Source organism: Streptomyces chattanoogensis (assembly GCF_001294335.1).
In the GTDB taxonomy this organism is placed as follows: domain Bacteria; phylum Actinomycetota; class Actinomycetes; order Streptomycetales; family Streptomycetaceae; genus Streptomyces; species Streptomyces chattanoogensis.
The window spans coordinates 115,035-230,377 of record NZ_LGKG01000112.1 but is presented as its reverse complement, the minus strand read 5'-3'; the positions used below and the strand labels follow the sequence as shown (position 1 = coordinate 230,377).

Annotated in this window: 89 protein-coding genes and 3 pseudogenes (2 of these 92 cut by a window edge); 40 read left to right on the top strand and 52 right to left on the bottom strand. The window is 72.3% G+C overall.

Features of this window, described 5'->3' with window-relative positions:
- Positions 1-954, top strand: partial view of a 1-deoxy-D-xylulose-5-phosphate synthase gene (gene dxs, locus ADL29_RS13765; RefSeq protein ID WP_053923936.1) — the 3' end only. 981 nt of this gene lie to the left of the window's left edge; only the last 954 of its 1,935 coding nucleotides appear in the window; its start codon lies off the left edge, out of view; the stop codon is at positions 952-954.
- Between the two features lie 267 nt (positions 955-1,221).
- Positions 1,222-2,721 (top strand): amino acid permease, encoded by a 1,500-nt coding sequence (locus tag ADL29_RS13760; RefSeq protein WP_169795227.1) that lies wholly within the window; start codon positions 1,222-1,224, stop codon positions 2,719-2,721.
- Positions 2,722-2,763: 42 nt separating this feature from the next.
- Here the strand turns inward: ADL29_RS13760 and ADL29_RS13755 are convergent, their stop codons facing one another.
- The 6 genes from ADL29_RS13755 to ADL29_RS13730 form a co-directional block, all read right to left on the bottom strand.
- On the bottom strand, positions 2,764-3,162 hold the full coding sequence (locus ADL29_RS13755; RefSeq protein WP_211274317.1) for a PIN domain-containing protein: 399 nt from the start codon (positions 3,160-3,162) through the stop codon (positions 2,764-2,766).
- A 90-nt stretch (positions 3,163-3,252) separates the two neighbouring features.
- A complete protein-coding gene (locus ADL29_RS13750) occupies positions 3,253-5,385 on the bottom strand; it encodes a 3-hydroxyacyl-CoA dehydrogenase NAD-binding domain-containing protein (RefSeq protein ID WP_053923934.1) in 2,133 nt (710 codons plus the stop codon).
- Positions 5,382-6,608 carry a thiolase family protein gene (locus ADL29_RS13745; RefSeq protein WP_046925472.1) on the bottom strand — a complete coding sequence of 409 codons (1,227 nt, stop codon included), beginning with the start codon at positions 6,606-6,608 and terminating at the stop codon, positions 5,382-5,384. Before ADL29_RS13745 ends, ADL29_RS13750 begins: the two co-directional genes overlap by 4 nt.
- A 236-nt stretch (positions 6,609-6,844) precedes the next feature.
- The gene (locus ADL29_RS13740) at positions 6,845-8,128 is read right to left on the bottom strand and encodes an HRDC domain-containing protein (protein ID WP_078970968.1); all 1,284 of its coding nucleotides are present in this window, start codon (positions 8,126-8,128) and stop codon (positions 6,845-6,847) included.
- Between the two features lie 79 nt (positions 8,129-8,207).
- Positions 8,208-8,870, bottom strand: a complete 663-nt coding sequence (locus ADL29_RS13735) for a response regulator transcription factor (protein WP_016573641.1) — start codon at positions 8,868-8,870, stop codon at positions 8,208-8,210.
- Between the two features lie 329 nt (positions 8,871-9,199).
- Positions 9,200-9,856: a DUF3000 domain-containing protein gene (locus tag ADL29_RS13730; RefSeq protein WP_053923932.1), complete on the bottom strand. Its 657-nt coding sequence runs from the start codon at positions 9,854-9,856 to the stop codon at positions 9,200-9,202.
- A 146-nt stretch (positions 9,857-10,002) separates the two neighbouring features.
- On the opposite strand from ADL29_RS13730, the gene hemE reads away from it, so the two are divergent.
- Positions 10,003-11,070 carry a uroporphyrinogen decarboxylase gene (gene hemE / locus ADL29_RS13725; RefSeq protein ID WP_053923931.1) on the top strand — a complete coding sequence of 356 codons (1,068 nt, stop codon included), beginning with the start codon at positions 10,003-10,005 and terminating at the stop codon, positions 11,068-11,070.
- Between the two features lie 37 nt (positions 11,071-11,107).
- Positions 11,108-12,565, top strand: a complete 1,458-nt coding sequence (locus tag ADL29_RS13720) for a hypothetical protein (protein WP_053923930.1) — start codon at positions 11,108-11,110, stop codon at positions 12,563-12,565.
- A gap of 10 nt (positions 12,566-12,575) precedes the next feature.
- Here ADL29_RS13720 and ADL29_RS13715 read toward each other — a convergent pair whose 3' ends face one another.
- From ADL29_RS13715 to ADL29_RS13705, 3 genes are all read right to left on the bottom strand, one after another.
- Positions 12,576-13,958: an FAD-dependent oxidoreductase gene (locus ADL29_RS13715; RefSeq protein WP_053923929.1), complete on the bottom strand. Its 1,383-nt coding sequence runs from the start codon at positions 13,956-13,958 to the stop codon at positions 12,576-12,578.
- 59 nt (positions 13,959-14,017) lie between these two features.
- Entirely contained in the window at positions 14,018-15,226 is a 1,209-nt protein-coding gene (locus ADL29_RS13710; protein ID WP_053923928.1) for a thiolase family protein, read from the bottom strand.
- Positions 15,227-15,343: 117 nt separating this feature from the next.
- The gene (locus tag ADL29_RS13705; RefSeq protein WP_053923927.1) at positions 15,344-16,402 is read right to left on the bottom strand and encodes a DUF4349 domain-containing protein; all 1,059 of its coding nucleotides are present in this window, start codon (positions 16,400-16,402) and stop codon (positions 15,344-15,346) included.
- 175 nt (positions 16,403-16,577) lie between these two features.
- Between ADL29_RS13705 and hemG the strand changes: the two genes are divergently transcribed.
- Positions 16,578-18,062: a protoporphyrinogen oxidase gene (gene hemG, locus ADL29_RS13700; protein ID WP_053923926.1), complete on the top strand. Its 1,485-nt coding sequence runs from the start codon at positions 16,578-16,580 to the stop codon at positions 18,060-18,062.
- Between the two features lie 11 nt (positions 18,063-18,073).
- Positions 18,074-18,817, top strand: coding sequence for a hydrogen peroxide-dependent heme synthase (hemQ, locus tag ADL29_RS13695; protein ID WP_046930687.1), 744 nt, complete (start codon positions 18,074-18,076; stop codon positions 18,815-18,817).
- A gap of 84 nt (positions 18,818-18,901) precedes the next feature.
- Here hemQ and ADL29_RS13690 read toward each other — a convergent pair whose 3' ends face one another.
- The 5 genes and pseudogenes from ADL29_RS13690 to ADL29_RS13670 all read right to left on the bottom strand — a co-directional run bounded on the left by ADL29_RS13690 (position 18,902) and on the right by ADL29_RS13670 (position 25,233).
- Positions 18,902-20,599, bottom strand: a complete 1,698-nt coding sequence (locus ADL29_RS13690) for an alpha/beta hydrolase (protein ID WP_425424235.1) — start codon at positions 20,597-20,599, stop codon at positions 18,902-18,904.
- Between the two features lie 471 nt (positions 20,600-21,070).
- Positions 21,071-22,117, bottom strand: coding sequence for a TIGR04222 domain-containing membrane protein (locus tag ADL29_RS13685; protein WP_053923924.1), 1,047 nt, complete (start codon positions 22,115-22,117; stop codon positions 21,071-21,073).
- 1 nt (position 22,118) lies between these two features.
- Positions 22,119-23,430, bottom strand: a pseudogene (locus ADL29_RS13680) (MbnB/TglH/ChrH family RiPP precursor modification enzyme).
- Between the two features lie 211 nt (positions 23,431-23,641).
- Positions 23,642-24,325, bottom strand: coding sequence for a LysE family translocator (locus ADL29_RS13675; RefSeq protein ID WP_053923923.1), 684 nt, complete (start codon positions 24,323-24,325; stop codon positions 23,642-23,644).
- A gap of 167 nt (positions 24,326-24,492) precedes the next feature.
- Entirely contained in the window at positions 24,493-25,233 is a 741-nt protein-coding gene (locus ADL29_RS13670) for a peptidyl-tRNA hydrolase (protein ID WP_063788465.1), read from the bottom strand.
- Positions 25,234-25,310: 77 nt separating this feature from the next.
- On the opposite strand from ADL29_RS13670, the gene ADL29_RS13665 reads away from it, so the two are divergent.
- The 4 genes from ADL29_RS13665 to ADL29_RS13650 all read left to right on the top strand — a co-directional run bounded on the left by ADL29_RS13665 (position 25,311) and on the right by ADL29_RS13650 (position 28,065).
- Positions 25,311-25,988, top strand: a complete 678-nt coding sequence (locus ADL29_RS13665) for an AIM24 family protein (protein ID WP_046925459.1) — start codon at positions 25,311-25,313, stop codon at positions 25,986-25,988.
- Positions 25,989-26,143: 155 nt separating this feature from the next.
- The gene (locus tag ADL29_RS44545; protein WP_078970989.1) at positions 26,144-27,136 is read left to right on the top strand and encodes an ABC transporter ATP-binding protein; all 993 of its coding nucleotides are present in this window, start codon (positions 26,144-26,146) and stop codon (positions 27,134-27,136) included.
- On the top strand, positions 27,133-27,798 hold the full coding sequence (locus ADL29_RS44540) for a hypothetical protein (protein WP_053923921.1): 666 nt from the start codon (positions 27,133-27,135) through the stop codon (positions 27,796-27,798). Before ADL29_RS44545 ends, ADL29_RS44540 begins: the two co-directional genes overlap by 4 nt.
- A gap of 39 nt (positions 27,799-27,837) precedes the next feature.
- The gene (locus tag ADL29_RS13650; RefSeq protein ID WP_053923920.1) at positions 27,838-28,065 is read left to right on the top strand and encodes a hypothetical protein; all 228 of its coding nucleotides are present in this window, start codon (positions 27,838-27,840) and stop codon (positions 28,063-28,065) included.
- 28 nt (positions 28,066-28,093) lie between these two features.
- On the opposite strand, the gene ADL29_RS13645 is transcribed toward ADL29_RS13650, so the two are convergent.
- Both ADL29_RS13645 and zapE read right to left on the bottom strand, forming a co-directional pair.
- A complete protein-coding gene (locus ADL29_RS13645) occupies positions 28,094-29,470 on the bottom strand; it encodes an alkaline phosphatase PhoX (protein ID WP_053923919.1) in 1,377 nt (458 codons plus the stop codon).
- Between the two features lie 120 nt (positions 29,471-29,590).
- Positions 29,591-30,694: a cell division protein ZapE gene (gene zapE, locus ADL29_RS13640; RefSeq protein ID WP_053924020.1), complete on the bottom strand. Its 1,104-nt coding sequence runs from the start codon at positions 30,692-30,694 to the stop codon at positions 29,591-29,593.
- Between the two features lie 109 nt (positions 30,695-30,803).
- Between zapE and ADL29_RS13635 the strand changes: the two genes are divergently transcribed.
- Both ADL29_RS13635 and ADL29_RS13630 read left to right on the top strand, forming a co-directional pair.
- Positions 30,804-31,658, top strand: a complete 855-nt coding sequence (locus tag ADL29_RS13635) for a pyrimidine reductase family protein (protein WP_053923918.1) — start codon at positions 30,804-30,806, stop codon at positions 31,656-31,658.
- A gap of 152 nt (positions 31,659-31,810) precedes the next feature.
- Complete coding sequence (locus tag ADL29_RS13630) at positions 31,811-32,275, top strand: hypothetical protein (protein WP_046925455.1); 465 nt, start codon at positions 31,811-31,813, stop codon at positions 32,273-32,275.
- A gap of 10 nt (positions 32,276-32,285) precedes the next feature.
- Here ADL29_RS13630 and ADL29_RS13625 read toward each other — a convergent pair whose 3' ends face one another.
- Together ADL29_RS13625 and ADL29_RS13620 are read right to left on the bottom strand one after the other, a co-directional pair.
- On the bottom strand, positions 32,286-32,966 hold the full coding sequence (locus ADL29_RS13625) for an ABC transporter ATP-binding protein (protein WP_053923917.1): 681 nt from the start codon (positions 32,964-32,966) through the stop codon (positions 32,286-32,288).
- A complete protein-coding gene (locus tag ADL29_RS13620) occupies positions 32,963-34,033 on the bottom strand; it encodes an ABC transporter permease (RefSeq protein WP_053923916.1) in 1,071 nt (356 codons plus the stop codon). Before ADL29_RS13620 ends, ADL29_RS13625 begins: the two co-directional genes overlap by 4 nt.
- A 307-nt stretch (positions 34,034-34,340) precedes the next feature.
- Between ADL29_RS13620 and ADL29_RS13615 the strand changes: the two genes are divergently transcribed.
- From ADL29_RS13615 to msrB, 4 genes are all read left to right on the top strand, one after another.
- Entirely contained in the window at positions 34,341-35,501 is a 1,161-nt protein-coding gene (locus ADL29_RS13615; protein ID WP_078970988.1) for a sensor histidine kinase, read from the top strand.
- Positions 35,498-36,136: a response regulator gene (locus tag ADL29_RS13610; protein ID WP_053923914.1), complete on the top strand. Its 639-nt coding sequence runs from the start codon at positions 35,498-35,500 to the stop codon at positions 36,134-36,136. The genes ADL29_RS13615 and ADL29_RS13610 overlap by 4 nt, the downstream gene beginning before the upstream one ends.
- 126 nt (positions 36,137-36,262) lie before the next feature.
- A complete protein-coding gene (gene murC, locus ADL29_RS13605; RefSeq protein ID WP_053923913.1) occupies positions 36,263-37,663 on the top strand; it encodes a UDP-N-acetylmuramate--L-alanine ligase in 1,401 nt (466 codons plus the stop codon).
- A gap of 15 nt (positions 37,664-37,678) precedes the next feature.
- Complete coding sequence (gene msrB, locus ADL29_RS13600) at positions 37,679-38,086, top strand: peptide-methionine (R)-S-oxide reductase MsrB (RefSeq protein WP_053923912.1); 408 nt, start codon at positions 37,679-37,681, stop codon at positions 38,084-38,086.
- 264 nt (positions 38,087-38,350) lie between these two features.
- Here msrB and ADL29_RS13595 read toward each other — a convergent pair whose 3' ends face one another.
- Both ADL29_RS13595 and ADL29_RS13590 read right to left on the bottom strand, forming a co-directional pair.
- Positions 38,351-39,253: a hypothetical protein gene (locus tag ADL29_RS13595; RefSeq protein ID WP_053923911.1), complete on the bottom strand. Its 903-nt coding sequence runs from the start codon at positions 39,251-39,253 to the stop codon at positions 38,351-38,353.
- Entirely contained in the window at positions 39,250-43,602 is a 4,353-nt protein-coding gene (locus tag ADL29_RS13590) for a WD40 repeat domain-containing protein (RefSeq protein WP_053923910.1), read from the bottom strand. Before ADL29_RS13590 ends, ADL29_RS13595 begins: the two co-directional genes overlap by 4 nt.
- A gap of 490 nt (positions 43,603-44,092) precedes the next feature.
- On the opposite strand from ADL29_RS13590, the gene ADL29_RS13585 reads away from it, so the two are divergent.
- Positions 44,093-44,545, top strand: a complete 453-nt coding sequence (locus ADL29_RS13585) for a hypothetical protein (RefSeq protein WP_053924019.1) — start codon at positions 44,093-44,095, stop codon at positions 44,543-44,545.
- Positions 44,546-44,591: 46 nt separating this feature from the next.
- Positions 44,592-44,801: pseudogene (locus ADL29_RS13580) on the top strand (peptide-methionine (R)-S-oxide reductase); the annotation flags it as partial.
- A gap of 277 nt (positions 44,802-45,078) precedes the next feature.
- Here the strand turns inward: ADL29_RS13580 and ADL29_RS13575 are convergent.
- The gene (locus ADL29_RS13575) at positions 45,079-45,801 is read right to left on the bottom strand and encodes a VWA domain-containing protein (RefSeq protein ID WP_053923909.1); all 723 of its coding nucleotides are present in this window, start codon (positions 45,799-45,801) and stop codon (positions 45,079-45,081) included.
- A 532-nt stretch (positions 45,802-46,333) separates the two neighbouring features.
- Between ADL29_RS13575 and ADL29_RS13570 the strand changes: the two genes are divergently transcribed.
- From ADL29_RS13570 to ADL29_RS13550, 5 genes are all read left to right on the top strand, one after another.
- Positions 46,334-46,588, top strand: a complete 255-nt coding sequence (locus tag ADL29_RS13570; RefSeq protein ID WP_053923908.1) for a hypothetical protein — start codon at positions 46,334-46,336, stop codon at positions 46,586-46,588.
- Between the two features lie 232 nt (positions 46,589-46,820).
- Positions 46,821-50,450 carry an NACHT domain-containing protein gene (locus ADL29_RS13565; protein WP_053923907.1) on the top strand — a complete coding sequence of 1,210 codons (3,630 nt, stop codon included), beginning with the start codon at positions 46,821-46,823 and terminating at the stop codon, positions 50,448-50,450.
- Between the two features lie 318 nt (positions 50,451-50,768).
- Complete coding sequence (locus ADL29_RS13560; protein ID WP_245689382.1) at positions 50,769-58,031, top strand: amino acid adenylation domain-containing protein; 7,263 nt, start codon at positions 50,769-50,771, stop codon at positions 58,029-58,031.
- 4 nt (positions 58,032-58,035) lie between these two features.
- Positions 58,036-60,600 carry an FAD-dependent monooxygenase gene (locus ADL29_RS46285; RefSeq protein ID WP_053923906.1) on the top strand — a complete coding sequence of 855 codons (2,565 nt, stop codon included), beginning with the start codon at positions 58,036-58,038 and terminating at the stop codon, positions 60,598-60,600.
- A gap of 25 nt (positions 60,601-60,625) precedes the next feature.
- Positions 60,626-61,510 (top strand): SDR family oxidoreductase, encoded by an 885-nt coding sequence (locus tag ADL29_RS13550; protein ID WP_053924017.1) that lies wholly within the window; start codon positions 60,626-60,628, stop codon positions 61,508-61,510.
- A 23-nt stretch (positions 61,511-61,533) separates the two neighbouring features.
- On the opposite strand, the gene ADL29_RS13545 is transcribed toward ADL29_RS13550, so the two are convergent.
- The 4 genes from ADL29_RS13545 to ADL29_RS13530 all read right to left on the bottom strand — a co-directional run bounded on the left by ADL29_RS13545 (position 61,534) and on the right by ADL29_RS13530 (position 67,255).
- Positions 61,534-63,903, bottom strand: a complete 2,370-nt coding sequence (locus tag ADL29_RS13545) for a helicase-associated domain-containing protein (protein ID WP_342671160.1) — start codon at positions 63,901-63,903, stop codon at positions 61,534-61,536.
- A gap of 111 nt (positions 63,904-64,014) precedes the next feature.
- Entirely contained in the window at positions 64,015-64,674 is a 660-nt protein-coding gene (locus ADL29_RS13540) for a 4'-phosphopantetheinyl transferase family protein (protein ID WP_053923905.1), read from the bottom strand.
- Positions 64,671-65,648 (bottom strand): metallophosphoesterase family protein, encoded by a 978-nt coding sequence (locus ADL29_RS13535; RefSeq protein WP_053923904.1) that lies wholly within the window; start codon positions 65,646-65,648, stop codon positions 64,671-64,673. Before ADL29_RS13535 ends, ADL29_RS13540 begins: the two co-directional genes overlap by 4 nt.
- Positions 65,649-65,710: 62 nt before the next feature.
- Entirely contained in the window at positions 65,711-67,255 is a 1,545-nt protein-coding gene (locus ADL29_RS13530; RefSeq protein ID WP_053924015.1) for a PucR family transcriptional regulator, read from the bottom strand.
- A 176-nt stretch (positions 67,256-67,431) separates the two neighbouring features.
- On the opposite strand from ADL29_RS13530, the gene ADL29_RS13525 reads away from it, so the two are divergent.
- The gene (locus tag ADL29_RS13525; RefSeq protein ID WP_053923903.1) at positions 67,432-67,974 is read left to right on the top strand and encodes a type 1 glutamine amidotransferase domain-containing protein; all 543 of its coding nucleotides are present in this window, start codon (positions 67,432-67,434) and stop codon (positions 67,972-67,974) included.
- Between the two features lie 69 nt (positions 67,975-68,043).
- On the opposite strand, the gene ADL29_RS13520 is transcribed toward ADL29_RS13525, so the two are convergent.
- Both ADL29_RS13520 and treZ read right to left on the bottom strand, forming a co-directional pair.
- A complete protein-coding gene (locus tag ADL29_RS13520; protein WP_053923902.1) occupies positions 68,044-68,259 on the bottom strand; it encodes a hypothetical protein in 216 nt (71 codons plus the stop codon).
- Positions 68,260-68,738: 479 nt separating this feature from the next.
- The gene (gene treZ, locus ADL29_RS13515) at positions 68,739-70,526 is read right to left on the bottom strand and encodes a malto-oligosyltrehalose trehalohydrolase (protein WP_053923901.1); all 1,788 of its coding nucleotides are present in this window, start codon (positions 70,524-70,526) and stop codon (positions 68,739-68,741) included.
- 229 nt (positions 70,527-70,755) lie between these two features.
- Here treZ and ADL29_RS13510 point away from each other — a divergent pair, with 229 nt between their 5' ends.
- On the top strand, positions 70,756-71,301 hold the full coding sequence (locus tag ADL29_RS13510; protein ID WP_046925440.1) for an FHA domain-containing protein: 546 nt from the start codon (positions 70,756-70,758) through the stop codon (positions 71,299-71,301).
- Between the two features lie 3 nt (positions 71,302-71,304).
- Here the strand turns inward: ADL29_RS13510 and otr(A) are convergent, their stop codons facing one another.
- Together otr(A) and lpdA are read right to left on the bottom strand one after the other, a co-directional pair.
- Complete coding sequence (gene otr(A) / locus ADL29_RS13505; protein WP_053923900.1) at positions 71,305-73,236, bottom strand: tetracycline resistance ribosomal protection protein Otr(A); 1,932 nt, start codon at positions 73,234-73,236, stop codon at positions 71,305-71,307.
- A 160-nt stretch (positions 73,237-73,396) separates the two neighbouring features.
- On the bottom strand, positions 73,397-74,863 hold the full coding sequence (gene lpdA, locus ADL29_RS13500) for a dihydrolipoyl dehydrogenase (RefSeq protein ID WP_245689380.1): 1,467 nt from the start codon (positions 74,861-74,863) through the stop codon (positions 73,397-73,399).
- A 99-nt stretch (positions 74,864-74,962) separates the two neighbouring features.
- Between lpdA and ADL29_RS13495 the strand changes: the two genes are divergently transcribed.
- The gene (locus ADL29_RS13495; protein WP_053923899.1) at positions 74,963-75,835 is read left to right on the top strand and encodes a LysR family transcriptional regulator; all 873 of its coding nucleotides are present in this window, start codon (positions 74,963-74,965) and stop codon (positions 75,833-75,835) included.
- Positions 75,836-75,856: 21 nt separating this feature from the next.
- On the opposite strand, the gene treY is transcribed toward ADL29_RS13495, so the two are convergent.
- Complete coding sequence (treY, locus tag ADL29_RS13490) at positions 75,857-78,325, bottom strand: malto-oligosyltrehalose synthase (RefSeq protein WP_053923898.1); 2,469 nt, start codon at positions 78,323-78,325, stop codon at positions 75,857-75,859.
- 150 nt (positions 78,326-78,475) lie between these two features.
- Between treY and ADL29_RS13485 the strand changes: the two genes are divergently transcribed.
- The gene (locus ADL29_RS13485) at positions 78,476-79,747 is read left to right on the top strand and encodes an MFS transporter (RefSeq protein WP_053923897.1); all 1,272 of its coding nucleotides are present in this window, start codon (positions 78,476-78,478) and stop codon (positions 79,745-79,747) included.
- On the opposite strand, the gene glgX is transcribed toward ADL29_RS13485, so the two are convergent.
- Positions 79,683-81,851, bottom strand: coding sequence for a glycogen debranching protein GlgX (gene glgX / locus ADL29_RS13480; protein WP_053923896.1), 2,169 nt, complete (start codon positions 81,849-81,851; stop codon positions 79,683-79,685). The genes ADL29_RS13485 and glgX overlap by 65 nt on opposite strands.
- 490 nt (positions 81,852-82,341) lie before the next feature.
- On the opposite strand from glgX, the gene ADL29_RS13475 reads away from it, so the two are divergent.
- On the top strand, positions 82,342-83,592 hold the full coding sequence (locus tag ADL29_RS13475; RefSeq protein ID WP_078970965.1) for an SAV2148 family HEPN domain-containing protein: 1,251 nt from the start codon (positions 82,342-82,344) through the stop codon (positions 83,590-83,592).
- Positions 83,593-83,599: 7 nt separating this feature from the next.
- Here ADL29_RS13475 and ADL29_RS13470 read toward each other — a convergent pair whose 3' ends face one another.
- Complete coding sequence (locus ADL29_RS13470; RefSeq protein ID WP_053923895.1) at positions 83,600-84,325, bottom strand: SDR family NAD(P)-dependent oxidoreductase; 726 nt, start codon at positions 84,323-84,325, stop codon at positions 83,600-83,602.
- A 125-nt stretch (positions 84,326-84,450) separates the two neighbouring features.
- Here ADL29_RS13470 and ADL29_RS13465 point away from each other — a divergent pair, with 125 nt between their 5' ends.
- Positions 84,451-85,164, top strand: a complete 714-nt coding sequence (locus ADL29_RS13465) for an exonuclease domain-containing protein (RefSeq protein WP_053923894.1) — start codon at positions 84,451-84,453, stop codon at positions 85,162-85,164.
- Positions 85,165-85,209: 45 nt separating this feature from the next.
- On the opposite strand, the gene ADL29_RS13460 is transcribed toward ADL29_RS13465, so the two are convergent.
- Positions 85,210-86,100: an aminoglycoside phosphotransferase family protein gene (locus ADL29_RS13460; protein WP_053924012.1), complete on the bottom strand. Its 891-nt coding sequence runs from the start codon at positions 86,098-86,100 to the stop codon at positions 85,210-85,212.
- 201 nt (positions 86,101-86,301) lie between these two features.
- On the opposite strand from ADL29_RS13460, the gene ADL29_RS13455 reads away from it, so the two are divergent.
- The 6 genes from ADL29_RS13455 to ADL29_RS13430 all read left to right on the top strand — a co-directional run bounded on the left by ADL29_RS13455 (position 86,302) and on the right by ADL29_RS13430 (position 92,902).
- Positions 86,302-87,237, top strand: a complete 936-nt coding sequence (locus ADL29_RS13455; protein WP_053923893.1) for a carbohydrate ABC transporter permease — start codon at positions 86,302-86,304, stop codon at positions 87,235-87,237.
- Complete coding sequence (locus tag ADL29_RS13450; protein ID WP_053923892.1) at positions 87,234-88,136, top strand: carbohydrate ABC transporter permease; 903 nt, start codon at positions 87,234-87,236, stop codon at positions 88,134-88,136. Before ADL29_RS13455 ends, ADL29_RS13450 begins: the two co-directional genes overlap by 4 nt.
- Positions 88,136-89,473, top strand: a complete 1,338-nt coding sequence (locus tag ADL29_RS13445) for an extracellular solute-binding protein (protein ID WP_053923891.1) — start codon at positions 88,136-88,138, stop codon at positions 89,471-89,473. Before ADL29_RS13450 ends, ADL29_RS13445 begins: the two co-directional genes overlap by 1 nt.
- 399 nt (positions 89,474-89,872) lie before the next feature.
- Entirely contained in the window at positions 89,873-91,078 is a 1,206-nt protein-coding gene (locus ADL29_RS13440; protein ID WP_053923890.1) for a S8 family peptidase, read from the top strand.
- A 128-nt stretch (positions 91,079-91,206) separates the two neighbouring features.
- Positions 91,207-91,599 carry a hypothetical protein gene (locus ADL29_RS13435; RefSeq protein WP_063788469.1) on the top strand — a complete coding sequence of 131 codons (393 nt, stop codon included), beginning with the start codon at positions 91,207-91,209 and terminating at the stop codon, positions 91,597-91,599.
- Between the two features lie 211 nt (positions 91,600-91,810).
- Positions 91,811-92,902, top strand: a complete 1,092-nt coding sequence (locus tag ADL29_RS13430; RefSeq protein ID WP_053923888.1) for a glycosyltransferase family 2 protein — start codon at positions 91,811-91,813, stop codon at positions 92,900-92,902.
- A gap of 28 nt (positions 92,903-92,930) precedes the next feature.
- Here the strand turns inward: ADL29_RS13430 and ADL29_RS13425 are convergent, their stop codons facing one another.
- The 17 genes from ADL29_RS13425 to ADL29_RS13360 form a co-directional block, all read right to left on the bottom strand.
- Positions 92,931-93,716, bottom strand: coding sequence for a sirohydrochlorin chelatase (locus ADL29_RS13425; protein ID WP_053923887.1), 786 nt, complete (start codon positions 93,714-93,716; stop codon positions 92,931-92,933).
- Between the two features lie 14 nt (positions 93,717-93,730).
- Positions 93,731-94,678 carry an ABC transporter permease gene (locus ADL29_RS13420; protein WP_053923886.1) on the bottom strand — a complete coding sequence of 316 codons (948 nt, stop codon included), beginning with the start codon at positions 94,676-94,678 and terminating at the stop codon, positions 93,731-93,733.
- Positions 94,665-95,468: an ABC transporter ATP-binding protein gene (locus ADL29_RS13415; protein WP_179954503.1), complete on the bottom strand. Its 804-nt coding sequence runs from the start codon at positions 95,466-95,468 to the stop codon at positions 94,665-94,667. Before ADL29_RS13415 ends, ADL29_RS13420 begins: the two co-directional genes overlap by 14 nt.
- A 46-nt stretch (positions 95,469-95,514) precedes the next feature.
- Complete coding sequence (locus ADL29_RS13410) at positions 95,515-96,621, bottom strand: aliphatic sulfonate ABC transporter substrate-binding protein (RefSeq protein ID WP_053923885.1); 1,107 nt, start codon at positions 96,619-96,621, stop codon at positions 95,515-95,517.
- A 214-nt stretch (positions 96,622-96,835) separates the two neighbouring features.
- Positions 96,836-98,191, bottom strand: a complete 1,356-nt coding sequence (locus tag ADL29_RS13405) for a sulfate adenylyltransferase subunit 1 (RefSeq protein WP_053923884.1) — start codon at positions 98,189-98,191, stop codon at positions 96,836-96,838.
- Between the two features lie 2 nt (positions 98,192-98,193).
- Positions 98,194-99,132, bottom strand: coding sequence for a sulfate adenylyltransferase subunit CysD (cysD, locus tag ADL29_RS13400; RefSeq protein WP_046925421.1), 939 nt, complete (start codon positions 99,130-99,132; stop codon positions 98,194-98,196).
- Positions 99,129-99,719, bottom strand: coding sequence for an adenylyl-sulfate kinase (gene cysC / locus ADL29_RS13395; RefSeq protein ID WP_078970964.1), 591 nt, complete (start codon positions 99,717-99,719; stop codon positions 99,129-99,131). The genes cysD and cysC overlap by 4 nt, the downstream gene beginning before the upstream one ends.
- Complete coding sequence (locus ADL29_RS13390) at positions 99,719-100,408, bottom strand: phosphoadenylyl-sulfate reductase (protein ID WP_053923882.1); 690 nt, start codon at positions 100,406-100,408, stop codon at positions 99,719-99,721. The genes cysC and ADL29_RS13390 overlap by 1 nt, the downstream gene beginning before the upstream one ends.
- Complete coding sequence (locus tag ADL29_RS13385; protein WP_046925418.1) at positions 100,405-100,605, bottom strand: hypothetical protein; 201 nt, start codon at positions 100,603-100,605, stop codon at positions 100,405-100,407. The genes ADL29_RS13390 and ADL29_RS13385 overlap by 4 nt, the downstream gene beginning before the upstream one ends.
- A complete protein-coding gene (locus ADL29_RS13380) occupies positions 100,602-102,314 on the bottom strand; it encodes a nitrite/sulfite reductase (protein WP_046925417.1) in 1,713 nt (570 codons plus the stop codon). Before ADL29_RS13380 ends, ADL29_RS13385 begins: the two co-directional genes overlap by 4 nt.
- A 213-nt stretch (positions 102,315-102,527) precedes the next feature.
- Positions 102,528-102,611: a putative leader peptide gene (locus ADL29_RS46575; RefSeq protein WP_350257049.1), complete on the bottom strand. Its 84-nt coding sequence runs from the start codon at positions 102,609-102,611 to the stop codon at positions 102,528-102,530.
- Positions 102,612-102,703: 92 nt separating this feature from the next.
- Positions 102,704-103,306, bottom strand: coding sequence for a GNAT family N-acetyltransferase (locus ADL29_RS13375; protein WP_053923881.1), 603 nt, complete (start codon positions 103,304-103,306; stop codon positions 102,704-102,706).
- Positions 103,307-103,392: 86 nt separating this feature from the next.
- On the bottom strand, positions 103,393-103,629 hold the full coding sequence (locus tag ADL29_RS46570) for a leucine-rich repeat domain-containing protein (protein ID WP_425424238.1): 237 nt from the start codon (positions 103,627-103,629) through the stop codon (positions 103,393-103,395).
- An 89-nt stretch (positions 103,630-103,718) separates the two neighbouring features.
- Positions 103,719-103,862: a hypothetical protein gene (locus ADL29_RS43470; protein ID WP_157878490.1), complete on the bottom strand. Its 144-nt coding sequence runs from the start codon at positions 103,860-103,862 to the stop codon at positions 103,719-103,721.
- A gap of 55 nt (positions 103,863-103,917) precedes the next feature.
- Positions 103,918-104,589 carry a class F sortase gene (locus ADL29_RS13370; protein ID WP_053923880.1) on the bottom strand — a complete coding sequence of 224 codons (672 nt, stop codon included), beginning with the start codon at positions 104,587-104,589 and terminating at the stop codon, positions 103,918-103,920.
- A gap of 420 nt (positions 104,590-105,009) precedes the next feature.
- On the bottom strand, positions 105,010-105,261 hold the full coding sequence (locus ADL29_RS45210; RefSeq protein ID WP_063788463.1) for a hypothetical protein: 252 nt from the start codon (positions 105,259-105,261) through the stop codon (positions 105,010-105,012).
- Between the two features lie 89 nt (positions 105,262-105,350).
- On the bottom strand, positions 105,351-106,658 hold the full coding sequence (locus ADL29_RS13360; RefSeq protein ID WP_053923879.1) for a GAF domain-containing protein: 1,308 nt from the start codon (positions 106,656-106,658) through the stop codon (positions 105,351-105,353).
- Between the two features lie 303 nt (positions 106,659-106,961).
- Between ADL29_RS13360 and ADL29_RS13355 the strand changes: the two genes are divergently transcribed.
- Positions 106,962-107,378 (top strand): hypothetical protein, encoded by a 417-nt coding sequence (locus ADL29_RS13355; protein ID WP_053923878.1) that lies wholly within the window; start codon positions 106,962-106,964, stop codon positions 107,376-107,378.
- Between the two features lie 369 nt (positions 107,379-107,747).
- Here the strand turns inward: ADL29_RS13355 and ADL29_RS13350 are convergent, their stop codons facing one another.
- Entirely contained in the window at positions 107,748-109,391 is a 1,644-nt protein-coding gene (locus tag ADL29_RS13350; protein WP_053923877.1) for an acyl-CoA dehydrogenase family protein, read from the bottom strand.
- A gap of 18 nt (positions 109,392-109,409) precedes the next feature.
- Here ADL29_RS13350 and ADL29_RS13345 point away from each other — a divergent pair, with 18 nt between their 5' ends.
- Entirely contained in the window at positions 109,410-110,390 is a 981-nt protein-coding gene (locus tag ADL29_RS13345; RefSeq protein WP_107094962.1) for a YihY/virulence factor BrkB family protein, read from the top strand.
- 197 nt (positions 110,391-110,587) lie between these two features.
- Complete coding sequence (locus ADL29_RS13340; protein ID WP_053923875.1) at positions 110,588-111,928, top strand: MFS transporter; 1,341 nt, start codon at positions 110,588-110,590, stop codon at positions 111,926-111,928.
- 84 nt (positions 111,929-112,012) lie between these two features.
- Here the strand turns inward: ADL29_RS13340 and ADL29_RS13335 are convergent, their stop codons facing one another.
- Positions 112,013-113,698: an IclR family transcriptional regulator domain-containing protein gene (locus ADL29_RS13335; protein ID WP_053923874.1), complete on the bottom strand. Its 1,686-nt coding sequence runs from the start codon at positions 113,696-113,698 to the stop codon at positions 112,013-112,015.
- Positions 113,699-113,837: 139 nt separating this feature from the next.
- On the opposite strand from ADL29_RS13335, the pseudogene ADL29_RS13330 reads away from it, so the two are divergent.
- Both ADL29_RS13330 and ADL29_RS40965 read left to right on the top strand, forming a co-directional pair.
- Positions 113,838-114,623, top strand: a pseudogene (locus tag ADL29_RS13330) (CoA transferase subunit A); the annotation flags it as partial.
- A 177-nt stretch (positions 114,624-114,800) separates the two neighbouring features.
- Positions 114,801-115,343: the 5' portion of a CoA-transferase subunit beta gene (locus ADL29_RS40965; protein ID WP_078970986.1), read on the top strand. Its footprint extends 183 nt past the window's final position; only the first 543 of its 726 coding nucleotides appear in the window; its start codon is at positions 114,801-114,803; its stop codon lies beyond the right edge, outside the window.

The following is a 115,343-nucleotide window of genomic DNA, read 5'->3' as shown; positions in this document are numbered from 1 at the left end:
CTCGGCCGGGAGCGGGACGACATCGTCGCGATCACCGCGGCCATGCTCCAGCCCGTCGGCCTGAAGAAGTTCGCCGACGCGTTCCCGGACCGTATCTACGACGTCGGCATCGCCGAGCAGCACGCCGCCACCTCGGCCGCGGGCCTGGCCACCGGCGGCGTCCACCCGGTCTTCGCCGTCTACGCCACCTTCCTCAACCGGGCCTTCGACCAGGTCCTGATGGACGTCGCCCTGCACAAGTGCGGCGTGACCTTCGTCCTGGACCGGGCCGGGGTCACCGGTGACGACGGCGCCTCCCACAACGGAATGTGGGACATGTCCATGCTCCAGGTCGTCCCCACGCTGCGGCTCGCCGCACCGCGCGACGCCGAGCAGCTGCGCGCCCAGCTGCGCGAGGCCGTCGAGGTCAAGGACGCGCCGACGGTGCTGCGCTACTCCAAGGGCGTCGTCGGACCGGCCGTACCCGCGGTCGGGAAGATCGGCGGCATGGACGTGCTGCGCGAGAGCAAGGCCGACAAGCCCGACGTCCTGGTGGTCTCCGTGGGCGCCCTGGCGCCGATGTGCCTCGAGGTCGCCGATCTGCTGGACAAGCAGGGCATCTCCAGCACCGTCGTCGACCCGCGCTGGGTCAAGCCGGTCGACGCGGCGCTGCCCGGGCTCGCCGCCAAGCACCGTGTCGTGGTCACCGTCGAGGACAACATCCGGTCCGGCGGCGTCGGTTCGGCCATCGCCCAGGCGCTGCGGGACGCCGGTGTGGACCTCCCGCTGCGCGACTTCGGCATCCCCGAGAAGTTCCTCGACCACGCCTCCCGCAAGGAGGTCATGGCCGAGATCGGGCTCACCGCGCCGGACATCGCCCGCCAGGTGACGGGCCTTGTCGCCAGGATCGACAACCGGGGCGGCGACGCCGTGGAGGCCGCGGACGAGCGGGCCGCCGAGGTCGCCCGCGACTGAGCCACGACCGGCGGCGCGTTCCGCCATACGGCACCACGATGGGCCGGACGGCCACCCGTACGGGTGTTCCGCCCGGCCCATCGGCATATCCGCACGCACGCCCCATCGGGTGAATCACCGCCGCGCGAAGGCCCGCCAAAGCTGACTGTTTCCAGACATTGCGGAGACTCGGTCAGTTCAGGAGAGTTGCGAGAGGGTCGTCCAGGCGGAGGTTCGCCCATGAGCACACAACACGGCACAGGGAAAGTTTCACGCCGGGATCGAGGAATGTTCCGGACGAAGACTGTGGAGCAGTCGATCCAGGACACCGAGGAGCCGGAACACACACTCAAAAAATCCCTTTCAGCGCTCGATCTGACCGTCTTCGGTGTCGGTGTCGTCATCGGAACCGGCATCTTCGTTCTCACCGGCAAGATCGCCAAGGAGCAGGCGGGGCCCGCCGTGGCGGTCTCCTTCGTCGTCGCGGGCGTGGTCTGCGCGCTGGCGGCACTGTGCTACGCGGAGTTCGCCTCCACCGTCCCGGTCGCCGGTTCGGCCTACACCTTTTCCTATGCCTCCCTCGGCGAGCTCCCCGCCTGGATCATCGGCTGGGACCTGATCCTCGAACTCGCCCTGGGCTGTGCGGTGGTGGCCGTCGGCTGGTCCGGCTACATCCGTTCGCTGATGGACCAGGCCGGGTGGCATCTGCCGCCGGGCCTGTCCGGAACCCACGAGGGGCAGTTCGGTTTCGACCTGCTCGCCTGCGTCCTCGTCCTGGTCATCACGGGCATCCTGGTGCTCGGGATGAAGCTGTCCTCGCGGGTGACGGCCGTGATCGTCGGCATCAAGGTCACCGTCGTCCTGCTGGTCATCATCGCCGGCGCCTTCTTCATCAGCGGCGCCAACTACGACCCGTTCGTGCCGAAGAGTGAGCCCACCACGGGCGGCGGCGGACTGTCCGCGCCGCTGATCCAGCTGATCTTCGGCTTCACCCCGGCCAACTTCGGCACCATGGGCATCTTTGCCGCGGCCGCCGTGGTCTTCTTCGCCTTCATCGGCTTCGACATCGTGGCCACCGCGGCCGAGGAGACCCGCAACCCCCAGCGCGACGTCCCGCGCGGCATCCTCGGCTCGCTCGCCATCTGCACGGTCCTCTACGTCGCCGTGTCCGTCGTGGTCACCGGCATGGAGAAATACAGCAAGCTCTCCACCGACGCCCCGCTCGCCGACGCCTTCAAGGACCTCGGGCAGCCCTTCTTCGCGGGCATCATCAGCTTCGGCGCCGCCGTCGGCCTGACGTCGGTCTGCATGATCCTGCTGCTCGGCCAGAGCCGGGTGTTCTTCGCGATGAGCCGGGACGGTCTGATGCCGCGGGTCTTCTCGCGGTCCCACCCGCGGTACGGCACCCCGTACCGGGCGACCATCCTGCTGGGCGTCGTGGTCGCCGTCGCCTCCGGCTTCACCTCGATCGACGTCCTGGCCGAACTGGTCAACATCGGCACCCTGTTCGCGTTCGTCGTGGTCGCCGTCGGCGTCATCATCCTGCGCCGCTCCCGCCCCGACCTGCACCGTACGTTCCGTACGCCACTGGTTCCGCTGGTCCCGCTGCTGTCCGTGCTCGCCTCGCTGTGGCTGATGCTCAATCTGCCCGCCGAGACCTGGGTCCGCTTCGCGATCTGGATGGTGGTCGGCTTCGGCATCTACTTCGTGTACGGGCGCGGGCACAGCCGCCTCGGGCTCCGCACACGGCAGAAGGAGCAGGAGGGTACGGCGGGCACCCCGTCGTGAATCCGCCGGGCCCGTACGGTCTCATGGCCGTACGGGCCCTTTTCATGTCTGACGCCCGTCCTGCCGTCCGCCCCGGACGGCGCGTGGCCCCGTCACCCGCGCCCCCAGTGCCTCCACGCGCCGGCGCAGCTCACGGTCCGCGGTGACCACCAGACAGTTCCGGCCACCGCCCTCGGCCGCCACCAGTTCCACGATCCGGTCGTCCCCGCTGCCGTCCGCGGACTCCACCCGTACGCCCTCGACGGACGCCACCCCGCGCGCCGCGCCCTCGACGACCAGCACCATCTCCAGCGGCGGCGAGACCAGGCCCGGCAGTCCGCTCCCGGCGTACTCCGGCAGCGCGTCCCGCAGACGCTCCGCCGCCCCGCGCCGGTCCCGCCACCAGCCGTCCGGCACCGAGCCGACGACATTCGCGGCATCGACAATGACCAATGAATTCATGGAATCCATGCCGCAACCCTCCCACGAACGCGAATGCGCGGACCGGCTCCGCCGAGCCGGCCCGCGCATCCCGCGATCAGCGGTGCACCCTTACGCGGGCACGCTCGCCACGCCCGGGGCCAGGAACTTCTTGCCGGTCACCCGCTCGGAGACACCCTCACGGTCCAGGTACGGCGTGATGCCGCCCAGGTGGAAGGGCCAGCCGGCGCCGGTGATCAGGCACAGGTCGATGTCCTGCGCCTCGGCGACGACACCCTCGTCCAGCATCAGGCCGATCTCCTGCGCGACGGCGTCCAGGACGCGGTCGCGGACCTGGTCCTCCGTCAGCACCGAGTCGCCCTGCTTGAGCAGCGCGGCGACCTCCGGGTCCAGCTCCGGCTTGCCGGAGTCGTAGACGTAGAAGCCGCGCTTGCCGGCCTCGACGACGGCCTTCAGGTTGGGGGAGACCTTGAAGCGCTCCGGGAAGGCGCCGTTGAGCGTCTCGGAGACGTGCAGACCGATCGCCGGGCCGACCAGCTCCAGCAGCACCAGCGGCGACATCGGCAGACCGAGCGGCTCGATGGCCTTCTCCGCGGTCTCGACCGGGGTGCCCTCGTCGATGACGTTCTGGATCTCGCCCATGAAGCGGGTGAGGATGCGGTTCACGACGAACGCCGGGGCGTCCTTCGTCAGCACCGCGGTCTTCTTCAGCTTCTTGGCGACACCGAAGGCAGTGGCCAGCGAGGCGTCGTCGGTCTTCTCGCCGCGCACGATCTCGAGCAGCGGGAGGATCGCGACCGGGTTGAAGAAGTGGAAGCCCACGACCCGCTCGGGGTGCTTGAGCTTCGACGCCATCTCGGAGACGGACAGCGAGGAGGTGTTGGTGGCGAGGATCGCGTGCGCCGGGGCGACGGCCTCCACCTCCGCGAACACCTGCTGCTTGACGCCGATCTCCTCGAAGACGGCCTCGATGATGAAGTCGGCGTCGGCGAAGCCCTCGGCCTTGTCCAGCACACCGGTCACCAGGGCCTTGAGGCGGTTGGCCTTGTCCTGGTTGATCCGGCCCTTGCCGAGCAGCTTGTCGATCTCGGCGTGGACGTAGCCCACACCCTTGTCGACGCGCTCCTGGTCGATGTCGGTCAGCACGACCGGCACCTCGAGGCGGCGCAGGAAGAGCAGGGCGAGCTGCGAGGCCATCAGACCGGCGCCGACGACGCCGACCTTGGTGACCGGACGCGCCAGGCTCTTGTCCGGCGCACCGGCGGGCCGCTTGGCGCGCTTCTGCACCAGGTTGAACGAGTAGATACCGGCGCGCAGTTCGCCGCCCATGATCAGGTCGGCGAGCGCCTGGTCCTCGGCGTCGAAACCGGCCTGCAGGTCACCGTCCTTGGCGGCGGCGATGATCTCCAGCGCGCGGTACGCGGCCGGGGCGGCGCCGTGCACCTTGCCGTCGGCGATGAACTTGCCCTTGGCGACGGCCTGGTCCCAGGCCTCGCCGCGGTCGATCTCGGGACGCTCGACGGTGACGTCACCCTTGAGGACGTTCGCGGTCCAGATCAGCGACTGCTCCAGGAAGTCCGCGCCCTCGAAGATCGCGTCGGCGATCCCCAGGTCGAAGACCTGCTGCCCCTTGAGCTGCTTGTTCTGGTTGAGCGAGTTCTCGATGATCACCGAGACGGCCTTGTCCGCGCCGATCAGGTTCGGCAGCAGCGCACAGCCGCCCCAGCCCGGGACCAGGCCGAGGAAGACCTCGGGCAGGGAGAAGGCGGGCAGCGCCTTCGACACGGTCCGGTACGAGCAGTGCAGACCGACCTCGACGCCGCCGCCCATCGCCGCACCGTTGTAGTACGCGAAGGTCGGCACGGCCAGCGCGGACAGCCGCTTGAAGACCTCGTGGCCGCCCTTGCCGATGGCCAGCGCGTCGTCGTGCTTCTTCAGCAGCTCGACGCCCTTGAGGTCGGCGCCGACCGCGAAGATGAACGGCTTGCCGGTGAGGCCGACACCGACGATCTCGCCGTCCGCGGCCTCCTTCTCGACCTGGTCCAGCGCGGCGTTGAGGTTCGCCAGCGAGCCCGGCCCGAAGGTGGTCGGCTTGGTGTGGTCGAAGCCGTTGTCCAGCGTGATCAGCGCGAACCGGCCCGCGCCGTAGGGGAGTTCGAGGTGGCGTACGTGCGCCGACGTGACGACCTCGTCCGGGAACAGCTCGGCCGCGCCCTTCAGGAGCTCAGCGGTGGTGGTGCTCACTTGTCGCCTCCGGCGTCCTTGTGGTGCGGGTTCTCCCAGATGACCGTGGCGCCCATGCCGAAGCCGACGCACATGGTGGTGAGGCCGTAGCGGACCTCCGGCTGCTCCTCGAACTGGCGGGCCAGCTGGGTCATCAGCCGGACGCCGGAGGAGGCCAGCGGGTGGCCGAAGGCGATGGCGCCGCCGTACTGGTTGACGCGCGCGTCGTCGTCCGCGATGCCGTAGTGGTCGAGGAAGGCGAGCACCTGCACGGCGAACGCCTCGTTGATCTCGAACAGGCCGATGTCACCGATGCCCAGGCCCGCCTTGGCGAGCGCCTTCTCGGTCGCCGGGATCGGGCCGTAGCCCATGACCTCCGGCTCCACGCCCGCGAAGGCGTAGGAGACCAGGCGCATCTTGACCGGGAGGTTGTTCTCCCGGGCGAAGTCCTCGGAGGCGATGATCGAGGCGGTGGCACCGTCGTTGAGACCGGCGGCGTTGCCCGCGGTGACGCGGCCGTGCGTACGGAACGGCGTCTTGAGCCCGGCCAGGTTCTCCAGGGTGGTCCCCGGGCGCATCGGCTCGTCGGCCGTCACCAGGCCCCAGCCGGTCTCGCCGACCTCGGCGTTGGTGTTGCGCACCGAGATCGGGACCAGGTCCTGCTGGATCTTCCCGTTGGCGTACGCCTTCGCCGCCTTCTCCTGCGAGCGCACGGCGTATTCGTCGGCGCGCTGCTTGGTGATCTGCGGGTAGCGGTCGTGGAGGTTCTCCGCGGTCATGCCCATGAACAGAGCCGACTCGTCGACGAGCTTCTCGGAGACGAACCGCGGGTTCGGGTCGACGCCCTCGCCCATGGGGTGGCGGCCCATGTGCTCGACACCGCCGGCGACGGCGACGTCGTACGCACCGAAGGCCACGCTGCCCGCGACGGAGGTCACGGCGGTCAGCGCGCCGGCACACATGCGGTCGATGGAGTAGCCCGGGACGGACTGCGGGAGGCCCGCGAGGATCCCGGCGGTACGGCCGATGGTCAGGCCCTGGTCGCCGATCTGGGTGGTCGCGGCGATGGCGACCTCGTCGATCTTCGCGGGGTCCAGGTCCGGGTTGCGGCGCAGCAGCTCCCGGATGGCCTTCACGACGAGATCGTCGGCGCGGGTCTCGTGGTAGATGCCCTTCGGGCCCGCCTTGCCGAACGGGGTGCGGACGCCGTCGACGAAGACGACGTCCCTAGCGGTACGAGGCACGTTGGCTCTCCTCCAGGTGCGGGATGGCACTGCTGCGGGGCGCCCCCAGGGACGCTTCACACCGACATGCTACTTACGGGTAACCAGGCTGCACACCCCCACCGCCGGGAGCGGCGAACATCACACCGGATGGACGCGTATCGAGCGGAGTGTCGCGGTGTGTCCGGCCGTGCAAAAAGGCCCCGGCCGCGTGTCCTTGCACGCGGCCGGGGCCTTGAGTGGCCGGTTGTCGCTGGTCAGCCGCCGTTGCTGCGCAGCGCCTCGGTGAGGAGCGGGGCGACCAGCTCGATCTGCCAGGCGCGGGCGCCGTACCCGGCCAGCACCTCGGCGACCGCCTCGTGGGCGGGCTCGGCCGGGGGCTCCCAGCACAGCCGGCGCACCGTGTCCGGGGTGATCAGATTCTCCTGCGGGAGGTTCAGCCGCTCGGCGAGCGCGGTCACCGCGGCGCGGGCGGCCGACAGCCGCGCCGCGGCGGCCGGGTCCTTGTCGGCCCAGGAGCGGGGCGGCGGCGGGCCGTTGAGCGGCTGGCCGGGCTGCGGCAGTTCGTTCTCGGGCAGCGCGCGGGCGCGGTCCACCGCGGCCTGCCACTGCTCGAGCTGACGGCGGCCCATGCGGTGCCCGAAGCCGGGCAGCGCGGCCAGGGCGTGGCTGTTCGCCGGGAGGTTCAGCGCCGCCTCGACGATCGCGCCGTCCCCGAGGACCTTGCCCGGCGAGACGTCGCGCCGCTGGGCGACCTGGTCCCGGGCCGTCCACAGCTCCCGTACGACGGCCATCTGGCGGCGCCGGCGCACCTTGTGCATGCCGGACGTACGGCGCCAGGGGTCCTTGCGGGGCGGCGGCGGGGGAGCGGCGGCGATGGCCGCGAACTCCTGGCGGGCCCACTCCAGCTTCCCCTGCCGCTCGAGCTCCTCCTCCAGCGCGTCGCGCAGATCCACCAGCAGCTCGACATCGAGGGCGGCATAGCGCAGCCAGGGCTCGGGCAGCGGGCGGGTGGACCAGTCGACGGCGGAGTGGCCCTTCTCCAGGGCGAAGCCGAGGACGTTCTCGACCATCGCCCCCAGGCCGACCCGGGCGAAGCCGGCCAGCCGCCCGGCCAGCTCGGTGTCGAACAGCCGGGTGGGGACCATCCCTATGTCGCGCAGACAGGGCAGGTCCTGGGTGGCGGCGTGCAGGACCCACTCGGTGTCGCCGATCGCCTCGCCGAGCGCGGCGAGGTCCGGGCAGCCGACCGGGTCGATCAGCACGCTGCCGGCGCCCTCGCGGCGCAGCTGGACGAGATAGGCGCGCTGGCCGTAGCGGTAGCCGGACGCGCGCTCGGCGTCGACGGCGACCGGGCCGTGGCCCGCCGCGAAGGCCGCGATCACCTCGGCGAGCGCCGCGTCATCGGCGGTCACCGGGGGGATGCCCTCGCGCGGCTCCAGGAGCGGGACCGGCGCCGGTCGGGTGTCCGGAGGCGAGTCTCCGGGTGCTCGCAGTGTCGTGTCTGTTGTCTCTGCTGCGGTCTTTTGGGCGTCGGTCACGTGGCCAAGGGTATCTGTGTATGCACGTCGCCCGTCGAGGGAACGTTCCCTCGACGGGCGGGACGGTCGGGTGAAGGGGTCAGTGGATGATGCCGGTGCGCAGTGCCACCGCCACCATTCCGGCCCGGTCACCGGTGCCGAGCTTGCGGGCGATACGGGCGAGATGGCTCTTCACGGTCAGTGCCGAGAGCCCCATCGAGACGCCGATGGCCTTGTTGGACTGGCCCTCCGCAACCAGCCGCAGCACCTCGACCTCCCGGCCCGACAGCTCGCGGTAGCCACCGGGGTGCCCGGGGGCGCCCGGAGGCCGGCGCTGCATCCGGGCCGCGTTGGCGCCGATCGGGGCGGCGCCGGGGCGGCCGGGCAGGCCGAGGTTGGTGCGGGTGCCGGTGACGACATAGCCCTTGACGCCGCCGGCCAGCGCGTTGCGTACCGCGCCGATGTCATCGGCCGCCGAGAGCGCGAGGCCGTTGGGCCAGCCCGCGGCGCGCGTCTCGGACAGGAGCGTGAGGCCGGAGCCGTCGGGCAGGTGGACGTCGGCAACGCAGATGTCGCGCGGGTTGCCGACGCGGGGACGGGCCTCCGCGATGGACGACGCCTCGATCACGTCACGTACTCCGAGGGCCCACAGGTGGCGGGTGACGGTGGAGCGGACGCGAGGGTCGGCCACGACGACCATGGCCGTCGGCTTGTTCGGGCGGTAGGCGACCAGGCTCGAAGGTTGCTCGAGGAGAACAGACACCGGGCCTCCTGGGGGAGTGGCGGGGACGGAAGCCGGCTGGGGAGAGCCGGAAGCTCCGTGTTGGAAGGGTCACTGACCTCTTCGGCAGCAATCCGGCGGGACTTTAGACTTTGATCACGATTTAGTTAGGGGCAATTCGGGCAAATCGGATGCCTGAGCGATCAAGGGTGAACATCGAGTGAGCAGTGCTTGCGCACCCGCCTTCACCTGGGCACGCCAAGACGCCGATCATGCGCGAACATGATCGGCGTGTGTAAGGCATACCGGGTCCCTGATCACCGGCCGCAAGGGTCAACGGCCCCCGCCCCGGTTCGCCCCTCCGTACGGGGCTAGTGCGGCTTGGGCCCCCGGCGCTGCGGCAGCGCCACCACCCCGCCGCGCGGTACCGGGTCGAGGGTGGCCGGCGGCAGGCCCGCCACCTGGCACAGCAGATCGCACCAGGCCGCCAGATGCGCCGCCATGTCCGGCGCCCCGTCCGGCCCCTCGGCCGGCGTCCACGACGCCCGGATCTCGATCTGCGTCGCGGGCTCCCGCGCGGCCAGGCCCCCGAAGTAGTGCGATGCGGCGCGGGTGACCGTACCGCTCGGCTCGCCGTACTCCACCTCGCGCGCCTCCAGCGCACCGGTCAGCCACGACCAGGACACCTCGGGCAGCAGCGGATCGGCGCCCATCTCCGGCTCCAGCTCCGCCCGTGCCAGCGTCACCACACGGAAGGTGCCCTGCCAGGCATCGTCCCCGGCCGGGTTGTACAGCAGCACCAGCCGCCCGTCCGCAAGGTCCACGTCCTCGCCGTCCGGCCCCGCGCCCGGTTCGACCACCGCCGCCTCCAGGGCGTACGCGAACGGGGCGAGCCGCTTGGGCGCGGGCGTCGGGTCGATCTCGATCTCCGGCCGCAGCCGTGCCGCACGGAGCGCCTCGACCGCCTGACGGAAGGGGATCGGGGTCTCGTCCGCGCTGTCCGCGAGGTGTTCATGAGCCGCAGCCATGCCCGGAAGATTAGGCGGAAGGAGGCGCTCATCCGGGGAGGACACCCGGTGCGCGCGTCGCCCATTCGGACGTGTGCCCCCGTGCGCCGGTCACGGAGGGCCACCTACCGGAATGGGCAGGGGCCCCTCGTGCGAAGATTTGGGGCGTGAGCGCCAACGACGAGCCCGCGGGCCAGCAGCAGACCGGTACGTACCACTCGGCATTCCTCAAGGCCTGCCGGCGCGAGCCGGTGCCGCACACCCCCGTGTGGTTCATGCGCCAGGCCGGGCGCTCACTGCCGGAGTACCGCAAGGTCCGCGAGGGCATCGCGATGCTCGACTCGTGCATGCGGCCCGACCTCGTCACCGAGATCACGCTCCAGCCGGTACGCCGCCACAACGTCGACGCCGCCATCTACTTCAGCGACATCGTCGTCCCCCTCAAGGCCATCGGCATCGACCTCGACATCAAGCCGGGCATCGGCCCGGTCGTCGAGAACCCGATCCGCACCCGCGCCGACCTGGAGCAGCTGCGCGCCCTGGAGCCCGGCGACGTCTCGTACGTCACCGAGGCCATCGGCATGCTGGTGCGCGAGCTGGGCAGCACCCCGCTCATCGGCTTCGCCGGCGCCCCCTTCACCCTGGCCAGCTATCTGATCGAGGGCGGCCCGTCCCGTAACCACGAGCGCACCAAGGCCCTCATGTACGGCGACCCGCAGCTGTGGGCCGACCTCCTGGACCGCCTGGCAGACATCACGGCCGCCTTCCTCAAGGTGCAGATCGAGGCCGGGGCGAGTGCGGTTCAGCTCTTCGACTCCTGGGTCGGCGCCCTCGCGCCCGCCGACTACCGCCGCTCCGTGATGCCCGCCTCCGCCAAGGTCTTCCGGGCCGTCGAGGACTACGGCGTCCCGCGCATCCACTTCGGCGTCGGCACCGGCGAACTCCTCGGCCTGATGGGCGAGGCCGGCGCGGACGTCGTCGGCGTCGACTGGCGCGTCCCCCTCGACGAGGCGGCCCGCCGCGTCGGCCCCGGCAAGGCGCTCCAGGGCAACATCGACCCGGCCGTGCTCTTCGCCCCCCGCGAGGCCGTCGAAACCAAGGCCCGCGAGGTCCTGGACGCGGCCGCCGGGCTGGAGGGACATGTGTTCAACCTCGGGCACGGCGTGCTGCCGAACACGGACCCCGAGGCCCTGACCCGGCTCGTCGAGTACGTGCACGAGCAGAGCGCGCGCTGAGCGGAACTCCGGCGGGCGGCCGCGCGTCGTACGGATCATGAACGCCACGCCGCCGGACGCTCCGGACCTCGCCGCACTGACCGCCGCCTGGAAGCAGGTCGGGCCCGAATCCCCGGCGGACGAGGCCGGTCCGGTTGTCCTCGACTGCATACGCCGGCTCGCCGCCGACCCGGGCGGCGAGCGCGCCCATGTATGGGTCTACGGACTGCTCTCGATGACCCGCTATATCGCCACACGCGAGGGTGCGGCGGTGACCGGGCCCGCCGTCGAAGCGCTGCGGGCCGCGTACCGCGCCATCGGCGACCCGCCGCCCTGCGGCCACGAGACCCACCCGTACGAGAGCGCCCTGGACGGCATCGAGTCCGACGAGCTCTCGGTATGCGCCGACGTGCCCGATCCCGTACTGCTCGGGGCGGAGCACCGCTGCCCGCACGCCGTGGCGATGGCCGCCCGGATCGCCGCGGAGATCATCGCGCCCGGCACCGTGGAGGGCATTCCCGACCGGGTGCCGGAGCATCACGAGGGCAATATCAGGGACCTCGCATCGGTCCTGCACGGCTACCCGCGCGGTGGTGCCGATCCCGCGTACGAGATCGCGGCCGGATCCTGGATGCCCACGCACCCCAGCAGGGGAGCGCTCGCCGGACACCTCGTCCTGCTCAGGGCCGGCTGCTGGTACGCCGCTTCCGGGATGATCCGGCAGCGTTGGGTGCTCGACGACATGATCGAGGCCCTGGAGGACGCACTGGTGCGGCTGGACGGCGCGGCCTGCGCGCACACCGACGAGGAGCATCCCGAGGTCTCGGAGGACCCGGACACGGCCGCGGGCACCGGCTACTACCTCCTCACCCCGGGCGGCCGCGCCCGTCTCCGGGAGGGGTACGGGGACGCCCTGCCGGACGTCTGGACCTGTCCCGCCCTGCTGCGCGACCTCGCCCAGGACACCCGTGACCACCTCACCGAAGCCCGCGACCGGCTCTTCGGCGAGCGGCTCACCGGCCACCTGGACGCCGAATACCTGCGTGCCGACGGGGAGTTGGCCGTGGGCAGGATCGCGGAACGGCTGGAGCCCTGCTCCTCGAACGAGACGTATGCCGAGGACCTCGCGCTGTGGGCCGCTCGCCGCCACGCCAAAGGCACCGGCGACGCCCGAGAACGCCTCTTCCTCTTCCTGGCCGCCGCCCGCAGCCTCGACAACGCCTACCCGGACCCGCCGTCGTCCGTCTACCGGTCCGTACGCCCCCTGTTCGAGGAGGCGGCCTCGGCACCGCCGCCCGACACCTGCCCGCACGGGGACGATCACCCGGGAACCGGCGACGGCCTGCCCGGCGAGGTGAGCGCCCACCTTGCCCACCTCTGCGCCCCGGAGTCCTTCCCGGAACCCGAGGGAGCCCGGCCGCTCGACGCCTGGGCCTGCCCGCGCAACCTCGCCCCGGTCGCCGAGGAGTGGCTGGAGTCGATGGAGCAGTGGGACGAGGAGGCGGACGAGGAGTGAGCGCCCCCGCTCAGATCCCCGCCTCCCGCACCGCCGCCGTGGCCTTGCGCGCCGCCACCAGCACCGGGTCCCAGACCGGCGAGAACGGCGGGGCGTAGCCCAGGTCCAGGGTCGTCATCTGTTCGACGGTCATCCCGGCGGTCAGCGCGACCGCCGCGATGTCCACTCTCTTGCCCGCCCCCTCCCGGCCGACGATCTGCACGCCCAGCAGCCGTCCCGTACGGCGCTCGGCGAGCATCTTGACGTGCATCGGGCGGGCGCCCGGGTAGTAGCCGGCGCGGCTGGTGGACTCGATCGTGACGCTGACGAACCGCAGACCGGCGGCGCGGGCATGGCGTTCCAGCAGCCCCGTCCGGGCGATCTCCAGATCGCAGACCTTGCTGACGGCCGTGCCGACCACACCCGGGAACGTCGCATAGCCGCCGGCCGCGTTGGCGCCGATGACCTGGCCGTGCTTGTTGGCGTGGGTGCCCAGCGCGATGTGCCGCTCGCGTCCGGAGACCAGGTCGAGGACCTCGACACAGTCGCCGCCCGCCCAGATGTGCTCCTTGCCGCGCACCCGCATCGCCAGGTCCGTGAGCAGCCCGCCGGACTCGCCCAGCGGCAGCCCGGCCGCGGCGGCGAGGGCGGTCTCGGGCCGTACGCCCATGCCCAGCACCACCACGTCCGCCGGGTACTCGGCGTCCTGCGTGGCCACCGCGCGCGCCCGCCCGGACGCGTCCGTCAGCACCGCGGTGACCGCGGCGCCGCGCACCGTCTCGATTCCCAGCCCGCACATCGCCTCGTGCACCAGTGCGCCCATGTCCGGGTCGAGGGTGGACATCGGCTGCTCCCGGGCCTCCAGGACCGTGACCCGGTAGCCGCGGTTGATGAGCGCCTCGGCCATCTCGACGCCGATGTAGCCGGCGCCGATGACCACGGCCCGCCGGCCCTCGGCCGCGGTCAGGCTGTCCAGCAGGGCCTGGCCGTCGTCCAGGGTCTGCACGCCGTGCACGCCCGGCGCGTCGATGCCGGGCAGCGGCGGCCGTATCGGCCGCGCGCCGGTCGCCAGCACCAGCTTGTCGAAGCCGGTCCACGACTCCTGGCCGCCGTTGTCCAGATCCCGGGTACGCACCCGGCCGCCGTCCAGGTCGAGTTCGGTGACCTCGGTGCGCAGCCGCAGATCGATGTCCCGGGCGCGGTGCTCCTCGGCCGTGCGGGCGATCAGCGCGTCCGGCCCGTCGACCGATCCGCCGACCCAGTACGGGATGCCGCAGGCGGAGTACGAGGTGAAGTGGCCGCGCTCGAAGGCGGTGATGGCCAGCTCGCCGGGCCCCTTCAGACGCCGGGCGTGCGATGCGGCGGCCATGCCCGCCGCATCGCCACCGACGACCACCAGTCGTTCCGCCGCCATGCCGGGTGTCCCTTCGCCGGGCAGCCCTTCACCGGGTGCCTTCACGCGTGACGCCGAGCCTAACGCTCCAGTACGAGCGCCAGCCCCTGCCCCACGCCGATGCACAGCGCCGCCAGTCCCGTGCCCGATCCCTGGGCGGCGAGCTGGTGGGCAACCGAGCCCGCGAGGCGGGCGCCGGACGCGCCCAGGGGGTGGCCGATGGCGAGGGCGCCGCCGCGGGGGTTCACCACGGAGGGGTCGAGTTCCGGCCACTGGCCGATGCAGCCCAGCGCCTGGGCCGCGAACGCCTCGTTGAGCTCGAAGGTCGCGAGGTCGGCGAAGGTCCGGCCGGACCGCTCCAGGGCGCGCCGTACCGCCTCCACCGGGCCGAGGCCGAACAGCTGCGGCTCGATGCCGGTCACCGCGCTCGCGCGGATCCGGGCCAGCGGTTCGCGGCCGGTGGCGCGCAGGCCCTCCTCGTCGACCAGGAGGAGCGCGGCGGCACCGTCGTTCAGCGGCGAGGAGTTCCCGGCCGTGACGGTGCCTCCGGCCGTACGGAACACCGGCTTCAGCTTGGACAGCGACTCCAGGGACGCGTTCTCGCGGATCGTCTCGTCGCGCGCCAGGTCCACGTCCGGCAGCGGCACCACCTCCGCGTCGTACGCGCCCTCCCGCCAGGCCCGCGCCGCCTTCTGGTGGCTGGCCAGCGCGAAGACGTCCTGCTGCTCGCGGGTGATGCCGTGCGCGTCGGCGATCAGCTCGGCGCCCTCGCCCAGCGACACCGTCCACTCCGGGGCCATCCGCGGATTGACCATCCGCCAGCCCAGCGTCGAGGAGAACATCTCCTGATGGGCCGCGGGGAAGGCCCGTTCGGGCTTGCGCAGCACATAGGGCGCGCGGCTCATCGACTCCACGCCGCCCGCCACCGCGATCGCCGCATCGCCATGCGCGATGGCGCGGGCGGCCTGGATGACGGCCTCCAGGCCGGAACCGCACAGCCGGTTGACGGTGACACCGGGGACGGTGACCGGCAGCCCGGCCAGCAGCACGGCCATCCGCGCGACATTGCGGTTGTCCTCGCCCGCGCCGTTCGCATCGCCGAAGTACACGTCGTCGATGCGCGCCGGATCGAGCCCCGGGGTGCGGTCCACCAGGGCTTTGACCACATGGGCGGCCAGATCGTCGGGGCGGACGGAGGCCAGGGCGCCGCCGTACTTGCCGACGGGGGTCCGTACGGCATCGACGATGTAGACATCCCGAACGTGATCCCGTACGCGTGGGTCGGTCATCAGGCGCTGTCCTCGCTGTCCCGGCTCGGCGGTGGTGGTGGCCGGCGTGCGACGACCGGTGTCCGGTATGAAGATCGTCGCCGCCGGCTCCGAGTCTTTGCCTGCGGTGGCCCGCTGTCAACGGGTCCCCGGGCCACCTTCCGCGGGAGCGCCCGCTGCCGGAACCGCTGCCGGGTCCGCTGCGGGGGCCGCCGCCTTCGAGCCGTCGCCCCCGTCCGCCCGCCTCCGGGTACGCGCCCCCAGCGGCAGCCGCCGCCGGACCAGCCGCCACAGCCCGTACAGCAGCGCCGCGGCCACCGCGAACGGCAGCAGCGCACCGATCGCCACCAGCACCCACCGCACGGCCGTCATGAACGCGTCCCAGCCGCCGGAGAGCGCGTCCCCGAAGGACGTCGGCCCGTCCGGGTCCGGCATCTGTGCGGGCGGGGCGTCCGGGGACCGCAGCAGCAGGGTGATGGTGGCCATGCCGGTCCGCCCCTTGAGCGATTTCAGCTCGGCCTCCAGCGACTCCAGGTTCGCCTGCCGGGTGCTCAGTTCGGACTCCAGCGACACGATGTCGCTGATCGACGTCGCCTTGTCCATCAGCGCCCGCACCCGGCCGACGCTCGCCCGCTGCGTCCTCAGGCGGCTGTCGACGTCCACCACCCGGTCGGTGACGTCCTTCGCCGAGACCTCGCGCGAGAGGAGCCTGCCCAGTCCGGCCAGCCGCCCCAGCATCGCGTCGTATTCCTTGGGCGGCACCCGCAGCACGATCCGGGACCGGTCGCGGCCCCCGCTGTCCCGGTCCGTGGTCTCGTCGGAGGCGTAGCCGCCCGCGCCGTCCACCGCCGTACGGGCCTTGGCCAGTGCGGCCTGCACGTCCTTGGTCCGCACGGTGAGGGTGGCCGTCCGGATGATCTGGTCCGGGACGGGCTTCGCCGCCCTGTCCTCCCGGCCCCTGGCCGCGGCCGCCGCACCGGCGCCGGTGGTCTGCCCGGCGGCCGGCACCCGCGACGGCGCGACCGCCGCCCCGCCCCCCGCCTTCGCGTCGGCGCTCGTACCGATGCCGTCCGTCCCGCTGCACCCGGCCACGGCCAGCGACGCGGCGAGCAGCATGCCCGCCGCCGCCCGGCGGCCGGGCTGCCGCTTCCCGTCTGCCGCGCCCCGCAGCCCCCGTACTTTCCGTACTCCCCGCATCGGCGGCTCACCCTCCAAGTGGCTTGACGACGTTGCCGTTTCGACGGCGCCGGGGGGAGCGGGGTTGCCGTCCGGGGGTCGCGATCCGGTCACGGTCCCGCCTGCGGGCCCGGGTACCGGCGGACTCCGAGGGGTGTGGAACGTGCTGTCAGTGGGCTCTGAGAGAGTTGGGGGCATGAGCGCAGTGCACACCAGTACGGACCCTTCGTCCGGCGGCGTCGGTCATGTCGTCGTCATCGGTGGCGGCATCTCGGGCCTGGCGGCCGCGCACCGCCTGCTCGAAGGGGGCGCCCGGGTGACGGTCCTGGAGGCGTCCGGCCGCCTCGGCGGCAAGCTGCGGACGGGCGGGATCGCGGGCGTGGCGGTCGACCTCGGCGCCGAATCCATGCTGGCCAGACGGCCGGAGGCGGTGGAGCTCGCGCGCGCCGTCGGCCTCGGCGACCGGCTGCAGCCGCCCACCACCGCCGCCGCGTCCCTGTGGACCCGCGACGCGCTGCGCCCGATGCCCAAGGGCCATGTCATGGGCGTCCCCGGTGACCTCGCCCCGCTCGCCGCCTCCGGGGTGATCTCTGCGGAGGGGCTCGCCCGGATCGAGGAGGACGCCCGCCTGCCGCGCACCGAGATCGGCGAGGACGTCGCGGTCGGCGAGTACGTCGCCCGGCGCCTGGGCCGCGAGGTCGTCGACCGGCTCGTCGAGCCGCTGCTGGGCGGGGTGTACGCGGGCGATGCGTACCAGATCTCGATGCGCGCCGCCGTTCCGCAGCTGTTCGAGGCCGCACGGACCAGCCGTTCGCTGCTCGAGGGCGTACGCGGCATCCAGGAGCGCGCCGCCGCCACGGTCCACCGGACCGGACCCGCCGCGACCGGGGCGCCCGGAAGCGCTCCCGTCTTCATGGGCATCGACGGCGGCATCGGCACGCTGCCGGGCGCGGTCGCCGACGCTGTACGGGCCAAGGGCTGCGAGATCTACCCCAACACGGTTGTCCACGATCTGCGCTGGGTCGGCGACGACGGTTGGGAGGTCTGCGTCGACGACTGGTCTATCGAGGCGGACGCGGTGATCGTGGCCACCCCGGCGGGCGACGCGGCGCGCATCCTGCGCCACGACTGCCCGGCCGCCGCCACCGAGCTGGCCACCGTCGACTACGCCTCGATGGCGCTGGTCACCATGGCCTTCCGCCGCTCGGACCTGGACCGTGTGCCCAGCGGCAGCGGCTTTCTCGTCCCGCCCGTCGACGGCCACCGCATCAAGGCGTCCACCTTCGCCAGCCACAAGTGGGGCTGGATCGGCGGCGCCGACCCGGATCTGTTCGTCCTGCGCACCTCCCTCGGCCGCTATCAGGACGACGCCGACCTGGGGCGCGACGACTCCGAGCTGGTCGATCTCTCGCTCGCCGATCTCGGCGCCGCGGTCGGCCTCGCCGCGCGGCCCGTCGCGAGCACGGTCACCCGCTGGTACGACGGCCTGCCGCAGTACGCCGTCGGCCATCTGGAGCGCGTGGCCAGGATCCGCGCGGCCGTGGCCGCGATGCCCGGCCCGCTGCGGGTGTGCGGCGCGGTCTACGACGGCGTCGGCATCCCGGCCTGCATCGCCTCGGCCCGCAAGGCCGCCGATGACATCCTGGGCACCCTGCCGCCGCACGCCGCCGCGGGCGAGTGAGAATGGACGACATGACAGACGCTTCGACCCCCGCCACCCCCGACAAGACCTCCGAGAAGATCCCGAACGCCGGCAAGAAGGCGAAGGACCTCAACGAGGTCATCCGCTACACCCTCTGGTCGGTCTTCAAGCTGCGCGATGTCCTCCCGGAGGACCGCGGCGGCTACGCCGACGAGGTCGAGGAGCTGTTCGCGCAGCTCGCCGCCAAGGACGTCGTGGTGCGCGGCACGTATGACGTCTCCGGTCTGCGCGCCGACGCCGACCTGATGATCTGGTGGCACTCGGAGAGCTCGGACGCCCTCCAGGAGGCGTACAACCTCTTCCGCCGCACCCGCCTGGGCCGCGCGCTGGAGCCGGTCTGGTCGAACATGGCGCTGCACCGCCCCGCCGAGTTCAACAGGTCGCACATCCCGGCCTTCCTCGCCGACGAGCGGCCGCGCGCCTATGTGAGCGTCTACCCCTTCGTGCGCTCCTACGAGTGGTACCTCCTCCCCGACGAGGACCGCCGCCGCATGCTCGCCGACCACGGCAAGATGGCCCGCGGCTTCCCGGACGTGCGCGCCAACACCGTGCCGTCCTTCTCGCTCGGCGACTACGAGTGGGTGCTGGCCTTCGAGGCCGACGAGCTCTACCGCATCGTCGACCTGATGCGTCATCTGCGCGGCTCCGAGGCGCGGATGCACGTCCGTGAGGAGATCCCGTTCTACACGGGGCGCCGCAAGCCGGTGTCCGAGCTGGTCGCGGGTCTGGCGTAACCGCAGCGGCCGCGGGCCCGGCCCGGTCCGCCGCAACGCTGCGGGCCGCCGCCCCCCAGGGGGACGGCGGCCCGCAGCGTTCGCTCAGGCGGCCGGGCCCGCCTTGCCCCGTTGCCGCTGGACCGGCGTCGGTTCGGCGCGCGGTGCACAGCCCACCGAGCGCGCCGGGGTCTCCCCGCGCAGCAGATACGCCTCCACGTAGTGGTTCACACACTCGTTGGCGCCCAGCGCGATGCCATGGGTGCCCGCGCCGTGCTCGGTGACCAGCGAGGACCCGGCCAGCCGCCGGTTCAGCTCCACCGCGCCCGGGTACGGGGTCGCCGCGTCCCGCTCGGCGGCCAGCAGCAGCACCGGGGGCAGCGCGCCCGGTGCCGTACGGATGTCGAGCGGGACGCGCTGCCGCCCGAGCGCCGCGTCGAGCGCGGTCGCGGCCACATTGTTGCCGGCGCCCGCCAGCTCCTCCGCGACGCCGCCCCGAACGGCGCCCTGCATCACCGCCTTGTCCGCCGCGGCATCGACCCCGGCCTCGGCCGACTCCGACGCATCGGGCCAGAAGGCGCACGGCAGATTCATCCAGGCGTTGTCCCAGGTCTCGAACGGCGCCGAACGGGCGACCCGGGTGTTGTCCCGGTCCCAGATCGCCCAGTCGCGCGGCCAGGGCGCGTCGTTGCACTCGACCGCGGTGTAGACCGCGTTCATGTTCTCCTCGTCCTTGGCCTTCTCCCCCTTGGGCAGGGCCTGGGTGACCAGCGCCTTGGTGTCGCCGTGCAGATACGTCGCGAGCGACTGGGCGCTGAGCGGCCAGTAGAGGTCGTTGTATCCGTTCTTGAGGAACGCCGCCTGCAGCTGGGCCGGCCCGATCTTCCCGTTGATCGGCTCCCGGCGCACCTGCTCGACGGCCCGGTCGTACGCGCGCTGGACGGCCTGCGGGGTGTCCCCGAGGCGGTAGGTGGCGTGATGCGCCGCGACCCAGCGCAGCCAGTCGCCCCAGCGGCGCTCGAAGGCGACGTTCTGGTCGAGGTTGTTGCGGTACCAGATCTGCCGGGGGTCGGGGTTGACGACACTGTCGAAGACCATCCGGCGGACATGGCCGGGGAAGAGCGTCGCGTAGACGGCGCCGAAGTACGTCCCGTAGGACGCGCCCATGAACGTCAGCTTCCGCTCGCCGAGCGCGGCCCGCAGCATGTCCAGGTCACGGGCGTTGTTGACGGAGTTGTAGTAGGGCAGGTCGGCCCCGGCGTTGCGGGCGCAGCCCTGCGCGTACGCCCGCGCCTCGGCGACCTTCTGCCGTTTGAACTCCTCGGTGGGATGGCGCTGGGCGTCGGTGGGCGCCTTGGTGAACTCCTCCGGGTCCTGGCAGGACAACGGCGCCGAGCGGCCGACCCCGCGCGGTGCGTAACCGACGAAGTCATAGGCGCGGGCGGTCCGGCGCCACTTGGGCAGCGCACCGTAGAGCGGGAACTCCATGCTGCTCGCCCCGGGCCCGCCGGGGTTGAAGACCAGGGCGCCCTGGCGCTCCTCGGGGGCGGTGGCGCGGATCCGGCTGACGGTGAGGGTGATCTTCTTGCCCTCGGGGCGCGCGTAGTCGAGCGGTACGGAGAGCTTGCCGCACTGCACGGTGGCGGGCAGATGCTCCTCGGGCGCGCACCGGCCGAAGACGATGCGGTGGGGGACCGGCGCGGGCGGTGCGACGGGCGGCGCGCCGGCACCGCCGGCAGGGGCGGTGGCCAGCGCGGTCAGGACCAGCGACCCGATGGTGCCGTACAACGCAGGAGATCTCACGAGCCGTCCCTTCATGGGGTGCGGGGTGCGTGGCGCACGACGAGAGGCTCGGTGCACTAGGCCGCACGGTGTGCATACAAAAGGGATAGTTGAGGCGGTGGTTCGCGAAGTAAAGCACCGGGCACCGGTGTCGGACGCTATGCCCCGGAAGAGTGGGGGGCGGCCGCGGCGCTGGGTGGTGAGGCCGGCTCAGCCGTGTATGGCGAGCAGGGCGCGGGGGCTTGGGGCGGGTCCGGGGCGGTCCGTTCACGCGGTCGCAGCAGCCGACGCCCGCCGGGGAGCCCAGTTGGCGTACGGAGGGATCTCCGGACCGGCCATCACCCGGCTGCCGCCCTCACCCACGGCGGACCGCCGGGCCGACTGCCGTGCGGGCCGACTGCCGTGCGGGCCGTGCGCGGGCGGTGTGCGGGCGGTGTGCGGCTCACGGCCGCCGGCCGCTTGGAGAGCGGCCGTACCCGGGCGGGCGTGGGGTCAGCCGCCCCCGCCCCCGCCTCCGCCGCAGCCCCCGCCTCCGCCGCCCCCGCAGGAGGAACCGCCTCCACAGGACGAACCGCCCCCGCAGGACGATCCTCCGCCGGAACCCGAACCGTCCCCGGAGGAAGAACTCCCGCAGCCGGACGAGGACCCGCCGTCGGAGGAGCCGCACCAGGAGGCGCCGCCGCCCGGTGTCACCCAGCCGCAGCTGCTTGCGGACGAGCCGGCCGGGCCGGTGGCGGACGAGGCGGAGGCCGCCGCCATGGTGCGCTGAGCCTCCGCCAGCTGCTCCCGCAACACCTCGTCCCCGATCAGCGCCGCACCGCCGAGCGCCACCGCGACCCCGGCGGCCTGGACGGCACCGCTCGCCGCGCTGCCGGCCGCACCGGCGTCGCCCTCGGCCCGCGCCGTGCTCAGGGCGAGGGTGCCCGCCTTGGTGACCCGCCGGCCGAGCGCCGACTTGCAGACCGCGGCGACGGCCATGCCCGCCACGAGGCCCGGCATCCAGGTGACGACGGTCGGCACCTCTTCGATGTCCTCCCCCGTGGCGCCCACGATCGCCAGCAGAAAGCCGCCGAAGAACAGCACCGCACAGGCCGCCAGCTGTATTCGGGCCGTCAGCCGCCAGCCGCTCCCGGCCCGCGGATGCCGCAGCAGCCCGCGCGCGGCCAGCCCATCGCCGATCGCCTGGACGGGCAGGCTCTGCATGGCGGTGGTGCGCAGCGTGGGCAGCGCCCCGCCGGGCGTCCCGGCGACCGCGTTCAGCACGGCCGCCTCCACCGGGTGATGCGAGACCGGCTGACGTACCGTCACCACACCGGGGCCGCCGACCGCCAGCCGGCCGTCCTCGTGCATCACCGCGAGCGCGGTGTCCACCACCCGGCCGGGACCGCCCACGAGAAACGCGGTCTCCCAGACGTCGTGCGGCCGTGGGTCCGTCACCCGGACACGCGGTGCGGCCCTGTGCACCGCGACCGTGCCGATGACGAGCACCAGCGACGAGACCAGAACCGCCAGATACACCATCAGCGTTGGGTACGTCATGTCATTCCCCCCGGTGGAGCGCGAGCCGGACCGCACGGACGAGCCGGGCAGCGGGCCCGGCGGACGGCGGCTTCGGTCCCGCGCGGTCCCGCCACCACTGCGTCAGCCGCCGCCGCGCCTCCGGGTCCTCGGGGCGGTCCTGGGCCAGCAGATGCGCCGCGAAGTCCAGGGCGTCCTGGCGGTAGCCGCCGCTCATGGGGCGGTGCCGCGCATAGCCGAGGAAGGCGGCCCGGTAGCCGTCGCCGAGGATCTCGGGCAGTTCGGGCGCGACCTTGGCGACGACCGACGCCCGCTTGGCGGTCAGCGCCCGGCTCTGTACCCCCAGCCGGGTGCGGTCGAAGCCCTCCGGGGCCGGCGTCCCGGCGACCAGCGAGGACAACAGCGCGGTCTGCGCGAGCGCCAGCCGCTGCCGCGCCGCATCCGTACCGGACCCCGGCGCGCCCTTGCCGCCCGGCACCACCTCAAGCCGCCTGGACATGACGGGCCTCCTTCAGCACGGTGCGTATCGCGTCCAGTTCCGCGGCCAGCTCCCCGCCCTCGGGGACGCCGGGAAAGTTGTCGTCCCGCTCCAGCAGCACGCCGGGCGGCGCCGTACGGGCGCAGAGCTCGGCGAGGACGTCCAGCACCGGCTGGGTCACCGGGTGTGCGTGGCTGTCGTGCCACACCCCGTCCCGCTCCACACCGCCCGCGACATGGACGTACGCGATCGCCTCCACCGGCAGCTCAGCCAGCGCGACCGCCGGGTCCTCGCCCCGGTTGACGTGGTTCGTGTGGAGGTTGGCGACATCGATCAGCAGCCGCACCCCCGTCCGCTCTACCAGCTCCGTCAGGAACTGGCCCTCGGTGAACTCCTCGCCCGGCCAGGCGATGAGCGCGGCGATGTTCTCCAGGGCCAGCGGGACCGGCAGCGCATCCTGGGCGATCCGGACGTTCTCGCAGAGCACGTCCAGTGCGTCGCGGGTGCGCGGCACCGGGAGCAGATGCCCGGCCTCCATCACCGGCGAGGCGGTCAGCGGCCCGCCGGCCCGGACGAACGCGATGTGCTCGGTGACCAGCGGCGCGCCCAGCGCCTCGGCACGCTCGGCCAGCGCGGTCAGCCGGCCCGGATCCGGCCGGTCGGCGCCACCGAGGCCCAGCGAGACCCCGTGCGGGATGACGGTCGTGCCCCGTTCGCGCAACTCCTGTACGGCCTGCGGAAGATGGCCGGGGCAGATGTTCTCGGCCACGACCTCCACCCAGTCGACACCGGGCAGCCGGGCAATCTCCGCGGCGATTTCCGGCCGCCAGCCGATCCCCGTACCCAGGTGCGCGATGCCCGTACCAGAGCGCTCCATGGTTCCCCCTCTCCCTGTGATGAGGGTACTCATGGCCACTGACAGCGGGCCGAATCCTGCACCCGCGGTGTTCAGAGGTTGATTTGAGCTTCGGCGGGGAGCTGCGGGCCGCGCGGTGGATCTTGGCGTTGCCGGTCGGACACGGACGGGTTGCGGCGGTCCGCCGCGCCGGTCCCGGGGGACGGCCGGATCAGCGGGCGGTCTCGAATCCGACCGCCGCGCCCAGCGCGAGCAGCACCCCGCCGGTGGCCTGATCCAGCCGCCGCCGTACGCGCGGACGCTGGAAGACGGCCCGCGCCCGGTGCACCGCGACGGCGATGCTCCCCAGCCACACGACGCCCAGTACGGCATGGATCGCGACGAGCAGCAGCGTCGTCGCGATCACCGAGGCACCGTGCGGGATGAACTGCGGCAGGAGGGACATATAGACCACCCCGACCTTGGGGTTGAGGACATTGGTCAGCAGACCGGTGCGGAACGCCCGCAGCGGCGTCAGGCGCACCTCATCACCCGCGGTCTCCTGGCCGCCCGCCGTCTCCTGGCCGACCGCGGTCTCGACGGGCCGCGCCGACCCGCGCCCGGCCCGGATGCGCCGGGCGCTGCGCAGCGCCTGCACCCCGAGCCACATCAGGTAGAGGGCCCCGGCCACCCGGAGCACGTCGTACGCGACCTCGGAGGCGGCCAGCATCGCCGTCAGCCCGACCGCCCCGGCCAGCCCCCACACGAAGCACCCCGCGGCGATGCCGAGCGCGCTGCACAACGCGGCCCGCCGCCCCGAACCGAGGGCGGTCCGCAGGACCACCGCGAAGTCGGGACCGGGCGAGACGGTGAGCAGCGCGGCGACGGCGGTGAAGCCGAGGAGTGAGGTGAGCATGGGACGCAACGGTACGGGGGGTTTCGTTTCCCCGCCGCGGGATTTGTTTGCCCAGGGTTTTGTTTCCCACCCGCCCACCCCCCTTCGGGGGGTGGGCGGGTGGAGGAGCGCGGGTGCGCCTGGCGGGCGGCGGCCCTCTGGGCTGTGGGGGCGGAGAAGTCGCCCTTCTACGGGCGTCGTTCGCGGGGGAGAGGGCAGAAGCGACTGCCCCCTTCGGCCACGACGGTTTCCCCGGGCGCGATCTCCGTGAAGCCGGCGTCGTGTACGACGGGCAGCCCGCTGCGGGTCAGCTCCTTCCAGGCGGCCGGTTCCGCGGTCCGTACGGCCAGGGGGAAACCGGCCGCGCGCCACGTCGCGCGCTCCTCCTCGGACAGCTCCCACCAGGCGAGCTGCGCGCCGTGCCCGGCCTGCGCCATCTCCTTGCCGGCCGACATCTCCAGCTCGGGGTTGAGCCACAGCACCGGCCGGCCGGCCTCGGGCGCGGGCGGCGGCTCCGGGTCGTCCAGTTCCGTGCCCGACACCTGGAGCCGCGCCAGGTCCTTGGGCCAGCCGTCCAGAGGCACCGGCGGGAAGACCCGTACCTCGGCGTGCGCACCGGTCACCGTGATGCCCGGCAGCGCCTCGGCCCGCCGCCACTCCGCGCCGCGCGCCCGCCGCACCACCTTGCGGATCCGGGCGTCCTGCCAGTCCCGTACCGCCTGGGCCCACTCGCCCTCGCCGGCGGCCCGCTCGTCCGACAGCAGCACCAGCACCGCCCGCGCCGCCGTCTCCAGTGCGTCCGTGCGCGCCGGCGGCTCGGCCCGCTCGATCCGCGCGACCAGGGGCAGGACGAACTGGGGCGCCGCGTCCCGACCGGTCTCTTCGTGCTGGAAGGGGCTGCTGGGGCTGGTGGTTTCGGTACCTCTCACCCGGCCCAGTCTGCCAGCCGTCGCCGACAGCGCCCCCGGCGCTGTCCGCCGGGCCGAATCCGCCTAGCATCCCGGCCATGAACAGTGACCTTTTCGCGGCCGAGAACATGGCCAAGCCGGCCACCGCGCCCGGTATGACGCAGCAGAACGCAAAGTCGATCAAGTACGCGGTGAACGGTGAGTGCTACGCGCGCCAGGGCGCGATGATCGCCTACCGCGGAAATCTGCAGTTCGAGAAGCAGGGCCAGGGGGTCGGCAATTTCCTCAAGCGCGCCGTCACCGGTGAGGGCCTGGCGCTGATGACCGTACGGGGCCAGGGCGAGGTGTGGTTCGCGCACGAGGCCGCCAACTGCTTCATCATGGACCTCACCCAGGGCGACGGCATCACCATCAACGGCCGCAACGTGCTCTGCTTCGACCCGTCCCTCTCCTACGAGATCAAGGTCGTCAAGGGCGCCGGCATGGCCGGCGGCGGAATCTTCAACTCCGTCTTCAGCGGCGAAGGCAAGCTGGGCGTGATGTGCGAGGGCAACCCCATCGTCATACCCGTCGCCCCCCAGGACCCGGTCTTCGTCGACACCGACGCGGTGGTCGGCTGGAGCAGTTCCCTGCAGACCTCGCTGCACCGCTCCCAGAGCCTCGGCTCGATGCTCCGCGGCGGCTCCGGCGAGGCGGTCCAACTGCGCCTGGACGGCGAGGGATTCGTGATCGTACGGCCGAGCGAGCTGCGCCCGGAGAAGGCCGCGGGGAACTGATCGGGAACTGGATGGGGAACTGGATGGGGAACTGGATGGGGAACTGGATGGGGAACTAATCCGGGTGCGGCCGGAGTTGGGGGAGTGAGGGGATCTTCGGGGGACCGAGGGGCCGATGGACCGGGAGACCGGGTACGGGGGAGGTGCCGGAGGGCGTGAGGCTTGACGGGGTCGGGCGGCGTTACGGGGTGCGGGGGCCGTGGGTGCTCCGCGACGTCCAGCTCGAGGTGCCGGCCAGTGCGCTGGTGCGCATCGAGGGGACCAACGGCAGCGGGAAGTCCACCTTGCTGCGCCTGTTCGCCGGCATCGACCGGCCCACCACCGGCCGCATCACCGGCCGCCCGCGCACCGCGTATGTGCCCGAGCGGTTTCCGGCCGCGCTGCCCTTCACGGCCGTCGGCTACCTCACTCACCTGGGGCGTATCCACGGCCTGAGCGGGCCCGAGGCGGCCCGTCGCGCGGCCGACTGGCTCGACCGCTTCGGGGCGGCGGGGCACGGCAGCACGCCGCTGGCCGAGCTGTCCAAGGGCACCAGCCAGAAGGTCGCGGTCGCCCAGGCGCTGCTCGCCGAGCCCGGACTCCTCGTCCTGGACGAGGCCTGGACCGGCCTGGACCAGGGGGCCCGCGAGGTCCTCGACCGCGCGGTCGCCGAACGGCTCGCGGACGGCGGCACCGTCGTCTTCGTCGACCACGACCCGCGCCGCCTCGCAGGGGCGGCCGATGCGCGCTACCGCGTGGCGGACGGGCGGCTGGTGCCGGAGGAGCGCGGCCGGGCCGAGGAGACGGCGGCGGTCACAGGCCCCCGGGTGATCATCGAGGTCGAGGGCGCCCCGGGCACCGTGCCGCGCCCCGCCCACGCCCCGCACCTGCCCGGCCGACCTGACATCGCGCCGGGCCCGGACGGCGCCCTCCGGCTGACCGTGGCGGCCGCCCACTCCGATGCGCTGCTACGGGCCCTGCTGACCGCGCGCCCGACCTGGCACATCCGCTCGGTCCTCGCCTCACCGCCACCGGGCGGCCCCGGTGCCCCGCCCGCAGACCCCGGCCACCCCCGCCCTTCCGGCCACGGCCCGGCTCCGCACCACGTGCCGTCCCCCGGCCACGATGCCGCCCTCGCCCACCACTCCGACGACGAGGCCCGTCCATGACCGCCCTCCTCCGCTACCAGGCGGCCCTGCTCATCGGCTCGCACCGCTGGCTGCCGCCGGTCATCCTCTACGGCGCCTACCTGGCCGTCGGCATCCAGGCCGGCGGTCCGATCCTCGACGCCTACGGCTTCGCCGCCGCCGGGCTGCTGCCCATCGCCGTCTGGCTCGCCCGGATCTGCGTCACCAACGAGCCCCCGGCCGCCCGGAACTGCGCCGCGGCCGCCGCCGGGCCCGGCCGCGTCCACCTCGCCTCTCTGCTGACCGCGGCCTTCGGCACGCTGCTCCTCGCCCTCCCGGGCACGGCGTTCGTCGCCCTGGTGTCCGACCCGCGCTCCTCGGACCACCACGCCGTCCCGGTCGTCTCCGCAACCGGCGCCGGGCTGCTCAGCGCGCTGGTCTGTGTGCTGCTCGGCATCGCGATCGGCGCGCTGTGCAACTGGCCGGTCCTGCGCAGCCCCGGCTCCGCCATACCGGCCGGGCTGCTCGCCGCGCTGCTGCTCTCCGTCGTGGGTGCCTCGCCGGCCAACGCCGCCGTCACGGGCCTGGTCACCGGCTCCGACCACGGCACGGTCAGCATCCCTTGGCTGCCGCTCGCCGGGACGGTCCCGATAGCCGTGGCGGCCGTCGCGGCCGCCTGCGCGCTGAGTTCCCGGCGCACCTGACCGGGCAACCCGGCGTACCCGGCGAGTAGGCTCGAGGCCATGCCGGGCACCGATCACCACACCAGCGACACGGCCGCCGATCACGCCGACAGCGGCTACTGCGCCGATCCCGGCGGCGCCGCGTACGGCGGCCCCGCGGAGGGACCGCCGTACGCGGACTGTGTGCAGTGCAGGAAGCCGACCGAGTATCCGGCCGACCGTCCCGGCATCGTGCTCTGCCCGGTGTGCGAATGGCAGGAGGCCCAGCGCTCCGCCTGCTCCGGTTAGCCGCCGAGCCTGTTCCGGCCGGTCCGGGTCAGTGGTTCCAGGGACCCGTCACCGCGAACGTCGTCCCCGGCGTGTAGCAGTTGACGTACATCGTCCGGAAGTCGGGGGAGAAGGTCACGCCCGCGAACTCGCCCCATTCCGGCTTGTCCGGGGTGCCGATGTTCTGGCGGCCGCGGGCCATCGCGTACACCTCGCCGTGCCGGGTGAGGCCGAAGACATGCTGGGCGCCCTCGCCGTCCTCGCAGACCATCAGGCCGCCGCTGGGCGCGAGGCAGATGTTGTCCGGGGACTCGCCGGGCAGCTGGAGATCGGTGTCGGGGCCGAAGGCCACGACCTGGGTGAGCCGGTGCCGCCTCGGGTCGTACTTCCAGACCTGGCCGTAGTGGTCGGCCGCCGAGCCGTCGTCGCGGTGCGCGAAGCTGGAGACGAAGTAGACGCAGGAGCCGCCCCAGTAGCAGCCCTCCAGCTTCTGCGCGTGGGTGATCCCCAGGGGGCCGAAGTCCTGGAAGCGGATCGGGGTCCGGCGCGCGAGCGGGTCCGGGACATCCACCCAGGTGACGTGGTCGAAGACGATGCCGGGCTGCTGGACGGTGGACAGATCGGGCACGCCGGGGACCCGTAGCGCCTGGAGGCGGCCGCCCGCGCGCAGTGAGCCGCGCCCGCCCATCGGTTTGACGGGCAGAAAGCGGTAGAAGAGCCCGAACGGCTTCTCGAAGGCGTCCTCGGTCTCGTAGACCGTGCCGGTGCCGGGGTCCACCGCGATGGCCTCGTGCTGGAAGCGGCCCATCGCGGTCAGCGGCACGGCTCCGGTGCGCTGCGGATCGTAGGGATCGACCTCGAAGATGAACCCGTGGTCCTTGGTGTAGTTCTCGTCCCCGGCCCGGAGCTCGGTCTCCTCGCAGGTGAGCCAGGTGTTCCAAGGAGTGTGGCCGCCCGCGCAGTTGGTGGACGTACCGGCGATGGCGACCCGCTCGGAGCGCACCCGGTTGTCCCGGTCCAGTTCCAGGGCGGTGCAGCCGCCCTCGCCGCCGGGGTCGTACGTCAGACCGGGGACGTGGGGGACCGCGGAGCGGGAGTGCGTACGGTTCTCATGGTTGCGGACGAGGTGGGTGCCGCCGCGGCGGCCGGGAGGACCGGGGAAGGCGGCCATGCCGTCACAGTTACTGGGCACCCTGCCCTCCCCGGAGGGGAGCGGATCGCCCTCCCGGGAGAGGACGCGGTAGCGGAAGCCCTCGGGGAGATCGAGCAGTCCGTCGGGGTCGGGGACCAGCGGTCCGTAGCCGCTCGCGCCCATGCTCTGGGCGGTCGCGGTCCCCGCGAAGATCTCCGAGAGGTTTCCGGCGAAGGCGATGGACGCACCCAACGCACCGGTTCTTGCCAGGATCTGACGTCGTGTCGCGGACATGGGCAACTCCTGTTGGCGGACAGGTGACGTGACCCGGTTGTGTGTACCACGCGCCCCGGCTGCCGGGAACCAGGTGAACCACCGTTCCCCCGGATGCCCCTGGTGCGGCTGCCCATCGCGCTATCGCGCGACCAGCGACCCCGCATCGCGCGCCAGTGCCGTCAGCCGGGAGATGGCGCGGAAGTACTTCTTGCGGTAGCCGCCGCGCAACATCTCCTCGCTGAACAGCTCGTCGAAGGCCTTGCCGGAGGTCAGCACCGGTATCTCGCGGTCGTAGAGCCGGTCGGCCAGGACCACCAGGCGCAGCGCGGTGGACTGGTCGGGCACCGCCTGGACGTCCGTCAGACAGACGGCCTGTATGCCGTCGCACATGGCGCCGTAGCGGCTGGGGTGCACCTTGGAGAGGTGGTCGAGCAGGGAGGGGAAGTCGTCGAGCGAGGCGCCGGGGGTGTGGTACGCGGTGCGGGTGACGGTCTCGTCGTCGTACGGGGCGGGTGCCTGGGGCAGGCCGCGGTGGCGGTAGTCCTCACCGTCGATGCGCAGCGGGCGGAAGTGGGCGCTGAGCCCCTGTATCTCGCGCAGGAAGTCGACGGCGGCGAACCGGCCCTCGCCGAGCTTGCCGGGCAGCGTGTTGGAGGTGGCGGCCAGCGCCACACCGGCGTCCACCAACTTGCCGAGCAGGGTGGAGACCAGGACCGTGTCCCCGGGGTCGTCCAGTTCGAACTCGTCGATGCACAGCAGCTTGTGGTCGCCGAGCGTCCGGACGGTCTGCTGGAAGCCGAGCGCGCCGACGAGGTTCGTCAGCTCGACGAAGGTGCCGAAGGCCTTGCGCTCGGGCGGGGCGGGGGTGGCGTGCCAGAGGGAGGCGAGCAGATGGGTCTTGCCGACGCCGTAGCCGCCGTCCAGATAGACGCCGCGCGGGCCCTTGGGGGCGGCAGGCTTCTTGGCGAACCAGCGCCGCTTCGCCGTACCGCCCGCCGCCATGTCCTGGATGCTCGCGGCGAAGGTGCTCAGCACCTGGACGGCCTCGGCCTGGCTGGGCTGCTTCGCGTCGGGTATGTACGTGTCGAAGCGGGCGCCCTGGAAGCGCGGCGGCGGCACCATCTCGGCGACCAGACGGTCGGCCGGGACGTGCGGCGCCCGCGCGGTGAGCGCGGCGGGGGACGCGTCGCTCCCGTCAGCCGGCGCCCCGGCTGACGGGACGGGCTGGAGCGCTCCGGCTATCGGAGCGGGAGAGGGCGGCGAGGGCTGGGAAGACGACGACACAGCCGTCCAGCCTAGTCGCTCCGCGGTACCCCTCGGTCCCGTGAGCGAGGCATGTCACACTGCGGCCATGCGACGCCTGTATCCGCCCTTCGTCCCCCCGTTTGCCCAGCCCACCGCGCCGTCCGCGGCCGCCTTGGATGACCGGAGCCCCGTGCCGGGGGCGGTGCCGGCGGACGCCTCGGACCGCGAGTGGTCGCTGGACGAGCTGGCCGACGCCTACGCGTATCCGGCGGCGGACGACCCGGTACGGACCGGCCGCACCGGGTGGCTGCGCGCGAACATGGTCTCCTCCATGGACGGCGCGGCCCATCACGAAGGGCGCTCCCAGCCGCTCTCCAGCGCCGCCGACATGCGGATCTTCGGCGTCCTGAGGAGCCTTGCGGACGCGGTGGTGGTCGGCGCCGAAACGGTGCGGCAGGAGGGCTACCGGCCCGCCCGCGCGCGCGAGGCGTTCGCCGCCCGCCGGGCCGCCGCGGGCCAGGGCCCGGCGCCCACCATCGCCGTGGTGACCGCCGGGCTCGGCCTGGACTTCTCGCTGCCGCTGTTCACCGCGCCCCTGGTGCCCACCCTCGTACTGACCGGCGCGGGTGCCCCGGCGGACCGGGTGAACGAGGCGCGTGCGGCGGGCGTCGAGGTGCTCTTCGCCGGCGAGGGGCTGGGCGTGGATCCGGCGCGGGTGGCGGCGGTGCTCGCCGAGCGGGGGCACACCAGGCTGCTCACCGAAGGCGGGCCCTCGCTCCTGGGGCAGTTCGCGGCGGCCGGAGTGCTGGACGAGATGTGTCTGTCGCTGGCTCCGGTGGTCGCCGTCGGCGGTGCGCCGAGGATCATGAACGGCCCCGCGGTCGCGGTCCCCGAGCGGTTCGTCCTGGCGTCCGTTCTCGAGGAGGCCGGGTTCCTCTTCACCCGATACCGTCGGTCCTGACAATGGCGGAATTATCAGTTCCGCTTAGCTTCCGTTGGGCACACTAAAGACCGACAGCCCTGTGTGGCGACGGGGCAGGATGGTTTCTGTGGGCTCCGTGCCATGCGGGCCCGAAGAGAAGAAGGGCGTCCGTCGTGTTCACGAGCGTATTGATGATCGAGAAGCCGCTGACGCCCGCCGACGTGGAGTTTGTGACCACCCTGCACGGCGAGGAGCAGGAATCCTTCATCGTCCTCATGCAGCCCCGCGGCAAACAGGACGTCCTGCTCCGCGCCATCGACGACGTCGCGCTGGGCGAGTTCGACGAGGCGGTGCGGGAGGGCGACGAGACCACCGACGAGCTCCCCGTCGAGCGCGCCCTGTCCCACACCCTCGCCTCGCTGCGCGACACCGGTGCCGAGGCCGTCGGCCAGGTGGTCGAGGACCACCCCATCGACCTCCTGCGCTCCGTCGTCGAGCAGACCCACGCCGACGAGGTGATCGTGCTGACCGCCCCGCACTTCGTCGAGGAGTTCTTCCACCGCGACTGGGCCTCCCGCGCCCGCCACAAGGTCGGCGTGCCGGTCCTCAAACTCTTCTCGCACGCCCCCGACGAACCGGCCAAGGGCGGCAGCTAGGGCCCCGGCCTCAGGCCCGCAGCGGGGTGCTCAGCCGGCCGTCCAGCACCTCGGCGATCTCGTCCGCCGCCTCCAGATGCGAACGGTCGTGGGTGACCAGCACCGTCGCCGTCGCGCGCTGACGGGTGAGCGTGGTCAGCAGATCGAGCACCGCCGCGCCCCGCTCGTGGTCCAGCGCGCTGGTCGGCTCGTCGACCAGCAGCACGGCCGGTTCGTTCATCAGCGCCCGCGCGATATTGACCCGCTGCCGCTGACCGCCCGAGAGCTGATGCGGCCGCCGGTCGGCCTGCCCCTCCAGGCCGACCGCCGCCAGCAGCTCCCGCGCCCGCGTTTTGGCCGTACGGGGCGAGCGGCCGTCCAGGTGGGCCATCACCTGCAGCTGCTCGGCGGCCGTCAGGGACGGCAGCAGATTCGGCTGCTGGAAGACCGTGCCGATGGTGGTGCGGCGCAGCGCGGTCAGCTCGGCGCGGCTCAGGCCCGCGGTGTCCGTGCCGTTGACCACCACCCGCCCGCAGTCCGGCGTGATCAGCGTCGCGGCCACCGCCAGCAGGCTCGATTTGCCGGAGCCGGACGGGCCGATCACCGCCGTCATCGTGCCGGCCGGTACCGCCAGCGACACCGCGTCCAGCGCGGTCAGCCGGCCGCCGCCGTCGGGGTAGGTGAGGGTGACATCGGTCATCTCGAGGCTCATCGGGCACTTCCCAGGGCGGTCAGCGGGTCTACGGACGTGATGCGGCGGATGGACAGGGCGGCGCCGACGGCACCCAGCGCGATCATGATCAGGGCGGGTATCAGCACGGTGGGCACATCGAGCACGAACGGCACGGTGCCGCCGACCGCCGCGCCCACCCCGGCCGCCACGGCCGTCCCCAGGCCCGTGCCGATCACCAGGAGGACGACGGCCTGGCCGAGCGCGTCGCGCAGCAGCGAGCGGGTCGAGGCACCGAGGGCCTTCAGGACGGCGACATCGCCGCTGCGCTGGATCGTCCACACCGTGAAGAAGGCGCCGATGACCAGCGCGGAGATGGCGAAGAGGAAACCGCGCATCAGCTGCAGTGAGCCGTTCTCGGCGCTGTACGAGCCGATCGCCTTCAGGGCATCGCCGGCCGTGACGGTCCGGGTGCCGAGCCTCCTGTCGGCGGCGGACAGATCGGCCGCCCCGGCGGTGGACAGGGCCAGCACGGTCGAGCCGCCGGAGCCGCCGGTCAGCCGCCGCCAGTCCCCCAGCGAGGTCCATATGACGGGGGTGTGGCTGTACATCGCCGGGCCCGACACCGCGGCCACCTCGACCCGGTGGCCGCCCAGCGCGACCGAGCCGCCGGCCCGTATCCCCAGGGACTGCGCGGCCTTCTCGGAGAGCACCGCCTCGCCGTCACCGACCGGCACCCCGCCCGGCCCCAGCGGCGACCCGGGGCGCACCCCGAACGCCGACACCGCGGCGCTGCGGCTGCCCGCCTCCGCCTTCGCGCTGGCGATCCCCAGCGGCTCGGCACGCCGCACGCCCGGCACCTTCGCCCAGGCCGCCGCCGTCCCTGCCGTCAGGCGTGAATCGGCGAACGAGACGGCGCCGTCCCCGGCCGGCGCCGAGAACACCAGGTGGTCGGCGGGCAGCGCGGTGACCGCCGAGGTGTTCTCCCGGCCCAGGCCCGCTGTCAGGCCCGACAGCAGTCCCACCAGCACCGTGATCAGCACAATGACGCCGCCCATCAGGGCGAACCGCCCTTTGGCGAACCTCAGGTCTCTCCAGGCGACGAACACAGGCTTGGCCATCCTCGGATCCGGGCCCCGGACCCACCGCCCGGCGCTGGATCCACGGTCGCCCGCGGCAGGGGCCCGCGGCATCGCACCACGGTCTGGTTCGCGGGGATCGAAGGAATCAACCCGTGCTCCTCCTTCCGATCACCCCAGGCTCCACCTTTCGATTGATGCCGCAGGTCGGAGCGGCCCTTAGCCTGAAGAAACCGTGACCGAGAACGCCGCGCCCGAGAACGCCCCGCCCCGCGGAGCCGGGAGGGACCACTCCCTCACCCCCGTGCTGCGGGTGCTGCGCACCTGCCTCCACCTGATGGTGGCCGCGCTGCTCGCGCTCGCCTGCGCACGGGCCGTCGCCGACCGTGCCGCCGACGCCCCGGCCGTCATCGTCACCGCCGTGGCCCTCTTCGCCCTCTATGCCACCGGCCCCTCGCTGCCCCGCATCCGCACCTCCACCCGGGCCGCCGCCCTGTGGCTGGGGGCCGTGGCGCTGCTCTGGACGGTGCTGCTCGCCCTCACCCCGGACGGCATCTGGCTGGCCTTCCCGCTCTTCTTCGTCCAGATGCATCTGCTGCCGCTGCGGGGGGCGCTGCCCGCCGTCGCGACCACCACGGTCGTCGCCATCGCCGGATTCGGCTGGCACACCCACACCCTCAGCGTCGGCACGGTCGTCGGCCCCGTGCTGGGCGCGGCCGTCGCCGTCGCCGTCGTCCTCGGTTACGAAGCGCTCTACCGGGAGAGCGAGGCCCGCCGCCGCCTCATCGAGGAGCTGACCGCCGCCCGCAGCGAGCTGGCCGCGGCCGAACACGCCGCCGGGGTCCTCGCCGAGCGCGAACGCCTCGCCCGCGAGATCCACGACACCCTCGCGCAGGGCCTCTCCAGCATCCAGCTGCTGCTCCGGGCCGCCGAGCGTGCCCTGCCGGAGCGTCCCGAGCCCGCCCTGGGCCATGTCCGGCAGGCCCGTCTCGCCGCCGTCGACAACCTGGCCGAGGCCCGCCGCTTCGTCCGCGCCCTCAGCCCGCCCGACCTGGAGGCCGGATCGCTGCCCGCCGCCCTGGAACGGCTCTGCGCCACCACCGCCCGCACCTCCGGACTCGCCGTGCACTGCCAGGTCTCCGGCGCCCCCACCGAACTCCCCACCCCGCACGAGGTCGCCCTGCTGCGCATCGCCCAGTCCGCGCTGGCCAACACCGTCCAGCACGCCGCCGCGGGCCGCGTCGAGCTGACCCTCAGCTACATGGACACCGAGGTCGCTCTCGACGTCGTCGACGACGGCACCGGCTTCGTCCCCTCCGGGCTCCCCGCCCCGGGTTCCGCGGCCGCCTCCGGTACCGGCTTCGGCCTCGCCGCCATGCGCGCCCGGGCCCGTGCCCTGCAGGGCACCCTCGCCGTCGAGTCCGCCCCCGGAGAGGGCACCGCCATCGCCGTCACCCTGCCGTGCCCGGCCGCCGCCTCCGAAGGGGTCACCGCATGACCGCCCAGCCCCCCGTCCGGCTGCTGCTCGCCGACGACCACCCCGTCGTACGGGCCGGACTGCGCGCCGTCCTGGAGACCGAACCGGACTTCGAGGTCGTCGCCGACGTCCCCACCGCCGAGGGAGCCGTCGACCTCGCCGCCCGGCTGGACGTCGACGTCGTCCTGATGGACCTCCAGTTCGGCGGCAGGATGCTCGGCTCCCAGGCCACCGCCGAGATCACCGCCCGCGACGGAGCCCCCCGGGTCCTGGTCCTGACCACCTACGACACCGACGTCGACATCCTCGCCGCCATCGAGGCCGGTGCCACCGGGTACCTCCTCAAGGACGCCCCGCCCGAAGAGCTGGCAGCCGCCGTGCGCACCGCCGCCGCCGGGAAGTCCGCGCTCGCCCCCACCATCGCGCTGCGCCTGATGGACCGCATGCGCACCCCCGCCACCGCCCTCTCCCGCCGCGAGACGGAGGTCCTCCAGCTCGTCGCCGACGGCCTGTCCAACGCCCAGATCAGCAAACAGCTCTTCCTCAGCCAGGCGACCGTCAAATCCCACCTTGTCCACATCTACGCCAAACTGGGCGTCGACTCCCGCACCTCCGCGGTCGCCGCCGCCACCACCCAGGGCCTGATCCGCCGCTGAGCTCCGGATCCGCCCCCGTGCGACCGCGGCGACCGTCGCTGTCGGTGCCGGGTGCGAGAATCATCGGCAGCACCACCGCACGACAGCACCACCGCTCGCGATGATCGACGATCAGGGAGACGCACCATGGCACCCGCCATCCCAGCCTCGATGGACCGGCCGCACTTCATCGGTATCGGCGGAGCCGGCATGTCGGGCATCGCCAAGATCCTCGCGCAGCGCGGCGCCAAGGTCGCGGGCAGCGACGCCAAGGACTCCGCGACCGCCCAGGCGCTGCGCGACCTCGGCGCCACCGTCCACATCGGCCACGCCGCCGCGCATCTGGCCGCGGACGCCACCTGCGTCGTCGTCTCCTCCGCCATCCGCGCCGACAACCCGGAGCTCGCCGTCGCCCAGGAGCGCGGCATCCCGGTCGTCCACCGCTCCGACGCCCTCGCCGCCCTCATGGACGGCCTGCGCCCCATCGCGGTGGCGGGCACCCACGGCAAGACGACCACCACCTCGATGCTGGCCGTCTCCCTCACCTCGCTCGGCCTCAAGCCGTCCTACGCCATCGGCGGCGACCTCGACGCCCCCGGCTCCAACGCCGAGCACGGCTCCGGCGAGATCTTCGTCGCCGAGGCGGACGAAAGCGACCGCAGCTTCCACAAGTACGCCCCCGAGGTCGCCATCGTCCTCAACGTCGAGCTGGACCACCACGCCAACTACGCCTCGATGGACGAGATCTACGAGTCCTTCGAGACCTTCGTCGGCCGCATCCGCCCCGGCGGCACCCTCGTCATCGCCGCCGACCACCCCGGCGCCCGCGAGCTGACCGAGAAGATCTCCGGACGCCACGACATCGAGGTCATCACCTACGGAGAGTCCAAGGACGCCGACGTCCGCATCCTCAAGGTCAACCCCCGCGGCCTGACCAGCGACGTCACCGTCACCCTCACCAGTGGCAAGATCCTCACCTTCACCGTCTCCGTCCCCGGCCGGCACTACGCCCACAACGCCGTCGCCGCCCTCGCCGCCGGCGTCGCCCTGGACCTGCCGCCGCACAACCTCGCCTCCGCGCTGGGCACCTACACCGGCGTCAAGCGCCGCCTCCAGCTCAAGGGCGAGGCCGCCGGAGTCCAGGTGATCGACTCCTACGCCCACCACCCCACCGAGATGACCGCCGACCTCGAGGCGATCCGCGGCGCCGTCGGCGAGGACTCCCGGGTTCTCGTCGTCTTCCAGCCCCACCTCTTCTCCCGCACCCAGGAGCTGGGCACGGAGATGGGCCAGGCGCTCGCCCTCGCCGACAGCTCCGTCGTCCTGGACATCTACCCGGCCCGCGAGGACCCGGTCCCCGGCGTCACCAGCGCCCTGATCATCGATGCCGCGCGCGCCGCCGGCGCCGATGTCACCGCCGAGAGCGACATGGGCGCCATCCCGGACGTCATCGCCGGAATGGCCAAGCCCGGTGACCTTGTTCTCACCATGGGCGCGGGCGATGTCACCGACCTCGGCCCCGCCATCCTGACCCGCCTGGCCGGCTGAGCCGAGGAGGCCCCCATGCCGTACGAAGTCGACAAGCCCGACGACCAGTGGCGCGCCGAGCTGACCCCCGCCGAGTACCACGTCCTGCGCGAGGCCGGCACGGAGCCCGCCTTCGTGGGCGAGTACACCGACACCAAGACCGCGGGCGTCTACTCCTGCCGCGCCTGCGGCGCCGAACTCTTCCGCTCCGACACCAAATTCGAGAGCCACTGCGGCTGGCCGAGCTTCTGGGATGCACGCAACTCGGACGCGGTCGAACTTCTGTCCGACAATTCACACGGGATGGAGCGGACGGAGGTCCGCTGCGCGAAGTGCGGCTCGCACCTCGGCCACGTCTTCGAGGGGGAGGGGTACCCGACGCCTACGGACCAGCGGTACTGCATCAACTCGATCTCGTTGCGGCTGGTGGCGGACGAGGAGTGACCGGAAGCCGCTTTTTGTAGCGCCTGTGACTAGAAGTGATGCCCCGTGTGGTGGTTCCACGCGGGGCATCGATACGGAGCCCGTGGGCCGGTTTACCGAACGCAGCCGTTACCGTCGGCGGAGGGGTTCGCCTCATACGCAGACAAGGAACGGGCATGCTCGGTATTCGCGGTGAACCCCCAATGAGGTTCGCTGGCTTCGGAAGGATCATGGCGGCGCGGTCCGGAGGCGTGCCCGGCAGGGGCGTGGTCGCCCACTCTTGGATCAGTTGGCGTCGGATCCGCGTACATCGGTGTCTTTGGTGAGGTATGGCGCCAACGTCGCGGCCACGACAGAGGACCTCAGATAGGGGGCCACTCGGTGGAAGTCGAAGGGGGCGATGCTGTCCGTGAGATCGAGATCGACCGCCGGGAAGCGCCGCTTGAGGGGGCGAGGGACGGCGACGATGTCCCCGTGATCGGACAGGTTGACCCACCGGTGGACCCCTGCAGGCCGTTCGCCGGTGCCGGCAAGCGGAGCTGGTGACAGGCGGTCGAAAACTCCGTGGCGGAGTGCGAGGGGGGAGCCGAGTGTCAGGAGCAGGTCGACTTCGAGTTCCGGGTGGGCGTGGAGGGCCTCGTAGGCCACGACGCTTCCGAGGGAGTGGGCTATGACCACGCGAGCGCCCGTCGAGGAGATGACGCCTGCGACCTCCTCTCGCGCCGCAGCGCGGGCAGCGTCGTCCGGCCCGCCGAGATAGCGCGCGACGTCGCGGAAGAACGTGGCGATGAACGCGCGGGTCAGGCGGCCGTCGAGGCTCAGACGCTCGGAGATCGCGGAGACGAGTTGCCGGAGCGGAACGGCCAGGCGTCCCTGAGCCGTTGCTGGTGGCGGAAGTCTCAGGCCCAGTGACGCGTCCAGCGATTCCGCCCAGTGAGTGATGTTCTCGGCCACGTGGGGATGCTCGCGCTCCAGCTGGCCGAGGTCCTCGGAACCTTGTGCGACGGGCCTGCCGTGGTGGAGATGGTGGGCGTAGTAGGCGTACGTGACAGGCACGTGCTTGGCGGCCATGCCCAGCCCGACGGCGAGGTCCTTGGCCCAGACGGCCGAGCGGGCGGTGACGATATCGGCTGGTGAGAGTGCGGACCGGTAGTGGCCCACGCCGTGTACGGCCACGAAGGCGGTCATCGGATGCTTGTTCCTTGGTCGGGAGTCGGAATCGGGCGTACCTGGAGCTGGTCGTGCGGTGTCATGTGGATGATGTCCGGGCCTACCCCGATGTACAGGGCGCCGTCGGGGGCGACGGCGATGGCGCACACGGTGTCCGGGAACCAGAAGATGTCGGCCTCTCTGCCGCCTCTCAGGTCCCACAGCCGCAGGGACCGGTCGAGTCCGCCGGTATAGAGGTGCGGGTGTCCGTCGAGCAGGACCGGGACCGTAGCGAAGACGGCACGAGTGTGACCGGCCAGTGTGAACGTCCGGGTGGCGTCGAGTGCCGTCACGCGAACCTCTCCCCGGTCGTCACCGCTGACGACGTACGGCTGCCCGTCGAGGTCGACGGCGGCAACGGAATGGACGGCGGCAGGGTGCTCGGTAACGAGCTGCGGCAGGGGCGGGCCCAGCAGGCGTGCGGACCGGACGTGGCCGGAGCGGTATCCGGCCAGGACATGGCCACCGGAGGCTGCCAGGCATGTCGCGGGCACGGGAACAGGGACTTTCCTTCCCAGTTCTTCGATGGTCCTGGCCTCGGACGGCGAGAGCAGGACACGCTCCGGTTCTCCTCTCCACGCCGGGTCCGTCACGTCGACGTCGGGCCAGTGGGACATCCGGTCCAGGTGGTCGGCGGTGGCTATCGCGACCTCACCTCTGTTGGAGGCATAGACGACGTGCTGGGCCCCACCGATGGTGATGGTGACGATCGCAGCGGCACCTGGGCCTTCACCCAGGTCGCGTCGTTCCAGGTGCTTCTCAGTCGTGTTCGTGCCCCACAGGGCGACCCCATTGTGTGCGCACGAGGCGACAATCCGTGGATGTTCGCCGGCTTCCAGGATTGCGATGCCGGTGGCTCGGTCCGGCAGCGGGAAGTCTGCGTGGTGCAGCAGGGTGATCCGCCGCTCGACCGCACCGTCCGCGGTCCACAGCGCCATGGTTCCGTCCTCGCTGCATGAGACCAGTCGGCCGTCGGGAAGCACCGTCAGATCATTGATGGCGTGGGTGTGCCCGGGGTGGCGTTGCGGCACTTCGCCCCCGGCCGCGTCCGAGACGCGGACGGTGCCGCCGTTGCTCGCAGTGAGAATTCGAGTCCGGTGCGGTTCGGACACGATCGCGACACGGGTGATCGCGGTGGTGTGGCTGACGACCTGCCGTGCGGTGCCATTGCCGTCCAGCGGATTCAGCTGTGCGACACCGTCCTCCCCTGCACTTAGGAGGTACATGGATCCGTCCAGCAACACGGCGGCGAGATCGGAGACGGCGTCGGCATGAGGACGATCCTCGTTGAGGAGCTCGAGGAACTCGTCGCCGACCCACACGATTCCGTCCCGATCGCCCGCGACCGGCTCGGGACCGTGTCTCAGATCGAGATAGCGGTAGCACGACAGCCGCTCCCAGTTGGTGTGCGGCAGCTCGACCTCCTCGCCATGGACGGTCAGGACCTTGACCCAGTTGTCGCAACAGGCCACGACGCAGTCGCCCCTGCCGTCGACGGAGACGCGGGACAGGTGCCACACATGGCCATTGATGGCGGACAGGTGTGTGGTGGCGAGCGGAGTTCCGGTGGAGAGTTCCCAGTAGCGGATCATCCGGTCCTCGCCCGCGCTGGCCACTGAGGGGACCCCCTCGTAGCGCACGCCCACCATGGACCAGATCGGACCCGTATGGGCCGGGGCGGTCCACAGGAGATGTCCTGTGGCCAGGTCCCATCCCCGCAGTTCGCCGCTGTCGCAGCCAGTCACGGCGACACGGCGGCCGTCGACTTTCCCGGCCACCACGCCTCCGACCGGAGCACCGTGGTCCCCGAGTTCGAGCGTCGTCGTTGCGGAGTCGAGGTCCCACAGCCGAGCCGTTCCGTCCTGACCAGCTGTCAAGGCGTGAGGGCGGCCGTACATCTCGAGGGTTGTCAGGTCCCAGATCCTGCCGCGGTGACCGGTCAGTGTCGTCAGGAGGTTGGTGTGCAGTGACCGGCCGGCGGTCCAGACGATGTGGCGGCCGGTGTCCTGCGTGAGGTCTGCCGCGAGCTGCCATTTCTGGTGCCGAGCCGCGTCGACAGCCAGGATGTCGCGCCGCTGCCCGGGCGGACCGTCGTGGTGGGCTCCGTACGACGTCAGATAGACCGCTCCGTGAGGGCCGTGTTCACCGTGGTAGAGCTCCTGGGCCAGTGGGGCCGGGTCCGCGTGAACCAGGTATTCACTGTCCTCGAGGAGTTCGTCGAGCCGGCCGGCGAGCGCGCAGTGGCGCGCCGCATGCCGCAGCAGATACGGCTCGGCGGTCGCCCACCGGCGGCGGCCGGAGCCGCCCGTTCGCACCGTCGCGAGCAGGCGTTCCCAGACAGTGGTCGCGTCCAGGACAGGATGCTCGCGGAGCCGGTCGGCCAGCCCTTGGTGGAAGAGCCGGTAGAGCGGAGCGCCTTCACGATCGACGTTGCGGCGTATGTAGAAACGCGCGGCCCGAAGCAGATCAGCGGTGGGTGCCCGGTCCTTTCCGGCCGGAGCTGGATCGGGGTTCGCGACCTGGGCAAGAAGGTCCTCTGGCATCCCCGCGCCCTCCGCCCAGGCCAGCGCGGCCAGTAGGTCGTGCAGGCCCGGTCGGGGGTCAAGACGGAGATGGAGGTCGAGGACCGCGTCGAGCGTACGGGGCACGTCACTGCCCAGGTGCTCGGCCTGCTCGGTCGTCGCCGGCGGTGGCACCTGTTCCTGGAGGAGCCTCAGATAGAGCCCGGCGACAAGGAACTCGCCCCACTCGCGTGACCCGCTCAACAAGGTGTCGGCCAGCGCGCCGCCCAGGCTCTCGGCTGCCGCGAGTGAGCACCACGGCGATACGCCGGGGAGCAGCGGCCGCAGTACCCGCAGAACGAACTGGGTCAGGTCCTTGCGGAGTCGCAGGGGCGACACCTCGTCCAGGTCGATCAGCCCATCGCACGCACGGGCCGCCTCAATGAGCGGCCGTGGTGCCGCTTCCGGCCGCGTCGCGACGAGCATCCTGCACAGCGGTCCCCCGTCCGATCGCCGAATGGATGCCAATGGCAGCAGCACGGCGCTGACCAGATCGGCCGGGTGCTCGGCTTCGTCCACCGCGTCCATGACGAGACAGGGGGGTACGGGCTTGACCCGCAGTGCCGTGACCAGTTGGTCCGTTGTCCACGTCGTTGCGTCGCCGGGAGATCCGAGCTCCCACTGGGTGGCGAGCGAGGTGAGGATCTCCGGGACACCGCGCCGTCGCGCGTGCACGATCGCGAGGTCGTCGGTGGTCTCGTGAATGTCGCCGCCCGATGGCCGCCACAACTGCTCGGTGGTCTCATGCAGCGCCGGATGCGCAGCACACACGAAGGTGCCGATCAGAGCGGATTTGCCGACCCCTGGTACGCCGGTGACCACGCGCAACGAGGGCCCGCGGCCTTCCAACCAGCCTGCCAATTTACGGAGTTCGTCGCTCCGTCCGGTGAAGGACGGAGCGCCGAGGTCGCCAAAGGCGCTGTCGGCACCATGCGCCCGGATCACGAAATGGCGGGCGTCGGCCACTTCGTCGAGGAGGGTGAATACAGCAGAATCCACGCCACTGAGCCTGCGCGCGTCGGCCGGTTCGTATCGAGGGTTGGCGAAGAACCTCAGATGCGAGAGGTCTGCACCGAGCGCGGCCAGTGGTTGCTCGACGGATTGCGGATTCAGGGATGTACTCCGCGACTCCACGTGGAGAGCCACCTCGCGGCAGAACCGGGCGATCGGGATGTACGGCACCGATGTGTCAAGCTTCAGGGTCCCGGAGGCGAAGCCGCGAAGCACCTCGTCGACGGCGGCGCTCAGGCGGCCGTCATAGGCGTCCTGCTCCGAGTGGCAGGCGGCGAGCACCCAGACACGGCGACGCTCCGGCCGGACCAGCGACCGCAGGTGCTCGGTCACCACGGCGCCGGAATGGCACAGATCGAGGATCAGCAGAACGGCTGGATCGCCGCTGTCGTCCGTGTCCTGGTTCTCTGCCATGTTGACCCAACGGGCCAGCTCCTCGGTGAGGCGGCCGTCCCCGCCCACCGCCTGGATGCCGTGACCGTTGCGGGTCGGTTCTCCGTGTGCGAGGAGATGAATGACGGTGAAGTCGGCCTCGCTGCTGACGGCCTGAGTCAGGGCGCCGCCCAGCGCGGCGGCGGTGGACGCGGCGTCGTGAGCGGGTTCCAGGAGGACATAGGCGTACTCCTTCTCCAGTGTCTTACTCACCCGTTGCGCGTACGGTGCCGCGTAGGTGAGTTGCTGCCACTGTGGGGGTGAGTCGTCGGCGGGGTCCGCGGCAGGTCCTTCGACGCCCACCACCAACGCCTGACGCCGCATGACGCATCCCCCGTCCCCGTGAACTCCCGTGGTTTTTCGATGCATTGTGCCAGTCGCCGACCGGTGCCGAGCCGGGCTCCAGCAACGGCGGATCATGTCGGCGAGCGGCGCGGAGCACGAGTCAGCCCCGCTCAACGGCTTGTCGGCGAGCCACCCGAGGGGTCGGCCTCCGGGGAGTCCACTTCGGGTTGGTCCGGTCGTCGCATGCGGAGCGGGCAGGTATGGACGTCTCGGCATACCTGGTGCACGCGGCGACGCGGCAGATGTCGGAGAGCGATGCCAGAGCAGTTCGCGGGGGTGGATACGCTGGTCGCGCGGGTGGAAGAAGAGGCTGGTTGCGACTATGGAGCCGACGGCCCAGGCGGGGGAGCTGACCGAGCAGGAGTGCCCAGAGGTCGATGAGGCGCTGGTGCGTGGTGAGCATCGGCGGGGAAGCCGGACGTCGCGGCCACGCCGCGTGAGTGGGCGGGCGCCGGTGTACGACTCCGGCATGCTGATCGCTCCTGCCGACCGAAAGGCCAAAGCGGTCGCTCTGCACGAAGGGCTGCGCACCTCCCCGCACCGTACGCTGGTGCTCGGGCCTGTTCTGACGCAGGTCTGGCGTGCCGACCCGGCCCTGGTGCACGCTCTGGCCGGGGCATCGAAAGAGTGCACGGTGTCGCAGGCCCGGTCGGCCGAGTCGGCGATACAGGAGGCGAAGGCGGGTCGGCCGGAGTGTCTGACCTGCGCGACTGGCCCGGATGCCGCCGATTGGCGGCGCATCGCGACGATGCTCGGGCAGGCGGCAATGCCGGCGAAGAAGCGCTCGGACGCGGTGGACGTGTGGGTGGCGCCGGCTGCTGCCCGGCACCGCAGCGCGGTGATCTTCACCAGTGACCCGGATGACATCCACGCGTACCTGGAGGTGCTGCAGCCGCCGGACGCTCACATCGTCCCGGTGTGAGCGTGGCGGAAGTGAACTCCTCTGGCTCCTGGGGGTAACGGGTCACGGCTGGCCGAGCTTCTACGATCCGCGCGATACGGACGCCGTGGAGCTTGTGTCCGATCGTTCGCACGGGATGGTGCGGACGGAGGTCCGCTGCGCGAAGTGCGGGTCTCACCTGGGGCATGTCTTTGAGGGGGAGGGCTACCCGACGCCCACGGACCAGCGGTACTGCATCAACTCGATCTCGCTGCGGCTGGTTCCGGACGAGACGTGAGACGAGACGTGAGACGAGACGTGAGCGGTGGGGCTCAGCGTCCTCTCGTGCCCGTGAAGATGTGCCGCTTTCTGAGGGCCGGCACCCTGCGGCAGGCCCAGCGCCCGCCCGGGCCGTAGGTATCGGCCGGGCCGGCCAGGTACGGGACAGCCGTCGGCGCTCAGCACTGCCTGCGCGAGAGGGAAGCCTGAGCGGTCCAGGCATACGCGCGCCGTCGGCTGTGCCTGTCCCGTGTGCTGTACGGCGAGTCCTCCGCTGCCCCGCCGCGCCTCAGCGATCAGAGGGGCAGGATGCCGCGATGCCCGGCGGCGGCAAGCCAGGCAGGGAATTCCCCCAGAAGCCGGTCGTACAGGTCGGCATCGCACAGCGAGCGTGGGTCGGTGCCGGCGGCGAAGAAGCCTGCGTTGTCGACGATCCGGCGGCTCGGTACGGGAAGTTCGTCCAGCCGGTGCAGAAACTCGAAGTCCCGGTCGTCGGGGTCGCCGAAACCGATGAACTGCCAGAACAGTGGCAGCTCTGCCGCCTTGCACAGCCACTTCTCGGCGGCGCGCCGGCTGGTGGGTCCGCCGTCGGTCTGGAAGATCACCAGTGCCGGGACGGCCGCATCCGAGGCGAGATAGTGATCCAGTACAGCATCCATCCCGGCCTCGTAGTGGGTGCGCCCCATGTGGCCCAGCTGCTCGTGCAAGGCAGCGATGCGCCCCGCATGGTTGTCCAGACCGATCTCATGGACCCCGTCGACATCGGTGGAGAAAAACACCAGCGGGACAACACCGTCATCGTCCAGGTGTGCCGAGACGGCCAGCACCTGTTCGGCCAGATGCTGCATCGTCCCGTCCTTGTAGTACGGACGCATCGACCCCGACCGGTCCATCACCAGGTACACCGTGGCCCGCTGCCCTTGCAGCCCGTGCTTGCGCAGGCTGACGCCGGCCTCCTTGTAGAGGCTCACCAGCGGTGGTGCAGACTGCTGCACCTTCTCCAGACTCAGCGGACTCATCGATGGCTCCCTTTCCACGGACGGAACGTTCGCCGCCGCGCCGTCGAGTCTGCCGCAGTGCCTTGCCCTGTAGGCCGGGTTGAGCACGGAGGCGTGGGTTTCGGGCTCACGGTGCGGTTTCTCCACCGTGGGAATTCCGCCGAGTTGGTCCAGGACGCGCTATGTGAGGCCGAAGCCCACGGCCCGCTGGTCTTCGCGGAGGTGATGGCAGTACGCGCAGAGGTACGGCGGGTCGTCTGCGATTGCGCTCACCGTGCGGATGGTTCAGCCGGCCGAGCTTCTACGATGCGCGCGGTAAGGGCGCCGTGGCCCCACTGATCAGCGGTACTGCATCAACTTGATCTCGCTGCGACCGGTGTCGGACGAGGAGTGAACGGCGGGACCCGGCCTCTGGGGAACGGGCGGAACCGCCGTACTGCGGGGGCGGGTTGACGGCGGCCGGTCCGGAGCGTCGAAGCGGCTGTCCGAGGCGCTCAATTCACCCTTGAGTGTGCTGCCTCGTAATTCGAACATGTGATGCAATTCTTGGGTGATGCCTTACGCCTTCCCCGACGATCTCCTGCAGGCGCAGCGCGACTGGTACGCCGCGTATCAGCAGCTGGCCACGACGGAGAATCCCTCGCAGACCACGGTTCTGCGGCGCACGCTGCAGCGGCTGTCCGTACGGATCACCACGCACCCGTACTGGACGAGCATCCCGGGCCATGCGCCGGCTGCCCGTATGGCGCTGAAGCAGCAGGCATGGGAGCCGGAGCAGCAAAGGTGGCCGGAAGAGGCCGGCTCATGACCGCCGTCTCCAGGGCCCGCGCCCCCACGTCACAGGCAGGGAAGGGGCCTTGTCGCCCGGTGGCGGGGCCGGGTGAGGGGTGGTAGCTGTGGAAGGAGGAGATGCCTCACTGCAACATCCCGCACCGGAGTATCGGGGTCGGGCGCCCAGCGGGCCGCAATGCCGATGGGCTTCTTCCGACCGTCCCAGACGCAAGCGCCACTCCCGGCGGCAGCGTACGGAGGTGGCGGCCATGGCGCACCAACTCCACCCGCCCAAGGCCACGTTCCGACCGCCCAGGGTCAGGATCGTGACGGGGCCGCCGGAGGGCGGCGTCATCAGGGAGGGCTGGGCGCACCTTCGCCTCTGGTTCGTCGCTCCGCTGTGGCGCTGGCGTACCCGGTGGCTGCTGCGCCGGGGCGCCATCCATGCCCATCGGTGGTGGAATCCGTGGCGGACCACCCTGGCAGCCTGGATCGTCTCCCTCCTGGCTCTGGCGCTCGTGGCGTGGGTGCTCGACGGCGTCGTGGGCACCCTCCGCGAGAAGCATCACCGTTCGGCGGAGTTGGTGCGCATTCCCGTTACGCCCGCGGTGCAGGACGTGGCCATGCCGGTGCTGCTGCTGGCCGCCTCGACCGCGCTGTTCCTCTACTGGCGGCTGAGACGGATCCGCCGGTTCTGTGCGAGCCGGGCGAGGAGCGACCCCTGCCGCTTCGTGCCGACGGCAGGGAGTCTGATGGGCGAGGTGGTCGGCCGCGACCAGCTCTGCAACTCGATCATGAACAATCTGCGGGAACGGAAGGTCCGGCGTCCGCATGTCGTCTCCGGCAAGGTCGGGACGGGCAAGACGGCGGTACTGGTCCGTCTTGCCGAGCGGCTTGCCGCGGAGGCCGCGGTCCCCATAGCGGTACGGCTGCGCGATGCCCAGGACCGTCTGGACTTCGCCGAGCTGGCCCGTAAGCGTTTCGAGGACATCGTGCGGCCGGTGGTCCGGTCCGATGGCGAAGTGGACCGGGTCTGGCGGTGGCTCCGGCAGCACACGGACCGGATCGTGGTGCTCGCCGACGGTCTGGAAGAGGCGCTCAACCACGACGACCGGGTGAACGGCCAGCGCGACATTCTGATCCGGGAGGCGATCGCCCGGGCCGACGAGGAGGGGCTGCCGCTGGTCATCGCCTCGCGGCCGCACGACCCGCTGCGGGCGATGCAGGCCGCGATCACGGAGCTGGAGCCGCTGAGCGATGAGGCGGCACTGCAGTACATCGCCGGCAGCGGCGGCCGGCGCTCGGACCCGATGCTGCTCGACCGGGTCGTGGAAGCCGCCAAAATGTCGGAATCCCCGCTCTACCTGCAGATCGCAAGGGATCTGCACGGCAAGAACCTGCTGGAGCCGCTGTGGACGCAGGACGAGGGCGGGGCCGACCTGATGCTCCACGACAGCTGGGCGTTGCGGGCGGACCTCCTGGAGAGGTGGGTCGACGCGCTGGTCGACGGGGAGATCCACCCCGAACTGCCGATCGGCCGCGACACCAGACAGGTGGTGGTGGAGTACCTCTCCGCGCTCGCCTGCATCGGGCTGGCGTCGGACCGTGCCGATGTCGGGCTGTGGGAACTCGACCCGTCCGTGGGCACAGGGCGGCCTGTCGACGGCGACGCATGGAACCAGTGCGTCGCCGAGAAACTGGACCGGGCGCTGTCGACGCTGCGGTGGTCGCGCGATCCGAAGGAGTTCGACGACCGCATGGAGGCCGTCAGGGCTCAGCAGTGCTGGGGCCCCGAGTACGGGCGCGAGGACAGGAAGGTCCCGGTGCACGGAGCCCGGATCGATGTCCGGCTGGCTGCCACATGGGGCAGGCGCATGGGGCTGGTCCACGAGGAAGGGGAGAAGGTCCACTTCCAGCACAGCATCATGCAGGCATATCTCGGTTCCCGTCTCCTCCCGGCGGCCGGGGACACACCGTCGCGTCCGAAGGCGTCGGAACGCCTCCTCGCCACGGCCCTGGAAGCCGGCGGACGGGAACTCCTCATAGCCCTCACGCTCCGCTCGCGCTCGTGGAAGGGGCACTGCGCAGGTCATCGCCGTAGCTGTGGCTGTGGTGCGAGCAGACCCGAAGCGTGTGCGGACTTCACCCTGCCCAAGCTGCTGGAGCAGCGGGCGCTGGACCTGCTGAAGAAGGCGAAGAGGGGGGAGCACATGCAGGGGCGGTGGCAGGCCGGCAGCTCCCCGGCAGGCGGCCTTGACGACCGTGGCAGCCCGCGCCTGAGGGCCCTGGAGCTCTTCGGCACCGCCGTGGAGATCGACAACGTCGCGGCCGCCCCGCAACAGCAGCGCCTCATCGAGATGATCAAGGAGAGATGGGAAGACCTGGAACAGGGCGAGGACCCCGTGCGGCTGCGCGAGGCGAAACTCACTCTGGTGAAACAGTGCGGCGCGGCGGCCCGCCGGGTGGCTGCCGACCGCAGCTGCAATCCCGCGTACCTGGAACTGTTCAAGGTCGGCTGCAAGGAACTGGACTACCGGGTGCGCGCCGGGATCGTGCAGGAGATAGGAGCCGGCGGCGAGCAGGCGTACCTGGCCGTGTACCACTCTCTGCGCGAGCCCGAACTCGATGCGGTCATCGCCACGGACCGTCCGGAGCGCGGATGCCACTGGAAGCCGAAGTCGGACCCGACGCAGGGAGAGCGGATGGACCGCGCGCGGCGGCGGGTGTGGGTGAGGTACCTGGAACGGGAAGAGTGGCAGTGGGCCGAGCACGAGGCCATGGCGGAGAAGCGGAGATGGTACAGCGACACCCTGCAGGCATGGATCCTCCCCATGCTCGTCGACTCCGCCAGGATGACCCGTCACATCGGCACCCCGCGCGCCGACCTGGAGAACTGGGTACGTATCGCGACCGGGGAATCCGGCTCTCCGGCCGCCGAGGCCACGCCAGGCATCAACATCGGCCTCGGCGTTGCCCTTGCCCAGGGATTCAGGTACGCCGCCAACCGCCGTCCGGTCCCGCAGTCCGACCGGCAGGCCCGGGAGTTCCTGGTCAAGCAGGCCCAGGAGATGCTGAAGCGCAGCACGTTCTGGTACACCCGGCTGACCCTTCTGCATGCCCTGACGCTGTGGTCCCTGCCCGATGACGTCACGGAGGACATGCCGATCCGCGGGCACGGTTCCGATCCCCAGGGGCAGGTCCAGGAGTGGCTGGCCATGGGCGACGGCAAGGAGAAGGAACACCCGCTGGTGAAGGCGGCGGGCGAGCTGGCGGTCCGCGCGCTGCAGACCCGGCGGCCGGAGCGGTATCTGTGGATCGATGACGCCGCCACGGCCGACGGCGTGGGTACACAGGTCGGTCTTCCCGGGGACCAGCGCGCCCACAACCTCTGGATCCCGCCGTCCAGCGGGTGGAGCACCCTCGATCCCATCGCCCAGCAACTGCTGTCGGACGTACTGCTGCTGGTGGTGCTCGGCGAGCGGGCGTACCGGCCGAAGGACCTGTTCCGCGTCGTGGACTTCTGTTCCCAGGAGCGGACGCAGATCCCGTCCTGTGTGATCAGGGACCGCAACCGCCTGGACCCCGTACGGGGCGCGGAGCGCGCCTCGCAGCCGGGCTCCAACTGCACGGACGAGTGCCGGCTGAGGATGTGCCCCTACCCGGCGAAGGTCGAGGACCTGCGGATGGAGTTCAGCGAGGTCTTCTGCCTGCAGCAGCACGATCTGCTGCGGTGGTGGCGGCCCCGGTCGTGGCTCGGTCTGCAGTTCTGGCGGAAGGCTCCATGGCAGCGCAAGGTGCCGGTCGCCGGTATGCGCCGGTTCTGGGACGAGATGGGCCAGCGGGCGCGGGACGTCGACCCTGATGCCGTGGACACAGCCCGGCAGAGAGTCCGCAGCTGAGGAGCGGGAAGAGTGCCGGTCCGCAACGCCCGCCTCATGCGCCTCATACGCCTCCCTCCGGATTCGGACAACTTCCGGCCCATGTAACCGGCGTGTAAAGAGGCTTGTCGCTCCGGCCGGCGGAGGGGGGCACTCCGGTAGATCGCCGGACCGCCGGGTCTGGTATGCGCGGCTGAGGGACGCTCGCGGGCCTTGGCGTGATTTCGTCTCCCTTTGCCCTCCCGCGATCCGGCCCCGCCGTGGCTCTACTCGCGAGTAGGCATGATGTTGATCATGACGAGGACCGCGGCTGCCCGGGCAGCCCTCCGTGGAACGCAGGTGCCGGAACATGCACAGAGCCCGCTGACGGCGTATCAGCGGGACATCTGGGCCGCCGGTTCTCAGGCTCCGGGATCACCGCAGTTCAACTGCGTCCTCCATGAACGTCTGCGCGGCGGCGTCGACCATGGCGTGCTCGCCGAGTGCACCGAGCGCGCGCTGCACCGCCACGAGACCTTCCGGCTGCGGTTCGGCGAGCGCGCGGGGACGCCGTTCCAGTGGGTGGCGGGCGGGAACATCCGGGTCAGCGGCATCGACCTCTCTCAGGAGCCCGATCCGGACGCCGCGTGTGCCGCGTGGATGCGGCGCTCGATGGCGACGGCGCTGCCGCTCACGGACGGCGGCTCCCTGGTCGAAGCCACGCTGCTGCGGGAGAGCCCGGACGTCACGCATCTGCACATCAAGGCGCACCACATCGTCGCCGACGGCTGGACCGTCGACCGGCTGAGCCACGAGATCCTCGAGGACTACGCGCGGGCCACGGGCGACGTCCGTGAGCACCCCGGCCCTGAGCACACCGGCCCTCGCGAGCCGTCCTCCTACCTCGCGTTCGTCGACGAGGAAGCCGCCTACCGCGCCGGCGCCGACGGCGACCGGGACCGTGCCTTCCACCGGGAGGCCCTCGCCGGCGTGGCGCCCGCGCTCTTCCTCCGTGCATGGGGCGGCAGCGGGCGCGGCCGCCACTCGTTCGTCGTCGGGGGCGCTCTCGCCGACCGGGTCCGCGCCGCCGGCCTCTCGCCGTTCGCGTACCTGGCCACCATGTTCGGCACCTGGCTGACACGGCTGCACCGCAGCGAGGAAGTGGTCCTCGGCATCCCCTTCCTCAACCGGCCGGAGCCTCACCACAAGGCCGTCCTCGGCCAGTTCGCCAACACCCTTCCGCTGCGGGTGGCGGCACCCGGCGGGCGGACGGTGCGGGAACTGGTCGCCGCGACCCAGGAGGCGACCCGTGCGCTCCGGAGCCACGAACGGCTCTCGCTGGGCGACGTCCTGCGCCAACTGCCCCCGTCCGCGCAGGGCCCCCGCCGGCTCTTCGACGTGACGGTCTCCTATCTGCACTGGTCGCGCCCGGCACCGATACCGGGAGTCGAACGGCAGACGGCCATGATGGCCCCCTCGCACGAACAGGACGCCCTGGGCGTCCTCGTGTGCGCCTTCGACGACACCGCCGACCTGCACATCGCCCTGGACTACGCCCTCGACGTGTTCGACGAGGACCTGCCCATCGCCTCGGTCGCCGGCCACCTCAGGACGCTGCTCGAGCGCGGCGTGGACATGCTGGACCGGCCCGCGTCGGCCGTCCCGATGCTGGAGCCCGCCGAACACCGGGACCTCACCGCGGTACGCAGCCACGGCCCGGAGGTGCCGTACGCGGACGAGGCCACGCTCCACGGCCTGTTCGAGGAGCAGGCCGCCCGCCGCCCCGGGCAGACCGCCGTCATCGGCGCCACGGGCGAGACCCTGACCTACGCCGAACTGGACGAGCGCGCCAACCGGGTCGCCCGGGCCCTGCGCGACGAGGGCGTCGGCCCGGACGACCGGGTCGCGGTGATGATGGAGCGGGGGCCGCAGCTGCTGGTGGCGCTCCTCGGCACACTGAAGGCCGGAGGCGCCTACGTACCGGTGGACCGCGGCTACCCGGCCGAACGCGTGCGGTTCCTGCTGGCGGACAGCCGCGCCAAGGTCGTGATCGTGGACGGCGACGGCCCGGCCACCGGGGCAGCAGAAGGCGCGAAGGTGCGGCATGTCGAGGAGCTGCTGCACGGCAGCGGCGCCCCGCTCCCACCGCTCGCCGGCTCCCGGGACCTGGCCTACGTCATCTACACCTCCGGCTCCACCGGCCGGCCCAAGGGCGTGATGGTGGAGCACCACAGTGTGGTCAACCGCCTCGCATGGATGCAGCGCCGCTATCCGCTCGGCGACGGCGACGTTCTGCTGCAGAAGACCCCGGTCTCCTTCGACGTGTCGGTGTGGGAGCTGTTCTGGTGGGCCGTCGAGGGCGCCGCGGTGGCCCTGCTGCCGCCCGGTGGCCAGCAGGATCCGCGGGAGATCCTGCGGACCGTCCGTGAACGGCGGGTCAGCGTCGTGCACTTCGTGCCCTCGATGCTCGGACCGTTCCTCGACCTGCTCCAGGAGTTACCGGAGGCACCGGAGGGCTTACGTTCCCTGCGCTACGTCTTCTGCAGCGGCGAGGCCCTGCCGCCGGAACGGGTCGAGCAGTTCCACCGCGTCTTGACCACACCCCGCGCGGAGCGTCCCGTCCGGCTGGTGAACCTGTACGGGCCGACCGAGGCCACGGTCGACGTCTCGTCCTACGACTGCCCGGCCGATCCCGCCCGGAGCGTCACCCGGGTCCCGATCGGCCGGCCGATCGACAACACCCGGCTGTACGTACTGGGCCCCGGCGATCTGCCGCAGCCGGTGGGTGTCGCCGGTGAGCTGTGCATCGGCGGAGCCGGTGTCGCCCGGGGCTACCTGGACCGCCCGGAACTGACCGCCGAGAAGTTCGTCCCCGACCCGTTCGTACCGGACGGCCGCCTCTACCGCACCGGTGACCTCGCACGATGGCTGGCGGACGGCACCCTGGAGTACCTCGGACGGATCGACGGCCAGGTCAAGATCCGGGGCAATCGCGTGGAGCCGGGCGAGGTGGCGGGCGCCCTGCGCGCGGTCCCCGGCATCCGCGACGCCCTCGTCGTGGACCGCACCACCGCCGCCCGCGGCACCCACCTCGTCGGTTACTACGTCGCCGACGCCGCCATCGCCCCCGCACGGCTGCGCGAACTGCTCGCACGAACGCTGCCGGCGTTCATGGTCCCGGCCCACTTCGTACGGATCGACGCCATTCCACTGACCCCCAACGGAAAGGCCGACCGCCGCGCGCTGCCCCCGCCCCAGGACACCGCGGACACCGCCGCCGACGGGCAGCCGCGCAACCGCACCGAGGCCGCCCTGGCCGAGATCTGGGCCGGGGTACTGGACCGGGAGACCGTCGGCGTCCACGACGACTACTTCACCCTCGGCGGCGACTCGATCCTCATGCTCACGGTGCGCGCCCAGGCCGAGGCACGGGGCCTGCGCTTCTCCCTCACCGACCTCGTCCGCAACCCCACGGTGGCGGGGCTGGCCACCCGCGTCGAGAGCCGGACAGCGCCCGGGAGCGACGACGCCCCGGCCCCGTTCGCCCTCGTGTCCGGCAGGGACCGGGCCCGTCTGGACGGCGCCGAGGACGCCTGGCCGCTCACCCGGCTCCAGCTCGGCCTGCTCTACCACAGCCGCCGTCACGAGAGCTCCGCCACCTACAAGGACGTCTTCCGGTACACCCTCGAACTCCCCTGGGACGAGGACGCGTTCCGCCGGTCGTTCGACGGGCTGGTGGCGAGGCATCCGGCGCTGCGCTCCGCCTTCGACCTGGCGGGCTGCTCCGAGCCGTTGCAGATCGTCCGCCCGCAGGCGCCCGGCGGCCTGGACGTCGTCGATCTGCGCCCGCTCGATGCCGCCGCGGCCGACGCCGAGATCCGCGCGCACATCGAGGAACGCCGCCGCCACGCCTACGCCGTCGAACGGGCGCCGCTGTACCTCTTCCGGGCGCACATCCGGCCCGGCACCGTCGACCTGGTCCTCAGCTTCCACCACGCCCTGCTCGACGGCGGCAGCGTGGCGAACCTCCTCCAGGAACTCCTGCAGGACTACGCGCACCGCCTGGGGCTGGGCATCGGCCCCGTCGACGGCACCCCGTCGCCCTCGGCGGCGTCCCACGTACAGGAGGAGCTGGCCGCCCTGGGGTCCGCGGAGGCGCGACGGTACTGGAAGGAGAAGCTGGCCGGCTGCGAACCCCTCCGGATCGAAGCGTTCCGGGCGCATCTGCCCGGTACCGGCCAGGAGCCGGCCACGCACCGCGCCGACCTGTCCGGCGAACTCGTCGCACAGGTACGGCAGTTCGCCGCCGCGCACCAGCTGCCGGTGAAGTCCGTGCTCTTCGCGGCGCACTGCCTGACACTGGCCATGTTCAACGGGTTCACCGGGTCTACCGGGCTTACCGGGTCTGCCGGGTCGACCGGCACTCACGACGTGACCACCGGACTGATCACCCATGGCCGGCCCGAGCTCGCCCATGCGGAACGCACCGCCGGGCTCTTCCTGAACACGGTGCCCCTGCGTCTCGACGTCGCGCAGGCCACCTGGCTGGACGTGGCGCGCGAGGCCTTCCGGCAGGAACAGGACGGCCACCCCCACCGCCGCTACCCGCTGAGCGCCGTCCAGGAGGACCACGGCGGCCCGGTCCTGGACACCGCCTTCAACTATGTGCACTTCCACCAGCTGTCCGAGGTCCTCCGCCTCCCGGGCATACGGCTGCGGGACTTCCGGACCTGGGAAGAGACCAGTTTCCGGCTCCTGGTGAACGCGGTCACCGAACCGGACGGCGGACGCGTATGGCTGCGGATCGACGGCGACGGATTCTCCGCCGGCCAGGCCCGCCTCTTCGCCGACGGGTACCGCAAGATCCTGCGGAGGATGGTGACGGACCCGCACGCGGAGCCCGACTTCGCCTTCCTCGCCGACCGGCCGGTCCTCGCCCGCACCACGCCCCGTCCCACGGTCGTCGAACGCTTCACACGCCAGGCCGCCCGCACTCCGGACGCGACGGCCGTGGTGAGCGGTGAGGAGCGGTGGAGCTACGCACGGCTGGCCGGGGCGGCAGACCGGGTGGCCCGGCGGCTGTGCGCGCTCGGAGCCCCGCCGCGGGCCCGGATCGGGATCGCCATGGACCGCTCACCGCAGACGGTCGCCGTGCTCCTGGGCGTGCTGCGGGCCGGGTGCGCCGTGGTGCCGCTGGACGTCGGCTACCCCGCCCGGCGGCTGGCCACGATGCTGGAGGCGGCCCGGCCCTTCCGCGTCATCGCCGACGCTCCCCATGCCCACCTGGCCGGTGACCCGTCGCTGCTGCTGCCCGCCGAGTCGCTGACCGGTCCGGCCACGGACCCCGGCGCGGAGCCACCGGCACAGATCCCCGCCGACAGCACCGCCTACGTCCTCTTCACCTCCGGCTCCACCGGCCGGCCCAAGGGCGTGGCCATGCCGCACCGTTCCCTGGCCGGCCTGGTCGCCTGGCAGACAGCGGCCACCAGCGGCGCCACGGGCGGCGTCACCCTCCAGTACGCGCCGCTGAGCTTCGACGTCTCCTTCCAGGAGATCTTCTCCACGCTGTGCTCCGGCGGCACGCTGCACCTGGTGGGCGACGCCGAGCGGCGCGATATGCCGGAACTGCTGCGGCTGATCGACCGCGCGGGCATCGAGCGGGTCTTCCTCCCCTACGTGGCACTCCAGCAACTGGCCGAGACCGCACAGGCGCTGGGCATCACGCCCCGTGCGCTGCGGGTGCTGATCTCCTCCGGCGAACAGCTGCGCGTCACCCAGGAGATCCGCAGGCTGTGCGCCGCGCTCCCGGGCGCCGTCCTGGAGAACCAGTACGGGCCGACGGAGACCCATGTCGCCACCGCCTTCACCATGACCGGGGATCCGGCGGCCTTCCCGGCGCTGCCCCCGATCGGCCGCCCCGTCGACGGCGCCGAGGCCCATGTGCTGGACGACCGGCTGCGCCCGGTGCCCGCCGGAGCGCGCGGCACCATCCACCTCGGCGGCAGCTGCCTGGCCGACGGCTACGAAGGCCGCCCCGACCTCACCAAGGAGCGCTTCGTCCCGCATCCCTTCGCGGGCCAGGACCGCATGCTCTACGACACCGGGGACCTCGGCCTGGTGCTGCCCGACGGGACGATCGCCTACGCCGGCCGGGCCGACACCCAGGTCAAGGTGCGCGGTTTCCGCGTCGAACTCGCCGAGGTGGAGCTGGCCGTCACCGGTCTCGCCCGGCGGTACCCGGGCCTGCGCGACGCCGCGGTCGTGGCCCGGCAGCAGGGGAACGGCGAATGCCTCCTCGCGGCCTTCCTCGTCGGCGAAGGCACCGCCGCGGACCTGGCCGGCATCCGCAGGCGGCTGCGCACCACGCTGCCCGACCACATGGTGCCCGCCCACCTGCAATGGGTGACCCACCTCCCGCTGACCCCCAGCGGGAAGCGGGACGACGCCGCCCTGCGCCGGATCCCGCTCGCCCCCACCACTGAAGCCACCGGGGCCGGGCCGGGCGACGCCTACGAACGCGCGCTGGCCGAGATGCTGGCGGACCTGCTGCAACGGCCCGCCGTCGGCGTGCACGACAGCCTCTTCGACCTGGGCGGCACGTCCCTCACCGCGATGCGGCTGGTGGTCCGGATCGAGCAGCGCTACGGGGTGAACATCCCGCTGTCCGAGTTCATCGCGGCCCCCACCGTGTCCGGGCTCGCCGCACGGCTGCGCGCGGGCGGCGCGGTCGCGGCGTACGACCCCCTGGTGCCCATCCGCCCGGAGGGCACCCGCCCGCCGCTGTTCCTGGTCCATCCCATGGGCGGCAATGTCCTGTGCTACGTACGCTTCGCCCGGCACCTTCCGGACGATCAGCCGCTGTACGCGCTCCAGGCGGCCGGGGCGGACCCCGGCACCACGCCGCTGCGCACCGTGGAGGAGATCGCGGACAGTTACCTCGCCGCGCTGCGGAGGGTGCAGCCGCACGGTCCGTACACCCTCGGCGGGTGGTCCTTCGGCGGTTTCGTCGCCTTCGAGATGGCCCGCCGGCTGCGGGCCTCGGGTGAGGACGTGGCCCGGCTGGTGCTCCTGGACACGACCGCGCTGACCCAGGGAGAGCGTCCCCGCCACGCCGACGACGCACTGCTGGGGTGGTTCTTCTGGGAACTGCTCTGGCTGGAGCGCGGCGGCGACTCCCCGATGGAGGCCATACCCGACGAACTGACCTCGCTGGAGGAGAAGTTCGACCATATCGCCCGTCTCGCGACCGATGCGGGTGTGCTGCCGGCCGGCAGTTCGGGGGCCGTCATACGCCGGCTCTTCCGCGTCTACCGGGCGAACTGGCAGGCGGCGCTGGACTACCGGCCCGGGCCCGGGGACCAGGGCCTCACCCTGATCCGGGCCATGGAACCGCTGCCGGACGTCCTCGCCGCGATGCACGGCGCCGCCGGAAGCCGCCACGCGGACCCGGCCAACGGCTGGAGCGCGATGACCGACGGCCCGCTCCAGGTCGTCAGCGTGCCCGGTGACCACCTCTCGATCATGGAAGAACCGCACGTGGCGCAAGTGGCGAGAACGGTCGCCGACCTGATCGGATCCGGCCCGGCCGGATCCCCCGATGCCGGATCCCCCGAGGAGAACTGACCACATGTCACGTAAGTCGGCAATGCCAGGCGACTGGCCGGTGAAGGCCCTCGTCATCGGAGCCGGTATCGGCGGACTGACCTGCGCCGTCGCCCTCCGGCGGGTCGGCATCGAGGTGGCGGTGTACGAGCGCGCCACCGAGCTGCGCGCCGCCGGTTCCGGTTTGTCGGTGATGTCCAACGCCGTCACCGCGCTCGCCACGCTGGGCATCGACCTCGGCCTGGACAAGCGCGGCCGGGTCGTGGAGTCCTTCACGGTCCTGGACCACCGCGGCCGGGAGATCAGGGACCTGCCGTTCAAGGAGGTCTGCGAGAAGGCGGGCGCGCCCAGCGTCTGCCTGAGCCGTTCGGACCTGCAGGAGGCCCTGCTGGACGCGGCCGCCGACTGCCCCGTCCGGCTGGGCGCCGTCGCGACCGGCTTCGAGACCGGCGACACGGGCGTCACCGTCCGCTTCGAGGACGGCAGTTCCGCCCACGGCGACCTCCTCATCGGCGCCGACGGCTTCCACTCCGCCGTCCGCGCCCGGCTGGTCGGGCCCGAGACGTCTCAGGACAGCGGCTATGTCTGCTGGCTCGGCATCGTCCCCTTCCGCCACCCCGCCCTCGCCCCGGGCGGCGTGCGCCACTACTGGGGCAGCGGACAGCGCTTCGGCCTCGTCGACATCGGCCACGGCCGCGCCTACTGGTGGGGCACCACGAACATGCCCGCCGCCCGCTCGCACGCCTGGGACGGCACCAAGGACGAGATCGCCCAGGCCTACGCGGGCTGGGCCGACGAGGTCCGGGCCGTGATCGAAGCCACCCCGCCCGGGGACATCCTCGCCGTGCCCTCCCGCGACCGCACCTTCCTGGAGCGGTGGGGAGAGGGTCCCGTCACCCTGCTCGGCGACGCCGCGCACCCCATGCTGACCACCCTCGGCCAGGGCTCGGCCATGGCGATCGAGGACGCCGTCGTCCTGGCCCACACCCTGGCCGAGCCCGGGGCGCGCGACGATCTGCCGCTCGCCCTGCGGACGTACGAGGACCGCCGCCGCGACCGCACCCGGGCCATGGTCGCCGCGTCCCGGTCGATGAGTGACCTCGAACAGGCCGACACCCCCGAACGGCGCAAGGTCCGGGACGACTACTTCAGGTTGACGGCCCGTCAGGAACTTGCCCGCCGGAACGAGGAGGCCCTCACCTTCCCCGGCATCCCGGACCCCGAACCCCGCGTCCGCCGGAACCTCAGCCCCCTGGAGCGCTGGTACTGGATCGCGGACCGGACCTCACCGCTCAACGGCGTCATCCGGGCCCGGCTCCACGGCCCCCTGGAGCTGCCGCTGCTGCGCCGCGCCCTGGACGTTCTCCAGGCCCGGCACCCTCTGCTGCGCGTCGCGATCAGCGGCGACGACGAGGGCGCAGCCCCCGCGTTCCGTCCGGTGGGCGGACGGCCCATCCCGCTGCGCCACGTCCAGGTGCCGGCCGGCGACCCCGAGGCGGACGCACGGTGGCAACGCGAGATCGACGAGCACGAGCTCGCCGAGGGCATCGACTGGCGCACCGGACCCCTGCTGCGGGCCGTCGTGATCACACAACAGGGCGCCGGGCGCGGGGCGGACGTCCATGACCTCCTCCTCACGGCGGCGCACTGCATGGCCGACGGCATGACGGGGCTGTCCGTGCTCGGGGAGTGGATCGACATCGCCGCGCAGCTGAGCGCCGGCGAGGAGCCGTCCCGTACGTCGCGCCGGGCGCTGCCCGCCGCGGAGGATCTGCTTCCGCGCCCCCACAGGGGCGAGGCGGGCGCCGCCGCTCTTGCGGCCCTGATGGAGCGTGACGCGGAGGAGGCCCGCCGGCTGCAGCCACGGCGCCTCACCCCCAGCCGGCCGGTCCCCTTCGCACGGCGGCGCACCCGGATGGTGCACCGGTCCCTCACCGCCGGGCAGCTGGAGCTGCTCGTGGACGCCTGCAAGCGGCACGGGACCACGGTGCACGGAGCCCTTGCCGCTGCCATGGTGACCGCCGTCGCCCAGGAGGCGGGCACACCGGAGCCGGCCCACTTCTCGATCGGTTCCCCGCTCGACTTCCGCGGCGAACTGGACCCCGCCGTCGCCTACGACGAGGCCGGCACCTACGCGGCCACCCTTCCCTCCCGCGTCCTCTACCGGCCCGGCACGCCCCTGTGGCCCATGGCCCGCGCCATCGCCCGGGACCTGGCGGACCGCCGGCAGCGTGCGGAACACCTGTCCCTGGTCAACCTGCTGGACCGGGCCGGGCCCAGGACACCGGCCGACGGCGAGGCCTTCATGCGCTATCTGGACGAACAGGGCCCGCTCAACCTGTGCCTCTCCAACCTCGGCCGCCACGGCTTCCCCGACCGGGTGGGCCCCTGGCGCGTCTCCGGTACCCAGCTCGTCGCGGGCATTTCGGTGACGGGAGCCCTCGTGGCCACCGCCCTCACCAGCCACGGCCGACTCGCCTGGAACTTCAGCTATATCGACGGCATGGTGACGGCACCCCGCGCCCGGCACCTCGCCGACGCCTCCGTACACACCCTGCTGTCCGCGCTGCACCTGTCCGACCGCGCATAACCGACTACCAAAGGAAAGCGACGTGCTGAACCCACAGCCCAAGCCCCTCCCCCCGGCCGGACGCACCGTCGTCGTCACCGGCGCCTCCTCCGGGCTCGGCAAGGAGTGCGCGCTCCGGCTGGCGGAGCGCGGCTTCCGCGTCTTCGCCGGAGTGCGCAGGGCGGAGGACGGCGAGCGGCTGCGCGCCGAGGCACCCTCCGCGTCCTTACGGCCGGTGCTCATCGACGTGACCGACGAGGAGTCGGTCCGGGCGGCCGCGGCCGAGGCCGCCGGGTCCACCGGCGAGCGGGGCGTGTGGGCGCTGGTGAACAACGCCGGTACCTGCGTCTCGGCACCCCTGGAGTGTGTGCCGCCCGAACGGCTGCGGCAGCAGCTGGACACCAACGTCGTCGGTGCGCTCGCCGTCACCCAGGCCTTCCTTCCCCAGCTGCGCCAGAGCCGCGGGCGCATCGTCAACGTCTCCTCGGGTCTGGGCAGCGTGGCCCTTCCCTACCTCGGCGCCTATGCGGCGGGCCAGTTCGCGAAGGAGGGGATGAGCGATGCGCTCCGCCGCGAGCTGCGGCCCTTCGGCGTCTCGGTCTCCGTCGTGAAGCCGGGCGCGATCGCGACCCCGATCTGGGACAAGGTGCGGGAGGCCGGCCAGGAGATCCTGGACGGGGCACCCGAAGACATCGCCGCCCTCTACCGGGCGTCCTTCGCACGGTTCCTGCAGATGAACGAGGAACGGGCACAGTCCAGCACCACCCGCCCGGAGGACTTCGCCCGCACCGTCTTCCGGGCACTGACCGCCCCGCGGCCCCGGACCCGCTACTGCGTCGGCTCCGATGCGCGGGCGGCCGCAAGGCTGGCGCGGCTGCTGCCGGATACCGTCCTGGACCGCGGCTTCCGTGCGGTCACCGGGGAGCGATAGGCCGGGCGGGGCCGGATGCCGGGTCAGACCGGCATGACGGCCTGGATCCGGGAGAGCGTGAAGACCCGCTGGTCCTCGCGGAGATGGCAGTACGCGTAGAGGTAGGGCGGGTCGACGTCGAGTGCGCCCACGGTGCGCACGGTGCGGCTTCCCGAGGCCGCGACGTATTCGATGGTGATGGCCTCCTGCTCGTGGACGGCATGGGCCAGCTGCCGGATGTCCGTCGGATTCAGTGCCTTCGCGCACCCGGCGAGGATTTCCTCGGTATCGGACGGGAAGGGGATACCGCGCTCCGGCTCGGGGTACGGATCGCGGTCCGGCGCCGACAGCAGGCGCTCCGCGAGCCCGGGAGCCGGAGCCACCGCCCGGGAGGCCTCTCGTGGGCGGGGCAGGAGTTGGGTGGCGCGTGGCTGCTCGGGCCGTTCCAGGCGGAGCGCTCCGTCGTCTTCCTCGGCGACCGGCGCGTACCCTTCGGCGCGCAGGGCGTCGAGTGCCTCGGGCAGTGCGGTGCGGCAGAGCAGCACCGTCGGCGCGATGCTGCGCAGACCGAGCCGTGACAGCTTGCGGTGGGCGGAGATCTCGGCGAGCAGCGCCGTGTCGTCGCTGTGGAGGACACACGCCGCGGAGGCCAGGCGGATCCGGCCGTGCCGCCGTGCCACATCGGCGATCACATAGAGGAGGGGCTGGGGCAGCGGGCCCTCGCAGATCTCCAGCAGGTCGGCCTCGATCCCCTCCGGAGTCCGGCCCGCATCGAGAGCCCGGCGCAGCGATGACGGGCCGAACCGCCAGACGGAGGCCGTGCCCTGGGTCTCCCGGTCGGCCAGCGAGTCCAGCAGGGACGAGAGCCGGCCGGCGGGCGTACCGGTTGCCACCGCGGTGAGGTCGCCGCCGATGCGGACCTTGGAGGCGGAGGGCGGCAACAGGCGCCGGGCATGGGTGTGCAGCAGTTCCGGGGCGTCGCTCCGGTGCAGCAGGGCCGCACCGAAGGGGGACAGGGCGCCGCGGGCCAGGACACCCAGCAGCTCGGCCTCCCGGACCAGCGTGGCGAACGGCGTGCTGTCCTGCGGCAGTTCGTCCGCGAACGGCCGGTGCCACGCCACGAGCGGGCCCAGATCGGCAGGGTTGCGTACGCCGTGGGAGCCGGGCAGGCCCGCCGCGGCCGTCACCAGACCTCGCCGGGCGGACCGGCATCCGGTGCAGGCCGGTCCGCGGGCCACCGCGGGCAGGACCTTGCCGTCCTCGTCCCGGGAGCCGGACGGCGTCAGGCCGAGCAGCCACCAGGCACCGAGAAGAGCGGCGAAGCGCTCGGCGGGTTCCTGCCCGGCCCAGTCGTCGTACGCCTCGGTGACCGGAAGAGCAGTGCTCTCGCACGCCAGCAGACCGGCAGCGTGGGCGGTCTCCAGCACCAGCCGTACCACCGGCTCCGCACACCGGGCGGTCTTGCCGAGGCGGGCCAGTTCGCGGGCGCCGACCCCACCGGACTTCAGCGTGGCCGGGGGACGTGCCGCGCAGGCGGCGAGCAGTGCACCGGCCTGCCCGACGAAGGCGGAGGCCGCGGCCGACGCTTCACGCTCCACCTCGGCGGTGGTGAGCGAGACGAGCGGAGGACCGGCCGGAGCCGGCTCGAAGGGGGCGTGCCAGCCGGGGCCCCGCACCGCGCGCGTCACCTCGGCAGGTACCCGTGCGGGCTCCGGCGACCAGGCGCGGCCCACCAGCAACGCCCGTTCCACCAACCAGCGCTCGGCCGGATCCGAGGTGACCGAGCCGAACACGAGGAAAGCCGGTTCGGGCCGGTCGCGGCGCCTCAGGAGCTCCCGGGCGGCCGGCGGAGCGGAGTCGATGAGCGCCCGGAGCCGGGCCGGGTCACGGTGGTGGGCAAGTACGGCATCGAGGCGGTCCTGTTTACGGGAGCCGGGACGCAGACCGAGAGCGGTGGCCGTCTTGCGCAGTTCGTCGGAGGTCTGGCCGGCCAACAGCTCGGCGAGCCCGGGGCCGAGACCGAGGGGCGCCTCCCAGACGTCGCGCAGCGCCGCCGCCATCTGGAGCTCGCCCCCGGGTCCGGGCCAGACCAGCGCATGCGCGCCGAGCGTGTCGAGCACCGGGTCGAGACCGGCCGCATCCGTGCCGAGCAGCCGCTCCAGATCCTCGCGCAGGGCCGGGGCGCCCAGCGCGGCGAGCGCCTCGGCGGCCTGCAGGCAGGGGAGCGGCACCCGGGTCAAGGCCCGGGCGACCGATCCCGGCCGTTGCAGCCGGTCGGCGAGTTCACCCAAGGTGAGGGGCTCGGGGGCGGATGCGCTGTCGGGGCGTGTGTCCAGTACTTCCTGGAGCCGACCGGCAGCGAGCGTACGCAGCCAACGGGTCAGCGCCGAACCGTGGGAGCCGATGGGAATCACCTGTCTCGGGAAGACCGCTCGGCTCCACGGTAGTGGCCTGCCGGACAGGGAATCCGCGGGCTTGACAACCGTCCGGTGGATGCGGACGCGGGGCGGTGACGGCCAGGACGCCTACCGTTCGACCACCACCGCCGTCACCACCAGCCCCGCACCCACCGTCCAGCGCCCGCTGAACTCCTCGAGCACGGTCCCGGCGACCACCGGGCCCGGGACGAGGAGACGGGCGGTGAAGGTGGCGTCGGTGGGGTCGAGGGTGATGTGGGCGTCCTCGAAGCCGAGCCAGCGGGATGTCAGGGGGTACCACGCCTTGTAGACGGATTCCTTGGCGCTGAATATCAGGCGGTCCCAGCTGACGCCGGGTTCGAGGGTGGCCAAGTGGCGCAGCTGGGCGCGTTCTTCGGGGAGGGCGATGAGGTCGAGGACGCCGGGGTCGCTGATCGGCTGGTTGGGTTCGGCGTCCACGCCGATGGCGTGCAGGTCCGTCGCGCGGGCCACCGCCGCCGCCCGGTAGCCGGTGCAGTGGGTCAGCGCGCCGACGATGCCGTGCGGCCAGCGGGGGGCGCGGCCGGGGCCGGGGAGTATGGGGGCCGGCTCGATGCCGAATTCCGACAGGGCGGTGCGGGCGCAGTGGCGTACGGTGCCGAATTCGCGCTGGCGGTGCGGGACCGCGTTGGCCACCAGCGCCCGTTCCTCGGGGAACATCGCGGACAGCGGCTCGTCCTCGAAAGACTCGGCGGTCGCTATGGGCGCCGGGAGCAGTTTGTCGATCATGCGGGGGTCCCGGTGGTGTCGGCGGCGGCGGTGGCGGGCGTGGCGGGCAGGATCTGTACGGGGCGGCCCGGTGCGGTGGAGCGGCGGCGCCACTCGCGCGGATAGCCGAGCGAGACCTCCTGGTGGGGTACGCCGTCGCAGATCAGCAGCCGGGGGATGTGGAGGTGGCCGTAGACCACGGCCGCGGCCCGGAAGCGGCGGGGCCAGTCGGCACTCGCCTCGGTGCCGCACCACAGGGCGAACTCCGGATGCCACAGGGGCCGGGTGGGTTCGCGTACCACCGGCCAGTGGTTGACGAGCACGGTGGGCAGCTCCTCCGGGAGGGCGGCGAGGCGCTCCTCGGTGGCGGCCAGCCGCGCCTGGCACCAGGCCTCGCGGGACGGATACGGGTCGGGGTGGAGGAAGAACTCGTCGGTGCAGACCACGCCCGCCTCTTCGGCGGCGGCGAGCGCCGCCTCCTTGGTGTCCAGTCCCGGCATCCGGAAGGTGTAGTCGTACAGCAGGAAGAGGGGCGCGATGGCGACCGGGCCGCCCTCGCCGTTCCAGACGGGGTAGGGGTCCTCGGGGGTGACCACGCCCAACTCCCGGCAGAGGGCCACGAGATGGTCGTAGCGGGCGACGCCGCGCAGCTGTACCGGGTCGTCGGCCGGGGTCCACAGTTCGTGATTGCCCGGCACCCACACCACCTTGGCGAAGCGGCTGCTGAGGAGGGTGAGTGCCCAGCGGATGTCGGCCATGTACTCGCCGATGTCGCCGGCGATCAGGAGCCAGTCGTCGTCGGACTCCGGGCGCAACTTCTCGACGATGTCGCGGTTTTCCTCGTAGCGGACATGCAGATCGCTGACGGCCACCAGCTTGCCGCGTTCCTGCCGCTGCCCTGGGCCGTGGCCCGTTGGCGGGCCGGCGGCGGGTGTCGGGGCGGTGTCCCGCGCCGGGGTGGTCTCCCTGGGGATGCTCCGGATCTCGTAAGCCATGGTCGAAGTAAAGACGGTGGCGGGGTGAGAGTGAAAGGGCGGTCGGGGTCCGGCGCGTTGCGTCAGGGGCCGGGTGGGGTGCCGCCGCGGCGGATGCGGGTGGCCAGCCAGAGGTCGAAGCGGTCGTCGGGGTCGTCGAGGCGGCGGCCGGTGAGGTCCATGGCCTTGTCGAGGCGGTTGCGTACGGTGTGGCGGTGCACGCCGAGCCGTCGGCTGGTGGCGTCCCAGGCGCCGCCGGTCTCCAGCCAGGCCGCCAGGGTGGCGATCAACTCCTCGCCGTTGTCCGCCAGATCGAGCGGGCCGAGCACCGTATCGGCGTAGCCGTGCAGCGTACGGCGGTCGCCCAGGTCGAGCAGCAGCCTGCTGGCCTCGCTCTGCCGGGCCTCGGCGGGCGCGCCGCCGGCCCGGCTGACGGCGAGCAGCCCGGTCGCCTGGCGCAGCGAGACCCGCACGGCTTCGGGCGCGGTGGCCGGGCCGATGCCGGCCGGGCAGCGCGGCGCGAACCGGCCGAGCACATCGCGGATGTCCAGATCCTCGCCGACCACCGCCTCGATGACGCCGCCCGCGACCCTGACCAGGCCGCCGGGCATCGCCAGCGCCAGGTCGGCCGCCGTGTCGTGGGCGGCGCTCTCCGAGGGCGGCGACGGCGCCCCGTGCCCCTGGTCCCCCACGGTCTCCACCACGACGCCGCGCACCCGTTCGGCGGTCAGACCGGCCGAGGCCAGCAGGTCGCGGGCCCGCGCGCCCGACGGCTCCTCGTCGGCCAGCAGCTCCGACAGCAGCGCCGACCTGCGGCGGCGCTCCGGCTCATCGCGCAGATGACGGCGCTCCAGCTCCAGCGAGAGAAGCGAGACCAGACCCGGTACGACCGAACGGGCGGCGTCGTCGGGGCGGCCGGTGAGCAGCAGCAGGCCGCGCAGCCGCCGGGCGCCCAGCGGCTGGACCTCCAACTGGCGCCCCGCGGCCGTACTGGACGCGCTGCCGCGCAGCCCCCGCGCGGCGACCCGCTCGATCAGCTCCCGCGCCTCCCCCAGCGGCGGACTCGCCTCCCGCTCACCCGCCGCGAGCAGCCGCCCCAACGGGTCGAGCACCGCCGCCCCCACCCCGGTGGCGGCCGTCCACTCCTCCAGCATCGGCCGCAGCCCGTCACCGGCCGCCGCGGCCGTCAGCCGCCGCTGGGTGGCGAACGCCCGGTGCAGGGCCGCGCGCTGTTCGTCGGCGCGGGCGTCGAATACCGCCTTGGTCACGGCGATGAACGGCACCTCGTCCGGCACCGTCAGCAGCGGCAGCCCGGCCTCCTCGGCGGCCCGCACCAGCGGCTCGGGCGCCTCCTGGTACGGCAGCCCCTGTCCGAGCCCCAGCGCCAGACAGGCCGCCCCGCCCTCGGCCACATCCCGTACGTACGCCCTGCACGCGCCCGGCTCCATCGGCAGCAGCAGGCCGATGGTCATCAGCAGCTCACCGCCCTGCAGCCACTTCCCGGGGGCCGGCAGATCCGAGACGGTCGCCGCCTCGACGGTGCGGGCCAGCAGCGGGGCCGGCACGTCATAGGTGACCGACAGATTCAGGTCGGGCCGGGCCAGGAGGTCCGCGATGTGCAGTGGCATGGACATAGTGTCCAGCACATCTCCACGGGATGGACGATCGGTCGCTGCCGTGGCGCTCGCCGTGGGGGATTCGCCCCGTTATGGTCGATTAATGGGGGCGGGCGAGCCCTTCCTCGTCCGCCTTCCTCGTCCGACTTTCCCGCCGTTCCCGCCCGCCGGACGGAGGTGAGTGCGCTGTGCAGGTGGCGTTCCTGGTGGCCCCGTTGGGCGCCGAGCAGGCCGAGCTGACCCGCCCGTGGCAGGCGGTGGCCGACGCGGGCGGCACCCCGAAGCTGGTCTCCACGGCGTCGGGCGAGGTGCAGGCGTTCCACCACCTGGACCGTGCCGACAGCTTCCCCGTCGACCTGACCGTCGACGAGGCGTCCACGGTGCCCTTCGGTGGTCTGGTGCTGCCCGGCGGTCTGGCCAATCCGGACGCGCTGCGCCTGGATGCCCGGGCGGTGGCCTTCGTCGCGTCGTTCTTCAGCGCGGGCAAGCCGGTGGCCGCCATCTGTCATGCGCCCTGGATCCTGGTCGAGGCCGATGTCGTACGCGGCCGCACGCTGACCTCGTACCCGAGCCTGCGGACCGACATCCGCAACGCGGGCGGCACCTGGGTCGACGAGCAGGTCAGCATCTGCACGGCCGGCCCCAACACCCTCATCACCAGCCGGAGGCCGCGGGACCTGGAGGCGTTCGACGCGGCCGTCGTCAAGGAATTCCTGCCCGGTAACGCGTGAACCCCGGGACCGTGGTCCCGGGGTTCACGCGCCGCGGCGTGCGGCCCGCGGTGTTCTCGGAGTCCGTGCTCAGACGTCCGTGCTCTGCACCGTGACGAGGCCGGCGAACTGCGAGACGGGCAGCTGGGGCGCGAGGGACTGGGCGGTCCCGGCGACATCGCCGATGCTCACAGCGGCGCCGTGACCGGCGACCTCGCCGCCGGCGCTGGCGATGCCGCCGGAAATGCCGTCGAGCTCGCTGTCGGAAATCTCGTAGGTGTCGATCGCCGGGGTGGAGTTGCGCATGGCGTGCCCTTTCCTTCGGTGCGGTGGGTTTTGGAACTCATACCGGCCGAGTTGACGGAAATGTCAATAAGGCCGGTCACACGGTCACTGTCCGCTCGAATACGGCGTCAATAACGGCGACTCATGTGCGCAGGATGCAATCACGCCGACGGGGTGCCGGGCAACTCACCGTGAGGTTTTTTACCTGTAGGAAATTCGCCGCAACAATCGCCCTGACCTGGGTCTTTGCTGATCTCTAGATGGCGAATCACCAGGCAAGCCGTCTACGGGGCAACCTTCCGGTAAATTCCTTGTGCAAGCCCTCTGCGGGCAAATATGCGTTTTCGGTTCAACGGGTGTCCGACGGACTGAGAAGGCGGGAGATGTCCGCATCTTCTGCGTATTGGAGGCGTCGGGTGCCCGCGTCCTGAGGAATGACGTCCGGTCCGGAATTATCTGCTCGTCTCCGGCGTTATGGTCACAAGGGGTCCACTCGTTCTTCAGGGGATTTCCCCCAAAATCACCACCGACTCCGCCCCCACCCGCACCATCCCCGCCCCACCGGCCCCGTCCACCACCCCCCAAGCGGCCAGCACCCGCAGCTCCGGGTCGGGTTCGCCCGCCGTGCCCACCGGGATGTCCGCCACGGTGTCGCGTGCCAGGTTGACCGCCACCCGGACGGCCCCGTTCCGCAGCAGCAGCCAGCGGGCGTCCTCGTCGTAAGTGACGTGCGTGGCGGCCGGATCGGGACCGGCCGGCGCGGGCAGCCCGCGGCGCAGGCCGAGCACGGTGCGATACCAGGCCAGCAGGGCGGCATGCGGTGCACGGTCCGGTTCGCTCCAGTCCAGTACGCAGCGGTCGCGGGTGGCCGGATCCTGTGGGTCGGGCCAGTCGGCGTCCGTGCCCGACCAGTCGTGGGCGGCGAACTCCCGGCGGCGCCCGGCCCGTACCGCCTCCGCCAGCTCGGGATCCGGATGGTCGGTGAAGTACTGCCAGGGCGTCCGCGCGCCCCACTCCTCGCCCATGAACAGCATGGGCGTGAAGGGCGAGCACAGGACCAGCGCGGCGGCGCAGGCCAGGAGACCGGGGGAGAGGGCGGCGGCGAGACGGTCGCCGAGGGCGCGGTTGCCGATCTGGTCGTGGGTCTGTGCGTAGGCGAGCAGCCGGTACGGGGGTGTGCGGCGCGGGTCGAGCGGGGCGCCGTGGGTCCGGCCGCGGAAGCTGGAGTATGTGCCGTCGTGGAAGAAGCCGCCGGTCAGCGTCTTGGCGAGGGCGGCGACCGGGGCCCGGGCGAAGTCGGCGTAGTAGCCGTGGGATTCGCCGGTGAGGGCGGTGTGCAGGGCGTGGTGGAAGTCGTCGTTCCACTGGGCGTGCAGGCCGTGACCGCCGCTCGCACGCGGCGCGGTGGTGGCCGGATCGTTGCGGTCCGACTCGGCGATCAGGAACAGCGGACGCCGCAGACGCCCGGCCAGCGCATCCACGGCCGCGGAGAGTTCGGCCAGGAAGTGCCGGGCGCGGGAGTCGTGCAGCGCGTGGACGGCATCCAGCCGCAGCCCGTCGATCCGGTAGTCGCGCAGCCAGGCGAGCGCGCTGCCGATGAAGTAGCGGCGCACCTCGTCGGAACCGGGGGCGTCGAGATTGACCGCCGCTCCCCAGGGCGTGTGATGGGTGTCGGTGAAATACGGCCCGAAGGACGGGAGATGGTTGCCGGACGGGCCGAGGTGGTTGTGGACGACGTCGAGGACGACCCCGAGGCCGTGGCCGTGCGCGGCGTCCACGAACCGCTTGAGGCCGTCCGGCCCGCCGTACGGTTCGTGCACCGCCCACGGGGCGATCCCGTCGTAACCCCAGCCGTGCGTACCGGGGAACGGGCACACCGGCATCAGGGAAACATGAGTGATGCCCAGGTGGGCGAGGTGGTGCAGCCGCTCGGCGGCGGCGTCGAAGGTGCCCTCGGCGGTGTACGTGCCGATGTGCAGCTCGTAGAGGACCGCGCCGGGCAGCGGGCGGCCGGGCCACGAATGGCGCCAGGTGAAGCGGCCGTGGTCGACGACCGCACCGGGGCCGCCGGGGCCCTCCGGCAGCCGGGCGGCGCGCGGATCGGGCAGCGGCGGACCGCCGTCGAGACGGTAGGCGTAGCGGTCGCCGTCGTGGGCCGGCGCCTCCGCGCGCCACCAGCCGTCGCGTTCACCGTCGCGCTCCAGAGCGAGCGGCGGTTCGCCGGCCCGGCCGCCGGCCCACTGGAGCACGACCCGTCCGGCGCCCGGCGCCCACAGCTCGAACAGCACGGCGCTGCCTCCTCACTCGCCCCGCGGGGTGCCCTCCCGGCCGCCCGGCCTCCAGACGAAGAAAGCACGCTGCCCGCCCGGCCGACAGCCCGACGTGGCGAGATGGCGCGTCTTCGCACCGGTAATTGCGCCATTCCGCCGCGCCGCCGGGTGACCGGCCGCCGCATAACGGCCGGTCGTGCGTGCTACCTCGCTGGACAGCGGCGCACACCGGCCGGAGAATCACGGCATGACGTCGCTCGAGTTCCCCGCACGACCGGCGCGCCCGTCGGACGCCGACCGGGAACGCGCCCTCGATCTGCTGCGCGACGGCGCGGCCCAGGGACGGCTGTCCCAGGACACCTTCCTGCGCCGGCTGGAACTCGTGCTCACCGCCCAGCAGCACTCCGATCTCGACCTGGCCACCGCCGACTTGGAAAGCCGCGGCAAGGTCCAGGGGGCGGTCCTGCGGATGGTCGGCCGGGTGTCGGCGTTCCATATCCGGGTGCGCCGGGCCTGGCGCACGGAGCGGCTGCCGAAGCTTCTGCTGCCGGAGCCCGGCCCCTTTCCGCTGCTCATAGGGCGGGCACCCGGCGTGGGCCTGCGGCTCAACCACGAGACGGTCTCCCGCGCCCACGCCGAACTGCGCAGCGCGGGCAGCGGCTGGATGCTGCGCGACCTCGGCTCCACCAACGGCACCTGCGTCAACGGGCGCCGGGTGGTGGGCGAGGTGCCGGTCGGGCCGGGCGATCACATCAGGTTCGGACAGGTGGATTACGTCCTGACGGAGCGTTGAGCACTACGCCCCGGAGGCGCGCTCACCCCCGGCCCCGGCGGTCCCGCGCACCGGGCGGTCCCCCGAGGGGTACGAGCTCCACACCCCCTCACCGTGCGTCAGGCCGGGCAACATCCCCTCGGCCTCCTGGACGTGACGCGCCGGAAGCACCCCGCGCACCAGCCAGGAATGCCGTCCGCCCGCCGTCTCGCCGAGCTCCGCGCCCAGCGCCGCGAGCCGCGCGGTGACCGGTGCCAGCGCATCGGGCGGCAGCTCCGCCTCGAAGGCGTGATACGGCTCGTGGACCCGGGTTCCGGCCCGCCGCAGCGCACGCAGCAGCACGCCCGCCGTGACCGTACGGAAGTCCCCGGCCGTGCTCACCGGGCCGACGAACCCGGACCGGGTCAGCACCACCCGGCAGTCGGTCACCGCCATGCCCCGCGGCCCCTGCCGCAGCGTCGCCAGGACGGTCTCCTCGATGGCCTGGTGAAAGCCGTGCGGCAGCGCGCCCAGTTCGGTCTCGTAGGTGAAGATCGGGCCGGAGCCGCGGGCACCCGGCTCGACCCGCAGCCCGACCGTGGCCCAGTGCCCGGTGTGGCCCCGCTTGGCGATCTCGTAGGACGCCTCGCCGACCCCGCACGGCCGCTCCACACACACCACCCGGCTGGGCGCGAACTCCGCCCCGATGCCGTGCTCGTCGCGGAGGGTGGCCGCGATGATCTCCTTCTGCACCTCGCCGTGCAGCAGTACGGAGGTGGCGCCGTCGGCCGCGGGGCGCGCCTGCAGCAGCGGGTCCTGGTCGGCCAGCGCCAGCAGCGCGGCGCGCAGGGCGGCGGCGCGGCCCGGATCGTGGGCCCGGACGACGGTCTCCAGGGTGGGGGAGGCGAACAGGGCGTCGTCGGATTCCGGCAGCGGCCCGAGGCGGTCGCCGGTCCGGATACCCGGCAGCCCGCGGATCACCGCGATATTGCCCGGGGTGAGCGGTCCGGAGTCGCCCGGTGGCCGGCCGACGACCTCGAGGGAGGTGATCCGGCCGGTCAGCCGTCCCAGGCCGCCGTCCGTTGCGCGCCGGTGCAGCTCGATGCGCTGACGTGGCCGCAACTCGCCCCCGTAGAGCCGGATATGCGCCGTACGCTCGCCGCCCGGCGGCTGATGGACGGCGAACACCGTGCCCCGCGGCTCATCGCCCGCGGCCACCGGCGCCGGCGGGATCAGCGCTGCCATTCCCTGGACGAGCGCACCGACGCCTTGCCCGCCCAGCGCCGAACCGAAGTACACCGGGTGGAGCGACCCGTCGGCCGTGCGCGCGGCCAGCGCCGCGCGCACCTCCACCGCGGTCGGCGGCGCACCGTCCACCACCCGGGCGAGGAGCGCATCGTCCGCCTCGGCCACCGCCTCCGCGATCCGGTCGCGGGTCCGCGCGTCCTCCAGGTCGTACGGCGACACCCGGGCCCGCGCCGTGCCCAGACCGGTCACGGACGTCATCGGCACGGCCACCGGGGCCAGCAGCCGGCGGATGTCCGCCAGCAGCGCCTCGTCCCGGGCACCGACCCGGTCGATCTTGTTGATGAACAGGAGGGTGGGCAGCCCCAGCCGTCGCAGGGTCTTCATCAGGACCCGGGTCCTGGCCTGGACGCCCTCCACCGCGGACAGCAGCAGTACGGCGCCGTCGAGCACCCCCAGGGCGCGCTCGACCTCGGCGATGAAGTCGGAGTGGCCGGGGGTGTCGAGGAGATTGATCCGGGTGTCGCCGACCGTGAAGGAGGCGACGGCGGAGCGGATGGTGATCCCGCGCTGCCGCTCCAGCGCGCCGGTGTCCGTACGGGTGTCACCGGCATCGACGCTGCCGAGCCGGTCGATGGTGCCGGTGTCGAACAGCAGCCGCTCGGTGAGGCTGGTCTTACCCGCGTCGACGTGGGCGACGATCCCGATGTTCAGGGTGTGACGGATGTGCATGGGTGATTGAGTCCTCGAAAACCGACGTCCGATGGGGGCGCTGAGTAGTTCCGAGGAATCGGCGCATTCCGTGCTCCTGAGTGGGGGGATGTGCTTACCGCGCCATGGTCGGCGGACGTGCGCGGCAGCGCAACCGGATTAACCGCTCGCCCCGTTCCGCTCAGTGCTGGTGCAGCCCCCGCCCCGCCAGCGTCAGAAACGCCTCGCCCACCGCCTCCGACAGCGTCGGGTGCGCATGGATGTGCCGGGCCACATCGGACGGTTCGGCGTCCCAGCCCACGATCAGCTGGCTCTCGGCGATCATCTCCGAGACATGCGGGCCGACCAGATGGACGCCGAGCACCGTCCCCGTGGCCTCACCGCCCGCCCCGTCCGCCGCCGCGACCACTTTCACCATGCCGCCCTGACCGTGGACCATCCCCTTGGCCGTTGCCGTCAGCGGCAGGGTGTTCACCTTGACCGCCAGCCCCCGGGCGCGGGCCTCGGCCTCGGTCAGGCCGACCGACGCGGTCTGCGGCGAGGAGTACGTCACCCGGGGCACGGCCGCGTAGTCCACCGGGGGCGACGGGATGCCCGCCAGGGTCTCGGCGACCAGCAGTCCCTCCGCGAACGAGGCGTGTGCGAGGCCCAGGGACGGCGGCGGCAGCAGATCGCCGACCACATGGATGCCCGGCACGGCGGTCTCCAGCCGCGACCAGTCGGCGGGCGCCACATACCCCCGCGCGTCCGCCGACAGCCCGGCCGCCGCCAGGTCCAGCCCCACCGTCACGGGCGTCCGCCCCACGGCGACCAGCAGCCGCTCCGCCTCCAGGACGACGTCCTGCCCCTTGGCGGTGCGGAGGGTGGCCCGCACCCCGTCCGGAAGCAGCTCGGCCCCGGACAGCGTCGAGCCCGTACGGACCGTGATGCCGCGCTTCTTCAGGCCGCGCACCAGATGGCGGCCAACAGCCTCGTCCTCCAGCGGAAGCAGCCGCTCCGCCGCCTCGACGAGCGTGACCTCGGCTCCCATGGAGCGGTGGAAGGACGCGTACTCCACGCCGATCGCGCCGCCGCCCAGGACCAGTACGGACGCCGGCAGCCCCGGGGCGAACAGCGCGTCGTCGCTGGTGACGACCCGTCGGCCATCGGGTGTCAGGCCCGGCAGCAGCCGCGGCCGGGAGCCGGTCGCCAGCACGATGCCGCGCCGCGCCGTGAACTCCCCGGCGCCCTCGATCCGGACCGTACGCGTCCCGGTCAGCCGCGCCGTGCCGCGCACCACCTCCACTCCGGCGTGCGCCAGGTGCCCCGCCACGCCCTGGTGGTTACGGGCGACGATGTCATCCCGGGTGGCCACCAGGGCGGGCCAGTCCAGGGCGTCCACGGTGGCCTTCACACCCCACCGCTCCCGTGCCTCCGCGATGCCGTCCACCAGCTCGGCGGCGTGCAGCATCGCCTTGCTGGGGATGCAGCCGCGGTGCAGACAGGTACCGCCGATCAGATCGCGTTCGGCCAGCACCACCCGCAGTCCCAGGGACGCGGCGCGCAGTGCGGTGCCGTAGCCGCCGGTGCCGCCGCCGATGACGATGACATCCGCGGTGTTCGTGCCTGTCTTGGTGCTGCCTGTCTTGACCATGTCTGTCTCGGTCATGCGCTCGCTCATGCGGTAAGGCTCCGCCCACCTGGGGCGATGAGTCCAAGGCAATGTTTTTATGGAGGCGATGAGCGCTCTGCATGGGAGGGGCCGGGCATGAGCCTGCGGCAGATGGAATACCTGGTGGCGGTCGTCGAGGAGGAGTCCTTCACCCGCGCCGCCGAGGCACTGCATGTCACCCAGTCCGCGCTCTCGCACCAGATCAAGGCGCTCGAACGGGAGGCGGGCGGCGCGCTGTTGGAGCGGATGCCGCGCGGGGTGCGGCTGACCCCCATGGGCCGGGCCTACTTCCCCTACGCCGAACTCGCGGTCCGCAGCGCCCGGCAGGCCCGCCGCGCCGCACTGGCGGCCGCCGGGGCGGAAAGCGGCGAACTGCACATCGCCACGGTGCATGCGCAGGCCATCGGCGTGCTGCCCGGGGTCTGCGCCCGGTGGGCCCGCGAGCACCCCGGGGTGCGGCTCGTCCTCCACGAATACGCCACCACCGACGAGCTGTACGACCAGATGGCGCGCGGCGTCGCCGATGTGGCGGTCGGCCCGCGCCCCGACGACTGGCCGGGACCGGTCACCGTCGTCGGACAGGAGGAGATCGTGCTGGTCGTGCCGTGCGACGACCCGCTCGCCGCCCGGCAGTCCATACGCCTCACCGACCTGGCGGACCGGCCCTGGGTGCGCTGCAGCCTGGAGCCGGTGATCGACGGCGTGCGCTGGCTCGACCGGGAATGCGCACGCGCGGGCTTCACCCCGCGTACCGCGGTCCGTACGCAGCACAGCTCGACCGCCGTCCGGATGGCCGCGGCCGGCGTCGGGGTGCTGCTGACGGCGGCCCATGAACTCACCGGACTCGACTGCGCCCAGGTCCCCACCGACCCGCCCTGGAGACGCGACATCACGGTCTTCTCACGCGTCGAACTCACCGGCGCCGCCGCCGAGTTCACCCAGCTGCTGCGGGACGCCGGGAATCGCTGAGCCGGGTCCCGCCGGACCTGGTCACTCCGCCACGAACAGCGCCACCGGCGACCCCTCCAGCAGCTCGCTCAGCCCCACCGCCGCGCCCCCGTCCACCACCCGGCCGGTCAGCAGCTCGCGCCAGGGGCCGCCGGGCGGCAGCCGCAGCACCGTGTCCCACCAGCCGCCGGTCTCCACCAGGCGCAGCGACAGCCGGGTCGCGACCGTCACCACCCGCCCGCCCCGGCAGAAGGTCACACAGTGTTCGGCGGCGGGCCCCTCCGCGCGCAGCGGTGCGTATCCGGCCCGGTCGCCGAACCACTCGGGGTGCGCGCGGCGCAGCCGCAGCGCGGCGGCCGTCAACCGGAGCTTCTCGGCGGACAGATCGCAGGCCGCGGCCCCGTCGTCCGGTCCGGCGAGCAGGTCCGGCCGGAAGGCGGCGGGCCGCCGGTTGTCGGGGTCTACCAGCGCGGTGTACTCCCGCTCGGTGCCCTGGTAGAGGTCCGGCACGCCCGGCATGGTGAGGTGCAGCAGCGTCGCACCGAGCACATTGGCGCGGACGAACGGGGCGAGTTCGTCCGCCAGCACGGCCAGCGGGCCGGCCGCGGGGCCGCACGGCCCGCCGTGGACGAACTCCGCCACCGCCTCCTCGTACTCCGCGTCCTGTTCCGTCCAGGAGGTGCGCAGCCCGGCCTCCCGTACGGCCTTGAGGACCGCCGGCGCCACCCGGTCGGCGGCCACCGCACCACCGGCCGACGGCCCGCCCAGCCCGAACACGGTCTGCCAGGCCGGCCAGGCCACCATCGGATCGGCCGTTCCGTTCGCCGACACGGGGCCGCCCGCCCCGTCGGCCACCTCGCCCAGCACATCGCGCCACCGGTCCGGACACTCCGACAGCACCGCGATCCGCGCCCGGACATCGGCACTGCGCTTGGTGTCGTGGGTGGAGAGCACCGTCCCGGTGGCGGGCCAGTCGCGCTGCACCCGGGCACAGAAGTCGTGGAACGCCTGCGGGCCGAGCGCGGGCGTCCCGGGGTCGCCGCCGACCTCGCAGGCCGACAGCAGCACCGGATAGCGGTAGAAGGCGGTGTCCTCCACGGACTTGGCGTGCAGCGCGGAGGCGGTCTGGGCGAAGCGGGCGGCGAAGTCGGCCAGGTCGGAGGCGGTGACGGGGTCCGGGCCGTCGCGGTCGGGGCCTTCGCCGTAGCGTCCCAGCGCCAGATCGTGGATCAGATCCACCGCCCGCGCCTCCTCCGGCACCCGGAACGTGCCCCGTGCCCGCGCCGCGGCCTTGCCCAGCATCGCCGCGTCGTGCGCCGCCCGCCCGGGGTCCGTGGCGTAGGGCCGGTAGACCGGCAGCCGCACCAGCAGTTCCCGGACGGCCTGCCGCAGCGCCCACGGCGCATGGTCGCCCGGCCACGCCGCCCGCTCGCTGATCCGCGTCGCCGTGCGCACCAGCCGCGCCACCTCCGCGGCCAGATCGTGCGTGACGACCTCGTACGCGGCCCGGCGCACCGTCTCCTCCCAGTCGCCGCCCTCGTCGGCCAGCGGGGTGACGAAGTCGCGGTAGTGGGAGAAGAGCCGCCCGGCGCCCTGCGGGCAGACGAACAGCGCATCGATGTGCCGCAGCGCGTCATAGCCGGTGGTGCCGGCGCACGCCCAGCCGTCCGGCAGCCGTTCGTCACCGGTGAGGATCTTCTCGACGACCGTCCAGCGGCCGCCGGTGGCGGTGTGCAGCCGGTCCAGATAGCCGCGGGGGTCCGCCAGGCCGTCGGGGTGGTCGATGCGCAGCCCGTCGATGACGCCCTCGCGGATCAGCCGCAGCAGCGTGCCATGGGTCGCCGCGAACACCTCGGGGTCCTCCACCCGCACCCCGATCAGCTCCGAAATGGTGAAGAAACGCCGGTAGTTGAGCTCACTGCGGGCCAGCCGCCACCACGCGAGCCGGTACCACTGGGCCTCCAGGAGCCGGGCCAGCGGCAGCCCCTCCGTACCGGGGCGCAGCGGGAAGGCGTGTTCCTGATAGCGCAGCACCCCGCCCTCGACCCGCAGCTGCCGCATCTCCTCGCCCAGCCGCCCCGCGAGCACCGGCAGCAGCACCCGCCCGCCGTGCCCGCCGTCCCAGTCGATGTCGAACCACCGGGCGTACGGCGAGCCGGGGCCGTCCTTGAGGACCTCCCACAGCGGCCCGTTCAGCGAGGCCGGGGCCGGCAGCGCCATATGGTTCGGCACGACGTCGACGACCAGGCCCAGGCCGTGCGACCGGGCCGTGGCCGCCAGCGCCCGCAGCCCGTCCTCGCCGCCGAGCTCGGCCCGTACCGCCGTGTGGTCGACGACGTCGTAGCCGTGGGTGGACCGCGGCACCGCCTCCAGGACGGGGGAGAGGTGCAGATGGGACACGCCGAGCGCGGCCAGCTGCGGCACCGCCCGCCCGGCCGCGGCGAACGGGAAGTCCGGCTGGAGCTGCAGCCGGTAGGTGGCGGTCGGCGACGGTCTCGAAGGCTGCGTCATGGGAACACCCGTACCCCGTTGACGCCTCGTTGTGCCCTCGATCCGGGGCATCCGCGTCGGCGTTTCCTCCGAACCGGTCCTGCGATGCGCCCCGTCCCTTCGTAGGTCCCGTGGCTACGGTGCGCGGCGCGTCCCGGCTAGCGTCGGCCGATGACCGCTGCATACGCCACCTATCGCCGGGTGATCGCACTGGGCGGGCCGGTGCTGCCCGTCGTCTCCTTCCTCGGCAGACTTCCGACCGCCATGTGCCAGCTCGGCAGTCTGCTCCTGGTGGCGCGCACCAGCGGCTCGCTCGCCACCGCAGGCCTGGTGGGCGGCGCGCTGGCGGCGGGGCAGACCGTCGCCGGGCCGCTGATCGGCCGCCTCGCCGACCGGCGCGGGCAGCGCCCCGTCGTGCTGATCGCCTGCTGGTGCAACGCGCTCGCCGTAACGGCCCTGGTGGCGGCCTCCCTCGCGCGGATCGCGACGCCGCCGCTGGCTCTGATCGGGCTGCTGGCCGGCGCCACCGTGCCGGGGATCGGGCCGCTGGCCCGCACCCGCACGGTGGCCCTCGCCCGTCGGGCGGGGGCCGGTGACCGGACCGTCGGCGCCGCGCTGTCCTTCGAAGGAACCCTGGACGAGGTGTCGTTCGTGCTCGGCCCGGCGCTGGTGGGGCTGGCCGCCACCGTCGCCCATCCGGCCGTCGCACTGGGGCTGGCCGCCGTGCTGCTCGCGGGCTGCGGCTCGGCCTTCGCACTGCACCGCACGGCGACCGTGCTCCGGCCCGTCGCGTTCCCGCCCGGCGCCCGGCCGCCCCGCGCCCGGCTGCCGCGCGGCGTCCACGCCATGCGGGCCTCGATGGCGCTCCAGGGCGGGATGTTCGGCGCCTGCCAGGCCGGTATCACCGCGCTCACCGAACGCCTCCACCAGCCCGCGCAGGCCGGTCTCGTCTATGCCGCGATGGGCGTGATGAGCGCCGCCGCGGGCCTGTCGCTGGCCCTGGTGCCCGCCCGGATCGGGCTGCCGACGCGGTGGCGGGCGTCCGGCGCCGCGCTGATCGTGCTGTCGGTGCCGCTGCTGTTCGTCCCGTCGCTGTGGGCGCTCTATCTGGTCGTCGTGGTCCTCGGCGTGGCCTTCGCACCGCATCTGATCACCGTCTTCGGGCTCACCGAACGGGCCGTGCCCGCCGCCCGGCTGGCCGAGTCGATGGCCTTCCTCACCAGCGCGGTGGTCGGCGGCCAGGCCCTGGCGCTGGCCGTCTCCGGGCGGCTCGCCGCCGCCCACGGCCCGTACGCCGCCTTCGCGGTGGCTGTCGGGGCCGCCGCCCTGATCCTCGCCGTCGCGGCCACCACCCGGGTGCCCACCGCCGCCCGCCCGGTCACGTCGGCCGCTGCAGCACCAGCAGACTCCGCCCCGTCAGCGTCAGCAGATCACCGGCCTTGACCTTGGCACCCCGGCCGTCCGCCGCCGCCTGCGGCCGGTCGGTGTCCACCACCACCTGCCACTGCTGCCCGTGGTGCACCGGCACCGTGAACTCCTTGTCCTGCTCATGTGCGTTGAACATCAGCAGGAAGGAATCGTCCGAGACCGGCTCGCCCCGCGGCCCGGGTTCGGAGATGGAGCTGCCGTTCAGGAACACCGTCAGCGCCTTGGCATGGACGGACTGCCAGTCCCGGGTCCCCATCTCCTCGCCCTCCGCCGTGAACCACGCGATATCGGACAGCTCGTCCTGCGTCCCCTCGGCCGGCTGTCCCTGGAAGAACCGCCGCCGCCGGAACACGGGATGATGGCGCCGCAGCCACACCATCTGGCGTACGAACGCCAGCAGCTCCCGCTCCTCGTCCGGTGCCCCGGCCTCCTCGGCCCCGTCCGCCTCCTCGGCATCCGCCTTGGTGCCGCCCTCCGGCCACCGCACCCACGACAGCTCGTTGTCCTGGCAGTACGCGTTGTTGTTGCCGCCCTGGCTGCGCCCGAACTCGTCCCCGTGGCTGAGCATCGGCACCCCCTGCGACAGCATCAGCGTCGCCAGGAAGTTCCGCATCTGCCGGGCCCGCAGCCGCCGCACCGAGGGATCGTCGCTCGGCCCCTCCTCGCCGCAGTTCCAGGACCGGTTGAAGGTCTCACCGTCCCGGTTGTCCTCGCCGTTGGCCTCGTTGTGCTTGTCGTTGTACGCGACCAGATCGTGCAGCGTGAAGCCGTCGTGGCAGGTCACGAAGTTCACCGAGGCCAGCGGCCGCCGCCCGTCGCCCTGATAGAGGTCCGACGACCCCGTCAGCCGGGACGCGAACTCCGCCAGGGTGCGCGGCTCGCCCCGCCACAGATCCCGCACCGTGTCGCGGTACTTGCCGTTCCACTCGGTCCACAGCGGCGGGAAGTTCCCGACCTGGTAGCCGCCTTCGCCCAGGTCCCACGGCTCCGCGATCAGCTTCACCCGGCTGACCACCGGGTCCTGATGCACCAGGTCGAAGAACGACGACAGCCGGTCCACCTCGTGGAACTGCCGCGCCAGCGTCGCCGCCAGATCGAACCGGAACCCGTCGACATGCATCTCCTGCACCCAGTAGCGCAGCGAGTCCATCACCAGCTGGAGCACGTGCGGACTGCGCATCAGCAGGGAGTTCCCGGTGCCGGTGGTGTCCATGTAGTAGCGCTTGTCGTCCGTCAGCCGGTAGTACGAGGCGTTGTCCAGCCCCCGGAACGACAGGGTCGGGCCCAGATGGTTGCCCTCGGCCGTGTGGTTGTAGACCACGTCGAGGATCACCTCGATCCCGGCCCGGTGCAGCGCCCGTACCGCGGTCTTGAACTCCAGCACCTGCTGGCCGCGGTCGCCCCAGGACGCATACGCGTTGTGCGGCGCGAAGAAGCCGATGGTGTTGTAGCCCCAGTAGTTCGTCAGCCCCGCGTCCACCAGCCGGTGGTCCTGGACGAACTGATGCACCGGCATCAGCTCCAGGGCCGTGACCCCCAGCTTCGTCAGATGGTCGATGACCGCCGGATGCGCCAGCGCCGCGTAGGTGCCGCGCAGCTCCTCCGGCAGCTCCGGGTGCAGCATCGTCAGGCCCTTCACATGGGCCTCGTAGAGCACCGTCTCGTGATACGCCGTCCGCGGCGGACGGTCGTCGCCCCAGTCGAAGTACGGATTGACCACCACCGACGCCATGCTGTGCGGCGCCGAATCCAGGTCGTTGCGCGCCTCCGGCCGCCCGAAGTGGTAGCCGTAGACCGCCTCGCTCCAGTCGATCCGCCCACTCATCGCCCGTGCGTAGGGGTCCATCAGGAGCTTCGCGGAGTTGCAGCGGTGCCCGAGCCCCGGCTCGTACGGGCCGTGCACCCGGAAGCCGTAGCGCTGCCCCGGCATCACGCCCGGAAGATAGGCGTGCCGCACGAAGGCATCGCTCTCGCGCAGCTCGACGGCGGTCTCCGAACCGTCGTCGTGCAGCAGACACAGCTCGATGCGTCGCGCGGCTTCGGAGAACACCGCGAAGTTGGTGCCCGCCCCGTCATAGGAGGCGCCCAGCGGATACATCTGTCCCGGCCAGACCTGCATGCGTAGACTCTTCCACCTTCTCGTCGGGGGCTGCGGCGACTCCACGACACGCGTCCGCGGACCGAACCGAAATGCTTCCCCAATGTGGCCCGGACCCGGCCCCGGCCCGGTGAATTTCCCGGTAACTTCGCTGAAATGTGGGCAATCGGCGGCGAAGCCGGACGGTGGTCGGATGGTCGTACCGAGGCCGTCGTCCGCCCTTCGTTCCGGGCCCGCACGCACCCCGGGGCGGCGCGGTCCACCGCGGACCGGCACGCGGGTCAACGGCCGGCCGCCGAAACACCCCATCGCGTGGGCCGGCATCGCCTCCGCCCGGTTCCCTGCGACGTCACAGCTATGAATCCGCTCACTCCGCCGTCCCGGCCCGGGGCCAACGCGCCCTGCGGTGCAGGGGAGTTGGCAGCCGACTCGATCCATCCTGCTGCACCGTCTCCCGCACCGCAGTAGTCTGCCTTGATCGTTGGCACGGGGGTTCGGAAGGCGGTGGCAGGTGAGCGGCGGGCTGGAGTTGCCCCCTGGTGACGGGAGTCACGAGGGTCATGAGGGCGGCTCCGTCGACGCACCGCCCGGCGCGGTGTCCCTGGCACGGCCGCTGGAGATCGGGGCGGAGCTGGACTGGGGCGCCGACGCCTGGAGCGAGGTGCGCACCCGCGCCCGCCGGGCCGGGCGCGCCTACATCTGGCTGAATCTGGTCGAGCAGCGGCTGCGGGCCGTCGTGGCGGCCGTGCTGCGCCCCGTCTACGAGCCGGTGCACGGCGACGAATGGGTGATCGCCGCGGCCGGCCCGGCCGGGCAGGAATGGGTGCAGCGCGCCGTCGCCGTCCGGGAGGTCAGCCGCCGCAAGGGCTACCTCCTCGACCCCGCCGACGACAACATCGTCAGCTTCCTCACCCTGCCCCAGCTGCGCGAGCTGATGGTCCAGCACTGGCCCTGCTTCGAGCCGTACTTCGACGACCGCCGCGAGGTCGAGCTGGCCCTGGACGAGCTCGAGGTCGCCCGCAACATCGTCTCCCGCAACCGCGCGCTGTCCCAGACCGTACTCGCCCAGGCGGAGCGGGCCTCGGCCCGGCTGCTCGACATACTGGGCTCCGGCGCCGGCACCCGGATCTCCGGCCGGCTGCCCATCGACGCCGTGGAGGACCTCGTCGGCGACCGCTACGCCGATGTCGTCGGCGTCCACCCCGACCGGGTGCGCCTGCAGCGCCAGCTCCCCGCGGAGGACCTCTTCGGCGGCGCCCGCCGCCTCGACGCGGTCGGCATAGGCCTGAACCTCCTCGTCCAGAACTACTCCGGCCGCCGCCTCGTCCGGCTCGCCGAATCCGGCTGCCGCGTCCGCCTGCTCTTCCTCAACCCCGCAAGCAGCGCGGTCCGCCGCCGGGAGCGCGAAATCGGCCTGAAAAAGGGCGAGATGAGCCGCTCCATCGAGATGAACATCCTCCATATGCGGCGGGTGCGGGCCCGGCTGCGCGACCCCGGCGCCTTCGAGATCCAGGTCTTCGACGAGACCCCGCGCTTCACCGCCTATCTGGTCGACGGCGACGGAGCGGACGGCCTGGCGGTGGTGCAGAGCTATCTGCGCAAGAGCCGCGGGATGGAGTCGCCGGTCCTGGTGCTGCGCGGGGGCGGCCGGGACATCGTCCGGGCGGACGACCGGGACGGGCGCGACGGCGAGCACGGCCTCTTCGAGGTCTACCGCGAGGAGTTCGAGAGCGTGTGGGCGGACTCGCGGCCGGTGTCGTGAGGCGGCTCTACGGGGCCCCCGTGGCCCCGCCGTCCACCCGCAGCTCGATCCCGTTGACGTAGTCGGCGAGCGGGCTGGCCAGATAGGCGACCGCCGCCGCGATGTCCTCCGGGCGGCCCGGCCGGCGGGACCGCTCGCCCGCCGAACCGTCGACCCGCTCCTCGTCCATGACGATGACGCCGGGACTGACGCAGTTCGCGGTGACCCCGGTGCCGGCGAGGTGGTGCGCCAGGCTCGTGGTCATGTTCACCATGGCGGCCCTGGCCGCGGAGCAGGCGCCCGTGTCGGGGGGCGGAGTCCGCAGGGCCCGGGTGCCGATGGTGATCACCCGGCCCCAGCCGTGCTGGCGCAGGGAGGGCAGCAGGGTCTGGGTGACCCGTACGGTCGGCAGCACGTTCCCCTCGAACGCGGCCCGCCAGTCGGCCGGCCCGGAGCTGTCCCAGTCGTGCCCGGTGAACGGGCCGGCGTTGTTGACCAGGATCCGGGCCCCGAAGCGGCGTGCGGTGACCGCGACCTCCTCGGCGACGCCCGGCTCCGTCAGGTCGCCGAGCACCACTTCGGCGCGGACCCCGCGGGCCGCGACCTGTTCGGCGACCGCCGCCGCGGCCGCCGCGTCCCGGCCGTGGACGAGGACGCCGCATCCCTCACCCGCCAGCGTCCCGGCGATCGCCGCCCCGATCCCCGAACTGCCGCCCGTCACCAGCGCGCCGTGTCCTGCCAGCCGTAGGTCCATGCGGTCAGCGTAGGGGCGGGCGGGAGGCCGCCGCTGCCCTGCCGCGACGGGCGGAGGGGGGATTGTCAGTGGTGCGTGCGAGAGTGAATCGGCAACGGGGGATGTACCACCGAAGGAGGGGCCGCATGAGTTGGCATCAGGAGCTGCTGGTCAGCTTCGACCTGGAGACCACGGGTACCGACGTCGAGCGGGACCGCATCGTCACCGCCGCGCTGATCCGGCTGGAGGGCGACGGCCGGATGGCCGGAAAACGGTCCTGGCTGATCGATCCGGGCATCCCGATTCCCGACGAGGCAGCGGACATCCACGGCATTTCGACCGCCTATGTCCGGGAGCACGGCCGCGCCCCTGCCGCCGCGATAGAGGAGATCACCGAGGCGCTGGCCGAGGCCCTGCGCGCCGAGATCCCGCTGGTGGTGATGAACGCGCGGTACGACCTCTCCCTGCTGGACCGCGAATGCCGGCGGCACGGCGTACGGACGCTGAGCGACCGCCTCGGCCACGCCCCCGCGCCGGTCATCGACCCCCTGGTCCTGGACAAGCATGTGGACCGCTACCGCAAGGGCAAGCGCGCGCTCCAGGCGCTGTGCGGGCATTACGGCGTACGGCTCGACGGTGCGCACGAAGCGGGTGCCGACGCGGCGGCCGCGGCCGGTGTCGCCCGGCGCATCGGGGAGAAGTACCCGGCCGTCGCCGTCCCGTCGCCGCGCGCCCTGCACACCCTCCAGGAGGAGGCCGCCGCCGGACAAGCCGCCTCGTTCCAGGCGTACTTGCGGCGCTCGGGCGATCCCCGGGCGATAGTCGAAGGGGCCTGGCCCCTCATTCCCTACCAGGCATGAGCAGCGCCGGGGCGCGGCACGGCCACGGGCCGGCCCGGCCGGGTGTCAGAAGGGGTACCACCGCACCGTCGCGTCCTTCTCGCGCAGTGACGCGATCCGGCGGCGGAATTCCCTGAGGGCCGCCGGGTTGCCGGGCGCGTGCTGGGACACCCAGGCACAGCTCGCCGTCTCCCGGGACCCGCGCAGCACGGCGCAGCCCGCCCAGTCCCGTACGTCCCAGCCGTACACCGCCGCAAAGGTGTCGTAGGCGTCCGGCCCCAGGCCGTAGCGGTCCCGGCTCAGCGCCATCACCACCAGATCGTGTTCGCGCAGATCGGAGGAGAAGGTCTCCAGATCGACCAGCACCGGCCCGTCCGGCCCGACATGGACGTTACGCGGCAGCGCATCGCCATGGATGGGGCCGCGGCCCAGGTGCGGCTCCAGCGCCGACGCGGCCGCCGCGAACGCATCGCGGCGCCCGCGCAGATACTCCGCGTCCTCGGCCGAGACGGCGTCGCCCGCCAGCCGCAGCCAGCGCTCCACACCGCCGAGGAGTTCCCGGCGGGGGAGGGCGAACGGCGGTTCCGGCAGCGCGTGGACCGCCTTCAGCAGCTCGGCGAGATCGCCCGGCCCGGCGGGACGGACGGCCTCCGGGAGCCGCCGCCAGTACGTCACGGGATGCCCGTCCACCAAGGAGGCCAGCGGCTCCTCGGCCCGTACGGCCGGCACACCCGCCTCCTCCAGCCACCGGGCCACGCCCAGTTCCCGCTCGGCGCGCTCCAGCAGCTCGGCGCTGCGGCCCACCCGGACGACGGGCCCGCGCTCGCCGAGCGCGAAGACGGCGTTCTCGCCGAGCGAGAGCAGCCGGGCGTCCGCCGCCGCTTCGGGCCGTCCGGCCGCGGCCAGGACGTCCCGGGCGCGCGCCTCCGTGAAGGCGACGGTGCTCGGAACGGTCATCGGGGTGCCTCCTGCGGTGCGGGAACGCGACCAGTGTCGCAGGTCCCCGGTGCGGCCCGGACGGGGAGATCTGCCGGGGAATCCGGCCGGGGCCTTGACTGCTGTGACGGCCGTCACGACGATGACGCGGACAACGGGGGAGAGGTGGCGCGCGATGCGGGCAGTGCCGACGGCGGGAGCCGAGCGCGAGGAGCCCGGGCCGTGACCCTCGCCACCGCGCCCCGGCGCTCTGCCGCCCCGGGCCGTACCCCCGCGCCCCGGCGCGACCACGCCACCTGGTTCCTGGTCCTGCCCGCCCTGATCCCGATCCTGGTGCTGAGCGTCGGACCACTGCTCTACGGCATCGGGCTGGCGTTCACCGACGCCCAGTCGGGCCGGACCCGGGCCACCGGTTTCGTCGGCGCGCTCAACTTCACCGACCTCCTCCACGACACCCTCTTCTGGGACTCCTTCCGCATCGGCCTGGTGTGGGCGCTCGGTGTCACCGTCCCGCAGTTCTTCCTCGCCCTCGGCCTCGCCCTGCTGCTCAACGTGAACCTGCGGCTGCGCTGGCTGGCCCGGGCGCTGGCGATCGTCCCGTGGGCGATGCCGGAGGTCGTCGTCGGCATCATGTGGCGGCTGGTCTACCACCCGGACGCCGGCATCCTGAACGAGACGCTGCGGGATCTGGGTCTGTCCGGGACCGGCGACGGCCGGGACTGGCTGAGCGGTCTGGCCACGGCTCTGCCCGCGGTCATCGTCGTCGGCGTCTGGGCGGGCATGCCGCAGACCACCGTCTCCCTCCTGGCCGGCCTGCAGAACGTCCCCAAGGAGCTGCACGAGGCGGCCGCCATGGACGGCGCGGGCGCCTGGCGCCGCTTCCGTACGGTCACCTGGCCCGCCCTCAAGCCCGTCGCCCTCGCCATCACCGCCCTCAACTTCATCTGGAACTTCAACTCCTTCGCCCTGGTCTTCGTGCTCACCGACGGCGGCCCCGGCGGCCGCACCCGGCTGCCGATGCTCTTCGCCTACGAAGAGGCCTTCCGCTACGGGCAGTTCGGATACGCCGCCGCCATGGGCCTGGCGATGGTCGCGGTCATCTCCATCCTGCTGGCCGTCTATCTGGCCGGCCGGCTGAAGGGGGACGACGACAGATGAGCCAAGTGAGCACCGTGCGCCGAGCGGGCCGGAAGAGCCCGGTGCGCCCTGCGGGCCGCCGCACGGCCGCCCGGCGCACCGCCACCCGCACTGGGCAGTACGCCGCCCTCCTCGCCTATCTGGCGTTCCTCGCCTTCCCGTTCCTCTGGCTGGTCTCCACCGCCTTCAAGCCACCGCGTGAACTGGGCAGCATCCACCCCACCTGGATCCCCGGCGCGCCGACCCTGGACAACTTCCGGCAGGCGTTCACCCAGCAGCCGCTGCTGACCGCGGCGGGCAACAGCCTGCTCGCCGCGGCGGTCTCCGCGGTGATCGCGATCGTCCTGGCGACGCCGATGGCGTATGTCCTGGCCCGCCACCGGGGCCGCCTCGCACGGGCCGCCACCGGCTGGGTCGTCATCAGCCAGGCGTTCCCCCTGGTCCTGGTGATCATCCCGCTGTTCCTGATCCTGAAGAACTTCCATCTGGTGGACTCCCGGGCCGGGCTGGTCATGGTCTATGCGGTGTGGTCGCTGCCGTTCGCCCTGTGGATGCTGACCGGATATGTCCGCGCCGTACCGCCCGAAGTGGAGGAGGCCGCGGCCGTCGACGGCGCGGGCCGGATACGCACCCTCGTCTCGGTCACCGCACCGCTGCTCGCGCCCGGCATCGTCGCCACCGGCCTGTTCGCCTTCATCACCGCCTGGAACGAGTTCTTCTTCGCCCTGGTCCTGCTCAAGTCCCCGGAGAAACAGACGCTGCCGGTCGTGCTGACCCACTTCATCGGGACGGAGGGCGTCGCCGACCTCGGCCCGCTCGCCGCCGCCGCGCTGCTCGCCACCCTCCCGAGCCTGCTCCTGTTCGCCGTCATCCAGCGGCGCATCACGGGCGGGATGCTGGCGGGGGCGGTGAAGAGCTGATGCCGTACGAGAGCGAACCGCCGCGCCCCCGCCCTCGCCCCGGCCCCGCTCGCCGGAGACTGCTCGCGGCCGCCGCCGCGCTGCCCGCCGCGGCCCTGCTGCCCGGCTGTTCCGACGACCGGCAGCGGCGCGGCCGCGGCGGCAGGATCACCCTGCGCTTCCAGTCCCTGGCCTGGCAGCAGGACTCCCTCAAGGCCAACCGACAGCTGGTCGCCGAATGGAACCGCCGCCACCCCGACGTCCAGGTGCGCTACGTCCAGGGCGCCTGGGCCACCGTCCACGACCAGCTGCTCACCTCCTTCGAGGGCGGCGAGGCGCCGGACATCATCCATGACGCCACCGACGACCTCGCCGACTTCGCCTACGGCGGCGATCTCGCCGACCTCACCACTCTGCTGCCGCCCCGCCTCAAGGCGGACATCCCGCAGCAGAGCTGGGACACCGCCACCTTCAACGGCCGGATCCACGGCGTTCCGTTCCTCCAGGAACCCCGGGTGCTGATCGCCAACCGCACGAAGCTGCACCGCTCCGGCGTCCGGATCCCGGCCCCCGAACACCCCTGGACCTGGGAGGAGTTCGCCGACGCCGCTCAGCGGCTGACCCATCGCGGCACCTACGGAGTCGCCTGGCCGCTGAAGGAGCCGGTCTCCGCCACCCTCAACCTCGCCCTGTCCACCGGCGGCCGGGTCTTCCACCGCCGCCCCGACGGCAAGGTGGAGGTCCGCTTCGACGCCGTCGACCAGGTGGTGCCGCGCACCATCCACCACCAGGTCAACGTCGCCCGCACCGCCTCCCGTTCGACCCTCGGCATGGGCGGCGCCGACACCCTGCCGGGCTTCTTCGCCGGGCGGTACGCGATGGTGCCGCTGGGGTTCTCCTACCGCCAGCAGATCGTCCAGCAGGCCCCCGACGGCTTCGACTGGACGGTGCTGCCCGCCCCCAAGGGCACGACCCTGGACCAGGGGGTGAGCCCGCAGACCCTGTCGGTGGCCGAGGACTGCCCGTACAAGGAGGAGGCGATGGCCTTCATCGACTTTCTCCTCCGCCCGCCGAACATGGTCCGGCTCGCCCTGGGCGACTGGCTGCTGCCGACCGGCCGGCAGGCGCTCCAGGACCCGGCGCTGCACGTGGCCCGGCACGACTGGGCCACCGGCACCGCCCTGGCGGGCGCCCTGCGCTCGGCGCCGGCCCAGTCCGTACGCGGTTATCCGGAATGGAAGGACAAGATCGCCACGCCCGGTCTGCAGGAGTACTACAGCGGCGCGATCGGCCTGGACGCCCTGCGCCAACGGCTCGTCGAGGACGGCAATCTGGTGCTGGCGCGCTATCAGAGATGAGCCGGGGGAGGGGAGCCGCACTCCCTCGCATTGCGCGAGACGCCTCGTCCCGAGGGCGGCGCGCGCCGGGCGGCTGACCGCACCGAGGCTCAACTGCCCTCCTGGGCAACGCAGATTGGGCAACGGAGGTCACCCTCCGTCGCCCTCTATTACACCTGGATTGCGCAAACGTAAACGGAGTTGAGTCGCCCTCCGTCAACTGCGTGACGTTCTTTGCCCGATTCCGCTAACTATCGCCAATATCGAGGGTTGTTGCGTATCTCACACGGCTGGACGGCCCTTGAATTGACCCCGTCAATCCGACAGGGTTTCGAACCAGTCCGTCGCAGATCTTCCGGTCTCCACGGTCTATTGCAGCAACGCTTTCCCCCCACACCACGAACGAGGAGAACCCTCGCAATGGATCACAAGCGTTCCAGCAAGAAGCGGCTCATCACGGCGATAACCGCCGCAGTTGCCGCCACTGGTATCGCCACCATCACCGCGGTCACCGCCGGTGCTTCGCCCGCTCCTGCCGAGGGCAAGATCTACGGCGCCCAGGCCAAGGGTGCCGTGAACGGCAGCTACATCGTCATGCTGAAGAAGTCGATCCGTACCGCCGCGAGCACCGACCTCGCCGCCAAGTACGGCGGCCAGGTCAAGCGGAGCTACTCCTCCGTCGACGGCTTCTCGACGACCGGTCTCAACGAGGAAGAGGCCAAGCGCCTGGCCGCCGACCCGGCCGTCGACAAGGTCGTCCAGAACAAGAAGTTCCACATCGACGCCACCCAGGACAACCCGCCGTCGTGGGGCCTGGACCGCATCGACCAGGCGGACACCCAGGGCGACAAGAAGTACAACTACCCCGACAGCGCGGGTGAGGGCGTCACCGCCTACGTCATCGACACCGGTGTCCACATCAGCCACAAGGACTTCGGCGGCCGTGCGTCGTACGGCTTCAACGCCATCGACAACAGCGACAAGGCCGAGGACGACAACGGCCACGGCACCCATGTCTCGGGCACCATCGCCGGTGAGAAGCACGGCGTCGCCAAGAAGGCCAAGATCGTGGCCGTCAAGGTCCTCGACGGCCAGGGCTCCGGCACCACCGAGCAGGTCGTCGCGGGCATCGACTGGGTCACCAAGAACCACAAGGGCCCCTCGGTCGCCAACATGTCGCTCGGCGGCGGCGCGGACGAGGCGCTGGACGCGGCCGTGAAGAAGGCCGTCGACTCCGGTGTCACCTTCGGCGTCGCGGCGGGCAACGAGTCCACCGACGCCGGCCAGGGCTCCCCGGCCCGCGTCAAGGAGGCCATCACGGTGGCCTCCAGCACCAACAAGGACGAGCAGTCGGACTTCTCCAACTTCGGCAGCGTGGTGGACATCTACGCTCCGGGCTCCGACATCACCTCGGACTGGAACGGCAGCGACGACGCCACCAAGACCATCTCCGGCACGTCCATGGCGACCCCGCACGTCGTCGGTGCGGCCGCGGTCTACCTGGCCAACCACAAGGACGCCAAGCCCGCGGACGTGGAGAAGGCCCTGACGGACGGTGCCACGCCCGACAAGATCAGCAACCCGGGTGAGGGCACGCCCAACAAGCTGCTGAAGGTCGTCGAGTAACCAGCTCAACCCCTCAGCACCCACCGCCGGCCGCCGCGCTCTCCCCCACGGGGCGCGGCGGCCGGCGCCGTTGTGTGCGGTGGCGGGCGCGCCCGTACGAGCGCGGCACGCTCCGTAGGATGGCCGCCGTGCGGAAGGATCACCAGCTTCGCCGCCTTGCCGTGGGCGGTGCGACATGGCTCTGGTCGGTGCGTCACAGGCACCGGCCGCCGGAATGCTGCGAGGTTCTCTCGCTCCATCTTCCTTACGAGGGCGCCAGGGCAACTCTGCGTCTCGTCTTCAGCGAGGGCGCCCCCGGCCGCTACCTTGAAGGTTCGGGTGGGATCGGCGGAGCCGGCGACCGGGATCACGTACCCGGCGGCGCGCATGGCCCCCGCCCCCCTCTCCACCTCAACCTCCACGAGCCCGCCGTCGTCCGCGGATTCCTCGAGGAGGCAGCGGCACGCGGCGCCCTGCCGGTGGCTGCCGGTGAGAGGGAGATCGACGGCTGGCCGCTGTTCGATGCGCTCGTCGGGCGCTGAGCCCGCCGCAGGACTCAGCCACCCCGAGCACCGCGAAGGCGGAGTTATCCACAGGAGGCTGCCTCCGAAACCGCTCAACACCCCTATCCCGCTACGGTCGGTGACATGCACGGAGGACTGCCGTTCATCGGCATCAGCACCATCGTCTACGGCGTGATCGGCCTGACCGTTGTCGCGGCCGACGCCATCCGCAGGACAGGGGGAGCCCAGCATGCACACCATCACCGTCATCGTCCCAGCTCACAACGAGGAGGAGGGACTTCCGGCGACGCTGGAGTCCCTTGCCCGGCAAACGGTCCCACCTGACCGCATCCTGGTCGTGGACGACGCCTCCACGGACCGCACGGGCGAAGTAGCGGCCTCACACGGCGTCACCGTTCTCCGCCCGTCACGCAACCTCGGCAGCAAGGCCAAGGCGCAGAATTACGCGCTTCCGCACTGCACCACCGACCTCGTACTGGCCGTCGACGCGGACACCGTCCTCGCGCCGGACTACATCGCGACGGTCCTTCCCGTCTTCGACGACCCCGGCGTCTCCGTCGCGGCGGGCACGGTCCGCACCCGCCACACCCGCACCGTCTGGGAGCGCGGCCGCTCCACCGAGTATCTCTTCGGGTTCCACTGGCACCGCCCCATCCAGGCTCGCGCCAACAGCCCCATGGTGTGCTCGGGTTGCTGCTCCGTCTTCCGGCGCGACGACCTGGTGGCCTTCGGCGGATTCCCGGAACGGACCATCGTCGAGGACATGGACTACACCTGGAGCCAGCAGATCGCGGGCCGGCGTGCCGTCTACGTCGCGGACGCGGTCGCCCTGGCCGCCGACCCGGAAGACCTCACCTATCTGCGGAAACAGGTCTGGCGCTGGATGGCCGGCTTCTGCCAGAACGTCCGGCTGCATCTCGGGCGGCTGGTCATCCACAAACCCCTGCTGGCGGTCTGGGTGCTGCTCGCCCTGCTGGAGATCCTCACCGCGCCCTTGTGGTGGGCCACCCCCTTCGTGGCCGCCGCGGCCACCGACCAGCCGCTGCCGGTCGCCTTCGGATGGTGGGCCGGAGCCGAGCTGCTGCTGACGGCGCCACCACTGATCTACGCAGCCCGCCGCCGCAAACTCCCGCTGAGCGGCGTCCTGGTGAATCTCCCCTGCGTCTACGCAACCAAGGCCGTCAACCTCGTATACGCCTGGAAGGCACTCGTCGTGGAGCTGGTGCTGGTGCCGCTGCACCTGGCCAGGGGCCTCACGGTCTACGAGAAGGGCCGGGCCGATTTCCGGCCGGGGGCGGCGTCCGTGGTGCCGGCCGCATGACCCGCCGGCACCCGGCACCCGGCATGCGTCAGGCGCTCAGCGCCGTCAGCTCCGGCCGGACGCGGCTCTCCGCCGCCTGGTCGTAGCGGCGGAGCAGCAGCCGGGCCAGCTCGGGGGCGGGGCCGAGCACCGGCGCGAGGAGGTCCGCACCGGCCTCGCGGGCCCCGGTGGCGATGCGGTCCGGGAGGAAGCCGGGCGCGATGACGTAGGGGGCGACGGCCACCCGGTCGGCACCCTCGGCCCGTAGCGCCCGCACGGCGTCCGCGGTACGGGGGACCCCCGTAGCGGGAGAAGCAGCGGAGGCGAACGCAGGTCGCACGGCACACCAGTTGGCGGTGCACCGCCACTCCCGCGCGATTTCAGCGATCACTGCGATCGCCTCCGGGTCACTGGAGCCCGCCGAGGCCAGGACGACCCCGGTCGAGCGGCGGTCGCCGGGCCGCAGCCCGGCTTCCTCCAACCGGCGCTCCAGGGCGGCGGTCAGGAGGGAGGAGGGGCCGAGCACATCGGCCTGGTGGACGGTCAGCAGGGGCAGCCGCCGTGCGGCCTCCCGCAGCACCGACGGAATATCGGACTTCGCGTGGAAGGCGCGAGTGAGGAGGAGAGGAAGAGCCACCACATCCCGCACGCCCTCGGACGACAGACGCTCCAGCACACGGGGCACGCTGGGCGCGTTGAAGTCGAGGTAGCCGACCTCGACCCGCAGCCCCGGCCGCAGCGTCCGCACCCGCGCGCAGAGCGCGGAGACGGTCGCCGCGTGCCGCGGATCGCGGCTGCCGTGGGCGATGACGAGGAGCGTGGGGCGTGCGTTCATGGTCCGGCTCGTGCTCAGCTCTTGACGAGGAGGCCGCGGCTGCGCAGCACCCGTCGCTCGATCGGCGCGAAGATCAGCAGCTCGATACCGATTCCGACGATGAGGATCAGCAGGATGGCGGACAGCACCCAGGACAAGTCGCCGATCTCGCGGCCCTGCTCCAGCAGCTGGCCCAGGCCGGTGCCCAGGTCGGGAGCGTTGACGATGAGTTCGGCGGCCATCAGCGAGCGCCAGGAGAAGGCCCAGCCCTGCTTGAGGCCGGCGATGTAGCCGGGGAGCGCGGCGGGGAGGAGGACGAACCGTACGCCGGCCAGGCCGGTGGCCCCGATGGTGCGGCCGGCCCGCAGGTAGAGGGGTGAGATCTGGTCGACGCCGGCCACCAGGCCGTTGGCGATGGAGGGGACGGCGCCGAGCAGCACCACCGCGTAGATGGTGGCATCGCTCAGCCCGAACCAGATGATCGCCGCCGGGACCCACGCCACCGAGGGGAGGGACTGCAGACCGCTCAGGATCGGGCCGATCGCGGACCGTACGGCCTTGACGCGGGCCACGATCAGGCCGAGGACCGTACCGAGGGCGACCGAGGCCAGGAAGCCGAGGCCGCCGCGGGAGATGCTGGTCCACACATAGCCCAGCAGCGTGCCCTCGAGCCACTTCTCCTGGAGGGAGCGGGCGACGTCGACGGGGCTCGGCAGCAGATAGTGCGGCTTGACCTGGAAGTGGTAGGCGAGCTGCCACAACCCCAGCACGATCGCGATGGCGATGAGAGGAGGGAACGTCTTTGAAGCAACCGTACGCAGCCAGGGCTGACGGGCGACGACGGTGGATTCCAGGGCGTCGAGCCCGGCCTCCAGACCGGCGAGATCACCGGAGGCATCGTCGGGCGTGGCGACGGTGGTGGCACCGGCTGCGTCGTCGGCCGGTCCGGCGGCGGACTGGGCCTTGGTCTCAGTGCTGGCCATGGCGGCGGATCTCCCCACGGAGCTGTTCGGTGATCTCGACGGAAAGGTCGGCGACCGCGGCGTCCTCGATACGGCGCGGCTGGGGGATGTCCACCTGCCACTCGCGGGCGATCCGGCCGGGACGGGAGGAGAGCAGTACCACCCGCTGGGCGAGCCGGACGGCCTCGCGGACGTTGTGGGTGACGAAGAGGACCGAGAGGTCGGTCTCGCGCCAGATGCGGGTCAGCTCGTCGTGCAGGACATCACGGGTGATGGCGTCGAGCGCGGCGAACGGCTCGTCCATCAGCAGGAGCTGGCTGTCCTGGGCGAGCGCACGGGCCATGGCGACGCGCTGGCGCATACCGCCGGAGAGCTCGTGCACACGCTTGCCGTACGCCCCGCCCAGCCGGACGAGTTCGAGCAGCCGCTCGGCCTCGGCGCGGCGCTCGGCACGCGGCACCCCGCGCAGCCGCAGCGCCAGTTCGATGTTGCGGCCCGCGGTCAGCCACGGGAAGAGCGCATGCTCCTGGAACATCAGGGCCGGCCGGCCGCCGGGCGTCTCGATGCTGCCGGCCGACGGCGCGTCGAGGCCGGCCACGAGGTTGAGCAGGGTGGACTTACCGCAGCCCGAAGCCCCCAGGAGGCAGACGAATTCGCCCGGTGCGACATCGATGCTGATGTCATCCAGCACATGCTGCTGCGCGCCTGGGCGGCCGAACGACTTCGAGACGTGGTCGATTCGAGCCGCGTACGGCACGGTGCCGGCCGAAGCCGCCGGGGCGGGCTGCTTGGTGAGTGTGGTGGTCGTCATCGGTGTCACCTCCTGGGGGACTGCGGTGCTACGGAACGGAGGGGTGTCAGCTGCCGAGGCCGGCGTCGTCGACCGGCGCCTTGCCCTCCGACTTGAGCACCTTGTTCAGCAGGGTGAGGTCGTAGATGCCCTTGAGCTCGGGCTTCTTCAGCAGGCCCGCCTTGACGGCGTGGTCCGCCTCCTCCTGCAGCGTGGCGGCCAGCGGGTCATCGGTGATGGCGACGTTCTTGAACGCCGGGTCGATGACGTTGTCCGGCAGCTTCTTGCCGGCGAACTCCGGCTGGCCGAGCTGCTCGTTGAGCGCCTGCTTCGCCTGGTCCGGGTGGGACCGGATCCAGGCGTTGGTCTTCACCGAGCCGCGCAGCACTGCCTCGACGGCCTTCGGGTGCTCCTTGAGGAACTTCTGGGAGACGATCACGTTCGTGATGACGAACTTGCCGTCCTTCCACAGCTTCTTCTCATCGAGGATCGGCTTGCCACCTGCGGCGACGAGCTTGGAGGCCGTCGGCTCGGGCACCCAGGCCGCGTCGATGGCGCCCTGCTCGAAGGAGGTCGGCGTCACCTTGTTGTCGATGCGCTGGACGGTGACATCGCCCTTGCCGGTCGTGGCGTCGACCTTGTAGCCCTTCTCCGCCAGGAAGTTCAGCAGCGCCACGTCCTGGGTGTTGCCCAGCTGCGGGGTGGCGATCTTCTTGCCCTTGAGGTCGTCCAGGCTCTTGATCTTCTTGGGGTTGACCACGAGCGAGACGCCGCCGGAGGCCGAACCGGAGATGATCTTCAGGCTCTTGCCGTGCGACTTGACATAGCCGTTGATCGAGGGGGAGGGGCCGATCCAGCCGATGTCGATGGCGCCCGAGTTGAGGGCCTCGATCTCGGCGGGACCGGCGTTGAAGACGGAGGGCTTGATCTCCGTGCCGCCCAGTTCCTTCTGGAACAGGCCCTTGTTGAGGCCGATCAGCGGGGTGGCGTGCGTGGTGTTGCCGAAGAGCCCGATCTTCACCTGATCGAGCCCATCGGTCTTGGGGCCCTTGGGGGCGACCCGGGCAGCGGTGTCCTTCTTGGCCTCGGAGCCGTAGCCGCAGGCGCCCAGCGCGCCGACGAGGAGCGGGACGGTGACGGCGGCCGCCAGCAGGCGGTGTCGAACGGCAGACACGGGAGGAGTTCCTCTCGGAGGGCCGGGACGGTGAGCGCCCTTCTAAGGCACGCCCGGCAGGTCAATGGATCTTCGGAAGGGGGGAGTGGGGGGTACGGAGTCGAGCATCGTCAGCACACACATCGCCCGACTCCTCCCTGGCCACTGCCGAGAGCGCCGCTCCCGATCCGGCCGCCCTCAATGGCGAAAGTGGAGAACATGTCCTTGAGCATGTTCAGAAATCCCATCCGTCGTCGTCCGCCTCGTCGGCGGGGGCGGCGTCCGCGGCCGCCTCCGCGAAGGCGGTACCCGCCATACCCGCGGTCAGCGTCGTACCGTCCGCCGGGTCGATCAGGAGGAAGGAGCCGGTACGCCGGGAGTCGGCGTAGGCGTCCAGGGCCAGCGGCTCGGCCGTGCGGACGACGATCCGTCCGATGTCGTTGGCGGCCAGCTCGCCCGGTGCGGGGTGCTGGGAGAGGTCGTCGAGGGTCAGCCGGGACGGGATGTCCTTGACGATCGCCTTGACGGTGCGGGTGGTGTGCTTGATCAGCACCCGCTGCCCCACGGTCAGCGGGCGGTCACCGACATGGCAGACCGTGGCCTCGATGTCCTGGGAGGCCGACGGCGCCGAGGCGGTCGGGGCGATCAGGTCGCCGCGCGAGATGTCGATGTCGTCGGTCAGCCGGACGGTCACCGACTGCGGCGCCCAGGCGACGTCCACGGCCTGGCCGAGCGCGTCGATCGCCTCGATGGTGCTGGTGCGGCCCGAGGGCAGCACGGTCACCGGGTCGCCGACGCGCAGCACGCCGGAGGCGATCTGGCCCGCGTAGCCGCGGTAGTCGGGGTGTTCGGCGGTCTGCGGGCGGATGACGTACTGGACCGGGAACCGGCCGGGGTCGTCCGAGGGGTCGGCGACGACCGGCACCGTCTCCAGGTGCTCCAGCACCGTCGGGCCGCCGTACCAGTCCATGTGGGCGGAGGCCGTCACGACGTTGTCACCGGCCAGCGCGGAGATCGGGATGGCCGTGATCTCCGGAACGCCCAGCGAGGCGGCGTACGTCGTGAACTCCTCGGCGATCGCGGCGAAGACGGACTCCTGGTAGTCCACCAGGTCCATCTTGTTGACCGCGAGGACGACATGCGGGACGCGCAGCAGCGCGGCGACGGCCGCGTGCCGGCGGGTCTGCTCGACCACGCCGTTGCGGGCGTCGACCAGCACCACGGCCAGCTCGGCGGTGGAGGCGCCGGTGACCATGTTGCGGGTGTACTGCACATGCCCGGGGGTGTCGGCGAGGATGAAGCGGCGGCGGGGCGTGGCGAAGTAGCGGTAGGCGACATCGATGGTGATGCCCTGCTCCCGCTCGGCCCGCAGCCCGTCCGTCAGCAGCGCCAGGTCCGGCGCCTCCTGCCCGCGGTTGCGGGAGGCGTGCTCGACGGCCTCCAGCTGGTCCGCGAGCACCGACTTGGAGTCGTGCAGCAGCCGGCCGACCAGGGTCGACTTGCCGTCGTCGACGGAACCGGCGGTGGCGAAACGCAGCAGCGAGGTCGCGCCGGCGTCCACCGCGCCCTCAACAACATGGGTGGTGCTCATGGTTAGAAGTACCCCTCGCGCTTACGGTCCTCCATGGCGGCCTCGGACAGCTTGTCGTCGGCCCGCGTCGCGCCCCGTTCGGTGAGGCGCGAGGCGGCGATCTCCGCGATGACGGCCTCGATGGTCCCGGCGTCGGAGTCCACCGCGCCGGTGCACGACATGTCGCCGACCGTGCGGTAGCGCACCAGCCGGGTCTCCAGGACCTCGCCGTCCTTGGGCCCGCCCCACTCGCCGGGCGCCAGCCACATACCGCTGCGGGCGAAGACCTCGCGCTCGTGTGCGTAGTAGATGGCGGGCAGTTCGATCTTCTCGCGGGCGATGTACTGCCACACGTCCAGCTCGGTCCAGTTGGACAGCGGGAAGACGCGGACATGCTCGCCGGGCGAGTGCCGCCCGTTGTAGAGCTGCCACAGCTCCGGGCGCTGCCGGCGCGGATCCCAGCCGCCGAACTCGTCCCGCAGCGAGAACACCCGCTCCTTGGCGCGCGCCTTCTCCTCGTCCCGGCGCCCGCCGCCGAAGACCGCATCGAAGCGGTTCTTGTCGATGGCGTCCAGCAGTGGCACGGTCTGCAGCGGGTTACGCGTCCCGTCGGGGCGCTCGCGCAGCTCACCGCGGTCGATGAAGTCCTGCACGGAGGCGACATGCAGCCGCAGGCCGTGCCGCTCCACCGTACGGTCGCGGTAGTCGATCACCTCGGGGAAGTTGTGCCCGGTGTCGACATGCAGCAGGGAGAACGGCACCGGTGCCGGCGCGAACGCCTTCAGCGCGAGATGCAGCATGACGATGGAGTCCTTGCCGCCGGAGAACAGAATCACCGGCCGCTCGAACTCACCCGCCACCTCGCGGAAGATGTGCACCGCCTCGGACTCCAGAGCGTCCAGGTGCGACAGGGCGTAGGGGTTGTCGCCCTCGGTCTCGGTAGCTATGGCCGCGGTGGTCACGCCAGTCCCCTTTCGACGAGCAGCCCGTGGAGCGCGGCTGCGGACTCCTGCACGGTCTGGGTGTGCGACTCGATGCGCAGGTCGGGCGATTCGGGGGCCTCGTACGGGTCGTCCACGCCGGTCAGGCCGGATATCTCGCCGGCCGCCTGCTTGGCGTACAGCCCCTTCACATCGCGCTCGGAGCACACCTCGACGGGCGTCGCCACATGCACTTCGAGATAGGCGCTGCCCTCGGTCTGGTGGCGCTTGCGCACCGCCTCCCGGGAGTCCGCGTACGGCGCGATCACCGGCACCAGGGCGATGACCCCGTTGCTCGCCAGCAGCTCGGCGACGAAGCCGATCCGCTGGACGTTGGTGTGCCGGTCGGCACGGGTGAAGCCCAGACCGGCGGAGAGGAACTCGCGGATCTCGTCGCCGTCCAGGACCTCGGCCCGGCGGCCCTCGCCGCGCAGCCGCTCCGCCAGCGCGTACGCGATGGTGGTCTTGCCCGCGCTCGGCAGACCGGTCAGCCACACCGTGGCGCCCGTCATCGGCTTCTCCTGAACATCCGCACGTTCCTCAACATCATGTTCCTGAAGTCCGGCCATCAGTGCAGGCCGCACTCGGTCTTGTTGCTGCCTGCCCACCGGCCCGCCCGCGCGTCCTCGCCCGCCAGGACCCGGCGGGTGCAGGGGGCGCAGCCGACGGAGGCGTAACCGTCCATCAGCAGCGGGTTGGTGAGCACGCCGTGCTCGGCGACGTACGCATCCACATCGGCCTGCGTCCAGCGCGCGATCGGCGAGATCTTGACCTTCTGCCGCCTGGCGTCCCAGCCGACGACCGGGGTGTTCGCCCGGGTCGGGGACTCGTCCCGGCGCAGCCCGGTCGCCCAGGCGTCATAGCCGGTCAGGCCCTCTTCCAGCGGCTTGACCTTGCGCAGCGCGCAGCACAGGTCCGGGTCGCGGTCGTGCAGCTTCGGCCCGTACTCGGCGTCCTGCTCGGCCACCGTCTGACGAGGCGTCAGGGTGAGGACGTTGACGTCCATCACCGCGGCCACCGCGTCCCGCGTCCCGATGGTCTCCGGGAAGTGGTAGCCGGTGTCGAGGAACACCACGTCCACACCCGGCACGGCACGCGAGGCCAGGTGTGCGACCACCGCGTCCTCCATCGAGGAGGTCACGCAGAAGCGCGCGCCGAAGGTCTCGCCGGCCCAGCGGAGGATCTCCAGCGGGGCCGCCTCCTCCAGCTCACGGCCCGCACGTTCGGCGAGCTGCGGCAGATCGCTGGCGGCAGTCACGAGGCACCTCCGGCGGACGATGACGGGACAGTGGACGGGCCCTGGGAGAGCAGGCCCAGGAACTTCAGCCGGAACGCGCGGCTGCACGACCGGCACTCCCAGGCCGCGCCCTCACCGCGGACCGCGCCCTCCTCCGAGGGCCGCAGGTCCTCGTCACCGCAGTACGGGCAGTAGAACGGGGCCGCACGTTCACTCACTTCAGCGCACCCTCTTCCGCACGGGCCGCCCACTGGGCGAACCGCTCGCCGTCGGTGCGCTGCTCCTGGAAGTTGCGCAGCACCCGCTCGACGTAGTCGGGGAGTTCGTCGGCGGTGACCTTCAGGCCGCGGACCTTACGGCCGAACCCGGCCTCCAGACCCAGCGCACCGCCCAGATGCACCTGGTAGCCCTCGACCTGCTCGCCCTGGTCGTCGAGGACCAGCTGGCCCTTGAGACCGATGTCCGCGACCTGGATACGGGCGCAGGCGTTGGGGCAGCCGTTGATGTTGATGGTGAGCGGCTGGTCGAACTCCGGGAGACGGCGCTCCAGCTCATCGATCAGCGAGGCGCCGCGCCCCTTCGTCTCGACGATCGCCAGCTTGCAGAACTCGATACCGGTGCAGGCCATCGTGCCGCGCCGGAACGGGGACGGCTTGACCCGCAGGTCCAGCGCCTCGAGCCCGGCGACCAGCGACTCCACCCGCGACTCGTCGATGTCGAGGACGATCATCTTCTGCTCGGCGGTGGTCCGCAGCCGGCCCGAGCCGTGCTCCGCCGCCAGCTCCGCGATCTTGGTGAGGGTGGCGCCGTCGACCCGGCCGACGCGCGGCGCGAAGCCCACGTAGAAGCGGCCGTCCTGCTGCTTGTGCACACCGACGTGATCGCGCCACTGCTGGACGGGCTGCGCCGGGGCGGGCCCGTCGGTCAGCTTGCGCTTGAGGTACTCGTCCTCCAGCACCTGCCGGAACTTCTCCGCGCCCCAGTCCGCGACCAGGAACTTCAGCCGGGCACGGGTGCGCAGCCGCCGGTAGCCGTAGTCGCGGAAGATCGAGATGACGCCCTCGTAGACATCGGCGGCCTCCTCGCGCGAAACCCAGGCGCCGAGCCGGACCCCGAGCTTGGGGTTGGTCGACAGTCCGCCGCCGACCCACACATCGAAGCCCGGGCCGTGCTCGGGGTGCTCGACGCCCACGAACGAGATGTCGTTGATCTCGTGCGCGACATCCAGCAGCGGCGAGCCGGAGACCGCGGACTTGAACTTGCGCGGGAGGTTGGAGAACGCGGGGTTGCCGATGATCCGGCGCTGGATCTCCTCGATGACCGGGGTGCCGTCGATGATCTCGTCCTCGGCGATACCCGCGACCGGCGAGCCCAGGATGACGCGCGGGGTGTCACCGCACGCCTCGGTGGTGGACAGCCCGACCTCTTCCAGCCGCCGCCAGATCTCCGGGACGTCCTCGATCCGGATCCAGTGGTACTGGACGTTCTGCCGGTCGGTGAGATCCGCGGTACCGCGCGCGAACTCCTGCGAGATCTCGCCGATCACCCGCAGCTGCTCGGTGGTCAGCCGCCCGCCGTCGATCCGGACGCGCAGCATGAAGTACCTGTCGTCCAGCTCCTCCGGCTCCAGGATCGCGGTCTTGCCGCCGTCGATCCCGGGCTTGCGCTGGGTGTACAGGCCCCACCAACGCATCCGCCCGCGCAGGTCGTTGGGGTCGATGGAGTCGAAGCCGGCCTTGGAGTAGATCGTCTCAATGCGTGTCCGCACATTGAGACCGTCGTCGTCCTTCTTGAACTGCTCATTGCCGTTGAGCGGCGTGAAGTGGCCAACGGCCCACTGGCCCTCGCCGCGGTGGCGGCCGGCCTTGCGGCGCGGCTTTGCGGCCCCGGCCGTGGGCTGGGGGTTCTCCGGGGTGTCGGCGGCCATGGGTGTACGTCCTTCTGGGCGGGCTCAAGGGTGCGGACGGGCGCGACACACCCGCGGTGACCTGTGCAGACACACCGAAGCGCGGCGCGTGGCAACGCGTCGGGGGTGAGCTGCTGGGCGGGGGTGCGGCCGCGTCCGCGACGATGGGGACGGCGGGAAATCGGTGGTGCCGGCGGTGCTGTCCGGGGCCGACGGGCCCCGGGCGGCGCTACGTCAGCCCGCTCGACAAATGGCGCTGGACATGCGGCCGAGGTCGACGTGTCGCCGACTCACCAAGGCAATTCCAGCTCTGGACATGACGGAAGCGTGGCACGGCGTTCTCCGGCCAGTCCACCGTCGTCCAGGATTTGGACATCAGCGTCCCGAATGGCGGAACGCTGTGTCGTGGGTCACTTTCCGCCGGGGTTCCGGGCGGGTGCCGTCCCCTGGCCGCCGGGCCAGGGTTCCGGCATCGCCACCTCGGCCTCCTGCGTCACCGTGGTGTCGTACACGCGGAACCCGCGCCGCTCGTAATTGGCCATCGCATGCGGCCCGTCATCGCTGCACGTATGCAGCCACACCCGTGCCGTCCGCTCCCGCCCCGGCCACCGCTCGGCCAGGTCCCAGGCCCGCTCGACGCCGTACGTCAGCAGCCACCCGCCGATCCGGCGCCCCTGGAAGGCCGGGATCAGCCCGAAGTAGACGATCTCCACCGCCCCCTCCGGCTGGGGATCCAGCTCGATGAACCCGGCGGGCGTCCCGCGCTCGTACACCACCCAGGTCTCGACCCCCGGCCGTTCCAGATGTTCCGCCCAACGCGCATACGGCCAGCTCAGCCGATCCGTCCACAGGACGTCCCGGCCCACCGTGGTGTACAGGAAGCGGCTGAATTCCGGCGACGGCACCTCGGACCTGACGATACGGACATCCTGGCCGGCGGGCGGCGCCGCGGCGGGGACGAGATCGGCGGGCGAGGTCTGCTCGAGGTACCAGGTCGTGACCGAATGGCTCATGCGGTCAGGACATCACACGCCCGTCAGGGCCCGGAATCGGGGCCGCCCCCGGTCCCGGCCGACGGCCGGCCCGGAATTCCCGGACGTCATTCCTCGACGTCGTGGACGACGCCGAGGGCGGCGCGGTCCCTCAGCCATTCCGGCAGCGCGGTGAGTCCGTTGTCCTTCAGGTCGAGGTGGGTGAGGGCGGAAAGGCCGGTCAGCGCTTCGGGGAGTGCGGTGAGGGCGTTTGCGCCCAGGTCCAGGCGGGTGAGCGCGGTGAGGCCGCCTATCCATGCGGGGAGGGTGGTGAGGCTGTTCCCGTGCAGGTGGAGTTCGGTCAGCGCCGTGAAGTCCGCCAGCGATTCGGGGAGCGCGGTCAGGGCGTTGTCGCTGAGGTCGATTTCGGTGACGGTGACGGCGGCGAGGTGCGTCAGTTCCGGGGGAGGGTTTCCAGCCCCAGACCCGAGAGGTCCAGCGAATCGGCATTGCTCAGGAGTGCCTCTTCGATGCGCTCCTCCACTTCATCCAGCCCATCCAGCCCATCCAGGTCATAAGGGTCCTCGTACGCGGACAACGGTCCTCCTCGGTGGCTCCGGCTGAAGTGCCACTGTTTCACCCGGAGTTGACGGCTATCGGGGATCCGTCCCCGTCATCCGGGCGAAGACCACCACATTGCCCGCGTATCCGCCGCTCGCGGAATAGCCGCCGCCGCAGGTCAGCAGCCGGAGTTCGGGGCGCCCGGTGGCGCCGTAGACCTGGCGGGCCGGGAAACGGTCCTTGGCGAAGACCCGGATGCCGTAGATCTCGAAGACCACGGTGCGCCCGTCCTTGCGGGTCACCCGGATCGTCCGGCCCTTTTCGAGGGTGCCCAGGCGGTAGAAGACCGCGGGGCCGGTATAGGTGTCCACATGGCCGACGATGACGGCGGTGCCGCGCTCGCCCGGGGCCGGGGCCTGTGCGTACCAGCCCGCGAGACGGGGATTCCGGGCGGGCGGGGCGGCTATCCAGCCGTCCTTGTCGAGACCGAGCGGGACCACCGGGGCGGAGATCCCGAGGGAGGGGATGGTCACCCGGGTGACGGCGGAGCGGGCGAGCGGGGCCGGCCCCGAGGGGCGGCCGCGGACGGGCGCGGGGGCGGGCGCGGCGCCGCCGCCGGGCTGCGGCGGGCCGTCGGCCTCGTCCGACAGCCCGCTGCGCAGCATGGCGAAGCCGGTGAGGCCGACCAGGGCTATCGCGCCCCAGTTGGGCCGGCGCGCCGGGGGCTCCGCGCGCGGCTCCTCCGGCCCGCCCGTCAGGCTCATCGCACTCCTCCCAGGACCGTGCCCCCGCCACGCACGGTCCGCAGACGGCACGCTAGGCGCGCGCGAGGAACGGGGCGAGCTCAGACGGCCGGTCGGGTGGACGCCGGCCCCCGACGACCCGGCAGGGGCCAGGGCCTGTCCGGCGGGCCGGGGTCGGAGAGGCCCTGGCCTTGCGCGAACACCGCCTCCGGGCGCAGGCCCACCTGGTCCGGGTCCGGGGCCCAGCAGCAGAGCATCGCCTCGTCCGCGCCGATCGCCGTGTACGCGCGGCCGCCGCCTCGCGGATCGCCGTCCGGGTGGTGAGCAGACCGTTCACGATGTGGTCGGTCCAGCTGTTGTCCGGCCCGTAGGACGCGCGGAGCTCGCGGCGGGCGCGGCCGACCACCGGCGGAGCGCCGAGGGCTGCGTTGACCTGCACCGTCAGCCGGGGCCGTCCGCTGCGCCCGGCCCGGGACAAGGCCGCCTCCACATCACGGAACAGCCGTCCATCTGCTGGGACGGCAGCGCGGCGCCGAGGAAGCCGTCGCCGAAGCGGGCGACGCGTTCCACCACGGCGGGTACGAAGCCGCCGAAGGGCACCTCGGGTCCGCCGGGCCGCGACGGAGCGGGACCGGCCGGCCCGACGCCCTCGGCGAGCGGCTCACCGGCCCGGATCCGCCGCAGCTCGGCCATCTGCCCGTCGAACCGGCGGCCCCGGGGGTGGAAGGGGAACGCGCGCCCGCACCCGGTTCTTCCCGCGGCCGTCCGCTCGGCCGTCCCCCTCACCCGCGCCGAGCCGCCGCCACCGCCGGCGCCGACGACTGCGGCAGCAGACGGCCGGGCCGCGACGGCAGCCGCAGCTCCACCTCCACCCCGTCCGCGAAGCGGTACGGCCGGTGCGCCAGGACGCCCGCCAGATGGCGGCGCAGCCGGGACAGCTCGGCGCGCACCGTGACCGTACGGCTGCGGTCGCCGAAGAGGTCCTGGGCCAGCTCGGCGGCGCTACGGCCGTCCGGATGGTGCACGGCGAGGACGAACAGCAGCTCGGCGTGGCGCGGGGACAGCTCATGGGTCCAGCCGCCGGCCGGCCCGGTGACGGTGACCGTCGCGCCGTCCCGCCCGCTGACGTCCAGCAGCACCCGGCTGGGCCCGGCGGCCGGCTCGTCGCGGCCGATGCGGACCAGCCAGCCGCCGGGCAGCGGCTCCAGCGTGCACATCCCGTACCGCGGCAGCCACAGCGGCCCGGCCTGCGGTGCCTTGGGCAGCGCCACCCGGTCCGGCGGGGTCATACCGCTGACCCCGGCGGTCCAGCCGTTCGGATCGACCGCCAGCGCCCGTCCGCCGATCCGCGCCAGCACCGGCGCCGCGCTGGAGCGCAGCCGCTCCAGGGACGCGTGGTGCCGGATGCGCAGCTCGCCCTCCGCGAGCCGGGCGACCGCGGAGACCAGGGACAGCGTCGTGGGGTGGAAGGAGTGCGCCGGACCGCTGAGGTCGACGGTGCCCAGCAGCCGGCCGTCGCGCGGGTCGTGCAGCGGCGCCGCTGCACACGTCCACTGGTGGTGGGAGCGGACGAAGTGCTCGGCGGAGTGCACCAGCACCGGGCGCCGGGCCACCAGCGCGGTGCCGATCGCGTTGGTGCCGACGACGCCCTCCGTCCAGTCGGCACCCTTGTCGAAGCCGAGCCGGTCGGCCATCCGCCGGACCGGCGCGCTGCCCTCCCGCCACAGCACCCGGCCCTCGGCGTCGGTGACGACCATGATCTGCTGCGCGGCATCGGCGGCCGCCAGCAGCCCGTCGTTGAGCACCGGCAGCACCGTCATCAGCTGCGAATTCTGCCGACGGTGCTCCAACTCGGCCACGGACAGCGGGTGCTGGGCGCGGTCCCGCTCCGGGTCGACGCCCCAGCCGATGACCCGGAGCCAGGACTCGCCGATGACCGGGCGGGGCGCGTCCGGCGAGTCCTCGCCCGGCGGAGCATCCGCCGCCAGCGCGCCCGCGAGCGCGGCCTCGCGGACCGAGGCGAGACGACGGGCGGTCTCGCGGATGTCGTGGGCCGACCGGACGGCGCTGCCGATCGCTGTGTCCTTCACGCTGCTCCCCGCCCCGCAACTGTCACGGCTGCCACCGGTACGGGTCCCCGGCGGCCGCCACCCGGCCCCCGCCCATCGTGCCGTCACCAGGCCGAAGGCGGGAGCTCATTGGGCAGATCCGCTGCAACGGACTGCAACCGTTGTGGCCTATGACCCGTCCCGGGAACCTGGTCCCAGCGGCCGATGGCATCCCGCGGCCGGAGCTTCGCCGGTCACCCGTCGGCGAGCCCGCCGGCTGTCCGCCGGGGATTCCATCGGCCGCCGCCACATCCGCAGGGCACGGCGCGGGGAGGGGAGCTCATCGTGAGGGCGATCGCTCCGCGCGTCGTGGTGATCGGGGCGATGGAGGGAGCGCGTATCGCGCGCGCCGGACGGCTGGCCGCGCACTATGGGGTCCCCCGGCTGCCCGCGGTCGACGTCCTGATCAGACGTCAGCCGCTGCCCGCCGACGGCTATGTCGTCGACGGCGCTCCCCAGCTGCTCGACCGGGTGGCAGGTATCGGCGGTCTGCCGCCCGCGCCGGCCTTCGCCGACCTGGTGGTGCATCTGCGGGCACCGGGCCGTACGGAAGGGGCGGAGGCCTGCCGGGTGCTGCGTTACTACGAGGCCCGTGGGGTGCTGCTCGGCTTCCGGCCGGACGCGCCCGACGGCGACCTCATCGTGGCCATCGATGCGGCCGTGCGCGGGCGGACCGCGGCGGACCCGCCCCGATGGCCCTGAAGACCGGGAGGGGTGCCGAGTCGGCGCGGCACCGCTCCTGGAGCCTGTGTGGTGGATCACGGCCGGGAGCCTTGCGGCCCTGATCCACCGCACAGGCCCGGCCCGGCGCGGCGGCGGTGACCCCCTGTCCCGTCCCCCGAGGGGCCACCGCCCCTCCGGAGGAGACGAGGAATCGCCGCCGCGCCCGACCCTTAGGGGTTCTTCGAACAGAACCCCTAAGGGTCGGGAGGGCCCCCTGCGGGTCCACAACGCGGCGGGGCCGGGCGGTATTCCCGTGGGTGGGGTGAATTCGGCGTAGGGCGGGATGAATTCGGCGTGGGACGGGGTGAATTCGCCGTGGGGCGGGGCGAATCCGGCGTGGGGTACCGCTCACCCGCCCGCAACCGGCCGCGCCCGTGTCACGACCGCTGCCAGGTCCAGCGTGTGCGGCAGGGTCCCGAAGGCCGCGCCCGCGTCGCCGCCCAGGCGGGAGGCGCAGAAGGCGTCCGCCACCTCGGGGGGTGCATGGCGCACCAGCAACGAGCCCTGCAGTACGAGCGCCAGGCGCTCCACGAGCCGTCGTGCCCGTGCCTCGAGGCCCTCCAGATCGGCCAGTTCGGTCAGCAGGCCCTTGATGGCCCGGTCCAGGCGGTGGTCCGCGCCGCGGGCCGTACCGATCTCCGTCAAGTACGCGTTCAGCGCGGCCGGTTCGCGCTGCAGCGCCCGCAGTACGTCCAGTGCCTGGACATTGCCCGAGCCCTCCCAGATGGAGTTCAGCGGCGCCTCGCGCAGCAGCCGCGGCATCCCCGACTCCTCGACATAGCCGTTGCCGCCCAGGCACTCCAGGGCCTCCGCCGCCACCGGCGTGCACCGCTTGGTCACCCAGTACTTCGCGGCCGGCACCGCCAGCCGCAGAAAGTGCCGGTCCTGCTCGGTGCCGCCGTCGTACGCGGCCGCCAGCCGCAGCGCCAGCGTCGTCGCCGCCTCCGACTCCAGCGCAAGATCGGCCAGCACATTCCGCATCAGCGGCTTGTCGATCAGCGGCCCGCCGAACGCCTCCCGGTACGTGCAGTGGTGCACCGCCTGCGCCACCGCCTGCCGCATCACCGCCGCCGCCCCCGTCACACAGTCCAGCCGGGTCGCCGCGACCATCTCGATGATCGTCGCGACCCCGCGCCCCTCCTCGCCCACCCGGCGCGCCCAGGTCCGGCCGTCGAACTCGATCTCCGCCGAGGCGTTCGAACGGTTGCCGAGCTTGTCCTTGAGCCGCTGGATACGGAAGGAGTTACGGGTCCCGTCCGGCAGCACCCGCGGCAGGAGAAAGCAGGTGAGCCCGCCCGGCGCCTGCGCCAGGACCAGGAAGACGTCCGACATCGGCGCCGAGCAGAACCACTTGTGGCCAGTCAGGACGTATTCGCCCGGCGCGGCCAGCGGCTCGGCACGCGTGGTGTTCGCCCGTACATCGCTGCCGCCCTGCTTCTCCGTCATCGCCATCCCGGCCAGCGCCCCGCCCTTCTCCGCGGCCGGCCGCAGCTCCCGCTCGTACACCTGCGAGGTCAGCAGCGGCTCCCATTCGGCCGCCAGCTCGGGATCGGCGCGCAGCGCGGGCACCGCCGCATGGGTCATCGACAGCGGACAGGTGTGCCCCGCCTCGGCCTGGCTCCAGACGAGGAATCCGGCGGTGCGGCGCAGATGGCCGTCCGGGCGCGACCAGGCGTCGGTGAGCCCGGCCCCGACGGCATGGCCCAGCAGCCGGTGCCAGGCCGGATGGAACTCCACCTCGTCGATGCGGTGCCCGTAGCGGTCGTGGGTGCGCAGGACGGGCGGATGGGTGTTGGCCTGTTCGCCCCACCGCTGGGCGTGCGCCGAACCGGCCGCCTGCCCGAGCCGGGTCAGTTCCTCGCGCACCTCCTCCAGCCGGGTGGCGTCGACGGAGCGGGCCACCGCCTCGGTCAGTGCCGCGTCGGAGGCGAAGACGTCGTATCCGACCAGCGGCGGAGGCTGGTTCGTGACGGTATGAGTGCTGGCTGCCATGACAGCTACGGTAAGGAGGTGCCGAGCGCAAACGAACCAGTCAGACGGCCGGCGGGCCGTCTGAGCAGAGCCCGGGTCCTGTACCGCAATGTCTCCAAGCGGCGGCTGACATGGCTGCTGCTCAAGGACATCGTCCGTTCCTGCATGGAGTACCGCGTCACCGGGCTGGCCGCCGAGGCCGCGTTCTTCTGCCTGCTGTCGCTGCCGCCACTGGTGCTCGGACTGATCGGACTGCTCGGCTATACGGAGCAGTGGATCGGCCACGCCACCGTCGACAGCATCCGGCAGAACATCCTCGGCGCCTCCGCCACCGTGCTCTCCGACCGGGGCGTGAACGAGATCGCCCGCCCGCTGCTGGACGACGTCTTCACCGGACGCCGCCCCGACGTCATCTCCCTCGGCTTCGCCATCGCCCTGTGGTCCGGCTCCCGGGCGCTGAACGTCTTCGTCGACACCATCACCATCATGTACGGGCTCGACGGGCGGCGCGGCATCATCAGAACCCGTCTGCTGGCGTTCGTCCTCTACCTCGCCGCGCTGGTCGTCGGCGCCGTTGCGCTGCCCCTGATGGTGGCAGGGCCGGACGCGGTCGAAGGCTGGCTGCCGGCCGGTGCCGGCGTTGTGCGGGCTCTGTACTGGCCGGTCGTGCTGATTCTGTCCGTGGCCTTCCTGACCACGCTCTACCACGTGTCCGTACCCGTCCGTTCGCCGTGGCGGGAGGACATCCCCGGCGCCGTCGTCGCGCTCGCGATGTGGGTGCTCGGCAGCTTTCTGCTGCGGATCTATCTCACCTCGACCGTCGAGGGGCCCACGATCTACGGGTCGTTGGCCGCGCCCGTCGCCGTACTGCTGTGGATCGGCGTGTCCGCCTTCGCGGTGCTGGTCGGGGCCGCGATGAACGCCGCCCTCGACCGGGTGTGGCCGTCGGTCGCCACGGCCGCGGGGCGCGCGGAGCGGGAGCGGCGGGTGCATGCGGTGGGGGAGGGGAGCGAGGGGTGATGCGCTGTGAAGTGCGCGGTGTGTGCGGGTCATTGACAGCCCCCGGTTGCCCGGGGAGGATCCCCGGCTAATCGAACGAACGAAAGTTCACTACGCGAACAGTGGGCGGGCGGCCGCGCGCCGGCCGACGCCGCTTGTCCGCATGCTCGCGGGAACTTCTCGTTCCGCCGCCGGATCACCGTGAATCCGAGGTCCCCATGTCGCCCACCGGTACGCCCGCGTCCCCCACCGGAACCTCCGCCGCCCCCGTCCCCCTCCCCGCCCGCCACACCTTCCGCTCCGTCGCCCCCGTCCTCGCGCTGTGCTGGCTCGCCGTCTTCTTCGACGGCATGGACGTCAGCGTCTACGGCGCCGTCCTGCCGCATATGCTCGACGATCCGTCACTCGGGCTGACTCCCGCGGCGGCCGGCGCGATCGGCAGCTGGGTCACCTTCGGCATGCTGATCGGCGCCCTCGGCACCGGCACCCTCACCGACTGGCTCGGCCATCGCCCGGTCCTGGTCACCAGCGTCCTGGTGTTCTCCGCCGGCTCCGCGGCCTGCGCCGTCTCCGGCGGCCCCGCGGCCTTCGGCGCCGGACGCTTCCTCGCCGGCCTCGGCCTCGGCGGCCTGATGCCCATCTGCCTGTCGACGGTCATGGAGTTCGCCCCGCCCCGCCGGGCCGCGCTCGCCACCGGCCTGCTGATGACCTCGTACCACGCGGGCGGCATGGTCGCGACCGGCCTCGGCCTGACCCTCGCCCCCGCCCTCGGCTGGCGTTCGGTGTTCTGGGCCGGTGTGCTGCCCGCCGTCATCGCCGCCCCGCTGCTGCTCCGCCTGCTGCCCGAATCCCCCGGCGTACTCCTCGCCAAGGGCCGTACCGCCGAGGCCCATGCCGTCGCCGACCGCTACGGCATGGCCCGCCCCGCCCCCGCCGACGCGCCGCCCCAAGGCGCCAAGGGCCGTCTCGGCTCGGTCCTCGCCCTGTTCCGTTCGGGCGTCCGCTGGGCAACTCCGCTCCTGTGGCTCGCCTCGTTCTGCGGACTGCTCCTGGTCTACGGCGTCAACACCTGGCTCCCGCAGATGATGCGCACCTCCGGGTACGGCCTCACGTCCTCCGTCAGCTTCCTGCTCGTCATCAACGCGGGCGGCATCGCCGGGATGTTCCTCGCCGGCCGCACCGCCGACCGTTTCGGCCCGGTCGCCGTCTCCGCCCTGTGGTTCCTGCTCACCGCCGCCGGTGCGCTGCTCCTGGGCAGGCATCTGCCGCTCGGCCTCACCTATGTGGTCGTCGCCCTGACCGGCATCTGGCTCTTCAGCGCCCAGACGATGGTGTACGCGGCGGTCAACCACGTCTTTCCGCCCGCCGACCGCACCACCGCCATGGGCTGGGTCACCGGCATCGGCCGCACCGGCGCCGTGGTCGGCCCCTGGCTCGGCGGCGTCCTGGCGGCGGGCGGCAACAGCCGGCTGGGCTTCGCCGTGTTCGCGTCGGCGGGGCTGCTGGGGGCGGCGGCGATCGGCCTGGTGGCGGTGGCCACCCGGCGTGGACGGGGCTGACGGCGGCGGTCGCGCTGAATCGGATGGAGGCCGACGGCGAGGCGATCCCCTGCCTCGCCGTGCGGGAACTCGCCCTACCGGGACTCACACCACCGGAATCCGCACATACCGCCCCGCCATCCGCAGATCCGCCTCGATGGCAGCGGCCGCCTCGCGCAGTGCGGGGAGGACGGCCTCCCGGGCCTCATCGGGTGAGCAACGGCCCGCATGCGTCGAGACGTTGACGGCGGAGACGACCCGGCCGGTGCGGTCGTGGACCGGTACGGCGAGGGAGCGCAGGCCCTCCTCCAGTTCCTCGTCCACCAGGGCGTACCCCTCGGCGCGGACCTTCTCCAGGAGGGTCATCAGGCGGTCGGGGTCGGTGACCGTGTGGCGGGTGAGGGGCTCGAGGCGGGTGAGGGCGAGGCGGGCGGACGCCTCGGCCGGGGGGAGACCGGCCAGGAGGACGCGGCCCATGGACGTGGCGTAGGCGGGGAAGCGGGTGCCCAGGGTGATGTTGACGCTCATGATGCGGACGGTGGGGACCCGCGCCACGTACTGGATGTCGTCGCCGGACAGCACCGCCATCGACGCGGAGTCGTGCACCCGCTCGACCAGCGCGGCCAGATGCGGCTGCGCGATGGCGGGCAGCGTCAGGCCGGAGAGGTGGGCGAAGCCCAGCTCCAGGACCTTGGGCGTGAGGCGGAAGAGCTTGCCGCCGGCCGCGACGTAGCCGAGGTGTTCCAGGGTGATCAGGGCGCGGCGGGCGGTGGCCCGGGGCAGGCCGGTGGCCTCCGCCACGGCGGTGAGGGGGAGTTCGGCGCGGCCGGCGCCGAATGCGGTCAGGGTGGTCAGGCCGCGGGCCACCGACTCGACGAATTCGGGGCCCAGCTCCTGTTTGGAGGCCCGCATCCAGGAGGCGGCGTGGGGTGAGGCGGGGGCGTCGGCGGGGCGGCCGGTCAGGCTCAGGGCGTACTCCATGGCGTCCACCGTGTCCCGCAGCCGCGGCAGTACCGCCTCCCGGAGCGCGTCCGCGCTCAGCCGGCTGGTGTGGCTGACGACGCTGACCGCGCAGACCGTACGCCCCGCCGGGTCCCGTACCGGCACGGCCACCGCGACCAGGCCGGGCTCGATCAGCTGGTCGTCCTGCGACCAGCCGGCGGTCCGGGCGGCGGCCACCCGCGCCTCGAAGCCGGTGCCGGAGGCATCGTCGGGCGCTTCGCCGGGGCGCCGCGGCGGTACGGCGGGAAAGCCCGCGTCCGCCGGGGCGGCGCCCCGCCGCCGCCGCCAGCGCCGCCAGTCGTCCGCGTCCCACGCGTCCGCGAACAGCGCGCCCGGCGCGCCCCGTTCGGCGGGCAGCAGATCGCCGATGCGGAAGGCGAGCGACATCGCGCGGCGGCGGGTCGCCTGGTGGACGAAGCGCACCCCGTCGCCGTCCGGGACCGCGAGCGACACCGACTCGTCGAGTTCGTCCGCGAGCCGGTCGGCGAGCGGGCCGAGCCGGTCGGGGAGTTCACAGGCGGCGAGGTAGGCGTTCCCGAGCTCCAGCAGCCGGGGCGCGAGGACGGCGTCCCGGCCCTCGGTACGTACGTAGCCGAGCCGGGCGAGGGTGCTCAGCACCCGGTCCACGGTGGAGCGCGCGAGCCCCGTACCGCGGACCAGGTCGCCCACCGCCTGCCGGCCGCCCGCGGCCGTCAGCTCGCGCAGCACGGACAGGCTGCGCATCAGCGGCCCGACCGCCTCCGGCGGCGGTGGCGGCGAGGACGGGTCGGTCGGTGCGGGGCGGCTCATGGGCTCTCCACGGTGCGGGCGATCTCGTCGGAACCGTACCCGGCGCACCGTTGACAGGGCCGGGGGCGGGGTTCACACTCGGGGCAGTCTGATTCTGAACTTAAGTTCACTGTACGAACAACGCAACGAGGGCGAGGGTATGGCCGACATCCGTTCTCTGCACGACGCCGTCGCGGAACTGATCCACGACGGGGACACCGTGGCGCTGGAGGGGTTCACCCATCTGATCCCGTTCGCCGCGGCGCACGAGATCATCCGCCAGGGCACCGCGGACCTCACGCTCGCCCGGATGACCCCGGACGTCGTCTACGACCAGCTGATCGGCGCCGGTGCGGCCCGCAAACTGGTCTTCTCCTGGGGCGGCAATCCGGGCGTCGGCTCGCTGCACCGCTTCCGGGACGCCGTCGAGAACGGCTGGCCCGCCCCGCTGGAGACCGACGAGCACAGCCACGCCGGGATGGCCAACCGCTACGCCGCGGGTGCCGCGGGGCTCCCGTTCGCGGTGCTGCGCGGCTACCGCGGCAGCGACATCCCCGGCCGCACGCCCACCGTCGCCACCGTCACCTGCCCCTTCACGGGCGAGGAGCTCGCCGCCGTGGCCGCCCTGAACCCGGACGTCACGGTCATCCACGCGCAGCGGGCCGACCGGGCCGGCAACGTCCAGCTCTGGGGCCTGACCGGTGTGCAGAAGGAGGCGGCGCTGGCGGCCCGGCGCGTGCTGGTCACCGTCGAGGAGCTGGTCGGCACGCTGGAGCCGCGCCCCGGTGGCGTCGTCCTGCCGAGCTGGGTCGTCGATGCGGTCGTGGTCGTCCCCGGCGGCGCACACCCCTCGTACGCGGCGGGGTATTCCGTCCGGGACAACGCCTTCTACCGGGAGTGGGACGGCATCGCCCGGGACCGGGAGGCGTTCGGGCGGTGGCTGGAGCGGGTGAAAGGCGGAGGGAAAGGCGGAGGGAAAGGCGGAGTGAGGGGAGGTGTGACGGGCGGCGTACGGGGGGAGCCGGCGCGGGCGGGCGGGGCGGCGCCGGAACCGGCCGCCGCCCCCACGCCCCCGGCGGCCGCCGCCCCCGGCCCCGCCCTCCGCTGCACCCCCGACGAGCTCATGGAGGTCAACGCCGCCCGTGCCCTCGCCGGCGCCCGGACCTGCTTCGTCGGCATCGGACTGCCCAGTACGGCCGCCAACCTCGCCCGCCGTACCGTCAATCCGGACCTGGTGCTGGTCTACGAGTCCGGCACCCTCGGCTCCCGGCCGACCCGGCTGCCGCTGTCCATCGGGGACGGTGAACTGGCCGACACCGCCGACGCGGTGGTGTCCGTACCGGAGATCTTCAACTACTGGCTGCAGGGCGGCTGGATCGACGTCGGCTTCCTCGGCGCCGCCCAGGTGGACCGGTTCGCCAACATCAACACCACCGTCGTCGACCGCGGACCCGGAAAGCCCGAGGGGCGGCTGCCCGGCGCGGGCGGTGCGCCCGAGATCGCCGCCAACTGCGGGGAGGTGCTGATGGTCCTGCGGCACAGCCGCCGCAACTTCGTGGACATGCTCGACTTCGTCACCACCCTCGGCCACGGCAGCGGCCCGCGGGACCGCGCGGCGCTCGGCCTGCCCGGCGCCGGACCGACCGCGGTCATCACCGACCTCGGC

Bases quoted from the DNA above. Each gene is read 5' to 3' on its own strand.
- ADL29_RS13415 (WP_179954503.1), bottom strand. From the start codon at position 95,468: ATGACGACCACCACACTCACCAAGCAGCCCGCCCCGGCGGCTTCGGCC.
- ADL29_RS13470 (WP_053923895.1), bottom strand. From the start codon at position 84,325: ATGGACCTACGGCTGGCAGGACACGGCGCGCTGGTGACGGGCGGCAGT.
- ADL29_RS13450 (WP_053923892.1), top strand. From the start codon at position 87,234: ATGAGCCAAGTGAGCACCGTGCGCCGAGCGGGCCGGAAGAGCCCGGTG.
- ADL29_RS13485 (WP_053923897.1), top strand. From the start codon at position 78,476: ATGACCGCTGCATACGCCACCTATCGCCGGGTGATCGCACTGGGCGGG.
- ADL29_RS13425 (WP_053923887.1), bottom strand. From the start codon at position 93,716: ATGAACGCACGCCCCACGCTCCTCGTCATCGCCCACGGCAGCCGCGAT.
- ADL29_RS13465 (WP_053923894.1), top strand. From the start codon at position 84,451: ATGAGTTGGCATCAGGAGCTGCTGGTCAGCTTCGACCTGGAGACCACG.
- ADL29_RS13380 (WP_046925417.1), bottom strand. From the start codon at position 102,314: ATGGCCGCCGACACCCCGGAGAACCCCCAGCCCACGGCCGGGGCCGCA.
- ADL29_RS13510 (WP_046925440.1), top strand. From the start codon at position 70,756: ATGACGTCGCTCGAGTTCCCCGCACGACCGGCGCGCCCGTCGGACGCC.
- ADL29_RS13610 (WP_053923914.1), top strand. From the start codon at position 35,498: ATGACCGCCCAGCCCCCCGTCCGGCTGCTGCTCGCCGACGACCACCCC.
- ADL29_RS13540 (WP_053923905.1), bottom strand. From the start codon at position 64,674: ATGATCGACAAACTGCTCCCGGCGCCCATAGCGACCGCCGAGTCTTTC.
- ADL29_RS13350 (WP_053923877.1), bottom strand. From the start codon at position 109,391: ATGGCAGCCAGCACTCATACCGTCACGAACCAGCCTCCGCCGCTGGTC.
- ADL29_RS13530 (WP_053924015.1), bottom strand. From the start codon at position 67,255: ATGCCACTGCACATCGCGGACCTCCTGGCCCGGCCCGACCTGAATCTG.
- ADL29_RS44540 (WP_053923921.1), top strand. From the start codon at position 27,133: ATGACCGCCCTCCTCCGCTACCAGGCGGCCCTGCTCATCGGCTCGCAC.
- hemQ (WP_046930687.1), top strand. From the start codon at position 18,074: ATGACAGACGCTTCGACCCCCGCCACCCCCGACAAGACCTCCGAGAAG.
- ADL29_RS13675 (WP_053923923.1), bottom strand. From the start codon at position 24,325: ATGCTCACCTCACTCCTCGGCTTCACCGCCGTCGCCGCGCTGCTCACC.
- lpdA (WP_245689380.1), bottom strand. From the start codon at position 74,863: ATGACCGAGACAGACATGGTCAAGACAGGCAGCACCAAGACAGGCACG.
- ADL29_RS13720 (WP_053923930.1), top strand. From the start codon at position 11,108: ATGAACGCCACGCCGCCGGACGCTCCGGACCTCGCCGCACTGACCGCC.
- ADL29_RS13755 (WP_211274317.1), bottom strand. From the start codon at position 3,162: ATGAATTCATTGGTCATTGTCGATGCCGCGAATGTCGTCGGCTCGGTG.
- ADL29_RS13375 (WP_053923881.1), bottom strand. From the start codon at position 103,306: ATGAGCCATTCGGTCACGACCTGGTACCTCGAGCAGACCTCGCCCGCC.
- ADL29_RS13760 (WP_169795227.1), top strand. From the start codon at position 1,222: ATGTTCCGGACGAAGACTGTGGAGCAGTCGATCCAGGACACCGAGGAG.
- cysC (WP_078970964.1), bottom strand. From the start codon at position 99,719: ATGGCCGGACTTCAGGAACATGATGTTGAGGAACGTGCGGATGTTCAG.
- ADL29_RS13570 (WP_053923908.1), top strand. From the start codon at position 46,334: ATGCCTTACGCCTTCCCCGACGATCTCCTGCAGGCGCAGCGCGACTGG.
- ADL29_RS13595 (WP_053923911.1), bottom strand. From the start codon at position 39,253: ATGACCGCCTTCGTGGCCGTACACGGCGTGGGCCACTACCGGTCCGCA.
- ADL29_RS13535 (WP_053923904.1), bottom strand. From the start codon at position 65,648: ATGGCTTACGAGATCCGGAGCATCCCCAGGGAGACCACCCCGGCGCGG.
- ADL29_RS13370 (WP_053923880.1), bottom strand. From the start codon at position 104,589: ATGAGCCTGACGGGCGGGCCGGAGGAGCCGCGCGCGGAGCCCCCGGCG.
- hemG (WP_053923926.1), top strand. From the start codon at position 16,578: ATGAGCGCAGTGCACACCAGTACGGACCCTTCGTCCGGCGGCGTCGGT.
- msrB (WP_053923912.1), top strand. From the start codon at position 37,679: ATGCCGTACGAAGTCGACAAGCCCGACGACCAGTGGCGCGCCGAGCTG.
- ADL29_RS13405 (WP_053923884.1), bottom strand. From the start codon at position 98,191: ATGAGCACCACCCATGTTGTTGAGGGCGCGGTGGACGCCGGCGCGACC.
- ADL29_RS13645 (WP_053923919.1), bottom strand. From the start codon at position 29,470: ATGTCCGCGACACGACGTCAGATCCTGGCAAGAACCGGTGCGTTGGGT.
- ADL29_RS13715 (WP_053923929.1), bottom strand. From the start codon at position 13,958: ATGGCGGCGGAACGACTGGTGGTCGTCGGTGGCGATGCGGCGGGCATG.
- ADL29_RS13685 (WP_053923924.1), bottom strand. From the start codon at position 22,117: ATGACGTACCCAACGCTGATGGTGTATCTGGCGGTTCTGGTCTCGTCG.
- ADL29_RS45210 (WP_063788463.1), bottom strand. From the start codon at position 105,261: ATGGCCGAGCTGCGGCGGATCCGGGCCGGTGAGCCGCTCGCCGAGGGC.
- ADL29_RS13445 (WP_053923891.1), top strand. From the start codon at position 88,136: ATGCCGTACGAGAGCGAACCGCCGCGCCCCCGCCCTCGCCCCGGCCCC.
- ADL29_RS13710 (WP_053923928.1), bottom strand. From the start codon at position 15,226: ATGACCGACCCACGCGTACGGGATCACGTTCGGGATGTCTACATCGTC.
- ADL29_RS13420 (WP_053923886.1), bottom strand. From the start codon at position 94,678: ATGGCCAGCACTGAGACCAAGGCCCAGTCCGCCGCCGGACCGGCCGAC.
- ADL29_RS13495 (WP_053923899.1), top strand. From the start codon at position 74,963: ATGAGCCTGCGGCAGATGGAATACCTGGTGGCGGTCGTCGAGGAGGAG.
- ADL29_RS13615 (WP_078970988.1), top strand. From the start codon at position 34,341: ATGGTGGCCGCGCTGCTCGCGCTCGCCTGCGCACGGGCCGTCGCCGAC.
- ADL29_RS13440 (WP_053923890.1), top strand. From the start codon at position 89,873: ATGGATCACAAGCGTTCCAGCAAGAAGCGGCTCATCACGGCGATAACC.
- ADL29_RS46285 (WP_053923906.1), top strand. From the start codon at position 58,036: ATGTCACGTAAGTCGGCAATGCCAGGCGACTGGCCGGTGAAGGCCCTC.
- ADL29_RS13625 (WP_053923917.1), bottom strand. From the start codon at position 32,966: ATGAGCCTCGAGATGACCGATGTCACCCTCACCTACCCCGACGGCGGC.
- ADL29_RS13590 (WP_053923910.1), bottom strand. From the start codon at position 43,602: ATGCGGCGTCAGGCGTTGGTGGTGGGCGTCGAAGGACCTGCCGCGGAC.
- ADL29_RS13335 (WP_053923874.1), bottom strand. From the start codon at position 113,698: ATGAGCCGCCCCGCACCGACCGACCCGTCCTCGCCGCCACCGCCGCCG.
- ADL29_RS13635 (WP_053923918.1), top strand. From the start codon at position 30,804: ATGCGACGCCTGTATCCGCCCTTCGTCCCCCCGTTTGCCCAGCCCACC.
- ADL29_RS13705 (WP_053923927.1), bottom strand. From the start codon at position 16,402: ATGCGGGGAGTACGGAAAGTACGGGGGCTGCGGGGCGCGGCAGACGGG.
- ADL29_RS13665 (WP_046925459.1), top strand. From the start codon at position 25,311: ATGAACAGTGACCTTTTCGCGGCCGAGAACATGGCCAAGCCGGCCACC.
- ADL29_RS13565 (WP_053923907.1), top strand. From the start codon at position 46,821: ATGGCGCACCAACTCCACCCGCCCAAGGCCACGTTCCGACCGCCCAGG.
- treY (WP_053923898.1), bottom strand. From the start codon at position 78,325: ATGACGCAGCCTTCGAGACCGTCGCCGACCGCCACCTACCGGCTGCAG.
- ADL29_RS13430 (WP_053923888.1), top strand. From the start codon at position 91,811: ATGCACACCATCACCGTCATCGTCCCAGCTCACAACGAGGAGGAGGGA.
- ADL29_RS13585 (WP_053924019.1), top strand. From the start codon at position 44,093: ATGCTGATCGCTCCTGCCGACCGAAAGGCCAAAGCGGTCGCTCTGCAC.
- glgX (WP_053923896.1), bottom strand. From the start codon at position 81,851: ATGCAGGTCTGGCCGGGACAGATGTATCCGCTGGGCGCCTCCTATGAC.
- murC (WP_053923913.1), top strand. From the start codon at position 36,263: ATGGCACCCGCCATCCCAGCCTCGATGGACCGGCCGCACTTCATCGGT.
- ADL29_RS13520 (WP_053923902.1), bottom strand. From the start codon at position 68,259: ATGCGCAACTCCACCCCGGCGATCGACACCTACGAGATTTCCGACAGC.
- ADL29_RS13730 (WP_053923932.1), bottom strand. From the start codon at position 9,856: ATGGCTGCGGCTCATGAACACCTCGCGGACAGCGCGGACGAGACCCCG.
- ADL29_RS13630 (WP_046925455.1), top strand. From the start codon at position 31,811: ATGATCGAGAAGCCGCTGACGCCCGCCGACGTGGAGTTTGTGACCACC.
- ADL29_RS13575 (WP_053923909.1), bottom strand. From the start codon at position 45,801: ATGAGTCCGCTGAGTCTGGAGAAGGTGCAGCAGTCTGCACCACCGCTG.
- ADL29_RS46575 (WP_350257049.1), bottom strand. From the start codon at position 102,611: ATGTCCAGAGCTGGAATTGCCTTGGTGAGTCGGCGACACGTCGACCTC.
- ADL29_RS13650 (WP_053923920.1), top strand. From the start codon at position 27,838: ATGCCGGGCACCGATCACCACACCAGCGACACGGCCGCCGATCACGCC.
- ADL29_RS13460 (WP_053924012.1), bottom strand. From the start codon at position 86,100: ATGACCGTTCCGAGCACCGTCGCCTTCACGGAGGCGCGCGCCCGGGAC.
- ADL29_RS13340 (WP_053923875.1), top strand. From the start codon at position 110,588: ATGTCGCCCACCGGTACGCCCGCGTCCCCCACCGGAACCTCCGCCGCC.